89 protein-coding genes, 1 tRNA gene and 1 rRNA gene (1 of these 91 running past the window's edge) are annotated in these 115,343 nt (G+C 72.9%); 32 read left to right on the top strand and 59 right to left on the bottom strand.

Annotation, left to right across the window (positions count from 1 at the left end):
• Window positions 1-2,113: the 3' portion of a DNA topoisomerase IV subunit A gene (locus tag AB0398_RS26575; RefSeq protein WP_366378138.1), read on the top strand. It extends 347 nt beyond the left edge of the window; the window shows 2,113 of its 2,460 coding nt (coding positions 348-2,460); its start codon lies beyond the left edge, outside the window; the stop codon is at window positions 2,111-2,113.
• Between the two features lie 91 nt (window positions 2,114-2,204).
• On the opposite strand, the gene AB0398_RS26570 is transcribed toward AB0398_RS26575, so the two are convergent.
• Window positions 2,205-3,257 carry a GTP-binding protein gene (locus tag AB0398_RS26570; RefSeq protein WP_366378137.1) on the bottom strand — a complete coding sequence of 351 codons (1,053 nt, stop codon included), beginning with the start codon at window positions 3,255-3,257 and terminating at the stop codon, window positions 2,205-2,207.
• A gap of 337 nt (window positions 3,258-3,594) precedes the next feature.
• Here AB0398_RS26570 and AB0398_RS26565 point away from each other — a divergent pair, with 337 nt between their 5' ends.
• Entirely contained in the window at window positions 3,595-5,268 is a 1,674-nt protein-coding gene (locus AB0398_RS26565) for a sensor histidine kinase (protein ID WP_366378136.1), read from the top strand.
• Window positions 5,265-5,966: a response regulator gene (locus AB0398_RS26560; protein WP_366378135.1), complete on the top strand. Its 702-nt coding sequence runs from the start codon at window positions 5,265-5,267 to the stop codon at window positions 5,964-5,966. Before AB0398_RS26565 ends, AB0398_RS26560 begins: the two co-directional genes overlap by 4 nt.
• A 26-nt stretch (window positions 5,967-5,992) precedes the next feature.
• Here AB0398_RS26560 and AB0398_RS26555 read toward each other — a convergent pair whose 3' ends face one another.
• The 3 genes from AB0398_RS26555 to AB0398_RS26545 form a co-directional block, all read right to left on the bottom strand.
• A complete protein-coding gene (locus AB0398_RS26555) occupies window positions 5,993-7,585 on the bottom strand; it encodes a cation acetate symporter (protein WP_366378134.1) in 1,593 nt (530 codons plus the stop codon).
• On the bottom strand, window positions 7,582-8,058 hold the full coding sequence (locus AB0398_RS26550) for a DUF485 domain-containing protein (RefSeq protein ID WP_366378162.1): 477 nt from the start codon (window positions 8,056-8,058) through the stop codon (window positions 7,582-7,584). The genes AB0398_RS26555 and AB0398_RS26550 overlap by 4 nt, the downstream gene beginning before the upstream one ends.
• Window positions 8,059-8,267: 209 nt before the next feature.
• Window positions 8,268-10,385 carry a DNA topoisomerase IV subunit B gene (locus AB0398_RS26545; protein ID WP_366378133.1) on the bottom strand — a complete coding sequence of 706 codons (2,118 nt, stop codon included), beginning with the start codon at window positions 10,383-10,385 and terminating at the stop codon, window positions 8,268-8,270.
• A 433-nt stretch (window positions 10,386-10,818) separates the two neighbouring features.
• Here AB0398_RS26545 and AB0398_RS26540 point away from each other — a divergent pair, with 433 nt between their 5' ends.
• Window positions 10,819-11,049, top strand: coding sequence for a hypothetical protein (locus AB0398_RS26540; RefSeq protein ID WP_030211728.1), 231 nt, complete (start codon window positions 10,819-10,821; stop codon window positions 11,047-11,049).
• A 173-nt stretch (window positions 11,050-11,222) separates the two neighbouring features.
• Here the strand turns inward: AB0398_RS26540 and AB0398_RS26535 are convergent, their stop codons facing one another.
• The 7 genes from AB0398_RS26535 to AB0398_RS26505 form a co-directional block, all read right to left on the bottom strand.
• Window positions 11,223-12,041, bottom strand: coding sequence for a serine protease (locus AB0398_RS26535; protein WP_366378132.1), 819 nt, complete (start codon window positions 12,039-12,041; stop codon window positions 11,223-11,225).
• A 172-nt stretch (window positions 12,042-12,213) separates the two neighbouring features.
• On the bottom strand, window positions 12,214-13,758 hold the full coding sequence (locus tag AB0398_RS26530) for an RNA polymerase sigma factor (RefSeq protein WP_366378131.1): 1,545 nt from the start codon (window positions 13,756-13,758) through the stop codon (window positions 12,214-12,216).
• 372 nt (window positions 13,759-14,130) lie between these two features.
• Complete coding sequence (locus AB0398_RS26525) at window positions 14,131-15,018, bottom strand: FadR/GntR family transcriptional regulator (protein ID WP_366378130.1); 888 nt, start codon at window positions 15,016-15,018, stop codon at window positions 14,131-14,133.
• A gap of 160 nt (window positions 15,019-15,178) precedes the next feature.
• On the bottom strand, window positions 15,179-17,053 hold the full coding sequence (locus AB0398_RS26520; protein ID WP_366378129.1) for an ABC transporter ATP-binding protein: 1,875 nt from the start codon (window positions 17,051-17,053) through the stop codon (window positions 15,179-15,181).
• Between the two features lie 120 nt (window positions 17,054-17,173).
• Window positions 17,174-17,944 (bottom strand): NUDIX domain-containing protein, encoded by a 771-nt coding sequence (locus tag AB0398_RS26515; RefSeq protein WP_366378128.1) that lies wholly within the window; start codon window positions 17,942-17,944, stop codon window positions 17,174-17,176.
• Between the two features lie 121 nt (window positions 17,945-18,065).
• On the bottom strand, window positions 18,066-20,102 hold the full coding sequence (locus AB0398_RS26510) for a glycogen debranching N-terminal domain-containing protein (RefSeq protein ID WP_366378127.1): 2,037 nt from the start codon (window positions 20,100-20,102) through the stop codon (window positions 18,066-18,068).
• 115 nt (window positions 20,103-20,217) lie between these two features.
• A complete protein-coding gene (locus AB0398_RS26505) occupies window positions 20,218-21,636 on the bottom strand; it encodes a DUF4192 domain-containing protein (RefSeq protein WP_366378126.1) in 1,419 nt (472 codons plus the stop codon).
• Window positions 21,637-21,952: 316 nt separating this feature from the next.
• On the opposite strand from AB0398_RS26505, the gene AB0398_RS26500 reads away from it, so the two are divergent.
• Window positions 21,953-23,068, top strand: a complete 1,116-nt coding sequence (locus AB0398_RS26500) for a winged helix DNA-binding domain-containing protein (RefSeq protein ID WP_366378125.1) — start codon at window positions 21,953-21,955, stop codon at window positions 23,066-23,068.
• A 188-nt stretch (window positions 23,069-23,256) separates the two neighbouring features.
• Window positions 23,257-24,792 (top strand): ATP-dependent DNA ligase, encoded by a 1,536-nt coding sequence (locus AB0398_RS26495; protein WP_366378124.1) that lies wholly within the window; start codon window positions 23,257-23,259, stop codon window positions 24,790-24,792.
• A 61-nt stretch (window positions 24,793-24,853) separates the two neighbouring features.
• Here the strand turns inward: AB0398_RS26495 and AB0398_RS26490 are convergent, their stop codons facing one another.
• A complete protein-coding gene (locus tag AB0398_RS26490) occupies window positions 24,854-27,013 on the bottom strand; it encodes a RecQ family ATP-dependent DNA helicase (protein ID WP_366378123.1) in 2,160 nt (719 codons plus the stop codon).
• A 346-nt stretch (window positions 27,014-27,359) separates the two neighbouring features.
• Here AB0398_RS26490 and AB0398_RS26485 point away from each other — a divergent pair, with 346 nt between their 5' ends.
• The gene (locus AB0398_RS26485; RefSeq protein WP_366378122.1) at window positions 27,360-27,989 is read left to right on the top strand and encodes a hypothetical protein; all 630 of its coding nucleotides are present in this window, start codon (window positions 27,360-27,362) and stop codon (window positions 27,987-27,989) included.
• A 155-nt stretch (window positions 27,990-28,144) separates the two neighbouring features.
• On the opposite strand, the gene AB0398_RS26480 is transcribed toward AB0398_RS26485, so the two are convergent.
• From AB0398_RS26480 to AB0398_RS26460, 5 genes are all read right to left on the bottom strand, one after another.
• Window positions 28,145-28,777: a hypothetical protein gene (locus AB0398_RS26480; protein ID WP_366378121.1), complete on the bottom strand. Its 633-nt coding sequence runs from the start codon at window positions 28,775-28,777 to the stop codon at window positions 28,145-28,147.
• 104 nt (window positions 28,778-28,881) lie between these two features.
• Window positions 28,882-29,598: a ribonuclease HII gene (locus AB0398_RS26475; RefSeq protein ID WP_366378120.1), complete on the bottom strand. Its 717-nt coding sequence runs from the start codon at window positions 29,596-29,598 to the stop codon at window positions 28,882-28,884.
• 359 nt (window positions 29,599-29,957) lie between these two features.
• A complete protein-coding gene (locus AB0398_RS26470; RefSeq protein WP_366378119.1) occupies window positions 29,958-30,866 on the bottom strand; it encodes an ADP-ribosylglycohydrolase family protein in 909 nt (302 codons plus the stop codon).
• A 12-nt stretch (window positions 30,867-30,878) separates the two neighbouring features.
• Window positions 30,879-31,538, bottom strand: a complete 660-nt coding sequence (locus AB0398_RS26465) for a histidine phosphatase family protein (RefSeq protein WP_366378118.1) — start codon at window positions 31,536-31,538, stop codon at window positions 30,879-30,881.
• Window positions 31,539-31,624: 86 nt separating this feature from the next.
• Complete coding sequence (locus AB0398_RS26460; RefSeq protein WP_366378117.1) at window positions 31,625-32,230, bottom strand: YdbC family protein; 606 nt, start codon at window positions 32,228-32,230, stop codon at window positions 31,625-31,627.
• A gap of 363 nt (window positions 32,231-32,593) precedes the next feature.
• Here AB0398_RS26460 and AB0398_RS26455 point away from each other — a divergent pair, with 363 nt between their 5' ends.
• Window positions 32,594-33,124 (top strand): TerD family protein, encoded by a 531-nt coding sequence (locus tag AB0398_RS26455; protein WP_366378116.1) that lies wholly within the window; start codon window positions 32,594-32,596, stop codon window positions 33,122-33,124.
• 73 nt (window positions 33,125-33,197) lie between these two features.
• Here the strand turns inward: AB0398_RS26455 and AB0398_RS26450 are convergent, their stop codons facing one another.
• Window positions 33,198-36,095 carry a vitamin B12-dependent ribonucleotide reductase gene (locus AB0398_RS26450; RefSeq protein WP_366378115.1) on the bottom strand — a complete coding sequence of 966 codons (2,898 nt, stop codon included), beginning with the start codon at window positions 36,093-36,095 and terminating at the stop codon, window positions 33,198-33,200.
• 178 nt (window positions 36,096-36,273) lie between these two features.
• Window positions 36,274-36,783: a transcriptional regulator NrdR gene (gene nrdR / locus AB0398_RS26445; RefSeq protein ID WP_030220839.1), complete on the bottom strand. Its 510-nt coding sequence runs from the start codon at window positions 36,781-36,783 to the stop codon at window positions 36,274-36,276.
• Between the two features lie 472 nt (window positions 36,784-37,255).
• Between nrdR and lexA the strand changes: the two genes are divergently transcribed.
• Window positions 37,256-38,044: a transcriptional repressor LexA gene (gene lexA / locus AB0398_RS26440; RefSeq protein WP_125663813.1), complete on the top strand. Its 789-nt coding sequence runs from the start codon at window positions 37,256-37,258 to the stop codon at window positions 38,042-38,044.
• 140 nt (window positions 38,045-38,184) lie between these two features.
• Here the strand turns inward: lexA and AB0398_RS26435 are convergent, their stop codons facing one another.
• From AB0398_RS26435 to AB0398_RS26415, 5 genes are all read right to left on the bottom strand, one after another.
• A complete protein-coding gene (locus AB0398_RS26435) occupies window positions 38,185-40,182 on the bottom strand; it encodes an ATP-dependent DNA helicase (protein ID WP_366378114.1) in 1,998 nt (665 codons plus the stop codon).
• Window positions 40,183-40,219: 37 nt separating this feature from the next.
• Window positions 40,220-41,983, bottom strand: coding sequence for an IucA/IucC family siderophore biosynthesis protein (locus tag AB0398_RS26430; RefSeq protein ID WP_366378161.1), 1,764 nt, complete (start codon window positions 41,981-41,983; stop codon window positions 40,220-40,222).
• Between the two features lie 339 nt (window positions 41,984-42,322).
• Entirely contained in the window at window positions 42,323-43,159 is an 837-nt protein-coding gene (locus tag AB0398_RS26425) for a GNAT family N-acetyltransferase (RefSeq protein WP_366378113.1), read from the bottom strand.
• A 113-nt stretch (window positions 43,160-43,272) separates the two neighbouring features.
• Window positions 43,273-45,357, bottom strand: coding sequence for an IucA/IucC family protein (locus AB0398_RS26420; RefSeq protein WP_366378112.1), 2,085 nt, complete (start codon window positions 45,355-45,357; stop codon window positions 43,273-43,275).
• Window positions 45,358-45,396: 39 nt separating this feature from the next.
• Window positions 45,397-46,779, bottom strand: a complete 1,383-nt coding sequence (locus AB0398_RS26415) for a diaminobutyrate--2-oxoglutarate transaminase family protein (RefSeq protein ID WP_366378160.1) — start codon at window positions 46,777-46,779, stop codon at window positions 45,397-45,399.
• A gap of 613 nt (window positions 46,780-47,392) precedes the next feature.
• Between AB0398_RS26415 and AB0398_RS26410 the strand changes: the two genes are divergently transcribed.
• The gene (locus tag AB0398_RS26410) at window positions 47,393-48,568 is read left to right on the top strand and encodes a hypothetical protein (protein ID WP_366378111.1); all 1,176 of its coding nucleotides are present in this window, start codon (window positions 47,393-47,395) and stop codon (window positions 48,566-48,568) included.
• A gap of 217 nt (window positions 48,569-48,785) precedes the next feature.
• Window positions 48,786-49,973, top strand: coding sequence for a hypothetical protein (locus AB0398_RS26405; RefSeq protein ID WP_366378110.1), 1,188 nt, complete (start codon window positions 48,786-48,788; stop codon window positions 49,971-49,973).
• Between the two features lie 81 nt (window positions 49,974-50,054).
• Here the strand turns inward: AB0398_RS26405 and hflX are convergent, their stop codons facing one another.
• From hflX to miaA, 6 genes are all read right to left on the bottom strand, one after another.
• Window positions 50,055-51,548 (bottom strand): GTPase HflX, encoded by a 1,494-nt coding sequence (gene hflX / locus AB0398_RS26400; RefSeq protein WP_366378109.1) that lies wholly within the window; start codon window positions 51,546-51,548, stop codon window positions 50,055-50,057.
• 208 nt (window positions 51,549-51,756) lie between these two features.
• On the bottom strand, window positions 51,757-53,280 hold the full coding sequence (locus AB0398_RS26395) for a M1 family metallopeptidase (protein ID WP_366378108.1): 1,524 nt from the start codon (window positions 53,278-53,280) through the stop codon (window positions 51,757-51,759).
• A 263-nt stretch (window positions 53,281-53,543) separates the two neighbouring features.
• Entirely contained in the window at window positions 53,544-55,727 is a 2,184-nt protein-coding gene (locus tag AB0398_RS26390; protein ID WP_366378107.1) for an HD domain-containing protein, read from the bottom strand.
• Between the two features lie 137 nt (window positions 55,728-55,864).
• Complete coding sequence (gene dapF, locus AB0398_RS26385) at window positions 55,865-56,782, bottom strand: diaminopimelate epimerase (protein WP_366378106.1); 918 nt, start codon at window positions 56,780-56,782, stop codon at window positions 55,865-55,867.
• 65 nt (window positions 56,783-56,847) lie between these two features.
• Window positions 56,848-57,369, bottom strand: coding sequence for a hypothetical protein (locus tag AB0398_RS26380; RefSeq protein ID WP_366378159.1), 522 nt, complete (start codon window positions 57,367-57,369; stop codon window positions 56,848-56,850).
• A 108-nt stretch (window positions 57,370-57,477) separates the two neighbouring features.
• Entirely contained in the window at window positions 57,478-58,416 is a 939-nt protein-coding gene (gene miaA, locus AB0398_RS26375; RefSeq protein WP_366378105.1) for a tRNA (adenosine(37)-N6)-dimethylallyltransferase MiaA, read from the bottom strand.
• Window positions 58,417-58,731: 315 nt separating this feature from the next.
• Here miaA and AB0398_RS26370 point away from each other — a divergent pair, with 315 nt between their 5' ends.
• Window positions 58,732-59,064 carry an antitoxin gene (locus AB0398_RS26370; protein ID WP_366378104.1) on the top strand — a complete coding sequence of 111 codons (333 nt, stop codon included), beginning with the start codon at window positions 58,732-58,734 and terminating at the stop codon, window positions 59,062-59,064.
• A 145-nt stretch (window positions 59,065-59,209) separates the two neighbouring features.
• On the opposite strand, the gene AB0398_RS26365 is transcribed toward AB0398_RS26370, so the two are convergent.
• From AB0398_RS26365 to AB0398_RS26355, 3 genes are all read right to left on the bottom strand, one after another.
• The gene (locus AB0398_RS26365; protein ID WP_366378103.1) at window positions 59,210-59,917 is read right to left on the bottom strand and encodes a class III extradiol dioxygenase subunit B-like domain-containing protein; all 708 of its coding nucleotides are present in this window, start codon (window positions 59,915-59,917) and stop codon (window positions 59,210-59,212) included.
• A 212-nt stretch (window positions 59,918-60,129) separates the two neighbouring features.
• Complete coding sequence (gene miaB / locus AB0398_RS26360; RefSeq protein WP_366378102.1) at window positions 60,130-61,653, bottom strand: tRNA (N6-isopentenyl adenosine(37)-C2)-methylthiotransferase MiaB; 1,524 nt, start codon at window positions 61,651-61,653, stop codon at window positions 60,130-60,132.
• 79 nt (window positions 61,654-61,732) lie between these two features.
• Window positions 61,733-62,314 carry a TetR family transcriptional regulator gene (locus AB0398_RS26355; RefSeq protein ID WP_366378101.1) on the bottom strand — a complete coding sequence of 194 codons (582 nt, stop codon included), beginning with the start codon at window positions 62,312-62,314 and terminating at the stop codon, window positions 61,733-61,735.
• A gap of 151 nt (window positions 62,315-62,465) precedes the next feature.
• Between AB0398_RS26355 and AB0398_RS26350 the strand changes: the two genes are divergently transcribed.
• Together AB0398_RS26350 and AB0398_RS26345 are read left to right on the top strand one after the other, a co-directional pair.
• A complete protein-coding gene (locus AB0398_RS26350; protein ID WP_366378100.1) occupies window positions 62,466-62,873 on the top strand; it encodes a nuclear transport factor 2 family protein in 408 nt (135 codons plus the stop codon).
• Between the two features lie 208 nt (window positions 62,874-63,081).
• On the top strand, window positions 63,082-63,798 hold the full coding sequence (locus AB0398_RS26345) for a LuxR C-terminal-related transcriptional regulator (protein ID WP_366378099.1): 717 nt from the start codon (window positions 63,082-63,084) through the stop codon (window positions 63,796-63,798).
• On the opposite strand, the gene AB0398_RS26340 is transcribed toward AB0398_RS26345, so the two are convergent.
• The 4 genes from AB0398_RS26340 to AB0398_RS26325 form a co-directional block, all read right to left on the bottom strand.
• Window positions 63,690-64,271 (bottom strand): LuxR C-terminal-related transcriptional regulator, encoded by a 582-nt coding sequence (locus AB0398_RS26340; protein WP_366378098.1) that lies wholly within the window; start codon window positions 64,269-64,271, stop codon window positions 63,690-63,692. The genes AB0398_RS26345 and AB0398_RS26340 overlap by 109 nt on opposite strands.
• Before the next feature lie 29 nt (window positions 64,272-64,300).
• A complete protein-coding gene (locus AB0398_RS26335) occupies window positions 64,301-65,263 on the bottom strand; it encodes a DMT family transporter (RefSeq protein ID WP_366378097.1) in 963 nt (320 codons plus the stop codon).
• Between the two features lie 302 nt (window positions 65,264-65,565).
• Window positions 65,566-66,498 carry a LysR family transcriptional regulator gene (locus AB0398_RS26330; protein WP_366378096.1) on the bottom strand — a complete coding sequence of 311 codons (933 nt, stop codon included), beginning with the start codon at window positions 66,496-66,498 and terminating at the stop codon, window positions 65,566-65,568.
• A gap of 231 nt (window positions 66,499-66,729) precedes the next feature.
• A complete protein-coding gene (locus tag AB0398_RS26325; RefSeq protein WP_366378095.1) occupies window positions 66,730-67,647 on the bottom strand; it encodes a TIGR03619 family F420-dependent LLM class oxidoreductase in 918 nt (305 codons plus the stop codon).
• Window positions 67,648-68,215: 568 nt separating this feature from the next.
• Here AB0398_RS26325 and AB0398_RS26320 point away from each other — a divergent pair.
• Window positions 68,216-69,214 (top strand): TAXI family TRAP transporter solute-binding subunit, encoded by a 999-nt coding sequence (locus AB0398_RS26320; RefSeq protein ID WP_366378094.1) that lies wholly within the window; start codon window positions 68,216-68,218, stop codon window positions 69,212-69,214.
• Here AB0398_RS26320 and AB0398_RS26315 read toward each other — a convergent pair.
• Window positions 69,193-70,614, bottom strand: a complete 1,422-nt coding sequence (locus AB0398_RS26315) for a HAMP domain-containing sensor histidine kinase (protein ID WP_366378093.1) — start codon at window positions 70,612-70,614, stop codon at window positions 69,193-69,195. The two genes, AB0398_RS26320 and AB0398_RS26315, sit on opposite strands and share 22 nt — an antisense overlap.
• An 18-nt stretch (window positions 70,615-70,632) precedes the next feature.
• The gene (locus AB0398_RS26310) at window positions 70,633-71,346 is read right to left on the bottom strand and encodes a response regulator transcription factor (protein ID WP_366378092.1); all 714 of its coding nucleotides are present in this window, start codon (window positions 71,344-71,346) and stop codon (window positions 70,633-70,635) included.
• 397 nt (window positions 71,347-71,743) lie between these two features.
• Here AB0398_RS26310 and AB0398_RS26305 point away from each other — a divergent pair, with 397 nt between their 5' ends.
• From AB0398_RS26305 to AB0398_RS26270, 8 genes are all read left to right on the top strand, one after another.
• On the top strand, window positions 71,744-72,472 hold the full coding sequence (locus tag AB0398_RS26305) for an amino acid ABC transporter ATP-binding protein (protein ID WP_366378158.1): 729 nt from the start codon (window positions 71,744-71,746) through the stop codon (window positions 72,470-72,472).
• A gap of 53 nt (window positions 72,473-72,525) precedes the next feature.
• Entirely contained in the window at window positions 72,526-73,347 is an 822-nt protein-coding gene (locus tag AB0398_RS26300) for a glutamate ABC transporter substrate-binding protein (protein WP_366378091.1), read from the top strand.
• A 120-nt stretch (window positions 73,348-73,467) separates the two neighbouring features.
• Entirely contained in the window at window positions 73,468-74,142 is a 675-nt protein-coding gene (locus AB0398_RS26295) for an amino acid ABC transporter permease (protein WP_366378090.1), read from the top strand.
• Complete coding sequence (locus AB0398_RS26290) at window positions 74,139-75,029, top strand: amino acid ABC transporter permease (protein ID WP_366378089.1); 891 nt, start codon at window positions 74,139-74,141, stop codon at window positions 75,027-75,029. The genes AB0398_RS26295 and AB0398_RS26290 overlap by 4 nt, the downstream gene beginning before the upstream one ends.
• A 391-nt stretch (window positions 75,030-75,420) precedes the next feature.
• A complete protein-coding gene (locus tag AB0398_RS26285) occupies window positions 75,421-77,121 on the top strand; it encodes an FAD-dependent monooxygenase (protein WP_366378088.1) in 1,701 nt (566 codons plus the stop codon).
• Between the two features lie 32 nt (window positions 77,122-77,153).
• Entirely contained in the window at window positions 77,154-77,240 is an 87-nt protein-coding gene (locus AB0398_RS26280; protein ID WP_311307652.1) for a putative leader peptide, read from the top strand.
• A 130-nt stretch (window positions 77,241-77,370) separates the two neighbouring features.
• Window positions 77,371-77,913, top strand: coding sequence for a cysteine dioxygenase (locus tag AB0398_RS26275; RefSeq protein WP_366378157.1), 543 nt, complete (start codon window positions 77,371-77,373; stop codon window positions 77,911-77,913).
• A 38-nt stretch (window positions 77,914-77,951) separates the two neighbouring features.
• Complete coding sequence (locus AB0398_RS26270) at window positions 77,952-78,377, top strand: rhodanese-like domain-containing protein (RefSeq protein WP_366378087.1); 426 nt, start codon at window positions 77,952-77,954, stop codon at window positions 78,375-78,377.
• Window positions 78,378-78,499: 122 nt separating this feature from the next.
• On the opposite strand, the gene recX is transcribed toward AB0398_RS26270, so the two are convergent.
• Both recX and recA read right to left on the bottom strand, forming a co-directional pair.
• A complete protein-coding gene (recX, locus tag AB0398_RS26265) occupies window positions 78,500-79,066 on the bottom strand; it encodes a recombination regulator RecX (RefSeq protein WP_366378086.1) in 567 nt (188 codons plus the stop codon).
• Window positions 79,067-79,070: 4 nt separating this feature from the next.
• The gene (gene recA, locus AB0398_RS26260) at window positions 79,071-80,204 is read right to left on the bottom strand and encodes a recombinase RecA (RefSeq protein ID WP_366378085.1); all 1,134 of its coding nucleotides are present in this window, start codon (window positions 80,202-80,204) and stop codon (window positions 79,071-79,073) included.
• Window positions 80,205-80,447: 243 nt separating this feature from the next.
• Between recA and AB0398_RS26255 the strand changes: the two genes are divergently transcribed.
• Window positions 80,448-80,915, top strand: a complete 468-nt coding sequence (locus tag AB0398_RS26255; RefSeq protein WP_366378084.1) for an NUDIX domain-containing protein — start codon at window positions 80,448-80,450, stop codon at window positions 80,913-80,915.
• 237 nt (window positions 80,916-81,152) lie between these two features.
• Here the strand turns inward: AB0398_RS26255 and AB0398_RS26250 are convergent, their stop codons facing one another.
• Window positions 81,153-81,929 carry an SGNH/GDSL hydrolase family protein gene (locus AB0398_RS26250; protein WP_366378083.1) on the bottom strand — a complete coding sequence of 259 codons (777 nt, stop codon included), beginning with the start codon at window positions 81,927-81,929 and terminating at the stop codon, window positions 81,153-81,155.
• 143 nt (window positions 81,930-82,072) lie between these two features.
• On the opposite strand from AB0398_RS26250, the gene AB0398_RS26245 reads away from it, so the two are divergent.
• From AB0398_RS26245 to AB0398_RS26230, 4 genes are all read left to right on the top strand, one after another.
• Complete coding sequence (locus AB0398_RS26245; RefSeq protein WP_366378082.1) at window positions 82,073-83,299, top strand: sensor histidine kinase; 1,227 nt, start codon at window positions 82,073-82,075, stop codon at window positions 83,297-83,299.
• A gap of 90 nt (window positions 83,300-83,389) precedes the next feature.
• Window positions 83,390-84,058, top strand: a complete 669-nt coding sequence (locus tag AB0398_RS26240) for a response regulator transcription factor (RefSeq protein ID WP_366378081.1) — start codon at window positions 83,390-83,392, stop codon at window positions 84,056-84,058.
• A gap of 145 nt (window positions 84,059-84,203) precedes the next feature.
• Window positions 84,204-85,508 (top strand): cytochrome ubiquinol oxidase subunit I, encoded by a 1,305-nt coding sequence (locus tag AB0398_RS26235; RefSeq protein ID WP_366378080.1) that lies wholly within the window; start codon window positions 84,204-84,206, stop codon window positions 85,506-85,508.
• Window positions 85,509-85,552: 44 nt separating this feature from the next.
• Window positions 85,553-86,332 (top strand): cytochrome d ubiquinol oxidase subunit II, encoded by a 780-nt coding sequence (locus tag AB0398_RS26230; protein WP_366378079.1) that lies wholly within the window; start codon window positions 85,553-85,555, stop codon window positions 86,330-86,332.
• Window positions 86,333-86,373: 41 nt separating this feature from the next.
• Here AB0398_RS26230 and AB0398_RS26225 read toward each other — a convergent pair whose 3' ends face one another.
• Together AB0398_RS26225 and AB0398_RS26220 are read right to left on the bottom strand one after the other, a co-directional pair.
• Window positions 86,374-87,552, bottom strand: coding sequence for an AI-2E family transporter (locus tag AB0398_RS26225; protein WP_366378156.1), 1,179 nt, complete (start codon window positions 87,550-87,552; stop codon window positions 86,374-86,376).
• A 402-nt stretch (window positions 87,553-87,954) separates the two neighbouring features.
• On the bottom strand, window positions 87,955-88,149 hold the full coding sequence (locus AB0398_RS26220) for a DUF3046 domain-containing protein (RefSeq protein ID WP_366378078.1): 195 nt from the start codon (window positions 88,147-88,149) through the stop codon (window positions 87,955-87,957).
• 79 nt (window positions 88,150-88,228) lie between these two features.
• Here AB0398_RS26220 and AB0398_RS26215 point away from each other — a divergent pair, with 79 nt between their 5' ends.
• Window positions 88,229-89,158 (top strand): hypothetical protein, encoded by a 930-nt coding sequence (locus AB0398_RS26215; protein ID WP_366378077.1) that lies wholly within the window; start codon window positions 88,229-88,231, stop codon window positions 89,156-89,158.
• A gap of 36 nt (window positions 89,159-89,194) precedes the next feature.
• Here AB0398_RS26215 and AB0398_RS26210 read toward each other — a convergent pair whose 3' ends face one another.
• The 3 genes from AB0398_RS26210 to AB0398_RS26200 all read right to left on the bottom strand — a co-directional run bounded on the left by AB0398_RS26210 (window position 89,195) and on the right by AB0398_RS26200 (window position 91,288).
• Window positions 89,195-89,503: an AzlD domain-containing protein gene (locus tag AB0398_RS26210; protein WP_125658941.1), complete on the bottom strand. Its 309-nt coding sequence runs from the start codon at window positions 89,501-89,503 to the stop codon at window positions 89,195-89,197.
• Window positions 89,500-90,255, bottom strand: a complete 756-nt coding sequence (locus tag AB0398_RS26205) for an AzlC family ABC transporter permease (protein WP_366378076.1) — start codon at window positions 90,253-90,255, stop codon at window positions 89,500-89,502. Before AB0398_RS26205 ends, AB0398_RS26210 begins: the two co-directional genes overlap by 4 nt.
• Window positions 90,256-90,418: 163 nt before the next feature.
• Complete coding sequence (locus tag AB0398_RS26200) at window positions 90,419-91,288, bottom strand: AraC family transcriptional regulator (protein ID WP_366378075.1); 870 nt, start codon at window positions 91,286-91,288, stop codon at window positions 90,419-90,421.
• A 137-nt stretch (window positions 91,289-91,425) separates the two neighbouring features.
• On the opposite strand from AB0398_RS26200, the gene AB0398_RS26195 reads away from it, so the two are divergent.
• Window positions 91,426-96,075 carry a DEAD/DEAH box helicase gene (locus tag AB0398_RS26195; protein ID WP_366378074.1) on the top strand — a complete coding sequence of 1,550 codons (4,650 nt, stop codon included), beginning with the start codon at window positions 91,426-91,428 and terminating at the stop codon, window positions 96,073-96,075.
• Window positions 96,076-96,230: 155 nt separating this feature from the next.
• Window positions 96,231-97,046, top strand: a complete 816-nt coding sequence (locus AB0398_RS26190; RefSeq protein ID WP_366378073.1) for a DNA-formamidopyrimidine glycosylase family protein — start codon at window positions 96,231-96,233, stop codon at window positions 97,044-97,046.
• A gap of 141 nt (window positions 97,047-97,187) precedes the next feature.
• Here the strand turns inward: AB0398_RS26190 and AB0398_RS26185 are convergent, their stop codons facing one another.
• The 10 genes from AB0398_RS26185 to AB0398_RS26140 form a co-directional block, all read right to left on the bottom strand.
• The gene (locus AB0398_RS26185) at window positions 97,188-97,457 is read right to left on the bottom strand and encodes a hypothetical protein (protein ID WP_366378072.1); all 270 of its coding nucleotides are present in this window, start codon (window positions 97,455-97,457) and stop codon (window positions 97,188-97,190) included.
• A gap of 106 nt (window positions 97,458-97,563) precedes the next feature.
• Window positions 97,564-98,034: a DNA starvation/stationary phase protection protein gene (locus AB0398_RS26180; protein ID WP_366378071.1), complete on the bottom strand. Its 471-nt coding sequence runs from the start codon at window positions 98,032-98,034 to the stop codon at window positions 97,564-97,566.
• Between the two features lie 155 nt (window positions 98,035-98,189).
• Window positions 98,190-98,573, bottom strand: coding sequence for a helix-turn-helix transcriptional regulator (locus AB0398_RS26175; protein WP_366378070.1), 384 nt, complete (start codon window positions 98,571-98,573; stop codon window positions 98,190-98,192).
• Between the two features lie 94 nt (window positions 98,574-98,667).
• Entirely contained in the window at window positions 98,668-99,333 is a 666-nt protein-coding gene (locus AB0398_RS26170; RefSeq protein WP_366378069.1) for a CinA family protein, read from the bottom strand.
• Window positions 99,330-100,007 (bottom strand): CDP-diacylglycerol--glycerol-3-phosphate 3-phosphatidyltransferase, encoded by a 678-nt coding sequence (pgsA, locus tag AB0398_RS26165; RefSeq protein ID WP_366378068.1) that lies wholly within the window; start codon window positions 100,005-100,007, stop codon window positions 99,330-99,332. The genes AB0398_RS26170 and pgsA overlap by 4 nt, the downstream gene beginning before the upstream one ends.
• Complete coding sequence (rimO, locus tag AB0398_RS26160; protein WP_366378067.1) at window positions 100,004-101,497, bottom strand: 30S ribosomal protein S12 methylthiotransferase RimO; 1,494 nt, start codon at window positions 101,495-101,497, stop codon at window positions 100,004-100,006. The genes pgsA and rimO overlap by 4 nt, the downstream gene beginning before the upstream one ends.
• A 91-nt stretch (window positions 101,498-101,588) precedes the next feature.
• Window positions 101,589-102,416 (bottom strand): RodZ domain-containing protein, encoded by an 828-nt coding sequence (locus tag AB0398_RS26155; RefSeq protein WP_366378066.1) that lies wholly within the window; start codon window positions 102,414-102,416, stop codon window positions 101,589-101,591.
• 284 nt (window positions 102,417-102,700) lie between these two features.
• Window positions 102,701-105,508, bottom strand: coding sequence for a DNA translocase FtsK (locus AB0398_RS26150; protein WP_366378065.1), 2,808 nt, complete (start codon window positions 105,506-105,508; stop codon window positions 102,701-102,703).
• 137 nt (window positions 105,509-105,645) lie between these two features.
• Window positions 105,646-106,320 (bottom strand): response regulator, encoded by a 675-nt coding sequence (locus AB0398_RS26145; protein WP_366378064.1) that lies wholly within the window; start codon window positions 106,318-106,320, stop codon window positions 105,646-105,648.
• Between the two features lie 357 nt (window positions 106,321-106,677).
• Window positions 106,678-112,158 carry a HAMP domain-containing protein gene (locus AB0398_RS26140; RefSeq protein WP_366378063.1) on the bottom strand — a complete coding sequence of 1,827 codons (5,481 nt, stop codon included), beginning with the start codon at window positions 112,156-112,158 and terminating at the stop codon, window positions 106,678-106,680.
• Window positions 112,159-112,425: 267 nt separating this feature from the next.
• Between AB0398_RS26140 and AB0398_RS26135 the strand changes: the two genes are divergently transcribed.
• Window positions 112,426-115,071, top strand: coding sequence for a SpoIIE family protein phosphatase (locus AB0398_RS26135; protein ID WP_366378062.1), 2,646 nt, complete (start codon window positions 112,426-112,428; stop codon window positions 115,069-115,071).
• Window positions 115,072-115,172: 101 nt separating this feature from the next.
• Here the strand turns inward: AB0398_RS26135 and AB0398_RS26130 are convergent.
• Both AB0398_RS26130 and rrf read right to left on the bottom strand, forming a co-directional pair.
• Window positions 115,173-115,245: transfer RNA gene (locus AB0398_RS26130), tRNA-Thr, on the bottom strand.
• 4 nt (window positions 115,246-115,249) lie between these two features.
• Window positions 115,250-115,343: ribosomal RNA gene (rrf, locus tag AB0398_RS26125) — 5S ribosomal RNA — on the bottom strand; the annotation flags it as partial.

The raw sequence follows: 115,343 nt of genomic DNA, 5'->3' as shown, positions 1-115,343 counted from the left end.
CCACGGCAACTTCGGCTCCCTCGGGAACGACGACCCGCCGGCCGCCATGCGGTACACCGAGTCGCGGATGGCCCCGGCCGCGCTGCTCATGACCGAGTCCATCGAAGAGGACACGGTCGACTTCGCGCCGAACTACGACGGCCAGGAGCGGGAGCCGGCGGCGCTGCCCGCCGCCTACCCGAACCTGCTGGTCAACGGCGCGTCCGGCATCGCGGTCGGCATGGCGACCAACATGCCCCCGCACAACCTCGGCGAGGTCGTCGCGGCCGCCCGCCACCTGATCCGGCACCCGAACGCCGACCTCGAGACGCTGATGCGCTTCGTGCCCGGCCCGGACCTGCCGACCGGCGGCCGGATCGTCGGCCTCTCCGGCATCAAGGACGCGTACGCGTCGGGGCGCGGCTCCTTCAAGATCCGCGCCACCGCGACCGTGGAGACCGTCACGGCCCGCCGCAAGGGCATCGTCGTGACCGAGCTGCCCTTCACGGTCGGCCCCGAGAAGGTCATCTCCAAGATCAAGGACCTGGTCGGCTCCAAGAAGCTCCAGGGCATCGCGGACGTCAAGGACCTCACCGACCGCAGCCACGGCCTGCGCCTGGTCATCGAGATCAAGAACGGCTTCGTGCCCGAGGCCGTCCTGGAGCAGCTCTACAAGCTGACGCCGATGGAGGAGTCCTTCGGCATCAACAACGTCGCGCTCGTCGACGGGCAGCCGCTCACCCTCGGCCTCAAGGAGCTTCTGGAGGTCTACCTCGACCACCGCTTCGAGGTGGTCCGCCGCCGCTCCGAGTTCCGCCGCACCAAGAAGCGCGACCGGCTCCACCTGGTCGAGGGCCTGCTCGTGGCGCTGCTCGACATCGACGAGGTCATCCGCCTCATCCGGGAGAGCGACAACTCCGCGCAGGCCAAGGAGCGCCTGATGGAGCGCTTCTCCCTGAGCGAGATCCAGACGCAGTACATCCTGGACACCCCGCTGCGCCGCCTCACCAGGTTCGACCGGATCGAGCTGGAGGGCGAGCGCGACCGCCTCAACGGCGAGATCGACGAGCTGACCGGGATCCTGGAGTCCGACGCGGAGCTGCGGAAGATGGTCTCGGCCGAGCTGGCCGCGGTCGCCAAGAAGTTCGGCACGGACCGCCGGACCGTCCTGCTCGAATCGGCCGGCACGCCCGTCGCGGCCACGTCCCTCCAGGTCGCGGACGACCCGTGCCGGGTGCTGCTCTCCTCGACCGGTCTGCTGGCCCGTACGGCGACGGAGGCGCTGCCCCCCACCGAGCCGGACGCGAAGCGGGTCAAGCACGACGTGATCGTGTCCGTGGTGGCCGCCACCCAGCGCGGCGAGGTCGGCGCGGTGACCTCGGCCGGCCGGCTGCTGCGGATCTCGGTGATCGACCTGCCCCGGCTGCCGGACACCGCGTCCACGCCGAACCTGGCGGGTGGCGCGCCGCTGTCGGAGTTCCTCTCCCTGGAGGCGGACGAGACGGTGGTCTGCCTGACCACGCTCGAAGAGACCTCGCAGGGGCTCGCCCTCGGCACGCTCCAGGGCGTGGTGAAGCGGGTGGTGCCGGACTACCCGGCGAACAAGGACGAGCTGGAGGTCATCACCCTCAGGGACGGTGACCGGATCGTCGGCGCGACCGAGCTGCGGACGGGCGAGGAGGACCTGGTCTTCATCACCTCCGACGCCCAGCTGCTGCGCTACCCGGCGTCCCAGGTGCGGCCCCAGGGCCGGCCCGCGGGCGGCATGGCGGGCGTCAAGCTCACCGCGGGCGCCGAGGTCCTCTCGTTCACGGCGGTCGACCCGGCGGCGGACGCGGTGGTCTTCACGGTCGCGGGCTCCACGGGCGCCCTGGACGCCTCCGCCGGTACGTCGGCGAAGCTGACGCCCTTCGACCAGTACCCGCGCAAGGGCCGCGCGACCGGCGGCGTCCGCTGCCAGCGCTTCCTGAAGGGCGAGGACGTCCTGATCCTGGCCTGGGCGGGCACCACCCCGGTCCGCGCCGCCCAGAAGAACGGCACCCCGGTCGACCTCCCGGAGATCGACCCCCGCCGCGACGGCTCGGGCACCCCGCTGCCGAAGCCGGTGGAGGTACTGGCGGGCCCGGCCAGCTAGGACCTGTGGGGAACGGGAGCCGGAGGAGGCCTAGGGCCTGTCCGGCGGATCAGGGTCGGATAGGACCCGGCCATGATCTGCCGGACAGGCCCTAGAACAGGGTCTCCTCCGGCTCCTCCTCCGTCTGGGGCACGTACCGCAGGAGACCCCACATGCCGGCCTCGTCGGGCACGTCCTGCGGGCCGTTCAGCTCGCAGGCGGCAAGCTCCTTGCGCAGACCGGCCGCGTCGACGCCGGAGCCGATCAGGACGAGCTGGGTGAGGCGCTCCTCGCCTGCGGGCCAGGGCTGCGGGTAGAAGCGCAGGAAGCGTCCGACGGCGTGCACGGCGTAGCGGTTGGCCGGGTCGGCGGTGCCGAGGTCGATGAAGCCCTTGATCCGGTAGAGGCCTTCGGGGCGGGAGTCGAGGAACGTCATCAGGCGGCGCGGGTGGAGCGGCGTCGAGGCCGTCAGCGAGACGGTCTCGTAGGACGCGTGCGGGTGGTCGGCCTCGTCGGAGCCGTACAGGACGTCCTCGATCGACATCTGGCCCTCGATCTCGCCGTCCGGCGCGACCCGGTCGAAGAGCAGTTCCGGATCGACGCGCCCGTGGGAGGCCTCGATCACTGCGGCACGTCCGGCGAGTTCCGCCACCGTCTCCCGTACGCTCCGCAGCTCGTCGGCGGAGACCCGGTCGGCCTTGTTGACGACCACGAGGTCGGCGACGGCCAGGTGCCGGTCGGTCCCGGGGTGCCGCTGCCGGGTGGCCCCGAACTCGGCCGCGTCGACGACCTCGACGAGCCCTCCGTACACGATCCGCTCGTTCTCGCTGGCGAGCACCATGCGGACCAGCTCCTGCGGCTCCGCGAGTCCGCTCGCCTCGATCACGATCACGTCGAGCCGGGACTCGGGCCGGGTCAGGACCTCCAGGTACTCGTCGAGCTCACCGGCGTCGACGGCGCAGCACAGGCAGCCGTTGCCGAGGGAGACGGTGGAGCCGACCTGGCCGGCGACGGTCATCGCGTCGATGCCGATGTCGCCGAAGTCGTTGACCATGACCCCGATGCGGGTGCCCCGGGCGCTGCGCAGCAGATGGTTGAGGAGCGTGGTCTTCCCGGCCCCGAGGAACCCTGCCAGGACGACGACGGGGATCTGCTGCGTGGTCAAGGGACGTGCCTCCGGTCGTGCTCGGTCGTGGTGCCCACGGCGCGCCGCCCCGCGGGAAAGGCCCAGGATAGGCGGGCCACGGGCCCACGACGGGCTTCCGGGACGGAGCGGGCGCGTGTGGGCGGGTCGGGTGTCGTGGGGCGGGTGCTTCGGGGCGGGTTTCGGTTCCCTGGGGCGGGTGCCTCGGGACGGGTTCAGGCCCCTCGGGGCGGGTGCCCCGGGACGGGCTTCGGTCCCCTGGGACCTACCCCCGCTCCGGCGCCGCACGCCCTCCCGCCTCCGCTCCCGTCCGCCGCTCATTTCCGGTGCCGGGGCGTGTCCCCGTACCTTTTCGGGCATGAACCCCGTACGGACCGGATCCCCGCGCCCCCTCACGCGCCGTCGGCGGTTCGGGTGGCCCCGGCGGGTGTTCTCGCAGGTCCTGCTGATGCAGCTGGCCGTCGCGACCGGGGTGACCGTCCTCGCCACCAGCCTCTTCCTGGCCCCGCTGAGCGCCCAGCTCGACGACCAGGCCATGCGGCGGGCCCTGGCCATCGCCGGGACGACCGCCTCGCCCCGGCTCGCCGCCGACCTCACCGGCGGCCCGCCGTCCGCGCGGGGCCCGGTGCAGGAGGAGGCCGAGCGGGTCAGGACCTCCACGGGCGCCGAGTACGTCGTCGTCATGGACGTGCGCGGGGTGCGCTGGTCGCACCCCGACCCCGTGCAGATCGGCAGGGTCGTCTCCACCGACCCGAGCGCGGCCCTGTCCGGGCGGGAGGTCATGGAGATCGACAGCGGCACGCTCGGCCGGTCGGCGCGCGGCAAGGTGCCGCTGCGCGACGCGGACGGGCGGACCGTCGGGGCGGTCTCCGTCGGCATCGAGTACGACAGCGTCCGCGACCGGCTCCTCGGCGCGATCCCCGGTCTCCTCGCCTACGCGGGCGGCGCGCTCGCGGCCGGGGCCCTGGCCGCGTACCTGATCTCCCGGCGGCTCCAGCGGCAGACACACGACCTGGCGTTCTCCGACATCTCCGCGCTCCTCGCGGAGCGGGAGGCCATGCTGCACGGCATCCGGGAGGGCGTGGTGGCCCTGGACCGCAACGGCTCCGTGCGGCTCATGAACGACGAGGCGCAGCGGCTCCTCGGCCTCGGCCCCGAGGCGGCGGGGCGGCCGCTCGACGAGGTCCTCGGCCGGGGCCGCACCGCCGACGTCCTGGCGGGCCGGGTCACCGGCGAGGACCTGGTCACGGTCCGGGGCAACCGGGTGCTGATCGCCAACCGGATGCCCACGGACGACGGCGGCGCGGTGGCGACCCTCCGCGACCGCACCGAGCTGGAGCACCTCGGCCGTGAGCTGGACGCCACCCGGGGCCTCATCGACGCCCTGCGCGCCCAGGACCACGAGCACGCCAACCGGATGCACACCCTCCTCGGCCTCCTGGAGCTGGAGATGCACGAGGAGGCGGCGGAGTTCGTCACCGAGGTGGTCGGGGTGCACCGGGCCACCGCCGAGCAGGTCACCGAGAAGGTCCACGATCCTCTCCTGGCCGCGCTGCTCGTCGGCAAGGCCACCGTCGCCGCCGAGCGCGGCGTCTCGCTGCGGCTCGCGCCGGACTCGCTGCTGCCGGACCGGCTGGTCGACCCGCGCGAGCTGGTCACCGTCGTCGGCAACCTGGTCGACAACGCCCTGGACGCGGCCGCCGGCACCCCGGACGCCCGCGTCGGCGTCTCCTTCCGCTCCGAGGGCCGTACGGTCGTGCTGCGGGTCTCGGACAGCGGCCCGGGGGTGCCGGAGGAACGGCGCGAGCTGATCTTCACCGAGGGCTGGACGACGAAGGCCCTGCCGTCCCACGGGAAGCGGGGGCTCGGCCTCGCCCTGGTGCGCCGGCTCGCCGAGCGCCGGGGCGGCACCGCGACCGTGACCGGGGGCCCCGGCGGCGGAGCGGAGTTCACCGTCGTCCTCCCCGACGCCCTGAGCGACGCCCCGCCCGGCGTCCCGGCCGCCCCGGAACCCGTCGAGGAGGTGCGATGACCGACGTGCTCATCGACGTGCTCGTGGTGGACGACGACGTGCGGGTGGCGCGGATCAACGCCGCCTACGTCGCCAAGGTGCCCGGCTTCCGGGTCGCCGCCACCGCCCATTCGACCGCCGAGGCGCTCGCCGTCCTGGACGAGCGGCCGGTGGACCTGGTCCTCCTGGACCACTACCTGCCGGACGAGAACGGCCTCGCGGCGGTACGGAAGCTCCGCGCGCGCGGCCACCAGTGCGACGTGATCATGGTGACGGCGGCCCGGGACGTGGCCACCGTGCAGGCGGCGATGCGGCACGGCGCCCTCCAGTACCTGGTCAAGCCGTTCAACTTCGCCGGCCTGCGCGGGAAGCTGGAGGCGTACGCGACGCTCCGCCGCACCCTGGAGGGCGGGGGCGAGGCCGAACAGGCCGAGGTGGACCGGATCTTCGGGGTCCTGGCGGCGGGCTCCGTCGCCCCCGACCTGCCGAAGGGGCACTCCCCCACCACGGCCGAACTGGTCCGGCAGGTGCTGCTCGCCGCCGACGGACCGCTGTCCGCGCAGGAGATCGCCGAGCGGTCCGGCGTCAGCCGCCAGACCGCACAGCGCTACCTCAAGCTCCTGGAACGGACCGGCCGGGTGCGCCTCTCGCTCCGGTACGGGGAGACGGGCCGCCCCGAGCACCGGTACGCCTGGGCGAGCTCACCGCCCACCGCCTGACCCCGGCCGGGCCTTCTCCGTGCGGATCAGACCGCTCCCGCGCCGGTCAGCGCCCGGACCTCGGTCTCCGCGTGCCGCGCCTCGTCGGGCGGCTCGGTCGAGGTGACCGTGCCGATCCATCCGGCGAGGAAGCCGAGCGGGATGGAGACCACGCCCGGGTTCTGCAGCGGGAAGAGGTGGAAGTCGACGCCGGGGAACAGCGACTCGGGGCTGCCGGAGACGACCGGCGAGACCAGGACGAGCAGGACGGCCGGGACCAGCCCGCCGTACACCGACCAGACCGCGCCCCTGGTGGTGAACTTCCGCCAGAACAGAGAGTAGAGCAGCACCGGCAGGTTGGCGGAGGCCGCGACGGCGAAGGCCAGGCCGACGAGAAAGGCCACGTTGAGGTCGCTGGCGAGCAGTCCGAGGCCGATCGCGGCGGCGCCGATCACCACCGCGGCGACCCGGGCCACGGCCACCTCGCTGTACTGCTTCGCGTGCTTGCGGCGCAGCGAGGCGTACAGGTCGTGGGCGACGGAGGCCGAGGAGGCGAGGGTGATCCCCGCGACGACGGCGAGGATGGTCGCGAAAGCGACGGCGGCGACGACCGCGAAGAGCACCGTGCCCCCGGTGGAGCCCGCGCCGCCCCCGAGGTCGAGCGCGAGCAGCGGTACGGCGGTGTTCCCGGCCGCGTTGGAGGCCCGGACCTCGTCGGGGCCGATCAGGGCGGCCGCGCCGAAGCCGAGCACGATCGTCATCAGGTAGAAGCTGCCGATGAGTCCGATGGACCAGACGACGGAGCGGCGGGCGGCGCGGGCGGTCGGCACGGTGTAGAAGCGCGACAGGATGTGCGGCAGGCCGGCGGTGCCCAGGACCAGGGCGAGGCCGAGGCTGATGAAGTCGAGGCGGGCCGTCCAGTCCCCGCCGTAGCGGAGCCCGGGGGCGAGGAAGTCGAGGCCGTGGCCGCTGCGTTCGGCCGCGGCGGAGAGCAGGCTGTTCACGTCGCCGTGGAAGCGGAACAGGACGAGGACGCTGAGCGCGACCGTGCCCGCCATGAGCAGGACCGCCTTGACGATCTGGATCCAGGTGGTGGCCCGCATGCCGCCGAGCGACACGTAGATCACCATCAGCGCGCCCACCCCGATCACCGTCCAGGAGCGGGCCGCCTCGCTGGTGCCGCCGAGGAGCAGCGCGACCAGGCTTCCGGCGCCCACCATCTGCGCCACCAGGTAGAGCACGGAGACGGCCACCGAGGACGTTCCGGCGGCGATCCGCACGGGGCGCTCGGCCATCCGCGCGGCGACGACGTCGGCCAGGGTGAACCGCCCGCAGTTGCGGACCAGTTCGGCGACGAGCAGGAGGACGACGAGCCAGGCGACGAGGAATCCGACGGAGTACAGCATGCCGTCGTAGCCGTAGAGCGCGATCAGGCCGGAGATGCCGAGGAAGGACGCCGCCGACATGTAGTCGCCGGCGATGGCGAAGCCGTTCTCCAGGGGCGAGAAGAGGCGCCCCCCGGCGTAGAACTCCTCCGCCGAGCCGTGTCGGCTGCGGCTCACCCAGGTGGTGATGCCCAGGGTCACGGCGACGAAGACGCTGAACAGCACGAGGGCCAGGGTCTGGTGGTCTCCGGTCATCGCCGCACCGCCCCTCGGGTCATCTCCTGCGTGTCCCAGCGCAGTTCAAGGGCCGCCCGGTCCCTGCGCAGCCGGGCGTGGCGCGCGTACGCCCAGGTCAGCAGGAAGGTGGTGAGGAACTGGCCGAGGCCCGCGACCATCGCCACGTTCACCGCTCCGGCGACCGGCCGGGCCATGAGCCCCGGCGCGGCGGTCGCCGCCACGACATAGGCGAGGTACCAGGCCAGGAAGGCGAGGGTGGCGGGGAAGACGAACCGGCGGTAGCGGCGGCGCACTTCCTGGAAGGCGGGGCTCCGCTGGACCTCCAGATAGATCTCCGCCGCGCTGGCGACCCGCTGGCGCGGCACCGCGCCCAAGCGGCCGTCGCCGGTCGCCCCGGCCTCCGCGTGCCCGCCCGGGCCGGCGGTCGGCGCGTCGTCCCAGGGGTCGTCGACCGGCACCGCCGAAGCGCCGCGCCCCTCCTGCTTGTCCACCTGCTCCACCGGTCCAACTCTCCTTGTCAGCGAACCGTTTCGGCCGCGTGCACAAGGATGGACAGAGCGGGAACTTCCCGGACTCTTCTCCTCCCCGACTTCACCTCATCAGGTGACTCTTTTCCCGGGTGGCCTGACAAAACCGTGCTGATATGCGTACCGCACGGCCCCCGGGCGGAGCGTTCGGCTCCGCCCGGGGGTCGAATTCCTCAGGCGTCGATGCGCGAGCGGTCGAGGGTCGCCGCCGAGCTGGTGATGAACTCCTTGCGGGGCGCGACGTCATTGCCCATGAGGAGGTCGAAGACCTGCTCCGAGGCCTCCAGATCGCCGATGTTGATCCGGCGCAGGGTGCGGTGGCGCGGGTCCATCGTGGTCTCTGCCAGCTGGTCGGCGTCCATCTCGCCCAGGCCCTTGTAGCGCTGGATGGAGTCCTTGTAGCGGACCCCCTTGCGCTGGAACTCCAGCAGGGTCTGCCGCAGCTCGTTGTCCGAGTAGGTGTAGACGTACTTGTCCTGGCCCCGCTTCGGCTGGACGAGCTCGATGCGGTGCAGCGGGGGAACGGCCGCGAAGACCCGCCCCGCCTCGACCATGGGTCGCATGTACCGCTGGAAGAGGGTGAGCAGCAGCGTGCGGATGTGGGACCCGTCGACATCGGCGTCGGTCATCATGATGACCTTGCCGTAGCGGGCCGCGTCGATGTCGAAAGTACGGCCCGAGCCCGCTCCTATGACCTGGATGATCGCGCCGCACTCGGCGTTCTTGAGCATGTCCGCGACGGACGACTTCTGGACGTTCAGGATCTTGCCGCGGATCGGCAGCAGGGCCTGGAACTCGCTGTTGCGGGCGAGCTTCGCCGTGCCGAGGGCCGAGTCGCCCTCGACGATGAAGAGCTCGCTGCGCTCCACGTCGTCGCTGCGGCAGTCGGCCAGCTTGGCCGGCAGGGAGGAGGACTCGAGCGCGGTCTTCCTGCGCTGCGCCTCCTTGTGCTGGCGGGCCGCGATCCGGGTACGGGCCGCGGCGACGGCCTTCTCCAGGACGGCACGGGCCTGTGCCTTGGCGTCCCGCTTGGTGGAGGTGAGGAAGGCCTTGAGCTCCTTGGCCACCACGTTCGCCACGATCCGGCGGGCGGCGGAGGTGCCGAGGACCTCCTTGGTCTGGCCCTCGAACTGCGGCTCCGCGAGGCGCACGGTCACGACGGCCGTGAGCCCCTCCAGGGCGTCGTCCTTGACGACGTCGTCCTCGGCGACGCGCAGCATCTTGGCCGAGCGCAGCACCTCGTTCACCGTCCTGGTGACGGCCTGCTCGAAGCCGGAGACGTGGGTGCCGCCCTTGGGGGTGGCGATGATGTTGACGAAGGACTTGACCGTGGTGTCGTAGCCGGTGCCCCAGCGCAGGGCGACGTCGACGACGAGCTCGCGGGTGACCTCGGTCGGGGTCATGTGGCCGCGCTCGTCGAGGACCGGGACGGTCTCCTTGAAGGTGCCCTGCCCCGTGAGGCGCTGGATGTCGCAGACGGCCCTGTCCTGCGCGAGGTACTCGCAGAACTCGCTGATGCCCCCGTCGAAGCGGAAGGTCTCCTCGCTCTTGCCGACCCCTTCCAGGTCCCGCTCGTCGCGGACGACGATGGTGAGGCCGGGCACGAGGAAGGCGGTCTGCCGGGCGCGCTGGTGGAGCGTCTCCAGGGAGAGCTTGGCGTCCTTGAGGAAGATCTGCCGGTCCGCCCAGTAGCGGACGCGGGTCCCGGTGCGGTTCTTGGGGATCCGCTTGCCCTTGCGGAGGCCGTTGGCCGGGTCGAAGGGGCTGTCGGGGCCCTGCTCGGTGAAGACGCCGGGGACGCCGCGGCGGAAGCTGATCGAGTGGGTCGCGCTGTTCCGGTCGACCTCGACGTCGAGGCGGGCCGACAGGGCGTTGACCACGGAGGCGCCGACGCCGTGCAGACCGCCGGACGCCGCGTACGACCCGCCGCCGAACTTTCCGCCGGCGTGCAGCTTGGTCATGACGACCTCGACGCCCGAGAGCCCGGTCTTCGGTTCGACGTCGACCGGGATGCCCCGGCCGTTGTCCCGGACCTCGACGGAGCCGTCCTCGTGGAGGACGACCTCGATGTGGTCGCAGTAGCCGCCGAGGGCCTCGTCGACCGAGTTGTCGATGATCTCCCAGATGCAGTGCATCAGGCCGCGGCTGTCGGTGGACCCGATGTACATGCCGGGGCGCTTGCGGACCGCTTCGAGCCCTTCCAGTACGAGCAGGTGCCGCGCGGTGTAGTTGGAACCGTCACGGTCTGCGGTCAGCAGCGCACTGGACGGCACGGACGTCTCGGCGGTCACGCGGTTCGCTCCTCGCTGAATTTGAAATCTGGCCCGATGGGTAAGGCCCGGCGTCGGTCACCGGCTTCAGAGGGTACCGATGCCTGGTAGAGCCGTTGTCACGCCACCCTCCCCGGTTCCTCATGCTAGTCCAGAGTCGTATGCGTGTTCGATCCCTCGATCGGGTGACGTGAACATCACGTTCCCTTCCAGGCATGAACCATTTAGGCTCCGGGCACGTCCTCATCAACAACCGGCAACCGCCGGGAGGGCCTGACCGAGACAAGCCATGCGAAATCCGTAGAGCGACGCAATACGGCTCATTCGCCGCCAACCGGCAGCAGACAGCCACCTTGGGAAGAAGTTTCAAGGAAAAGCCACGAGCGGGAACGTTTCCGGCCTGGTTGGATGTTGACCCTGGTACGACAGCTCGTCGAGCTAGAGAAGAGGCGACGTGACTACTGTTCTGACCCCCGCGAGCCCCCTGACGGCCGCTGACCGCTGCGACCGCTGCGGCGCCCAGGCTTACCTGCGTGTCGTTCTGACCAGCGGAGGTGACTTGCTCTTCTGCGCCCACCACGGACGTAAGTTCGAGCCGGAACTCAAGAAGATCGCCGTTGAGATACAGGATGAGACGGACCGGCTGACCGACGTGCCGGCCCGCACCGTGGGCGACGAGCACTGACGCCCCGCATCCACGACGAGCCCAGGGCCGGTCACTGACCGGACGGCGGGCGGTCACCCCCGCGCTGCGGGGAGTGACCGCCCGTTCTCGTATCCGGCGGCGCCCCGGCGGCGCTTCCGGGTCTACCCCGAGATGCTCCGGAGCCCGAGCGCCAGGGAGCCTTCGGGGACGTCTCAGAAGCGCTCCGGCAGCACCGTCGAGACGCGCGTGTAGACGCCCGGGTTCTCCGCCTCGCCGCAGCCGCTGCCCCAGGACACCAGGCCGATGAGGAGCCCCTCGGCCACCAGCGGGCCTCCGCTGTCCCCCTGGCACGCGTCCTTGCCGCCCTGCGGGTCGCCCGCGCACACCATCGTGGCGCCCTGGTACCGGACTCCGGAACCACCCGGGTACGCCCGCTCGCACGCCGTGTCCGGCAGCACCTGGACACGCGCCGTCCGCAGCGCGGAGGCGTAGTTCCCCCTGCCGCTCGTGTCTCCCCAGCCGTAGACGTCCGCGGCCGTCCCGGGCGCGTACGCGGTGTCCCCCTCGCGGGCGACACCGATCACGTACGACTCCGGCAGCGCGCTCACCAGCGTCAGGACCGCCAGGTCGCCCGAGTTGGTCGTCGGGTCGTAGTCGGGATTGATCCAGGTGTCGGAGACCCGTACCTCCTGGCCGCCCTGACCGCGCAGCGAGGCGCGGCCGACGATGACCGCGAAGTCGCGCACCTCCCACGGCTCGCCGCCGAGCACCTCCCGGCCCAGGCAGTGGGCCGCGGTGAGGACCTTGGTGGGGGCGACGACCACGCCTCCGCAGAACTGTCCCGCCCGCATACCCCCGAACCGGTCACGGCTGGACAGCGCCACGACCCACGGCGCGTCCACGATCCCGACCTGCCGACCGCCCACCACGACGCTGTCGGCGGCCACGGGGGCGGCGAGGGCGAGGTGTCCCGCCGCCGCGGTGATCAGTCCCAGAGCACCCGTCAATGCTCGGGTGAGGGAACCACGCATGGAGCCTCCTGACTCTCCGGTGATGTCGCTTCACCCAGCGTCCAGCACCCGGAGCCGCGGCGCACACCCGAAGGGCCCGGCTCCCCCTTTCGGGGAGCCGGGCCCTTCGGTGTACCGCTATGTGCCTCGTACGGATCTTCGGATCCGTACGAGGGCGAGCGTGCCGGTCGCGTCAGTCGAGGTAGTCGCGCAGCACCTGCGAACGCGACGGGTGACGGAGCTTCGACATCGTCTTCGACTCGATCTGACGGATCCGCTCTCGCGTCACGCCGTAGACCTTGCCGATCTCGTCCAGCGTCTTCGGCTGGCCGTCGGTGAGGCCGAAGCGCATCGAGACGACGCCCGCCTCGCGCTCGGAGAGCGTGTCGAGGACGGAGTGCAGCTGCTCCTGGAGGAGCGTGAAGCTCACCGCGTCGGCCGGGACGACCGCCTCGGAGTCCTCGATGAGGTCGCCGAACTCGCTGTCGCCGTCCTCACCCAGCGGGGTGTGGAGGGAGATCGGCTCGCGGCCGTACTTCTGGACCTCGATGACCTTCTCCGGGGTCATGTCGAGTTCCTTGGCCAGCTCCTCCGGGGTGGGCTCGCGGCCCAGGTCCTGGAGCATCTGGCGCTGCACGCGCGCGAGCTTGTTGATGACCTCGACCATGTGCACCGGGATGCGGATGGTGCGGGCCTGGTCGGCCATGGCGCGGGTGATCGCCTGACGGATCCACCAGGTGGCGTACGTGGAGAACTTGTAGCCCTTGGTGTAGTCGAACTTCTCGACGGCGCGGATCAGACCCAGGTTGCCCTCCTGGATCAGGTCCAGGAAGAGCATGCCGCGGCCGGTGTAGCGCTTGGCCAGCGAGACCACCAGACGGAGGTTGGCCTCCAAGAGGTGGTTCTTGGCCCGGCGGCCGTCCTCGGCGATGATCTCCAGCTCGCGCTTGAGCTTCGGCGCGAGCTTGTCCGAGTTGGCGAGCTTGTCCTCGGCGAACAGGCCGGCCTCGATGCGCTTGGCGAGCTCGACCTCCTGCTCGGCGTTGAGCAGCGGGACCTTGCCGATCTGCTTGAGGTAGTCCTTGACCGGGTCGGCGGTGGCGCCGGCGACCGCGACCTGCTGCGCCGGAGCGTCGTCCTCGTCCTCGTCGGACAGGACGAAGCCCTTGGTCTCGCCCTCGGTCTCCTCGTCCTCACCCTTGCCGGGAGCGACGTCCTCGAGCAGCTCCTCGCCCTCGACGAGCTCCTCGGAGTCCTTCTTGGACGCGGTCTTCTTGGCCGTCGTCTTCTTGGCGACGGTCTTCTTGGCCGTCGTCTTCTTGGCGACGGTCTTCTTCGCGGCCGCCTTCTTGGCGGCCGAACCGGCCTCGTCGGCCGGGTCGGCGCCCTCGGCGGCGGAGGCCGCGGCCGGGACGGCGGACTTCGTCACGGTCGCCCTGGCGGTGACGGTCTTGGTGGCGGTGCGCTTGGCCGGGCTCTTCGCTGCGACGCTCTTGCGGGCGCGCTTCGGCGACTCCGCTGCACTGACCATCAGCGTCACACCCTCTTCCTCGAGGATCTGATTGAGGCTGCGCAGAACGTTCTTCCACTGGGTTGGCGGAATCTGGTCAGCCTCGAAGGCCCGACGCACGTCATCGCCGGCGATCTGCCCATCAGCCTTTCCCCGCTCGATGAGCGCCATCACAGACTCGGACTCGGCGATCTCCGGCGGGAGCGTACGGGATGTGCTGGCCGACACGAACAACCTCTCGGAACGATGGAAACGGCTTCCGGCCCCGCCCTGGATCGGGCTGGAGCCGACGACCGTCGACGGGGATGTGCCGACGGCGCGGGCTGGACCGGGGAACTGCACAGCGCCTTCGTCGGCTGCTGTATTCCTTCCTCGGCTGTCACCTCTTAGGTCATCGCACGGGTCGGAGGAGTGTTACGCCCAATCTTCGTGGCCCGAGTCACACCTCGTTCGGGGCAAAACTCCCCTATCTACCGATCAGCGTACATTCACGCCGCCGCTTCCCGGGGGCCGCCCGCGAGCGGGCCCGCCGGGCCCGAGCGGCGCCCGGGTCCGGTGGCACGCGGCGCGCGCCCCCCGCTCCCGGCCACGGCTCGCGGGTCAGTGTTCGCGGGGGGCCGGGACGACACGCTCCACCTCGGGGTGGACCGTGAGCAGCTGCCGCATGGCGGCCTCGGCGCCCTGCGCGTCGCCGGCGGCGAGCGCGTCCGCGATCCGGGCGTGGTGGGCGAGGCAGGCGTCGCTCGGCCGGTCGCAGCCGGTGACGGGGCCGCCGGAGACCTGGAGCGCGGCGGCGACGATGCCGGAGAGGTGCTCCAGCATGCGGTTCCCCGCGAGCTGGATGAGGAGGGAGTGGAACTCGGTGTCGGCCCGGGAGAAGGTGACGGCGTCCCCCTGGGCGAACGCGTGGCCCATGATCTCGACCATGTCGGCGAGGCGCTGCTGCACGTCCTCGCGGCCGTGTCCGGCGGCGAGGCGGGCAGCCAGGGGCTCGATCGTCCAGCGCAGCTCGTTCAGCTCGCGACGCTGGTCCTCCCGCTGCGGGCCGAAGGCGCGCCACTCGATGATGTCGGGGTCGAGGAGGTTCCAGTCGCTGACGGGCCTGACCCGGGTGCCGACGTTGGGGCGGGCGCTGACGAGCCCCTTGGCCTCGAGGACGCGGAGCGACTCGCGCACGACGGTGCGCGAGACCTCGAACCGCTGGCCGATCTCCTCGGGAACGAGCGGACGGTCGGCTCCGAGGTCGCCGGAGACGATCATCTGGCCGAGCTGCTGGACGAGCTGACCGTGCAGCCCGCGCCCTCGGCTGCCCGCGCTCCTGCGGCCGACGCGGCCCAGGTCGGTTTCCACCCCCTCCCAGGAGGGCGGACCCACGCGCCCGGCGGCGGGGGTCTCCGCGTAGGGGTAGCGGTCGAGATCGCCCGTGGCGCCGAGGCCGGAGTCGACGGAGCGGGCGGCGGTCATCATGGTGTGCGCAAGGGTACTCACGCATCCTTTGTCGGCGCTGCCTCCGCACCCCTTGAGGTCTTTGGTGAAAAGCACACGAAAGGGTGATCGGCACCCCTTACACAATTGACGATAAATAGGACATAACACCCGTATTGCACGGCAGTTGGCGGCGACCCGGAACCTTTCGGTCCGCGCATGGTCACCAACGGGCTCTGCGGCGAAGGCCGGTGAGCAGATAAGCGCAGAACAATCCCGTCAACGTCAGGGAGAGCGCTACTCCTGCGGGCTGCCCGAGCACGCGCAGCCCCCCGGTCAGCCAGCGGTCCACGGCCGGAGTCCAGTGCGGTCCCGCGAACTCGCGCAGCCGCGCCGGGAGTCCGGCGGCCGACCGCACCGACGGCCCCGTCAGCACCTTCTGCAACAGCGGCACGAAGGCGACCGGTACGGCGAGGACGGCCGCCATCCCGGCCGCGGCGGCCCGGAACACTCCGGCCCCGAGCACTCCGGCCCAGGCGCAACCGACGAGCAGGCCCAGCCAATTCGCGCAGAACGTCGGCCATTTACGCGGTACGGGGATCAACTCGGCTCCGTAGAAGAGCCGCAGGGCCCCCAGATCGACCGCCACGACGAGCGTCCCGAGCACGAGGGCGACGGCCGCGGCCACGGCGAGCTTCGCGAGCAGCAGGCCCGGCCTGCGGGGTACGGCTCCGCGGCCCGTGGTGAGCGCGGGGTAGCGGTACTCCTCCGCGAAGGAGAAGGCACCGAGCAGTCCGGCGCCCAGGGCGGCGGGCGGCAGTGGGGAGATCGCCGGCCAGCCGGCGAGGACGGCGGGCAGCGCGGTGCGGCCCCCCCGCCCGAGGAGCAGGGCGAGCGTCACGGAGACGAGGAGGACGCCCGCCACGACGAGCGGCGTGGACGGCACGCCCAGGAGCCGGCGGACCTCGTAACGGAGCGGGCGCAGGGGCGAGCGCATCGGCCGCCGGGCGACGACCGGCTGCTCCGTCGGGTCGCCATGGGCGACGGTGGAGGGGGGCGAGCCGACGACGCCTCGTGACGTGGACCCGGACGCGGACCCGGACGCGGTGGCGGTGGCAGTGGCGGTGGAGCTTGGTCCAGCGGCGTTTTCCCCGCCGGTGGCGCCCTCCCCCTCGGCGCTTCGCTCGTCCCCCATGCCGACATCGATACCGGGTGCACCGGTCACACCGGTGTCGCCCGTCTCGTCCGCGAGATGGTGGACCGGTACGCCGTGTCGGAAGGCCGTGTCCCCGACGGACGCGCAGTCGCTGCCGTAGACGGACAGCCGGTTGCCGCCCTCCGCGACCGCCTCGACCGGCCGGCGGGCGGCCCTCGCCTCCTGGGTCACGGCCGCGGCCAGACGCGCGGCGTGCGGGGTGCGGACGGTGACCCGGGGGCGCAGCCGGGTGCGGGCGAACTCGACGGCCTCCTGGGCGGCGACGAGCCGACCTCCGTCGAGGGTGACGACCCGGTCGGCGTTGCGGGCGGCGTCCTTGGGGTCCGCCGTGGTGTAGAGCACCGTGCCCCCCTCGGAGGCGTGGACGCGCAGGAAGCCGTACAGCCACGCGCTCTCGGAGGCGGAGAGACCGGCGCCCGGCTCGTCGAGCAGAAGCGTGTGGGGTGCGCCCAACAGGGCCGAGGCGAGGCCGAGTCGGCGGTCCGCGCCGATCGGCAGGCTGCCGATCGACCGGCGGTCCAGGCCAGTGAGGCCCACGCTCCGCAGCAGCCCCTCGGCGCGTGAGACCGGGGCCCCCGTGGCGGCGCAGAGCATCCGGAGCTGGCTCCGAACCGTGCGGGAGGGGTGGCCGGGGACGTCGCCGAAAAGCACGCCGACCTCGCGGTGGGGGTGGGCGATGCGGTGCAGCGGCCGACCGCGGAAGTAGGTGATCCCGCGCCCCGGCTCGAGTTCGAGCATGAGCCGGAGGGCGGTGGTCTTGCCGGAGCCCGAGGAGCCGAGGAGGGCGGTCACGGCGCCCGGCCGGGCCTCGAAGGACAGATCGTCCACGGCGGGCGGGCGATCGCTGCGGGGAGTGCTGGTCAGTCCGATTGCCTGGAGCATCGCTTCTCTCGCGGTAGGTGACACCGCTCCGCGGCAGGGCGGCGCTACCGCAGCAAGATAACGCTACATTTCGGACTTTCCGCGCAGGGTTGGGGCTCTGGGCGCCGGATGTCCCTGCCCTCAGACCTCGGGGCGCAGCATGGGCGGGTTGAGGAGGGTCGCCCCACCTGCCCTGAAGAGCTGGGCGGGACGCCCTCCCTGACGGGTCGTGGTGCCACCGGCCGGAACCAGGAAGCCGGGCGTGCCGGTCACCTTGCGGTGGAAGTTGCGCGGATCCAGGGCCACGCCCCAGACCGCCTCGTAGACGCGCCGCAGCTCTCCGACCGTGAACTCCGGCGGACAGAAGGCCGTGGCCAGGGAGGAGTACTCGATCTTGGAACGGGCGCGCTCCACCCCGTCGGCAAGGATCCGGGAGTGGTCGAAGGCGAGCGTTCCCGCTCCCCTGCCCTCGGCACCGGCGGCCGCGTCCTCCACGAGCAGTTCTTCGACGGGGGCCCAGCGGGCACTGTTGGCGTCGCCGCCTGCCCTGGGCGCGGGCAGGTCCGGCGCGAGGGCCAGGTGCGCGACGCTCACCACGCGCATCCGGGGATCACGGTCGGGCGCCCCGTACGTCGCCAGCTGCTCCAGGTGCGCGCCGTTGCTCGGCACGGGTGCCGGGGCGTTCGGATCGTACGCGCAGAGGCCGGTCTCCTCGACCAGCTCGCGCGCCGCCGCGGCACCGAGGTCTTCCTCCGCCCGCACGAAGCCGCCGGGCAGGGCCCAACGCCCCTGGAACGGTGTCTCTCCGCGCCGTACGACCAGGGTGCAGAGCGCGTGGCGCCGCACGGTGAGCACGACCAGGTCGACGGTGACGGCGAAGGGCGGAAAGGCCGACGGGTCGTAGGGAGGCATGCCGCGATCATAGTCGTCTTCCTGACGATAAACACGCCCCGCGGGATCTTCGGCGACGACTTCCCCGGCATGCTCCCCGGCGTGCGGCGAAGCGTCCCTCGTGTCCGTACCCGCCATTCCGTCACACCCCCAGTTGAAGACCGTCCGCGGCCTGCTCGACCATACCGAGACCGAGCCCGCTCACCCGCACGGCGAACGGCTCGCCCGCGACCACGAGCCCCGACAGGCGGAGCGCTCCGAGGGGCGCGGAGGCCGGCGGGTGCACCGAGACGGACCGGCCTGGCACGTCGGGCCGGATCCCGGCGAGGGCGAGAAGTGCGTGTACCGCCCCGGCGGCCGCGACGGCCGCCGGCCGGCACGCGGCCGGGTGGGGCACCGGGCGTCCGCCCGCCGTCCGCTGTTCCCCCGCGTACATCTCGGGGAGCCGGTGACCGAAGACCTCCGCCGCGCCGAGCAGTCCCCGCAACAGGGAGGCGGCCTCCCTTCCGTACCCCGCGGCGGTGAGACCGGCCACGGCAACCGCCGTGTCGTGGGTCCGGACCACGCCCGTCCGGTGGCCGAAGGGGTTGTGGTCCGGTTCTCTGGTGCCCAGGCCCCGCAGCCCCCAGCCGGAGTCGAGGGCCGGGCTGCCGAGCAGCCGGGTCACCCTTTCGGTCTCCGCCCCGTCCAGCAGGCCCTGCGCGTACCGGCCGCCGCCCAGGAGCCCGGTGTCGAGCAGATGCGCCGCCCAACCGCCCGGCCGGTGCCAGGTCCGGCCGTCCGCCGTACGGGCGAGGACGGGACCGCCGCCCGCGCCGTCGTCGGTCCAGAACGCGCGCCGGAACCGCTCGCGCAGCGTCCTCGCCGTGTCGCGCAGCGCGTCGCCGCCGGGTCTTCCGCAGGCGTCGAGGAGGTCCGCGCCGAGCAGGGCCGCCCGGTGAGCGTGCGCCTGCGTCTCGGCCCGCCGGGGTCCGGCGGGCCCCGGGTCCGGCACGAGACCGTCCGCTCCGACGGCGCGGCGCAGCCAGTCGAGGCAGCGCTCCGCGACGGGGAGCAGTTCCTCCGAGTCCGTCGACGGCAGTCCCCAGCGACGGGCCTCGGCGAGCACGACCGGGAAGGCGAGCGTGGCCTCGATGCCCGTGCAGCGGGGTGGAAGGCCCGGACCCGCGTCTCTGAGGGGCCCGGTGAGACGTCCTGACTCCGTTGCTTTTCCGGGGAGTTGGGTGCGTCCGGCGGCGCGCAGGGTGGTGGCGGCGAGCCGGGTGCCGAGGGGGAGGGCCATCCGGGCCGCCCAGAGCGCTTCGGCGGTGACCGGTCCGCAGCGCCAGGGGACGCCGGCGGCGAGGTACACGTCCGCGGGGTGCTCCGGGGTGCGCTGGAGCAGGGCCCGCAGGTCCTCGACGGAGGTGCGCAGCAGTTCTCCGACACGTGGGTCGTCGGCCTCGGCCCGGACCTCGGCGAGGAGATGGCCGCCCGGTCGGCCGGGGCCCGCCCCCGGGGCGCCCGTAGGACGGGCCCCTGCCTCTCCTCGTACCCGGAGCCGGATCGTGAACGCGGCTCCGGGAGCCAACTCGGCCTCCCAGCGCAGGACTCCCGCCGCCGCCAGGGAGTCCATGGGCGCCGGATCCGCGGTGACGACGGCGGACCGCCCGTCGCTCCCGGTCCAGCGCAGTCCGGTTCCGTGGACGCTCGCCGTGAGTTCGGGTCCGGGCCTGCCGGTCGCCACCGCGCCCAGGTCCGCGAGATCCGTTCCCAGAGCGATTTCCACGGGGAGCTTGAGGGAGCGGGCGGCGGCGCTGCGCAGGGTGATCCCTTCGGTGCCGTCGGCACTCCGTGTGCGTTCGACGGTGAGACCGGGGTCTGGTCCCGCTTCTCCGGGGACGCGCAGGACGCCGAGGAACACCGCCCGGTCGGCGGACGCCATGCGGCCCTGGAGGGCGACGGGCTCCCGGCCCGCCACCCGCAGGACACTGCGGGAGAGGAGTCGCCGTCCCGCCGCGTACACGCCTTCCGGTCCCTCGCCGGTGAGCTGGCCGTGCTCGGCGCAGACGGCGAGGGCGGGCAGGGCGACGCAGACGAGCGCTCCGTGCACCGAGGGGAGCTCCACCGGGCTTGTCGCGCGCGGGAGCACGGCGCCGGGGGCGGGGCGGCCTGGGGTCGGAACGGGGCTGGAGGCCATGGCGGGTAAGGGATGCTCTCTGTGCGGGCCGGGCGGCCGGCGGAATGTCGGCGGCACGGTGCGTGCGTCTCCGTCAGAGAGCTGAACGCGTCCGCGGGCGGCCGGGTCACGGCCGTCATCGGTCGCTCCTGGTTCCGCGCGGTCCGCCGTGGCGCGGGGAGCCGCCTCCCGGCCGGTCGGCGGCGGGCCCGCCGGGCCGGACTCCGGCCGCCGTCCGCCGGTCCCGCGTTCCGGTCTGCCGCCCGGCCCTGCCCAGGGCCGGGCGGGCGCCCTGCCGATGGGAGGCGCGCATCCGGATCCGCCGGGAGGACGCCGGGACGACCTGCTCCGGGGCGGTCCGGGAGTCCCGCTCGCCCCTCAGGCAGGAGCGGAGCGATTCGGGGTCGAGTCCCTCGTTGCACGCCTGGTGGAGCAGCTGGGCGAAGACGTACTCGGGGTCGGCTTCGAGCGCGAGCCCGAGGGCGACCCTGGCCGTCGGCTCGTCACCGGTGGACCAGGCCGTCCAGCCCGCGAGGGTGAGGGGTGCGGCGGCGTGCTCCTGGTAGGGCGTGACGCAGCGCCGGGCCAGCACGCGCCAGAGCCGCAGGGCCGCGGTGCCCTCCCAGCCTTCCATCCATTCGGCGGCGCGGTCCCGGGTGACCCGGTCCTGGAGGCCGATGATCAGCGCGGCGGCCTCGTCGGGCGTGATCAGGGCGTCGTCGGCCGCGTCGCCCTCGGCCGTGTCGGCGACGGTCTTTCCGGGAATGGACACGCCCGGCGGGTTCGCCCGTGGTTTCGGGGACTTCGGAGTGTTCGGGGTGGCGAAGCGGCGGAGGATCTCGCGGGCGACGCGCAGGGTCTCCTCACGCAGCTCCGTACGCCCCCGGTCTTCGGCGCCTTCGAGGATCCGGGGGACGATCGAGGCCGCGGCCGCGTCGAGCGCGGCCCGCTGCTCTTCCTCCCCGGCTCCGCCGGCCGGCTTCAGCCGGGCTTCCATGTCCCGCAGGGAGCCCCGCAGTCGCACTCCGGCGTACGTGGCGGTCGCCGCCATCACCGTCGTGCCGCTGAGCGCGAGCGGAGTGCCGTCGGGCGGGCAGCAGCGCACGTCGGGACAACAGTAGGAGAAGTAGAGGCCGTCGGAGATGCAGATGGCTTCGTAGACGGGGATGTCAAGGGCTCCACAGGCGATGCGCAGTCGCTGGGAGAAGGGGCGCAGCCGCTCCATGACACGGCGGCCCGTCTCGCCGGGGGCCGGGTCCTGGCAGAGGAAGACGACGATGCCGTCCGGGCGGGCGCCGGCCCGGGCGCCTCCTTCGACGAGGCACTCGGCGAGGTGGTCGGCGGTGGACGCCCATTCGCGGGGCGAGCTCGGGATGCCGAGCCTGATCCGACCGCCGAAGCGGCCGCGTTCGCCGTGGAGGGCGACCAGGACGACGGAGTCGGTGGGGTGGAAGCCCAGCATGAACGGCAGGGCGTCGGCCAGTTCGGCCGGGCCGCGCAGGGTGATCTGCTGGGTACGGGAGGGTCCGTTGGTTTCGTGGTGATTCGTGTTCATGACGAGGACGTTCTCGCGTTCTTCCGAAATCCGAAACCCCTGTGGATAACTCATGGATCGAGGCATCTGACCGCCTTTCAAGTTATCCACAGATTCGTCGCCGATGCCCCCGATGTCCGAGGCACCGGGTTGCATGGAGGCATGACCCACACGACGTTCTCGAAGATCCGGTCGCGCTGCGAAGCGGCGTGGGCCGCGTTCGTCCGGTTCGGCCGGGGCGGCGGGAACTCTGCTGCTCACCGGCGGAACGGGCGCTTCCCGATGCCCCGTTCGGGCAGGATGGCAGGCGATCTACGACCTATGCCGAGGAGCGCTCATGCAGGTGACTCAGGATCAGGTACTCGCCTGGCGGCTGCGGCGGCAGAGCCTCGCTCCCCGGCGGACGGCTTCCGTCGCGGAGCTGGTGCGGGAGCTCGCGGGAGTGCAGGCGCAGGTGGCCTCGTCCGCAGAGCTCGCCCTCGCCACCCGACAGCGGAAACCGAAGGCCGGCGCCGTGGAGAAGGCGCTGGAGGCCCGCGAAGTGGTCAAGACCTGGGTCATGCGGGGCACGCTGCACCTCGTGGCGGCCGATCACGTGGCGGCCTGCCTCTCCCTGATGGCCGCGGCGCGTACCTGGGAGAAGCCGGCCTGGCAACGCACGTTCGGGGTCACGCCGACGCAGATGACGGCTCTCGGCGAGGCCGTCGACGAGATCCTCGCCGGCAGGACCCTCACCCGTCAGGAACTCACCGAGGCCCTGGTCGCCCACGACCGGTTCGCCGACATGGAGGCGCAGCTGACGTCCGGCTGGGGGACGGTGCTCAAGCCGCTGGCCTGGACGGGAAGGCTGTGCCACGGGCCGAACCGGGGGAACCGCATCACCTTCGCCTCGCCGCGCGACCGGGTGCCCGGCTGGACCGGGACGATCGAACCGGCGGAGGCGGCCCGCACCGTGATCCCCGCCTATCTCGGGGCGCACGGACCGGCGACCCCGCAGACCTTCGACGCCTGGCTGACGCGGAACGCGCACCGCAAAACGGTGGTGAGGGGCTGGTTCGCCTCGCTCGGCGAGGAACTGACGCAGGTGGAGGTGGACGGAACGGCGTGCTACATGCGCGCCGAGGACGTGGACGCACTGGCGGCGACCGGACCGTCGGAGGAGGTGCGGCTGCTGGCCGGGTTCGACCAGTACGTGCTGGGGCCGGGCACGTCCGACACGCGCATCCTGCGGGCGGAGCGGCGCAAGGCGGTGAGCCGTACGTCCGGCTGGATCACGCCCGTGGTGGTGTACCGGGGGCGGGTCGCCGGGGTATGGGAGATCACCGACGGGACCGTGGACGTGCAGTTGTTCTCCGAGAGCCCCGAGGTGCCGAAGGAGGCCCTGGAGGCCGAGGTCGGACATCTGGAGGTGTGCAACGGCCGGTCGTACGCGATGTCGGTACGGACGATCTGAGACCCGTCGGTCCGGCTCGCACCGCGGGTTCTCGCCGGCGGGCGCCTCCCGCCGCCGGTGCGCGGGGTCCGGGCGGCGAAGGGACGGCGAGCGGTTCGGTGTGCCGCGCCGTACCGCGCGGGCGCGGGTGAGCAGACTGCGCGAGCAGGGCCTGATCGAGGGCCGTATCGACTGAGAGGGCTTTCCGCATGAGACTCGCCGACATCGCACGGGCGTCCCGGGACATCGGTGCCGCCTCCGCGCGTACGGAGAAGGTCGCGTTGCTGGCCGAGCTGTTCCGGGCGGCCGACCCCGCGGACGCCCCCGTCGTGATCATGTATATGGCCGGGCGGCTGCCCCAGCGCAGGATCGGTGTCGGCTGGAGCGCCCTCAAGGAGCGGCGGGAACCCGCCGTCGAGCCGCGGCTCGGAGTGCGGGAGGTCGACGCGCTCCTCACCCGGATCGCCGCCGTGTCCGGTAAGGGGGCACAGGGCGAGCGGAAGAGGCTCCTCGACGAGCTGATGGGCGCGGCCACCGAGGAGGAGCAGCAGTTCCTCCTCCGTCTGATCAGCGGGGAGTTGCGGCAGGGCGCCCTCGACGCCATGGCCGTGGAAGGCCTCGCCTCGGCGGCCGGGGCGCCGGTCGCCGACGTTCGGCAGGCGGTCATGCTGAGCGGTTCGCCGGCCGCCGTCGCCGAGGTGCTGCTCTCCCGAGGTCCTTCCGCCCTCGCCGGGTTCCGGCTCACGGTGGGACGTCCGGTGCTGCCGATGCTGGCCCACACCGCCAAGGACGTCGACGAGGCCCTTGCCAGGACCGGGCCCTCTGCCCTGGAGGAGAAGCTCGACGGCATCCGCATCCAGGTGCATCGCGACGGTGACGACGTGCGCGTCTTCACCCGTACGCTCGCCGACATCACCGACCGGACCCCCGAAGTGGTGGCGCTGGTCCGCGCGCTCCCCGTGCGGCAGGTGGTGTTGGACGGGGAGTTGCTGGCCTTCGACGAACGGGGACGGCCGCGGCCGTTCCAGGAGACGTCCGGACGGACCGGCTCCACCCTCGACGTGGCGGGTGCGCAGACGACGGTGCCGCTTTCTCCGGTCTTCTTCGAGGTGCTGTACGCCGACGGCGAGGACCTGCTCGCCATCCCGGCCGCCGAACGGCGCGTGCTGCTCGACCGGTTGGTGCCCGAGGCACAGCGTGTGCGTCGTCTCGTGGTGGCGGACCCGGCCGATCCGGAGGAGCGCGCGGCCGCGGCGGCGTTCGCCGCCGAGGCACTCGAACGGGGCCACGAGGGTGTGGTCGTGAAGTCCCTCGACGCGGCCTACAGCGCGGGGCGCCGGGGCGCCTCCTGGCTGAAGGTGAAGCCGGTGCACACCCTGGACCTGGTGGTCCTCGGCGCCGAGTGGGGACACGGCCGGCGCACCGGGACGCTGTCGAACCTGCACCTGGGCGCGCGGGCGGCCGACGGCTCCTTCGCCATGCTGGGGAAGACGTTCAAGGGCCTGACCGATGCCCTGCTCGCCTGGCAGACCGAGCGCCTGAGGAAGCTGGCGGTCACGGAGGAGCGCTGGGGCGTCACTGTGCGCCCCGAACTGGTCGTCGAGATCGCCTTCGACGGCGTCCAGCGCTCCACCCGCTACCCCGCGGGCGTCACCCTCCGCTTCGCCCGCGTGGTCCGCTACCGCGAGGACAAGCTCCCGAGGGACGCGGACACGGTGGAGTCGGTGACGGCGCTCCTGCCGTGACCGGAGCGCCTGCCGGGCCGGGCGCTCCGGCCCGGTCCGAGGCACCCGCCGGGGTCGGGGGTCAGCCGGCCGCGGCGAGGACCAGGGGGAGCACCTGCGCGGCGCCCGCTCGGCGGAGCAGCCGGGCGGCGACCGCGAGGGTCCAGCCGGAGTCGGTGAAGTCGTCCACGAGCAGCACGGGGCCGGGGGCGGCCGCCAGGGCACCGGACAGCTCCTCGGAGAGGGTGAAGGCACCGGAGAGCGCCCTGAGGCGCTGTGCGGAGTTGCTGCGGCGCACCGCGTGCGCGCCGTCCGGCCCGGTGTGGGTCAGGGTGCCCAGGTAGGGGAGGCGGCCGATGTCCGCGATGCCCCGGGCGAGGGAGCCGACCAGTTGCGGGCGGGCCAGGGAGGGTACGGCGACGACGCCCACCGGTCGGGCGGAGGCGTTCTCGACGTCCGGCGCCCAGCCGCCCGGGGAGCGCGCCCAGTCGGCGAGGACCGCCACCGCGGCCTTGAGGACGTCGTCCGGGACCGGCCCGTCCGGCGCGTTCTCCGCGAGGAGTGGGCGCAGGCGGTTGCCCCAGCCGATGTCCGAGAGCCTGCCCAGGGCCCTTCCGGTGGAGCACTGCTCCCCGGCGGGAATGCGGCCCTTGAGTTCGATCCCCAGGGCGGGCATGCCGGTCGGCCACATCCGGCGCGGCTCGACCTCCACGCCCGGGCGGTCCAGTTCCCTGGTCGCACCCGTCAGCGTCTCCGGCGACACGGAGGTGTCGGCCCAGGCACCCGCGCAGTTGTCGCAGCGGCCGCACGGGGCCGCGCCCTCGTCGTCCAGCTGTCGGCGCAGGAACTCCATCCGGCATCCGGAGGCGCTCACGTAGTCGCGCATGGCCTGCTGCTCGGCGGCCCGCTGCCGCGCCACCCACGCGTACCGCTCGGTGTCGTACGTCCAGGGCCGCCCGGTGCTCTCCCAGCCGCCCTTGACCCGGCGTACGGCGCCGTCCACGTCGAGGACCTTGAGCATCGTCTCCAGGCGGGTGCGCCGCAGGTCGACCGCCGCCTCCAGGGCGGGCACGGACAGCGGTCGTCCCGCGTCGGCGAGGGCCGCCAGGGTCTGGCGGACCTGCGCCTCGGGCGGAAAGGCGGTGTCGGCGAAGTAGCGCCAGATCGCCTCGTCCTCCTTGCCCGGCAGCATCAGCACCTCCGCGTGCTCCACACCGCGCCCGGCCCGGCCCACCTGCTGGTAGTAGGCGATCGGGGAGGACGGCGAGCCGAGGTGGATCACGAAGCCGAGGTCGGGCTTGTCGAAGCCCATGCCGAGGGCCGAGGTCGCCACGAGCGCCTTGACCCGGTTCTCCTGGAGGTCGGCCTCGGCCTGGAGGCGGTCGGCGTTCTCCGTACGGCCCGTGTAGGAGGCGACCGGGAAGCCGCGCTGGCGCAGGAAGGCCGTGGCCTCCTCGGCGGCGGCGACCGTCAGCGTGTAGATGATCCCGGAGCCCGGCAGTTCGTCCAGGTGCTCGGCGAGCCAGGCCAGCCGGTGCGCGGCATCCGGCAGTCGGACCACGCCGAGCCGCAGGCTCTCGCGCTCCAGGGAGCCGCGCAGCACCAGCGCCTCGCCGGCCCCGGTGCCGAGCTGCTCGGCCACGTCCGCGGTCACCCGGGCGTTGGCGGTCGCGGTGGTGGCGAGGACCGGCACTCCGGGTGCGAGTTCGGTGAGCATGGTGCGCAGTCGGCGGTAGTCGGGGCGGAAGTCGTGGCCCCAGTCGGAGATGCAGTGCGCCTCGTCGACCACCAGGAGGCCCGTGGTGGCCGCGAGTTTGGGGAGTACCTGCTCGCGGAAGTCCACGGAGTTGAGACGCTCCGGGCTGACGAGGAGGACGTCGGTCTCGCCGCGCTCGACCTCGTCGTAGATCGTGTCCCACTCCTCGGGGTTGGCCGAGTTGATGGTGCGCGCCCGGATGCCGGCCCGCTCCGCCGCCTCGACCTGGTTCCGCATGAGCGCGAGCAGCGGCGAGATGATCACGGTGGGTCCCGAACCGCGGCGGCGCAGCAGGGCGGTGGCGACGAAGTACACCGCCGACTTGCCCCAGCCGGTGCGCTGCACCACCAGGGCCCGCCGTCGCTCCTCCACCAGGGCGGCCACCGCCAGCCACTGGTCCTCCCGCAGTCGCGCCGTCCCCTCGGGGGCGCCGACCAGCTCGGCGAGAACGGCATCGGCTTCGGCGCGGAGCTCCAGGTTGTCCATGTCTCCATGCAACCCGATGCCACTGACAATCGGCGAACTCACCCAGCGTGACGACCCGTCCACGAGCGGAAGGGGTGTTTCCGCTGGTGCCCGCGGGGTGTCCGCCGCGTGGAGAGGAAACCGTCGGACGAACGGGGAGTGAACAATGGGCAACTGGGCAGGGATATGAGTGGCATACCAACGCATTCCCGTCAGCGGCCTCAATTGCTCATTGCCGCTCGCGCACGGGCCCGCAAGAATTGGACCACCGCCCCACAAGGCCCGTCAGCGGTCCGGAAGGACTGTGCCGTGGTGCGCCCTCACCCGACCTTGCCCGCCCAGCGGGCGCGTATCCGAAGGGAGGACCGTGACCCTCGGATTCGCTCCGCCCACAGCCGCCTCGCTCAGATCGTCGTCCGGGTCCGCCAGCCGCCTCGCCCGGATACTCGAACCCTCCGAGTGGGCCGCGGCGGGCGTCCCCCTGCTGCGTAATCCGCGCGAGGTCGTCGGCGGTCTGCACTCCCGTCACGCGCCCACGCCCGCGACGGCGGTCCTCGCGGTTCTGGACCACGAGGAGCGGATCGCAGCGAGCGCCTCGTTCGTCCACCGCTCCGCGCCGGCGGACGGCTGGGAGTTCCGCAACGCGCTCCTGGCGCACCTGCGGCGCGTCATTCCGCACGACCTCCGGAGACGCACGCCCGTACGGACCGCGGTGCTGCTGTACTGCCGCGACGGCGACGAGCGCTGGACGGAGGAGGACGGGGCCTGGATGTGGGGGCTCCGGGACGCCTGCACGCTGCACGGGCTGCGCTGCGGCGCGTACATCACGCTGACCCGAGGGGGCTGGCAGGTGCTCGGCGAGGGCCGGGGAGGCCGACGGCCGGGTTCCGACTCGCTCCCCGTGCCGCTCGGCGAGGGGCCGGCCGAGTTCGGCCTGATCACGCCGAGGACCGCGAGTGGCGCGGCCGAACCGCTGCGCCGCGCCGCCGCGCGCTGATCGCACGGGCGCCGCGGACGAGGACGAAACGGCACCGGAACGCCACCGGCCTCCGCCGGGCCCGGTACGGCCCGACGGAGGAACGATTGATCGGCCGGTCATCGAACGACCGATCGGCGACAGGTCGGCCCATCAGTCGGTCGGCCGATCGCCGGTCAGACGCCGGCGCCCACTCCGAGGAGCTCCGTGACGCGCTGCGAGTCGCCGCAGACGACGAGCAGCACGCCCGCGCGGGCCATCGCCGCCGGCAGGGCACGGGCGGTCGCCTCCTGGTCCCCGCCGTTGACGGCGACGATCACCACGGGTCGGGAGGCGGCCCGCTCCACGGCGGAGGCGCCGGCGAAGAACACGTCGTCGCCGGTCTCCTGCTGGGCCCAGTAGGCGGCTTCGCCGAAGGACAGCTCGTGCGCCGCCCACGGGTGCTGCTCGCCGGTGGTGAGGACCAGGACCTCACCGGGGGCCCGGCCGCTCTCCAGGAGCAGGTCCAGGGCCTCCTCGGCGGCGTCGAGCGCGCCGTCGACGGGGGCCGGGATCAGCTGGAGCTGCGGGGCGGACCGCTGGTCGGAACGATTCTCCGCGCCACCGGCCGGGGTCTTCCCGGGTGCGGGGCGCGGCTTCGGGGGCGCGGGCCGGGCGGGTCCGGGAACGGGATGTCCGGGGCGCGGGGAGGCCGCGGAACGCGGGCCGGGTACGGGACGGGGGGTCGACGCGGGGCGGCCGGCGGCCGCGGTGGCGCGGGGACCCTGGGCGCTCTCGTGAATCTGAGGCTCCTCGGGGATGAGAGGCATGAGTGGATGTCTATCAAACGCCGCTGCGCGGGGCATCGGCGGGTGGGCACACAGGTGCACCCCGGGCGCGTGAGCAGCCCTTCGGCGGCCCCGTGACCGGAAGTTCAGAAGTCGAAGCCGAGTTGGCCCCCGCTCTCCAGCGCGGCCGCCTCGACGGAGAGGCGGACCTTCTTGAGGTGGCGCCACCGGGGCAGCGCGTCCAGGTAGGACCAGGAGAGCCGGTGGTGCGGGGTGGGGCCCAGCTCTTCGAGGGCGGCCCGGTGGACCGGCGAGGGGTAGCCCGCGTTGGCGCCGAAGGCGTACGGCGCGTACTCCCCCGCCCCGGTCCCGGCCTCCAGCTCCGCCATGAGGGCGTCCCGGCGGACCTTCGCGAGGACGGAGGCGGCGGACACGGCGATGCAGGACTGGTCGCCCTTGATCACCGTACGGACCTGCCAGGGGCCGCCGAGGTAGTCGTGCTTGCCGTCGAGGATCACCGCGTCGGGCCGCACGGGGAGGCCTTCGAGGGCCCGGACCGCCGCGAGCCGCAGCGCCGCGGTCATCCCGAGGTCGTCGATCTCCTGCGGGGAGGCGTCGCCGAGCGCGTACGCCGTGACCCACTGCTCCAGTTCCACCGCGAGGGTGGCACGGCGCCTGGGGGTGATCAGCTTGGAGTCGGTGAGCCCTTCAGGCGGTCGGCGCAGTCCGGTGACGGCCGCGCAGACCGTGACGGGACCGGCCCACGCCCCGCGCCCGACTTCGTCGACTCCGGCGACGATCCTGGCGCCGGTGGTGGCTCGGAGCGATCGCTCGACGGTGTGGGTGGGGGGTTCGTACGGCATGGCGCCAGACAGGTTACGCCGCCCGGCACCGCCCGCGATACCCGGATTCCCGCCAAGCTTCCGAGGAACCCCGCCACATCGCTCCCCGACCTCGACGCCATCGCATTCCAACCCTCCCTGGATTCGCTTCCGCACATCCCGTACCGACACACCATCGCAATGGAGAAGAGCAGGAGCAGGAGGCCACCTTCACCCTCATCTCCCCTACTGGAAAAGGAGACGGTCAAAAGGGCGGGTCATAGCGAAACGCCGAGCGCCAGTTCCTGATCGCGGCCGAATAATCGCATGCGCGAAGCCGGAAGGAGCGGCCGGGCCCGGTAGGTATCGCCCGCCGGGCCCGGTGGGATCGGATCACGGTCTCAGGAGACCGCGGCGGGGACCCACTCCGGAAGTTCCTCGGTCTGTGCCAGCCAGTCCGCCGGCGGCGCGCCGGCCGCCGTGGCGGCCACCACTCCCCCCGCGATGGCGCAGGTCGTGTCGACGTCGCCGCCGACCTGCGCGGTCGTCCAGAACATCCGCTCGAAGTCGCCGAGCGCCCGCGCGGCCGACCAGAGGGCGAAGGGGACCGTGTCGTGCGCGCTCGTGCGCCGTCCGCTGCCGAGCACGGCGGCGACCGTGCCGGGGTCGCCGTAGTCGAGCATGTCGCGGGCCCTGCGCAGGCCCGCTCCGACCGCGCTGCGCGGCACCAGGGCGATCACCCCGTCGAGCAGCGCCTCGGGCGTGGGCGGCCCGGCGGGGTCGGCGGCGAGGGCGGCCGCGGCGGCGACGGCCATGGCGCCCACCACGGCCTCGCGGTGCTGGTGCGTCGTGTACGCGGAGATCTCGGCCTGGTGGGTCGCCTGCTCCGGATCGTCCGCGTACCAGGCTCCGAGCGGGGCGATCCGCATCGCGGCGCCGTTCCCCCAGGAGCCCTGCCCCTTGAAGAGCGCGGCGGCCAGTTCACGCCAGTCGCCGCCCTCCCGGACGAGCCGGAGCATCCGGTTGACCGCCGGGCCGTAGCCCCGGTCGAAGTCGTGGTGGTGCGCGAAGGACAGGGCCAGGGCGTCCTGGTCGATCCGGTCGTGTCGCGCGAGGACGGCCAGGACGGAACAGGCCATCTCGGTGTCGTCGGTCCACTGCCAGGGTCCTGGGGGCAGCTCGCGCCGCTTCAGGAGGGGGTAGTGGACGGGTACGAAGAACTGGGAGCCCAGGGCGTCTCCCACGGACAGCCCGCGCAGGCTGGCCAGGGCGCGGTCGAAGCGCCGGTCGGGTGAGGAGTCAGCGGTCATCGGTCTGCCACTCTATCCGGTGCGTCCGTACGGTTCCGGGGTACGCCAGCGTTCGAACGGCCTGTCCAGACGGTACCTCCCGTCCTCGCCGAGCAGGAGGACGCGCGTCTCGGCGTTGCCCGGGTTAGACAGCGACTCGAAGTCCGCGACCGTCCAGTGGAACCAGCGCATGCAGAAGAGGCGCATGGTCAGTCCGTGGGTGACGAGGAGGACGTTGGGCGGGTGGTCGGGCGACTCGAAGCTGCGGTACAGGCTCTCCAGGAAGGCCCCGACGCGGTCGTAGACGTCCGCGCCCGACTCTCCCTGGGCGAAGCGGTAGAAGAAGTGCCCGTACGCGTCGCGGTAGGCCTTCTGGAGGCGTACGTCCTCCCTGTCCTGCCAGTTGCCCCAGTCCTGCTCCCGCAGGCGCGGCTCCTCGCGGATCCGGACCTGGTCCCGAGGAAGCCGGAAGGCATGGAGGGTCTCGTGGGTGCGCCGGTACGGCGAGACGTAGACGCTGACCGCCTCCTCCCCGAAGAGCTCCCTCAGCCGCTCCCCCGTCTCCTCCGCCTGTCGCCACCCGGTCGTAGTGAGCCGCAGGGCGTGGTCGGGCTCCCGTTCGTACACCGTGTCATCGGCATTGCCCTCGGACTCTCCGTGTCGTACGAGGACGATGCGCCGCGGTCGTGCCATACCCCGACCCTAGATCGCCGCTCTCCGGAAGGCTCGACCGAGGGGGTGCGGGAGGGGTTCGCGCAGGGTACGGGCGACGGACGCCCTCAGACCGTCCAGGACGGTTCGAGCCGCACCACGTCCCCGTTCAGCGCCGCCACGTCGGCCGCGGTCCGGGCCCGCAGGCCGAGCCGCTCCACCCGCTCCTCCCGGTACTTGCCGTGCTCGGCGGTGGACTGCCACATCGAGAGGATCAGGAACTCGCTGCCGGGCGCCTCGCCGAACATGCCCCGCAGCATGCCGGGGGATCCGGCCATCGCGGGGTTCCACACCTTCTCCTGCATGAGCGCGAAGTGCTCGGCGCGGTCCTCGTGGACACGGCAGTGCGCCACCCGCGCCACGTCGGCGTCGGCGAAGCGCGGCTCGAATCCCGTCTTCACGTCGAAGCGGTGGTCGAACAGCTTGACCTGGCCGTTGCGGAACGTGCCCACCTGCGACGCCGCGAGCCGGTCGTGCGAGCGCGCCATGAAGGAGTCGTAGAAGGCCCGGCTCTCCCAGAACGCGAAGATGTGGGCGACGTCCGGCCGACCCCGGCTCCATCCGCCGCCCTGCCCCCGGAATCCCGGCTCACCGAGCAGCCCCGCCCATTTCCGCTGCCCCCGCTCGAACCCTCGACGGTCCACCACGGTGCAGCGAATCCACTTGACCAGCACCGCGCCATCGTACGGGGCCGGAGAGCACCCCGGCAGTCCCCGGCAGGCGCACGCGCTCCGGGCACGCGCGCTCCCCTCGCTCTCGAACGGAAAGCCCCGGGCACGCGCGCGTGAAGGCCCGTCAGGAACCGCTCGTCACCGCCGAGTTCACCGTTCCTCCGGCGACCCGCTCGATTCGAGCCAGAGAGGCGTCGAGATCCGGCTCGTCACCGCTCCCCGCACCGTTCTCCCCCTCCGGCGCCGACCCCTCTGTCGTAGACGCATGACACCATGAGTGATCGGCACGCGACCAAGGACTCTTCGAACGGGTCGACGGTACGAGGCGAGGCGTGCGCGGGGACACGCGCGGAGAGGGGAAGCATCATGAGCGGACTCAACAAAGGGGTGGGACGCGTCGAGGTGACGCTCAAGTGGGACCCCGCCCCGGCCGGTGCCCCGGCCCACGACCTGGACCTCGTCGCCGGCGTCTTCACCGCCGACGACCCTCACGGCGCGCCGGCCCAGCTGGTGCACTTCGGCAGCCGCTCCCCGGACGGCACGATCACGCTCCACCGCGACAGCCGTACGGGCCAGGGGTTCGGCTACGACGAGGCCATGACCGTGGAGCTGGACCGGCTGGGTTCGGGGTACGCGCGCGTGGTGGTGGGCGTGGCCATACAACAGAGCGGCGGACGGCTGTCCTTCGGTGACATAGCGGGCACGGGCGTGCGGGTCCGCGAGGGCTACACGGACCTCCTGACCCACGACTTCGCGGACGTCCCGGACGCCCTGGCGGCGACGGTCGTGGAGTTCACCCGCACCGGACCGGACGGCTGGTCGTACCGCCCGATCCCGCGCGGTTTCGACGCCGACCCCCAGACCTTCGGCACCCTTCTGGGCTCCCCGGTCGCCTGACCCCGCCGACCACGGGAGCGGGACGCGCGAAAGGGGCGCCGACCGGTTGGTCGACGCCCCTCTCACGGACGGATCAGCTGCAGCCGCTGGTGGAGCCGCAGCCCTCGCAGATGTAGCAGGAGCCGGCCCGCTGCATCTTCGTGCCGCAGGAGAAGCAGAGCGGGGCGTCGGCGCTGATGCCGAGCTGCATCTCGACGAGCTCCGCCGAGGTGTGGGCCTGCTTCGGGGCGGGGACCTCGGCCTTCGGGGCCGGGGCGGTGGCGACGGCCTTCAGCTCCGGGGTGCGGGGCGCCGACTGGGCCAGACCCTCGACGTCGACCTCGTCGTCCTCGGGCTGCTCGTACGAGCCGGTGTCCAGGTGGCGCTGGCGCTCCTCGGCCGAGTGGATGCCGAGGGCGGACCGGGTCTCGAAGGGCAGGAAGTCGAGCGCCAGGCGGCGGAAGATGTAGTCGACGATCGACTGCGCCATCCGCACGTCCGGGTCGTCCGTCATGCCGGCCGGCTCGAAGCGCATGTTGGTGAACTTCGAGACGTACGTCTCCAGCGGAACGCCGTACTGGAGGCCGACGGAGACGGCGATGGAGAAGGCGTCCATCATGCCGGCGAGGGTCGAGCCCTGCTTCGACATCTTCAGGAAGACCTCGCCGAGACCGTCGTCCGGGTAGGAGTTGGCGGTCATGTAGCCCTCGGCGCCACCGACGGTGAAGGAGGTGGTGATCCCCGGGCGGCCCTTGGGCAGGCGCTTGCGGACCGGGCGGTACTCGACGACCTTCTCGACGGCCTCGCGGATCGTCGCCTCGGACTTCGCGGTGACCTCGGCCTTCTCGTTCTCCTTCTTCTTGGCGGAGAGCGGCTGGCCGACCTTGCAGTTGTCGCGGTAGATCGCGAGCGCCTTGACACCCATCTTCCAGGCCTCGAAGTAGACCTCCTCGACGTCCTCGACCGTGGCCGTCTCCGGCAGGTTCACGGTCTTGGAGAGGGCGCCCGAGATCCACGGCTGGATGGCGGCCATCATGCGGACGTGGCCCATCGCGGAGATGGAGCGCTCGCCCATGGCGCAGTCGAAGACCTCGTAGTGCTCGGTCTTGAGGCTCGGGGCGTCGATCACGTTGCCGTGCTCGGCGATGTGGGCGACGATCGCCTCGATCTGCTCCTCCTGGTAGCCCAGGCGGCGCAGGGCCTGCGGGACGGTGCCGTTGACGATCTGCATCGAGCCGCCGCCGACGAGCTTCTTGAACTTGACCAGGGCGAGGTCGGGCTCAAGGCCGGTGGTGTCGCAGGACATCGCGAGACCGATGGTGCCGGTGGGGGCGATGACCGAGGCCTGGGCGTTGCGGAAGCCGTTCTTGGCGCCGAGGCGGATCACGTCCTGCCAGGCCTCCGTGGCGGCGGCCCAGATCGGGGAGTCCAGGTCGTCCATGTGGACGGCCGCGGTGTTGGCGTCGGCGTGCTGCTTCATGACGCGCTGGTGCGGCTCGGCGTTGCGGGCGTAGCCGTCGTACGCGCCGACGACGGCGGCGAGTTCGGCGGAGCGCTTGTACGAGGTTCCGGTCATCAGGGAGGTGATGGCGCCGGCGAGGGCACGGCCGCCGTCGGAGTCGTACGCGTGGCCGGTCGCCATCAGGAGGGCGCCGAGGTTGGCGTAGCCGATGCCGAGCTGGCGGAAGGCGCGGGTGTTCTCGCCGATCTTCGGGGTGGGGAAGTCGGCGAAGCAGATGGAGATGTCCATCGCGGTGATGACGAGCTCGACGACCTTGGCGAAGCGCTCGACGTCGAAGGACTGGTTGCCCTTGCCGTCGTCCTTGAGGAACTTCATCAGGTTCAGCGAGGCGAGGTTGCAGGACGTGTTGTCCAGGTGCATGTACTCGCTGCACGGGTTCGAGCCGTTGATGCGACCGGACTCGGGGCAGGTGTGCCAGCGGTTGATCGTGTCGTCGTACTGGATGCCCGGGTCGGCGCAGGCCCACGCGGCCTCGGCCATCTTGCGGAAGAGCGCCTTGGCGTCGACCTCCTCGATGACCTCGCCGGTCATGCGGGCGCGCAGACCGAACTTCCCGCCGGTCTCGACGGCCTTCATGAACGTGTCGTTCACGCGGACGGAGTTGTTGGCGTTCTGGTACTGGACGGACGTGATGTCGTCGCCGCCCAGGTCCATGTCGAAGCCCGCGTCACGGAGGGCGCGGATCTTCTCCTCCTCCTTGACCTTGGTCTCGATGAAGTCCTCGATGTCGGGGTGGTCGACGTCGAGGATGACCATCTTGGCCGCGCGGCGGGTGGCGCCGCCCGACTTGATCGTGCCGGCGGAGGCGTCGGCGCCGCGCATGAAGGAGACCGGGCCGGAGGCGTTGCCGCCGGAGGAGAGCAGCTCCTTGGAGGAGCGGATGCGGGAGAGGTTCAGGCCGGCGCCGGAGCCGCCCTTGAAGATCATGCCCTCTTCCTTGTACCAGTCGAGGATGGACTCCATGGAGTCGTCGACGGACAGGATGAAGCAGGCGGAGACCTGCTGGGGCTGCGGGGTGCCGACGTTGAACCAGACCGGCGAGTTGAAGCTGAAGATCTGGTGCAGGAGGGCGTAGGCCAGCTCGTGCTCGAAGATCTCGGCGTCGGCGGGCGAGGCGAAGTAGTCGTACTCCTCGCCGGCCTTCGTGTACGTCTTCACGATCCGGTCGATGAGCTGCTTGAGACCGGTCTCGCGCTGCGGGGTGCCGACCGCACCGCGGAAGTACTTGCTGGTGACGATGTTGACCGCGTTCACCGACCAGAAGTCGGGGAACTCGACGCCGCGCTGCTCGAAATTGACCGAGCCGTCGCGCCAGTTGGTCATGACGACGTCCCGGCGCTCCCACGTCACCTCGTCGTACGGATGCACGCCGGGGGTGGTGTGGATGCGCTCGATGCGCAGGCCCTTGCTCGCCGACTTGGGTCCCTTGGTGCGGGAACCACGTGCCGGGCCGCTCGCCGTCTCTGTCATGCCGCCTCCCATATACGGGCAAAACACACTTTGGCGCCCAGATAGTCCCAGGGCACCGTCTTCTGGTACGTCGTTCAGTACTGCTGCCGCGAAGGCCGGAGGGCCGTTCGGGGCACGTCTGCCGGGCCGCGCGACGGCGGCCGGTCGCACCGGGCCGTCGTGCGGCCCGGACCGCCGGTCAGTCGGCGGCGGTGGCGGGAACGGGGACCTCTGGGGTCGCACCGCTCCCGGGATTCTCGACGGGAGGCCGCACGCGGAGTTCCGCGATGGCGGCCTCGAAGTCCTCCAGGCTGTCGAAGGCCTTGTAGACGGACGCGAAGCGCAGGTACGCGACGAGGTCGAGTTCCCGCAGGGGGCCGAGGATCGCCAGGCCCACGTCGTGGGTGGTCAGCTCGGCGCTGCCGGTGGCGCGCACCGCCTCCTCGACCCGCTGGCCGAGCTTGGCGAGGGCGTCCTCGGTGACCGGCCGCCCCTGACACGCCTTGCGCACGCCGGAGATGACCTTGGTACGGCTGAAGGGCTCGGTGACGCCGGAACGCTTCACCACCATGAGCGAGCAGGTCTCCACCGTCGTGAAACGACGGGAGCAGTCGGGGCACTGGCGACGGCGTCGGATGGACGTCCCGTCGTCGGTGGTGCGACTGTCGACGACACGGCTGTCGGGGTGCCTGCAGAAGGGGCAGTGCATTGGTTCCAAAGCCTCCCTCACGGCACGACTGACTGGCCTCGCGCGGCCCGTCAAGGCCCTGCGAAGCGACCACCAGCATAGGCGATGCGAGCACCCCCGGCAGACCGGGACCACTACCCCTGGGTGGCCGATGACATCCAACCACTAGATCTTGGGTTGGAGGCGTTTCCGGGTCTTCCGCGTGTCGCGGTGCGCCCGCTCCGGGGATTCCGCCCCGTCGGGTAGGACACCGAAGGAATCACCGACCGGTCGCGGGTGTTCGCGGGTGATCACGTCCCGGCCGCGAAGGCTACCGGAAGGCCATGTTCGAGGCGGCGGCGAGGTGCCTTCTCGACGGTGGCACGCATACACCTCTCCCCATACAGGCGTAGGGCGATCCGCGAATTTTCACTCGAACGTGTGTTTGGCGCAACCTTTCGAAAGCTACTACCGTTGTGCCAGCCAGGGAGACCATTCGAAAGGGGCCGACGACGTGACCACCACCGCAGACAGTGCCACCATCACCGCCCAGGACCGCTCCCAGGGCCGACTCGAGGCGGTGCACGCCATGAGTGACGTGAACATGAACGGCGAGGAGCCCGGGCGCCCCGCCCGCGCCCTCCCCGGGCGACCTCCCGGCATCCGGGCCGACAGCTCCGGCCTCACCGACCGGCAGCGCCGGGTCATCGAGGTCATCCGCGACTCGGTCCAGCGGCGCGGCTACCCGCCGTCGATGCGCGAGATCGGGCAGGCGGTGGGCCTCTCCAGCACCTCCTCCGTGGCGCACCAGCTCATGGCCCTGGAGCGCAAGGGCTTCCTGCGCCGCGACCCGCACCGCCCCCGGGCCTACGAGGTCCGCGGCTCCGACCAGCCCAGCAGCCAGCCCACGGACACCACCGGCAAGCCCGCCGCGTCGTACGTCCCGCTGGTCGGCCGGATCGCCGCCGGCGGTCCGATCCTGGCCGAGGAGTCCGTCGAGGACGTCTTCCCCCTCCCCCGGCAGCTGGTCGGCGACGGCGAGCTGTTCGTCCTGAAGGTCGTCGGCGACTCGATGATCGAGGCCGCCATCTGTGACGGCGACTGGGTCACCGTCCGTCGCCAGCCCGTCGCGGAGAACGGCGACATCGTCGCCGCGATGCTGGACGGCGAGGCCACGGTCAAGCGCTTCAAGCGCGAGGACGGCCACGTCTGGCTGCTGCCGCACAATGCTGCGTACCAGCCCATCCCCGGCGACGAGGCCACCATCCTCGGCAAGGTCGTGGCGGTGCTGCGACGGGTGTGACCGCACGCCGTCGGCTCTGACCGGGCCCCGGAACCCTCTGCGCCGGTTCCGGGGCCCTGCCGTGTCCGGGCCCGTTTTCCCACGGGCCCGGTTCTCTGACGCTCGCCGCCCTCGTTCTCGGACGCCTGACGCCTTCTCCCTCAGACGCTCGCCGCCTTCGAGGCGGCGTCGATGGCCGCGAGCGACTTCCGCACCTGGTTGCGGTCGGTGGTGTACCAGAAGTCGGGCAGCGAGGCCTTGAGGTAGCTGCCGTAGCGGGCCGTGGCGAGCCGGGGGTCGAGGACCGCCACGACGCCCCGGTCGCCGGTGGCCCGCACGAGACGACCCGCGCCCTGGGCCATCAGCAGGGCGGCGTGGGTCGCCGCGACCGCCATGAAGCCGTTGCCTCCGGACTCCTCGACGGCCTTCTGGCGCGCGCTCATCAGCGGGTCGTCCGGGCGCGGGAACGGGATCTTGTCCATGACGACCAGCTGGCAGCTGGGGCCCGGGACGTCCACGCCCTGCCAGAGCGACAGCGTGCCGAAGAGACAGGTCTTCGGGTCGGCGGCGAAGTTCTTGATCAGCTCGCCCAGCGTGTCCTCGCCCTGGAGCAGGATCGGCAGCTCCGGGATCCGGGTCCGCAGTTCCTCCGCCGCCTGCTGCGCCGCGCGCATGGAGGAGAAGAGGCCCAGGGTCCGCCCGCCGGCCGCCTGCATCAGTTCGGTGAGCTCGTCGAGCATGTCGCCCCGGTCCCCGTCGCGCGCGGGGCGGGAGAGGTGCTTGGCGACGTACAGGATGCCCTGCCGGGGGTAGTCGAACGGCGAGCCGACGTCGATGCCCTTCCAGACCGGCAGGTCGTCGCCGGTGGTGCCCTCGGGGGCGAGGCCGAGTGAGGCCCCGACGCCGTTGAAGTCGCCGCCCAGCTTGAGCGTGGCCGAGGCGAGCACCACGGACCGCTCGGTGAACAGCTTCTCCCGGAGCAGGCCGGAGACGGTGAGCGGCGCGACCCGCAGCGAGGCCCCGCTGTGTCGATATGCGGCTCCGCCGCGGGGCTCGTGCCGCTCGTACCACACGACGTCGTACTCGGAACCCTGCGTGATCCGTTCCGCGACGCCGTGGACAGTCTCCACGGAGGCCATGGCCTGCTTGCGCACGGCGTCCTCGTCCTGCACGGACCGGTCGCGGGTCGAACCCAGGGCCGTGATCACGGCGCGGGCCGCGTCCCGCAGTGCCATCAGGGCGTACGCGAGGTCCTCCGGGATCTCCTCCAGCCGGCCCGGCAGCGCCAGCTCCATGACCCGCTCGAAGCCCTCGGCGGCGGTCTGGAGCTGGTCGGCGACCTTCTCGTCCACGAGCTTCGCGGACCGTCGCACCGCGCGGTTGACCTGGCCCGGAGTGAGCTCACCGGTGGCGACGCCGGTCACGCGGGAGACCAGCTCGTGGGCCTCGTCGACGATCAGCACCTCGTGCTCCGGGAGCACCGGGGCTCCCTCGATGGCGTCGATGGCGAGCAGGGCGTGGTTGGTGACGACGACGTCCGCGAGCTTGGCGCGCTCGCGGGCCGCCTCGGCGAAGCACTCCGCCCCGTACGCGCACTTGCTCGCGCCGAGGCACTCCCGGGAGGAGACCGAGACCTGGGCCCAGGCCCGGTCGGAGACGCCCGGCGTCAGGTCGTCCCGGTCGCCGGTCTCCGTCTCGTCCGACCAGTCCCGCAGGCGGATCAGGTCCTGGCCCAGCTTGCTGGTGGGCGCGGCCGCCTCGAAGGGGTCGAAGAGGCCTTCCTCCTCGTCCTGCGGCACCCCTTCGTGGAGCCGGTGCAGGCAGAGGTAGTTCGACCGGCCCTTGAGCATGGCGAACTGCGGGCGCCGGCGCAGCTGCGGGTGCAGCGCGTCGACCGTCCGGGGCAGGTCGCGCTCGACGAGCTGGCGCTGCAGCGCCAGGGTGGCCGTGGCCACCACGACCCGCTCCCCCTGGGCCAGCGCCGGCACGAGGTAGCCGAGCGACTTGCCGGTGCCGGTGCCGGCCTGGACGAGGAGGTGGGAGTTGTCGTCGATGGCCTCGGCCACGGCCTCGGCCATGGCGACCTGGCCGGGCCGCTCCGTGCCGCCGACGGCGGAGACGGCGGCATGGAGGAGGTCGGGGAGGGATGGCTTCGTCATAGCCCTCCCACCCTACGGGGCGGCGCTGACAGCCCGGTCACGCGAGCGGATTGGGAACGGTCCCGTGGACGGCCGCGTGGGGGCGCTCGGACCGGTCCCGGTAACCGTCCAGATGCAGACGGTTGCGGTTGAGGCAGAGCCGCTCGATGCGGCGGGTGAGAAGGTCGAAGAGCTCGAAGCGCTCCTTCAGCTCGGGGAAGCGCGCCTGGTGCCGCAGGATCTCGGCGCGGACGAGGGCCCAGAAGTCCTCCTCGGGTACGCCGAGTTGCTCCTCGCAGAGCGGTGCGAGGTAGCGGAAGACGCCGACGAAGAGCCCCGAGTGGATGAACTGGGTCAGGAAACCGGGCTCCTCCGTCAACAGGACGCCACGCACGTCGTCCGGAAGGGTGGCGTGTTCGGGAAGCGGGTGGGCACTGATGTTCACATCGTCGACGAAGTCCTTGATCGCCAGGCGTACGGGGACATCGTCGGCGTCGTACACGACGATCGCGTTCTCGCCGTGGGGCGAGAAGACGGTGCCGTAGCGGTAGAGGAAGTGCAGCAGGGGAGGGAGCAGAGCGGTGAAGAGGTGCTGGAGCCAGACGGCGGGGGCGAGTCCCGAGCGCTCGACGAGTTCGGCCACGAACGCCCGGCCGGCCGGGTCGGTGTGGAGGAGGGCGGCGAGGGTGCGGGCGCGCTCGCCCGGGGGCAGTGCCAGGGGCTCCCGCCAGATCGCGCCGAGCAGTTCCTTGTACTGGTACGGGACTTCGGGCAGCCGGTCGTACAACGGGTGCTCGACGGTGACGGAGGCGACCTCCCCGAGGAGGATCACGCAGCACTCGTCCCGCAGGAACGGGTCGGCGTCGCGCAGTCCGTGGACCCAGACGGTCACGGCGGGGGCGGCGAGGGTGCGCTCGGTGGGCAGCCCGCGCCAGACGAGGGTGTTGAGCACCGAGAGGGGGAGCTTGACGGTGTGCCGGTCGGGGCGGCTGGTGTTGAGGAAGGTGCGGACGGACTGCTGCGGCAGACGGAGGTCGCCGTCGGTGGGGAGGGGGACGATGTCCCCGGCGGCGACGGCCGGCGCGTAGAGCGGGAGCAGGACCTCGTCCCACTGCCAGGGGTGGACGGGGAGCAGGAGGTAGTCGTCGGGTGCGTGACCGCGGGCCGCGAGGGCGGCGCGGAAGGCGGCGCGGACCTCGGGGTCGAGTTCCCGGGTGTAGAGGAGGTCCGGGGTCTCCAGACCGGGGACGCCCCGGTAGGCGGCGAGGCGGTGGCTGACGGCGATCCACGGCAGCCGGGCGGGGCGGCGCGCCTCGGGGGCCCAGCGGGCGGTGTCGGAGGCGGAGAAGCCGATGCGTCCCTTGTTGAGGACGAGCCAGGGGTGGCCGGTCTGGTGGCCTTCGAGTTCCGCGTAGGAGAGCTCGGCCAGACGGTCCGCGGTGAGGGCCGTGTGGTCGAGGCGGGTGTCGGCGGCGAGGGTGGCGGAGAGTTCGCGGATGAGGTGGCCGAGGGTGGCGCCGTCGAGCCGGAGGAGGCCGCGGGCACGGACCAGGAGGTCGAAGGGGTCGGTCAGGGGCCGGCCCTCGTGGGCGATCGAGTCGGCGGCGACGCGCCAGCCGCCGTAGGCGCCGCGGCGGGCGCGGAAGGTGAGCGTGGTGCCGTCGTCCAGCCGCAGCGCGTGGCGGTCGGGGCCACCGTCCTGCTCTTCGACCGGGACGGGTTCGAGGACCTCCTCGTACGCGAACTCGGCGAGGAGCTTGGCAAGGAGGCGGGAGGAGGCCCGGGCCCAGGCGGCGGCGTTCAGCTCGGGGGGCGCGAGCAGTTCGGGCGCGAGGGGCGGGGTGTCGGACGAGGAGGCGTGGGATCGGGAACTCGGGGCGTCGGCCCCGAAGGCCGGGGCGTGGGACGCGGAGGGGAGGCCGTCGGGCGCGGAAGGCGGGACATCGGATGCGGAGGCGGGGGCGGGTGCCGGGACGGAGGTGGGGGCGGGAGAGGCGGGGGCCGGAACGACGGGGGTCGGAATGGCAGGGCTCGGAGCGGGAGGGGCCTGAGTGGGAGGGGCGGGTTGTGCGGAGCCGTGGGGTGCAGGGGACGTCGACACGAGGACTCCTCGGGGTGGGACCGCTGTGGGACGAGCGGTGTACGCAAGGGAGGGGGTTGTTCAGAGGACGTGACGCAGGGCGCGGTCACGGATCATGAGGGCGGCTCTTTTGTCGGGGAGGTCGACTTCCGCCGCGTAGCGGAAGCCGCCGCCGAGGAAGGCCGAGACGGAGGGGGTGTTGCGGAGGTCCGGTTCGGCGAGGACGCGGGTGCACCGGGGGCGGTGGTCGAGGACCAGGTCGGCGACGGCCCGCAGGAGCGTGGTGCCGACGCCCCGGCCCCGGTCGGTGGTGCCTCCGATCAGCAGGTGGATGCCCGTGTCGTGGGGACGCGCCGGATAGTGCCGGGCGAGCGGGTCGAGGTCGGCGCGGTAGATCTCGAAGTAGCTCATGGGCGTGCCGTCGAGCAGGCCGAGACAGGGGACGCTCCGGCCGTCTCCCTCCAGTTGGGCACGGAGGTGCTCGGCGGTCACGGTCTCGGGTCCGGCGAGCTCCCAGAAGGCGGCGACGGCGGGGTCGTTCATCCACCGGGTGAGGAGCGGAAGGTCCCGTTCGAGCCGGACGGGGACGAGCCGGAAGGAGCCGACCGGGGTGACGGCGGGACTCCAGGAGGCGACGGAGTCGAGCAGGTCGCCGTCGAGGAGTTCGCGGTGCGGGTGACCGCCGCGGAAGAGGGCGGCGGCGGGGGTGTCGGAGCCGGGGGCGTCGACGGCAGAGGTGCCGGCGGCGGGAGTGACGGGGGAAGAAGGAGGAACGTCGGCGGAGGGGTCGTCGGTGGGGGTGCCGGCGGCCGGGGGCTGCGGTGGTGCTCCGCGGGTGAGGAGGGCGACGAGGTCGTCGACCCTCAGGTCGAGGGTGTCGTCCCCCGGTGGGTCGACCGGGGGGCGGGTGGGTGACACGGTGTCGCTCTCCTCTCGGCGGTGCGGTCGGGACGTGGGGTCGTCGGTGGGGGCGGGTGCGGCGGGGCCGGCGCCAGGGCGGTCGAGGGTGAAGGGAGGGGGCCGGGTGCGGGTCAGGCGCGGAGGGGGTTGGTGACGGTGACGTAGACGGACTGGGTGTCGACCGGGCCGACGAGTTCGTCCAGGCCGTGGAGGCGGGTGAGGAGGTTGGCCTTGCTGCGCAGGGTCGCGGCTTCCAGGAGCCGGTGCGGGAGGGGCGAGCCCAGGCCGGTGGCGGAGGTGAGGAAGCTGCGGAGGGCGGCGAGCAGGACGCGTTCGTCGGCGAGGTGCTGGGCGCCGAAGGCGCCGATCAGGCCGAGGACGTTGTTGATGCCGAGGTAGTAGGCGAAGCGCTCGTCGGTGACCGGGTCGGAGACGAAGGTGTCGCTGTGGGCGCCGATGCCGGGGAGGCGGCCCTCCAGCTCGCCGCGGTGGGACTCGCGGAAGTAGTAGCCCTGGTTGTCGCGGTAGCGGCCGCCGACCGGCCAGCCCTCCGGGTCCAGGATCACCAGGGTGTTCTGCTGGTGGGCCTCCAGGGCGATGCCGGCGTGTCCGTCGAGCCAGAGGACGGGGCGGACGACGTGGTCGAGGTAGCGGAGGAACCACTCGGCGGCCACGGCGGCGGTGGGGCGGCCGGTGCGGGCGGAGAGCCGGCCGATGACGTCGGCGAGCCGGGAGCGCATGGTGGTGGACCCGGGCCAGGGGCGGGGGGCGGTGAGGGCGGCGATGCAGACGGCGTCGTCGCCGGGGCCGAAGGGGTTGTGGCGGATCATGACGTCGAGGCCGGGGACGGGAGTGCCGTCCGGGGCGTCGACGGCCAGCCAGGCGGGGTCGCGGACGATGTCGAAGCCCGGGTGGGCGGTCTGCCACTCGTCGACGAGGCCGGTCCGGAGCAGCCGGTGGACCTCGACGCCGCGGTGGAGCTCCTTGCGGAGGTTCTCGCGGCGGGAGTTGGTGATGCGCAGGCCGAGGGAGAGCTTGAGCATGGCCGGGGCGCCGGGGCGGTGCACGGTGCGGATGGAGGAGGTGGGGTGCCAGGGGGTGCCGTGGGGGCCGAGGTCGTGGAGGAGGCCATCGTCGAGGAGGGCGCGGACGTCGGGGCGGTGGCGGAGTTCGCGGGCCTGCCAGGGGTGGAGGGGCAGGGGCACGGTGCCGGTGGGGACCGTGAGGCCCTCGGCGAGGCCGAGGGCGAGCTGCTCGGCGGTGACGGGCCGGCCCTGTTCGGTCCAGGCGGAGTCGGAGACCAGGAGGGAGGCGTCGACGGCGAACCAGTGGAGGGGGAAGGCGCCGTGCAGCTCGGGTGAGTAGAGGTGGCACTCGGCCTCGGTGAGGCCTTCGCGGCTCTTGGGCGTGGGGTGGAGGGGGTGGCCGAGCAGGAGGGACTGCTCGGCGGCGAGGAACAGGTCGGCGTCCGGGTGGGGCTGGGGCCGGCGGCGACGGGCGGCGATGAAGTCGGCGGTGCGGCGGGCGGAGTCGGCGACGCGGCCGACGAGTTCGGTGCCCTCGGGGGGGCCGGTCTCCCGGCTGAGGAGGGCGGCGACGGTGACGGCGTCGACCGTCGGTACCGAGGCGGGGAGCCCTTCGAGGGCGGGGGCGCCGAAGCGGTGCCAGCCGGTGGGCGACCAGTAGTGGACGGGGACGAGGAGGGCGGTGCCGCTGGCGTCGAGGGGGACGCGCAGGGTGGTGGAGTCGGGGGCGGGGAGGTTCTTCTCCCGGACCCAGCAGCGCAGGAGGCTCTCGACCGTGGCGGTGTCGGCGGCGCGCCGCGGGTCGGGGTCGTCCAGGGGGTCGGCGGTGGGCCGGGAGGACCGGGGGTCGTACGGTCCGGCGTGCTGGCGCGGGACGGTGTGCTCTGCGGAGTCGGACCCTCCGGAAGCGGGCCTCGCGGACCTCTCGGCAGCGGGCCTCTCCGAGCCGGGCCGCCCGGAGGCAGACCGCTCCGAGCCGGGCTGCTCCGCACCGGGGCGCTCGGGGCCGGGCCTCCTGAAGCCGGGCTCCTCCGAGTCGGACACTCCGGGGCCGGACTTCTCCGAGTCGGGCTTCTCGGAGGCGAGCGTTCCCGAGCCGAGCGTCCCGGAGGTGAAGGTTCCGGCCGTGAGGGGGTCGGTGGTGAGGAGGGGGGTGGTGGCGGGCGCCGGGGAGGTGGGCGTGGCGTTCACGGGCTTCCTTGGGGGGGTGGGGCCGGGGGCGGTCCGGGGTCAGTGGGACGGCCTGGGGGCGGGCACGGGGGCCGGAGCCCGGCGGGAAGGGGGCGGGTGGGGGGCGCGGGCCCGTTCGGCGGCGGCGAGGGCGTCGGCGAAGCGGTCCAGTACGGCGGTGGCCTGCTCGTCGGTGAGGGTGAGCGGCGGCAGGAGCCGGACCACCGCGGAGTGACGGCCGCCGAGTTCGACGATGAGCCCGCGGGCCAGGCACTCCTGCTGGACGGCGAGGGCCAGGGCGGGAGCGGCGGGCGGGGCGGTGTCGTCCGGTCCGGCCGCGTCGGGGTCGACGAGTTCGACCCCGATCATCAGGCCCCGGCCGCGGACGTCGCCGACGCACGGGTGGGCCGCGGCGAGGCCCTGGAGCTGTCCGAGGATGCGGGCGCCGAGGGTGCCGGCCCGTTCGGCGAGCCCGTTCTCGCGGACGTACGCGAGGGTGGCCGTGCCGGCGGCCATGGCGAGCTGGTTGCCCCGGAAGGTGCCGGCGTGGGCGCCGGGTTCCCAGGCGTCGAGCGCGGAGCGGTAGACGACGACGGCGAGCGGGAGGGAGCCGCCGATGGCCTTGGAGAGGACCATCACGTCGGGTACGACGCCACTGTGCTCGACGGCCCAGAAGGCGCCGGTGCGGCCGACCCCGGTCTGGACCTCGTCGACGACGAGGGGGATGGAGCGGTCGGCGGTGATCCGGCGCATCCGGCGCATCCAGTCGTCGGGGGCGGGGATGACGCCGCCCTCGCCCTGGACGGCCTCGACGATCATTCCGGCGGGGGTGATGACGCCGCTCTTGGGGTCGTCGAGGAGGCTCTCGGTCCAGCGGGCGGAGAGTTCCGCGCCGTGCTCGCCGCCGGTGCCGAAGGGGCAGCGGTACGGGTGCGGGTAGGGCAGCCGGGTCACGCGGACGTCGTGGGCCCCGCCGGAGGCGGCGAGGGCTCCGGCGGTCATGCCGTGGTAGGCGCCGGTGAAGGCGAGCAGGCCGTCGCGGCCGGTGGCGGTGCGGACGAGCTTGAGGGCGGCCTCGACGGCGTCGGTGCCGGCCGGTCCGCAGAACTGGATGCGGGCGTCGTCGGCGAGCTCACGGGGGAGGGTGGCGAACAGCTCGGAGGTGAAGGCGTCCTTGACGGGGGTGGCGAGGTCGAGGACGTGGAGCGGGGCGCCCGAGGCGAGGACCTTCTTGACGGCTTCGAGGACCACGGGGTGGTTGTGGCCGAGCGCGAGCGTCCCGGCTCCGGAGAGGCAGTCCAGGTAGCGGCGGCCGTCGGCGCCCTCGATGGTCAGCCCCCGGGCCCGCACGGGCACGATCGGCAGGGAACGGGCGTAGGTGCGGGCGGCGGACTCGCGCAGGGACTGGCGGCGCAGGATCCCCTCGTACCCGGTCCCCCGCACCGTCCGCCCCGCCGGGGACGCGTGTACCCCTCCGGCATCGTCGCCCTGGCCGGCCGGACCGTCGGCCGCGACCTCACCGGCTCCGGCTCCCTCGGCCTTGGGGAAGCGTTCGCGAGATGAGGGGCCTTCGGGGTTTTCACCCGCTTCGTCCGTCGCGTCCGCCGAGGTCGGCGGGGCGTGCGGCTCCGCCGGGGCGGACGGAGCTGATTCGGTCACGGCCACGGCTCGGTGTCCTCCCGCTGTAACAGTTGCGTTGCACATCGGGACGTCACGAAGTGGCCGCAAGGGCCGTCCCGAGCGCCTCCGTTGTGTCCCCCGTACGTACCAACGACGGGAACTCCCCGGGATCACGGGCCGGAAGCAAGATCTTGGCGTGTTCCGGATCACGGCACGGCAACGGCCGAACGGTGCCCGGAACCGCCGACGGGGCGCGTACCGTCCCCTCCGGCACCGGCATAGTGGGGGCCGTCGGCCGCGATCCGCCCGGATTCGGCCACTGTTTGCCCACGGGCAGGCCCACGAAGCAGGCGCACGAAGCAAGCCCACGAGCACGTCCGTGAACGAGCCATTGCACGAGCCGTACAAGTTGACGCAGTCCCAGGGGGATCACGAGATGCGATCGATTCGTCCGCTGCTGACGGCGGCTGCCGCCGTCGCGGCGCTGACGCTCACCGTTACGTCCTGCGGGCCGAGCGAGGAGAACGCGGGGGACAAGCCCAGCGCGCCCGTGAGCTCGGACCCGGCCGAGAAGATCAAGATTCCGGAAGACCTGAAGAACCGCCTGAAGGAACGCGGGATCGACCTCGACAAGTGGCGCGACGGCGAGTGGAAGAACTGGGACCGCGACAAGTGGCTGCGTGAGGCCAAGGACTTCGTCAACCCGATCATCGAGGACCTCTGGAACCCGGACCGGATGCGGGAGGCCGAGCGCCCCGACAAGCCGGTCGAGGAGGAGGACATCTCGGGTGACGCGGGCGTCACCGACCCGACTCCGGACCCGGTGCGGGCGAAGGCCGTGGACGCGAAGTACCACGACAACGCCCCCGAGTCCGGCAAGGTCTTCTTCGACGGCCCCGAGGGCTCCATGGTCTGCTCGGCCACCGTCGTGAAGGACCCGGCGCACCCGGGCAGGTCCAACATGGTCTGGACGGCCGGTCACTGCGTGCACAAGGGGAAGAAGGGCGGCTGGTACCGCAACATCGCCTTCGTGCCCTCGTACAACGACTCGGCGCTGGCGACCTCCGACCTGGAGAAGGCGACGCGGGAGCAGATCGCCCCGTACGGCGTGTGGTGGGCGGAGTGGGTCAAGACCTCCGACCAGTGGATCGCCGAGGGCGCGAGCACGGGCGGCGCGGGCGCTCCCTACGACTTCGCGGTCATCAAGGTGACCCCGGAGAAGGGTTCCTCGGCCAAGTCGCTGGAGGAGACGGTCGGTTCGGCGCTTCCGGTGGAGTTCAACGCGCCCGCCGTGCCGAAGATCGCGAGCCTGACGGCGACCGGTTACCCGGCGGCGAAGCCGTACGACGGCCAGAAGATGTTCCAGTGCCAGGACAAGCCGGGTCGGCTGTCCCTGAAGGCGAACCAGCCGACGATGTACCGGATCGGCTGCACGATGACCGGCGGTTCGTCCGGCGGCGGCTGGGTCGCCAAGGGCGGCGACGGCAAGCCGGCGCTGGTGTCGAACACCTCGATCGGCCCGTCGACGGCGGGCTGGCTCGCCGGTCCGCGCCTCGGCCCGGAGGCCAAGGGCGTCTTCGACGCGGTCAGCAAGAAGTACGCCGGGCAGTAGGCCCGGCTCGGAGGCGGGGCCCCCGGGTCCCGCCTCCACCCATGTCTCACCCGCCCCGAGGGCCGCGCCGGATCACGGCCGGCCCCGGGCACCGGAACACGTCCCGGCGAACAGCTCGGCAGAAGGCCTCGACGGGAAACGTCCCGGCGGAGCACTTCGGCAGAAGGCCTCGACGGGACGCATCTCAGCGGGACACACCTCAGGGGGAACTCACCACATGCGCTCCGCACGACTCATACCCGCCGCCCTCGGCCTGGTCACGGCGCTCGCGCTGACCGCCACGGCCTGCGGCCCCACCGAGACCCCGGCCGCCGCCGACAAGCCGGCCGCCGGGGCGAGCAGTTCCGCGCCCGCGTCCGGCGGCGGGGACGGCGCCGGTGACGGCGGCTCCGGCCTCACCAAGGACCTCGCCGACAAGCTCAGGAAGCACGGCGTCGATCCGGACAGGTGGAAGGACGGCGAGTGGAAGAACTGGGACAGGGAGACCTGGCTGCGTGAGGCCGAGGACTTCGTCAACCCGGTGATCGAAGGCCTCTGGGACCCGGCGCGCATGCAGTCCGCGAAGAGCCCGGACCAGACGATCACCGCCCAGGCCGGTACCAGTGGCACCGATCCGACGCCCCGGCCCGTACGGGCGCAGCCCGAGAAGACGCCGTACCACCGCAACGCGGCCCCGGTCGGCAAGATCTTCTTCGACGCGCCGCAGGGCCACATGGTCTGCTCCGGCACCGTCGTGAAGGACCCCCGCCGGCCCGGGAAGTCGAACCTGGTCTGGACGGCCGGGCACTGCGTGCACGCGGGCAAGAAGGGCGGCTGGTACCGCAACATCACCTTCGTGCCCTCGTACAACGACCTGGGCAAGTCCCCCGCCGCGCTGCGCAACGCCAAGCCGCACGAGGTGTACCCGTACGGCCAGTACTGGGCCGACTGGGCCGTGACCTCGGGCGAGTGGATCAAGTCCGGCGGCACCGGTCAGGCCTGGCCGTACGACTACGCCGTGCTGCACGTGAAGCCGCAGCGGGGCACCAAGTCCCTGGAGGAGACCGTCGGCGCCGCCCTGCCGGTCGACTTCTCCGCCCCGGCGCCCGCGCGGGCCGGGACGATCGGCGCCTGGGGCTACCCGCAGGCCGCTCCGTACAACGGCGTGATCATGCACAAGTGCGTGGACCGGGCGACGCGGCTCACCACGGCGCCCGCGACCCCGGTGATGTACCGGATCGGCTGCACGATGACGGCGGGTTCGTCCGGCGGCGGCTGGTTCCGGGTGCTGCCGAACGGGAAGACGGCGCTCGTGTCGAACACCTCGATCGGCCCGGCCGGCGGCAACGGCTGGCTCGCCGGACCGCAGCTCGGCAGCGGCGCCAAGGCGGCCCACGAGATGGTCAGCAAGAAGTACGCCCGCTGACCCGCACCGTACGGAGAACGGCCGAAGGCGCCGGTCCCCTCCCGGAAGGGAGGGGACCGGCGCCTTCGGCGTACGGAAGCGTCAGTGCGCGGCGGGCACGAACGGCGCCAGGAGCGCCGCCAGTTCCTCGTGCACCCTGGCCTTGAGCAGGGTGCCCTCGGGGGTGTGCTCCTCGGACTCCAGCTCGCCCTCGGCGTGCACCCGCGAGACCAAGCCGCCCTGCGTGTACGGCACCAGGGCCTCGATCTCGACCCTGGGGCGCGGCAGTTCGGCGTCGATGAGCGCGAGCAGCTCCTCGATGCCCTGGCCCGAGCGGGCCGAGACCGCGATGGAGTGCTTCTCCATCCGCAGCAGCCGCTGGAGGACCAGCGGGTCCGCCGCGTCGGCCTTGTTGACGACGACGATCTCCGGCACGTTCACCGCGCCGACGTCCCGGAAGACCTCGCGCACGGCGGCCAGCTGCTCCTCCGGGGCGGGGTGCGAGCCGTCCACCACGTGCAGGATGAGGTCGGAGTCGCCGACCTCCTCCATGGTGGAGCGGAACGCCTCGACCAGGTGGTGCGGAAGGTGCCGGACGAAGCCGACGGTGTCGGCCAGGGTGTAGACCCGGCCGGTGGGCGTCTCGGCCCGGCGGACGGTCGGGTCGAGCGTGGCGAACAGCGCGTTCTCCACGAGGACGCCCGCGCCCGTGAGCCGGTTGAGCAGGGAGGACTTGCCGGCGTTGGTGTACCCCGCGATGGCGACCGACGGCACGTTGTTGCGGCGCCGTTCCTGCCGCTTGATGTCGCGGCCGGTCTTCATCTCGGCGATCTCCCGGCGCATCTTCGCCATCTTCTCGCGGATGCGGCGCCGGTCGGTCTCGATCTTGGTCTCACCGGGACCGCGGGTGGCCATGCCGCCACCGCCGCCGCCACCCATCTGCCGGGAGAGCGACTGGCCCCAGCCGCGCAGCCGCGGCAGCATGTACTGCATCTGCGCGAGCGCGACCTGCGCCTTGCCCTCTCGGGACTTGGCGTGCTGGGCGAAGATGTCGAGGATGAGGGCGGTCCGGTCGACCACCTTCACCTTGACGACGTCTTCGAGGGCGATGAGCTGGCCGGGGCTGAGCTCGCCGTCGCAGACGACGGTGTCGGCACCGGTCTCGACCACGATGTCCCGCAGCTCGCGCGCCTTGCCCGAGCCGATGAAGGTGGCCGGGTCCGGCTTGTCGCGGCGCTGGATCACGCCGTCGAGCACGAGGGCGCCCGCCGTCTCGGCGAGGGCCGCGAGCTCCGCGAGGGAGTTCTCGGCGTCCTGCACCGTCCCCGAGGTCCAGACGCCGACCAGCACGACGCGCTCCAGGCGCAGCTGGCGGTACTCGACCTCGGTGACGTCCTCGAGTTCGGTGGAGAGGCCGGCGACGCGGCGCAGGGCCGCGCGCTCGGAGCGGTCGAACTGGTCGCCGTCCCGCTCTCCGTCGATCTCGTGGCTCCAGGCGACGTCCTCTTCCATCAGGGCATCGGCCCGAAGGCTCTCGGTACGGCTCGTCTCCGCGAAGCTCTGGTTGTCCTGGGAAGGGGATGAAGAGGAGGTCATTGGATCCTTACGTCTGGGGAGAAACAGGTGTGTGACGGTGACAACGCGCGCGGGTGCCGGAAGATTCCCGGGCCCCGGCCGCGTCGCCGACCGGACGATGGTGACACGGCCCGTGGAGGCCCGTCATCCGGGTTTCCGACGCCCGCGGAGGCCCGCCGTCCGGCTTCCCGGGGCCGCCGTCCGGGTTTCCCGGCGCCCGTCGGACCCGTCACCCGGTCTTCGGGGCGCTTCCCGCCCCCGTCCCCGCGCCCGGGGCCGGATCGCTGCGCCAGTCCGGGTGCCCGGGCATGGGCGGGGTCTTCTCCCCGTACAGCCAGCCCCGGAAGAAGCCGGTGAGGTCGCGGCCGGCGGTCCGGCCGGCCAGGGCGACGAAGTCGGCGGTGGCGGCGTTCCCGTTCCGGTACCGGGTGACCCAGGCGCGCTCCAGACGCCGGAAGGCGTCCGTGCCGATCTCCTGGCGGAGCGCGTAGAGGACGAGGGAGCTGCCGTCGTAGACGACGGGCCGGAAGAGACTGATCTTGTGGTCCGGCGAGGGGGGCTCGGGGGCGGCCGGGGGCCCGCCGGCCGCCCTCCACCGGTCGGAGGCGGCGTAGGCGGCCTTCATGCGCCGCTCCAGGGACCGTCCGGCGGTCTCCTCGGCGTACAGGGCCTCGTACCAGCTCGCGTGCCCCTCGTTGAGCCACAGGTCGGACCAGCTGCGGGGCGAGACGCTGTTGCCGAACCACTGGTGGGCCAGCTCGTGGACCATGATCGAGTCGACGTACCACTCGGGGAGGGCCGTGTCCGCGAAGAGGCGGCGCTCGAAGAGCGAGAGGGTCTGGGTCTCCAGCTCGAAGCCCGTGGTGGCGTCGGCGACGAGCACGCCGTACGTCTCGAAGGGGTACGGGCCGACCTGCCGCTCCATCCACTCCACGTGCCCCGGCGTCCTGCGGAGCCAGGGTTCCAGGAGCTCCCGGTCGGCGGTGGGCACCACGTCCCGCAGGGGCAGTCCGTGGGGGCCCGCGCGGTGGACGACGGCGGAGCGGCCGATGGAGATCTGGGCGAGCTCGGTGGCCATGGGGTGGCGGGTGCGGTAGGTCCAGGTGGTCTGGGATCCCTGGCGGACGCGGCCGGCGGGCAGGCCGTTGGCGACGGCGGTGAGCCCGTCGGGGACGGTGATCCGGAAGGTGAAGTACGCCTTGTCCGCCGGGTGGTCGTTGGACGGGAAGACCCGGTGGGCGGCGTCGGCCTGGTTGGCCATGGCGAGGCCGTCGCCGGTGCGGACCCAGCCGCCGGTGTCGGCGGGGCCGGAGGGGTCGCTGGTGTGGGTGACGGTGATCCGGACCGGTTCGCCCGCGCCGACGGGCGCGGCGGGGGTGACGACCAGGTCCTCGCCGCTGCTCGCGTACGCGGCGGGGCGGCCGTTGACGGTGACCGCGGAGACCTCGCCGTGGGTGAAGTCGAGGTTGATCCGCTCCAGGTCGTCGGTGGCGAGCGCGTCGATCCGGGTGACGGCGGAGAGCGGCTTCGTGTTCACGCCGGGGTACGCGACGTCGAGGGCGTACGCGAGGACGTCGTAGCCCGGGTTGCCGAGGTGCGGGAAGAGCGGGTCGCCGATGCCGAGCGGCGCGGGGGCGGGCAGGGAGGCGGCGACGAGCCCGGCCGAGGAGGCGATCAGGGCGGCGGGGCGGAGCCACCGGGCACGGGGCAGGGGGGTGCGGTCGAACGGCACGGGGGATCGGGCGAACGGCATGGGCCAGGGCCTTTCCGGAGGACTGGACCTACGGCTACCAGGGCTTTCGCCGCGCGCCGGGGCGGCTCGCCCGCCCGCCACCCGAAGGGGGTCGCACCCGGGGGTCACGTGCCCGGCCCGTCCGGTCGCACGGCCGCTTCCCGCGCCCGCGTGCCCACCCTGCCCGGCCGTACGCCCCTCCCCCGCGCCCGCGTGCCCACCCTGCCCGGCCACACGCCCCCCGCCCCCGTGTGTCCGTCCCGCCCGGTCACGGCCGTATCCCGTCAGGTCCGGCGCGGGCGCGGGCGGGGGGACGCGCGGTGGCGGGCGCGGCTCACGTCGTACACCCCGGGCACGTCCCGCATGGCGCGCATGAGGGCGGGGAGCTCCGCCGCGTCGGGGAGGTGGAGGGTGTACGTATGGCGGACCCGCTGCTCGCTGGGCGGCTCGACGGTCGCGGAGACGACCGCGGCCCCGGCGGCGGCGATGGCCTCGGTGAGGTCGGCGAGGAGTCCGGGCCGTCCGAAGGACTCGGCGACGAGGGTGACCCGGCCCTGGGCGGTGTCGCCCCAGCGGACGGCGACGGGCGCGCGGCCCACCCGGCGCATGGCGTCGGCGGAGGCGCAGCCGGAGCGGTGGACGGTGACCGATCCGCCGCGCACCCGGAAGCCGGTGATCTCGTCGGGGGGCACGGGGGTGCAGCACCCGGCGGGCCGGACGGCGGGGGGCTGCTCGCCGTCCAGGTCGGCGTGGAGTTCGGCGCCGGAGCGGCGGGCGGTGGCCGGGCGGGGGTCGGACCGTGTCCCGGGCTGGGCGTCGGGGCGGGACTGGAGCCGGGGCTCGGCGCTCTCCGGGTGGGCCCGCAGCCACTCGGTGATGGCGATCCGGGCGGCGGGGGTGCGGGCGTGGTCCAGCCACTCGGGGGACGGCCCGGACACGGGGTCCTGGGCGAGCAGGAGCTGGACGGTGTCCCCGTCGCCCAGGACGGTGCTCAGGGGTGCGAGGCGCCCGTTGACGCGGGCGCCGAGACAGGAGTGGGCGGCCTCGCCGTGCTGGGCGTAGGCGGCGTCGACGCAGCTGGCACCGGCGGGCAGGCTGATCGTGCCGGGAGCGCCGCCGTCGGCACGGAAGACGGTGATCTCGTCGTCCTCGGCGAGGTCGGCGCGCAGGGAGGTCCAGAAGGTGTCGGGGTCGGGGGCGGACTGCTGCCAGTCGAGGAGGCGGGAGAGCCAGCCGGGGTGGGTGGGGTCGACGCGCTCGCCGTCCTCGGGCGCCGCGCCCTCCGGCTGCTCCTGTCCCACGTGGGGGTTGCCGAGGGCGACGACCCCGGCCTCCGCGACCTTGTGCATCCGGTGGGTCCGGATGAGGACCTCGGCCACGGCTCCGTCGGGGGCGGCGACGGCGGTGTGCAGGGACTGGTACAGGTTGAACTTGGGCACCGCGATGAAGTCCTTGAACTCGGAGATCACCGGGGTGAAGCAGGTGTGCAGCTCGCCGAGGACCGCGTAGCAGTCGGCGTCCTCGGCGACGAGCACGAGGAGCCGGCCGAAGTCGCAGCCGCGCAGCTCGCCGCGCTTGAGGCGGACGCGGTGGACGGATACGAAGTGCCGCGGCCTGACGAGGACTTCGGCGCCGATGCCCGCCTCGCGCAGGACGGCGTCGACCTGTTCGGCGACGGCGCCGAGCGCGTCGGGGGCGTGCGGGTTGCCGGCGATGAGCGCGCGCGTGGTCTCGTACTCCTCGGGGTGGAGGATGGCGAAGACGAGGTCCTCCAGCTCGGTCTTGAGGGCCTGGACGCCGAGGCGTTCCGCGAGCGGGATGAGGACGTCCCGGGTGACCCTGGCGATCCGGGCCTGTTTCTCGGGGCGCATGACGCCGAGGGTGCGCATGTTGTGGAGGCGGTCGGCGAGCTTGATCGACATGACCCGGACGTCGTTGCCGGTGGCGACGAGCATCTTGCGGAAGGTCTCGGGTTCGGCGGCGGCGCCGTAGTCGATCTTCTCGACCTTGGTGACGCCGTCGACGAGGTAGGCGACCTCGTCGCCGAACTCGTGGCGCACCTGATCGAGCGTCACCTCGGTGTCCTCGACGGTGTCGTGGAGGAGGGAGGCGGTCAGGGTGGTGGTCTCGGCGCCGAGTTCGGCCAGGATGAGGGTGACCGCGAGCGGGTGGGTGATGTACGGCTCGCCGCTCTTGCGGAACTGGCCGCGGTGCGAGGACTCGGCGAGGACGTACGCCCGGCGCAGCACCCTCAGGTCGGCCTCGGGGTGGTGGGCGCGGTGCGCCTCGGCCACGTGGCCGATGGCGTCGGGCAGCCGGTCGCGGGGGGCCGGTCCGGCGGTGGCGCCGAGCAGGGCGGCACGGCCGAGCCGGCGCAGGTCGATACGGGCGCGTCCGCGTCTGCGGACGGTCGTGTCGGTGGCGGCGTCGTCCGCCGCGCTCACGGGGTTGGTGGCCTCTGGGCTCATGGGGCACCTCCGGCGACAGACCGGCGGTGGGCGGGCCAGGCGTGCCCGGGGGCCGGTGCTTGATGCTACCGACCCCACCACGCGGCGCAGTCACGCTCTCGCTCAGCGTGAATCGGATCACCCATTCGAGCGATAATTCAGTCGTTGACAGTTTCGATTCGAGGGGCTGCGGCGTTCGCGGGGCCGCCGGCCGGCCAGGTGGGGTCGACGGTGCCCTCGGCGACGATGACGGCCGGGCCGGTCATGTCGATCCGCCCGTCGGGGTGCTCGGTGATGACCAGGGTCCCGCCGAGCACGTCGACGGTGTACGTGACGGGGGTGCCGGTCTCCGCGGGGTCGGCGCCGTCCCGGCGGGCGGTGGCGACGGCGACGGCGCACGCGCCCGTGCCGCAGGAGCGGGTCTCGGCGGCGCCACGCTCGTGGACCCGCATGGCGACGTGGCGGGGGCCCCGGTCGACGACGAACTCGATGTTGACCCCGTCCGGGTAGACCGAGGCGGGCTCGTAGGCGGGCTCGGTGAACAGGGTTCCGGCGTGGTCGAGGTCCTCGACGAAGGCGACCGCGTGGGGGTTGCCCATGTTGACGTTGCGGGAGGGCCAGCTGCGGCCGTCGACGGTGATCGTGGCGGCGGCCTCGGGAAGGACCGCGCGGCCCATGGCCACGGTGACGGAGCCGTCCTTGTCGAGGTGGACGCGCTTGATCCCGCCGCGGGTGGCGACGGCCACCTCGCCGGCGGTGACGTGTCCGGCGTGCTCCAGGTAGCGGGCGAAGACCCGGACCCCGTTGCCACACATCTCGGCGACCGAGCCGTCGGCGTTGCGGTAGTCCATGAACCACTCGGCCTCGTCGGCCAGGTGCCGGGCCTCGGGGTGGGCGGCGCTGCGCACGACGTGCAGCAGTCCGTCGCCCCCGATGCCGGCCCGCCGGTCGCAGAGCCGGGCGACGGCGGCGGGGGGCAGGTCGAGGGCGTTCTCCGCGTCGGGGACGATCACGAAGTCGTTCTCGGTGCCGTGGCCCTTGAGGAAACGGAGCGGGGAGGTCTGCGTGCTGGTCACGAGATCAACTGTACGGGGCGGGGGCAGCGGGGTCGGGCCGGGGCGTACGGGTCTCCCGCGCAGGTTCAGCGGAGGCGGGCCACGCGCCAGACCGCGAGGGTCACCAGGGCCCCGATGGTCGCCACGTACAGGGCGAGGACGCGCCAGTCGGGGCGCTCGCCGGAGCCGCGCGCCGGGAGGCCGGGCCAGGTGTGGCCGACCTTGCGGGCGGCCATCACGCCCCAGCCCGCCGCGCAGGAGCTGATGAGCAGGCCGAGCATGGCGACGACGGCGCCGCCGTCCCCGGAGCCGAAGGCGAGCGGGAAGGCGAACATCAGGGAGCCGACGGCGGCGAGGCCCACGATCGGGGCGAGCTGCCAGATCCGCAGTCGCCGCTGGGGGCGCAGTTCGACCTCGACCTCGTCGGCGTCCACCTCGACGGCGGTGCCGACCGCGTCGTCGGGGCCGTCCGGGGTCAGCCCCGGTGGTCCGACCGGAGCGTCGTCCGCCGGGTGCCCGGGACGTCCGGGGGCGTCACCCGGCGGAACCGCCGTCGGGTCGCCCAGGACCGCTTCGCGCTGTTCTCTGTCGCGAGGGCCGGCCTCCATCGCCACGCGCCCTCCCCACTCGGACTCCACTTGGTCGATCGATGCTCGATGATGGCACGCTCCCGACCGCAGGAATGACGGGCAGTGCGTCCCGATGCCATCACGTGATCAGGCTGTAACCGCTCGTTCGAGCAACGACAGCGCCTCTCGCGGGAGTTCCCTCCGGTGGTCGGCGGCTCCGCTGAGCCAGTGCACGCGCGGGTCGCGGCGGAACCAGGAGTCCTGGCGGCGGGCGAACCGCTTGGTGGCCCGCACGGTCTCGGCGCGCGCCTCGTCCTCGGTGCACTCCCCCGCGAGCGCCGCGAGGACCTGCTGGTAGCCGAGGGCGCGGGCGGCGGTGCGGCCCTCGCGCAGGCCCCGCGCCTCCAGGGCGCGCACCTCGTCGACGAGTCCGGCCTCCCACATCCGGTCCACGCGCGTGGCGATCCGTTCGTCGAGCTCGGGACGGGCCACGTCGACGCCGATCTGGACGGTGTCGTAGACGGAGTCGGGGCCGGGGAGGTTGGCGGTGAAGGGCTTGCCGGTGATCTCGATCACTTCAAGGGCCCGGACGATGCGGCGCCCGTTGCTGGGCAGGATCGCGCGGGCCGCCCCGGGGTCGGACTCGGCGAGCCGGGCGTGCAGGACGCCGGAGCCGCGCTCGTCGAGCTCGGCCTCCAGACGGGCCCGGACGGCGGGGTCGGTGCCGGGGAACTCCAGGGCGTCGACGGCCCCCCGTACGTAGAGGCCGGAGCCGCCGACGAGGACCGGGGTGCGGCCGGCGGCGAGCAGCCGGTCGATCTCGGCGCGGGCGAGGCGCTGGTACTCGGCGACGCTGGCGGCCTCGGTGACGTCCCAGATGTCGAGGAGGTGGTGCGGGACGTCGCCGCGCTCCTCGGGCGTCAGTTTGGCGGTCCCGATGTCCATCCCCCGGTAGAGCTGCATCGAGTCGGCGTTGACGACCTCGCCGCCGAGGTGCTGGGCCAGGAACACACCCAGATCGGACTTTCCGGCCGCCGTGGGGCCGACGACGGCGATGACCCGCGGGGCGGGAGCTGCGCTTCTCACCGCACCAGTTTCGCAAACCTCCGGCACCGCCCCGAACGAGCCGCGTGACGAGCCCCCTCCGAGTAGGGTGAGGAGTGGATATGGGTGTTTTGGCAAGTTTTTGCCATAGGTTCCCGCCCAGGGCCTGTCGGGCGGCGCAGGAAGACGGACGCGGTCGCGTGCTCTCCGGAGAAGCGTGAGTTCTTCGGGGAAGAACGGGAAGGCGGACCGTACGGAGGGCGCCGAGGCGGCCGAAGGCGCGCAGGCAGGCCCCCGGGTGCTGGGGGCAGGACACGAAGGACGGGCCCGCGAGGCCCGCGGAGGGAAGGTGCCCCCATGGGTCTCATGGATTCGCTGAAGGCCAAGCTCGCCCCGGCCAAGGAGAAGGTCGCCGATCTGGCGCACCAGCACGGGGACAAGATCGACCAGGGCCTGGACAAGGCCGCGAAGGTGGTCGACGAGAGGACCAAGGGCAAGTACAGCGACAAGATCCACTCCGGTACGGGCAAGGCGAAGGAAGCGATCGACCGGATGGGCCACAAGGACGGCGGCGCTCCGGGGAACGACGGGACGCCGGGCGCCAGTGGCACGCCCGGGACCGGCGGCACTCCGGGCACCGGTGGCACGCCGGGCAGCGGCGGTGGCGTGACGCCGCCGCCGGCCGCCTGACGGTCTCTCCCCCCCCCGCCGGTTCTCCGGCGAGACGGCGGACGGCCGCAGAGCTGTGCAGCTCTGCGGCCATCCGCCGTCGTCGTCGCGTCCGGGGTGTTTCCGGGATGTCCCCGGATGCCTCCGAGGGTGCTTCCGGGGTCGTTCAGGACCAGGCCGCGACGACGTACTCCACCCCGTAGGGGTCGTCCTCGTGGAGCAGTCGGCCGTCGAGCCCGGCGCCCTCGGCGGCGCCCGCGAGGACCTGCCAGGGAGCGCGGCCGGAGACCTTCAGCTCGTGCGCGAGCCGCGCGTCGAGGGCGAGCAGCGTGGGCACGTCGGCCCCGGCGAGTGCGCGGACGGCCTCCGCGTCGAAGCCGGCGGCCCGCTCGTCGAGGTAGCCGGGGGCCTTCACGGTCCGGCAGGCGCTGCCGTCGCCCATCACGAGGAGGGCGACGCGGTCGGCGGAGGCGGCGAGCTCGCGACCGGTCCCGGCACAGGTTTCGGCCGGGGTCCGCTCCCCCACTGCCCGCCCTTCGACGGGCGCGCCGGCCCAGCGGGCCCGGTCGAGGAGCCAGGCCCCGACGGCGAGGGAGACGGGGAGGGGCCGTTCGCCGGGCGGGCCGTCGCCGAGGCGTACGGAGAGGTCGACGCCGAATCCGGCGAAGGAGCCCGTGGCACCGGCCGGGAAGACTCCGTCGGCGCCGTCGGCCGCGGGCCCGACCACGTACAGCCGGTCCGGGCGGGCGGCGGCGAGCAGCCCGACGGCGTCCGCGCAGGCGGCCCGCACGGCGTCCAGCTCGGGGGCGGCGCCGGTCGCGACCTCGGGCACGAGGAGCGGCGGGCAGGGGCAGACGGCTGCGGCGACAAGCATGATCCGCACCTTACTGCGCCGGACCTGCGCCGTCCGGGGACGGCTCCTGCTGCCGCCCGGGGAAGGCTCCCGATGCTGTCTGTGCTCCTGGTGCCGTCCGGGGACGGCTCCCGGTGCGGCCGGGGTCCGGGGAACCCCCGACCGGCACAGCCCCGGGGCCCGGTGGCCCCAGGACCCGGCAGACCCGGGCCCCGGAATCACCGCACCTCAGATCAGTGGCTCGCCCCGCACGCCGGGACGTCGGCCGCCGGGAGGGGGGCCGGGACGCCGATCTTGGGGAGGCCGAGCAGGACGCCCTTCGGCTTCTCGGCGGTGCGCTTCTCCCAGGCGTCGCCCGCGCGGGTGCGGCGCACCGACGCGACCGGGCCCTCGGCGAGGAGGTGGTGCGGGGCGGCGTAGGTGATCTCGACGGTCACGACGTCGCCGGGGCGCACGTCCCCGTCCGGCTTGGTGAAGTGGACGAGCCGGTTGTCGGGGGCACGGCCCGAGAGGCGGTCGGTGGCGCCGTCCTTGCGGCCCTCGCCCTCGGCGACCATGACCTCCAGGACGCGGCCGACCTGCTTCTTGTTCTCCTCCCAGGAGATCTCCTCCTGGAGCGCGACGAGCCGCATGTAGCGGTCCTGCACGACCTCCTTGGGGATCTGCCCCTCCATCTCGGCCGCCGGGGTCCCGGGGCGCTTGGAGTACTGGAAGGTGAAGGCGTTCGCGAAGCGGGCCTCGCGGACGGTGTGCATCGTCTGCTGGAAGTCCTCCTCGGTCTCGCCGGGGAAGCCCACGATGATGTCGGTGGAGATGGCCGCGTGCGGGATGGCCGCGCGGACCTTCTCGATGATGCCGAGGAAGCGCTCCTGGCGGTACGAGCGGCGCATCGCCCGGAGGACCGTGTCCGAGCCGGACTGGAGCGGCATGTGGAGCTGCGGCATGACGTTGGGGGTCTCGGCCATCGCCGCGATCACGTCGTCGGTGAAGTCGCGGGGGTGCGGGGAGGTGAAGCGGACCCGCTCCAGGCCCTCGATCTGCCCGCAGGCGCGCAGCAGCTTGGAGAAGGCCTCGCGGTCGCCGAGGTCGGAGCCGTACGCGTTGACGTTCTGGCCGAGCAGGGTGATCTCGGAGACGCCCTCGGCGACCAGCGCCTCGATCTCGGCGAGGATGTCGCCGGGGCGGCGGTCCTCCTCCTTGCCGCGCAGGGCCGGGACGATGCAGAAGGTGCAGGTGTTGTTGCAGCCGACGGAGATCGAGACCCAGGCGGCGTACGCGGACTCGCGGCGGGTCGGCAGCGTGGAGGGGAAGGCCTCCAGGGACTCGGCGATCTCGATCTGCGCCTCCTCCTGGACGCGGGCGCGCTCCAGGAGGACCGGCAGCTTGCCGATGTTGTGCGTGCCGAAGACCACGTCGACCCACGGGGCCTTCTTGACGATGGTGTCGCGGTCCTTCTGGGCGAGACAGCCGCCGACGGCGATCTGCATGCCCGGGCGGGTGGTCTTCATCGGGGCGAGCCGGCCGAGGTTGCCGTACAGCTTGTTGTCGGCGTTCTCGCGGACCGCGCACGTGTTGAAGACGACGACGTCGGCGTCGCCGTCGGCGCCCTTGGGGGCCCGTACGTAACCCGCCTCCTCCAGCAGACCGGAGAGCCGCTCGGAGTCGTGGACGTTCATCTGGCACCCGTAGGTGCGGATCTCATAGGTCTTGGTGCCGTCAACGCTCACTGCGGTGCTCCGGTCGCTGCTGCTCGTCATGCGTCAAGGGTAGGCGGTCCGGGGCGGCCGCCGTCCCGGCGGCCGGACCGCCCGCGTCCCCCGCCGGACGGTCGGACGGTCAGGCGGTCAGGCGGCGGACCAGGGCGACGAGGGCCTCGCGCTGGGCGTCGGGGCCCGCCTCGACGAGGTCGGGCACGAGCATGCGGCTGAGCTGCGGCAGCATGAACCAGGAGGCGGTCAGGGCGATGACCGCGTGGATGAGCCGCCCGGCGGCGACCTCGTCGGCGAGGGTGCCGTCACGCTGGGCGCGGGCGACGGCGGCGATCTTCTCGTCGTAGTGCCCCGCGCGCTCGTCCTCGGCCGCCACGCGGTCCGCGCCCTGGAGTCCCTCCCAGGCCAGCAGGCGCACGAAGTGCGGATGGGCGCGGTGGTAGTCGAAGACCCGGCCCGCGTACGCGCCCAGGTCGGCGGCGTGCTCGGCGGTCAGCGGCACGGCGGCCGCGATCTTGCCCAGCTCGGACTCCAGGACCGCCGCGAACAGCTTCTCCTTGCTGCCGAAGTACTGGTAGATCCGCTCCTTGTTGACGCCCGCCCGGGTCGCCACCCGGGCCACCCGGGCGCCCTCGGGGCCGAATGCGGCGAACTCCTCCACGGCGGCGTCCAGCAGGAGGCGTTTGGTGCGTGCTGTGTCCCAGGCCATGCCTCACCCTAACCGGGTCCAACCGGATGGTTGGACTTCGGACCGGGCGCGTGCCAGACTCCAACCGGATGGTTGGACCTACCGGCCTCCCCTCCGCACGGCTCCGTTCCGCACGCCCCGACGCCCGTCACGAAGCAAGGGATCCGCCACCATGCCCCGCACCCCCGAGACCCTCGGCACCGTCGACGCCTTCTTCGAGCGCTTCGGCGCCGGGGACCTGCCCGGCCTGCTCGAACTGTTCGCGGACACCGTCGACTTCGACGTCCCCGGCTCCCCCGACGTCCCCTGGACCGGCACCCGTTCCAGTCGCGACGAGATCGCCGGGTTCTTCACCGTCCTGGGCACCGTCCTCACCCCGGCCGAGGAGTTCACGGTCACCGCCACCGTCGTCGACGGCGTCCACGCGGTCGTCACCGGGCGCAGCCGCTTCGGGGTCGTCTCCACCGGAAAGACGTTCACCAACCCGTTCGCGCTGCACTTCACCGTCGTCGACGGGCGGATCACCGGCTACCACATGCACGAGGACAGCCACGTGATCGCCGCCGCCTTCACGGCCTGAGCCGGAAGGGGACGGGGCGGGGCCGCCACCCACACGCGTGCGGTACGCGCCGAACGGCGCACCGCCCTGCCGGGGTCCGGCAATCCCCGTACCCCGTGGTTTTCCGCGGGTTGGTCGGGCGGGAAGCCCCGCACCCCGCGGTTTTCCGCGGGGTGGTCGGGCGGGAAGCCCCGTACCGGCGTGGAGGCCGGATTCCTGGCGTGAAGGGGTGCCGGGGCGAGGAGCCCCGGGATCCCGACCACCTCCTGGGAGTTCCTGCCGTGCCGATCGCCTTCCCTGCCCACTCCCCCCTTCCCTCGCCCTCGACGGGGAGCCCGCGTGCGGTTTCGCCGGCTGGGCCGCCGGGCTCGTCGACACGACGGGCGGTCCGGGGGCCGGGCTCGCCATCGCCCTGGAGAACCTCTTCCCGCCGCTGCGCAGCGAGGTCGCCCTCTCCCAGTACGTCGAGCGCGCCTGCACGGCCGAGTTCCCGGCGACGGGCGCCGAGCGGGTCGGCCACCTCCTGAAGGACCGGGTGGCCCAGGTCGAGGAGTTCCTCGACGCCCTCGACCGGGTCCACGCCGGCGGCGCGGTGATCGATCCGGAGGTCGTACGGCGGCTGGTCGTGCGGACCACGCGCGGGGATCCGCCGGCGTGGCTCACGCCCCGGGAGCGGGCGGTCCCGGGGGCGCTCGCGCAGGGCCACACGAACACGGCGGTCGGGCAGAAGCCGCACCTCGCGCCGAGTTCGGTGGAGAAGCACCTCAACTCCGTCTTCGACAAGCCGGAGCTGGATCGCGCGAACGGCTGCAGCCGGCGGATCCTGGCGGTGCTCCGCTATCTGGAGTCGTGGACCGGGGGCGCGAGGGGCCGTCTCGGCGCGCCCGTCGACCGGTCGACGGCGGCGGCCAGTTGCACACGCCGACGGATGCCCAGTTTGCGGTAGATACGGGTGATGTGCAGCTCCACGGCCCGGGTCGACACCGTGAGGGTCCCGGCGATCTGCCTGTTGGTCAGGCCTTCGAGCACCATCGCGGCGATGCGCCGCTCGTGGGCGGTCAGTTCCGTACGGGCGGGCGGGGGCGCGGGAGGCGAGGTGCCCTCGCGGGTTCCGGGACCGCCGGTGGAACGCTCCGGTCCGGCGAGGACCGCGCGGCCCGTCACCGCGTCCCATTCCCGGATCCTCGGTTCCCCTACGACCCGTGCCCGTGCGTACGGGTCGGCGCGGAGCACCCGGAGGAGCGCGAGACGATCGCGGACCGCGCAGACCAGGAGCTCCCCGGTGCCGTCCCGCCAGGGGCCGCCGCCGAGCAGGACGCCGCACGCGGCCATCCTTCCCCAGTAGGCCCGGTGGGCTCCTTCGAGATCCCGCCGGTCCGCCTCGGCGCCGCGGAAGGCGATGTCGACCACGAAGGGCATGCGCGTCTCCCTGGTTCCGGAGTCGGGGATCAATCGGTGGGTCCGACGGATCCGGTGGTCTGCGTGCGGACTTCCGGAGCCGGCCGTGCGGCCGGCTCGGACGCCTTCCCCTCCGCCGCCGGACGCGGCTCGCGCCGGAGCAGGACGGTGGCCGCGAGCACCGCCGCCGCGCCCAGCCACACGGTCGGGCCGAGCGGTTCGCGCAGCACCACGGCGCCGAGCACCACGGCCACGGCGGTCATCAGGTAGGTGACGGTGGAGGCGACCGTGGCGCCGTCCTTGACGATCAGCTCGAAGTTGAGCAGCGCGGCGAAGCCGGTGCAGACCACGCCGAGGACGAGGACCGAGACCACCGAGTCGGTGCGCCAGGTGACGTCCTGGAGGCCCAGGAACGGGAAGGCGGCCAGGAGCAGCACGGTGGCCGCGCCGAGTTGGCCGCCCGCGAGCGTCAGGGGCGGAACGCCCCTCCCCACCAGGAACCTGCCCGTGTACCCGAAGCCGGCGCCGAAGCTGATCGAGCCGAGGACGAAGCAGAGGACGCTCCAGCCGCTGCCGGCCGAGGCGGAGTTCCACGGGGAGGCGATGAGCGCGGTGCCGCCGAGACCGAGCAGGACGCCGCCCGCCTCGAAGCCGGAGATCCGCTTCTCCCGGCCGAGCAGCAGCGCGGTGGCCAGGGTCCAGATCGGCGCGCTGCCGTTGACGACGGCGGCGACGCTGCTGGAGCCCTCGACCTCCCCCTCCGCGTACAGGGTCCAGGGGATCGCGTTGCCGAGGAGCGCGGCCACGGTCAGATGGCCCCAGACGGCCTTCTCCTTCGGCAGCCGCAGGCCCCTCGCGTATCCGATGGCGAGGAGGACGGCGGCGCCGAGCGCGAGCCGGGCCAGGACCATCTGCACGGGCGAGAAGCCGTACCCGGCGATCTTGATCCACAGGAAGACGGAGCCCCAGACGAGGCTCAGCGCGGCCAGTCGCGCGCAGGTGGCTTGGGACATGGGTGTTCCCGCTCTCCGGAAGGGCTCGCCAGGGGACAAGCAAAAAAGAGGAAGAAGAGGGCGACGCGCGGAACGGTCCGCGGTACGGCGACGAGCCTCGCACCGGCGTCCGGGCGGGATCCAGCAACGTCTGCTGGACGGTACCTTCCACGAGCCGTGGAGGGTCGCGCGTCGGGGGGCGGAGGCCGGAACGGACAGCAGGGCCGCCGGGGCGGGGGCAGGACGGACGACGGGGCCGCCAGGTCGCCGGGGCGGGGGCCTGACCGACGGCAGGGACGGCGGATCGCCGGCCCGACGGCCGGTCAGGCCGTCACGGCCGCCCTGGCGACGGTGCGCAGCGCGTCCAGGACGGCCGCGATCTCCGGGGAGGTCTGGCTGCCCTCCCGTACGGCCGCGAAGACCGTCCGGGAAGGGGCCCGCTCGCTGAACGCGCGGATCGTCACCTCGGGTCGCGGGGGCGGCCCGGCCAGGCGCGGGACGAGCGCGACCCCGAGGCCGAGCCGCACCGCCGCGAGCGTGGCGTCCCAGTCGCCGATGGCGTGGGAGGCCCGCGGGGTGAACCCGGCGGCCGTGCACGCGGCCACGCCGATGTCGTGGCACATGCCGGTGGTGGCGAAGATCCAGGTCTCCTCGGCGAGGTCGGCGAGGAGCAGCCGGGGGCTTCCGAGGAGCCGGTGGCCCTCGGGGAGGGCGATGTCGAAGGGGTCCTCGCAGAGCGGGATCCGGTGGAAGCGCCCGTCGGGGAGGCCGTCGTCGCCCGCCGGGCCCGGGTTCCCGGCGGTGTCGGCGGAGATGACGACGTCGGTCTCGCCGCGGTGCAGCAGGGAGAAGCTCTCCGGTGGATCGACCTCGGCCAGCGAGGTGCGCAGCAGCGGCCGGGTCTCCCGCAGCCGGGCCACGGCGGGCAGGACGAGCGCCGAGAGGGTGGTGGAGAAGCCCGCCACGGCCACCTCGCCGTGCTCGCCGCTCCGGTGCGCGGCGAGGTCCGCGCGCATCCGCTCGATCTGGGTGAAGACGGCGTCGGCGTGCCGGAGCACGATCCGCGCCGCCCCCGTGAGCCGCAGCCGGCGCCCGGAGGGTTCGGTGAGCGGGACGCCCAACTCCCGTCCCAGGGAGCTGATCTGCTGCGAGACGGCCTGCGGGGTGAGGTGGAGCGCCCGGGCGGCCGCGCTGACGGTGCCGCGCTCGCTGAGCTCCCTCAGCACGCGGAGCTTCCGCAGGTCCGGATCGACCACGTCCCGCTCCCCCTCCCGTCTCCAAGGGGGCGCCCCGGCGGCCGACCGCCCCTCGCCCATCGTACGAAGTCGTCGCCGGTACGGGAGTTGCCGGGAGCACGGGAGCACGGAGTTACGGGAGTACGGGAGCACGGAGTTACGGGAGCACGGAGTTACGGGAGTACGGAGGTAAGGGAGTTACGGGAGTACGGAGCCGCCGCCCGCACACGGCCCCGCGTCACGTCCGGCCGGTCACCGCACCGACCCCGCGTCCACGTCGACGACCTCCTTCGCCAGGGTCTCCAGGACGTCGAGGTCCCGCGCCGTGCGCCCCGCCTCCCGCCGGTCGCCCGGGTAGGTGGGATCGAGGACGACGGCCCGCGCGCCGAGGTCCTGGAGCAGTCCGAGGTCGTCGGCGATCTGGGCCGGGGTGCCCTCGCCGAGCAGCCGTCCGGGTCCCAGCGGTCTCGGGGTGACCCGGAGCTTGATGCGGGGGCAGACGCCGGGCACCGGCAGCTCGTGCTCCTCCGCGGTCCGGCGGAGCGCGGGCAGCCCCGTGCCGAGGAGCCAGTCGCCGGAGACGGAGGTGGGGTGCCAGGCGTCCCCGAGGCGGACGGCCCGGCGCAGCGCGCCGCGGCTGTGGCCGCCGACCCAGACGGGCGGTCCGGGGCGCTGCACCGGCAGCGGCCCGGTGCGCACCTCGCGGAAGGAGACGTGGACGCCCTCGAAGGAGGCGACCTCGTCGCGCCAGCAGGCCTTGATGGCGGCGAGGTACTCGTCGCTGATCGCGCCGCGCTCGCGGTACGGGACGCCGAGGGCGGCGAACTCCCCGGCGGCCCAGCCGGCCGCCGCGCCGAAGACGAGGCGCCCGCCGCTGAACCGGTCGATGTTGGCGGCGATCCGGGCCGTGTGCACGGGGTGCCGGTACGGGAGGATCGCGACCGTGGTACCGAGGCCCACGGTCCCGGTGACGCCGGCGAGCCAGGCGAGGGTCGCGAAGGGGTCGTAGAACGGGGCGGGGAAGAGGTGCCGCACGTCCGGGGTGAGCGCCACGTGGTCGGAGACCATGACGTAGTGGTACCCCATCGCCTCCACCCGCAGCGCCCAGCCGGCGAGGGCGTCGGGGGTGGCTTCGGGCCCGTAGTTGGGCAGGTTGACGCCGAACTTCACGGGGCGGTCCTTTCCCGGGGCCCGGCCGCGACCGCGCGGGCGCCCCGACGGCCGTACGGAACGGTCCTCGTACGGAGAGGGCCCTCGGAACGCCACGGCCCCCGTACGAGAGGGTTCTCGGACGCTATCGACCGGCCGTCCCGCCCGCGATCCACAGCGCGGAAGAGGGTTCGGGATCCCGAAGCCCCGTGTCCCCGGGCCGGGACCCGTTCGCCGGCGCGTCCGTCCCGGTCCGGACCGGGGCGGTAAGCCGCCTCACCGCCGAGGCGGGGTGAGGCGGGACGGGGACGGACGGGAGCGGTGCGTTCGGAGGGGGACGCCAGGGGCGGACAGGGGACTGTCCTCAAGATCACCGAACGCCTTCCGACGCTAACCGCCGGGGCACCACCGCCCCGGCAGGACACACGGCGCGGCCCGCGCCGCCGGGAGCGCTCACCACTTCGGCGGAGCGCACTCCGGTCCGGGGGCGCGGGGCGGCCCCGGCCGTCCCGGGCCGTCCCCGGCCGCCTTCCGTCCACCCCCGGCCGTCCCTGGCCAGGAGCGCCGGTGGGCTGGCAGGATCGACCCCATGTTCGCCTCCCTCTCCCGCGCCGCCCGCCGCCGTGCCCTGGTGGCCGCGACCGCGCTGCTCGCGGTGTGCGGGATGCTGGTGTGGTGGCTGGTCCCCTTCGGCTCCCCCGTCCCCAGCGGCTCGGTCACCTTCAGCACGGGCGTCCCCACCGGCGTGTACCAGCGGTACGGGAACCTCCTCAAGCACGCCCTGGCCCAGGACCTGCCCGAGGTGTCGATACGGCTCACGGACAGCGAGGGCTCCCAGCAGAACCTGGCCCGGGTGGCGTCGGGCGAGGCGGACTTCACCATCGCCACGGCCGACGCGGTGGCCCAGTACCAGCGCGAGCGCCGGCCCGGTTTCGAGCGGCTGCGCGGTTGCGCCCGGTTGTACGACGACTACGTGCAGCTCGTGGTCCGCAAGGGGTCGTCGTTGCAGAGGGTGGAGGACCTGAAGGGCCTGCGGGTCGGCGTGGGCCAGAACGGGTCGGGCGTACGGCTGATCGCGGACCGGGTCCTCGCGGCGGCGGGCCTGGCCCCCGTACGGGACGTGAAGGCGGTCTCGGCGGGCATCGACACGATGCCGGGGCTCCTGGAGCGCGGCGAGCTGGACGCCTTCTTCTGGTCGGGCGGGCTGCCCACCGACGCGGTGCAGAAGCTGTCCGACCGCGCCGCGATCCGGCTGATCCCGCTGGACCCGCAGCTGGTCGACCAGCTGCACGACGTCGGCGAGTCGACCCGCCACTACCGTTCGGCGGTGATCCCGGCCGAGGCGTACGCGAAGGCGCAGGACGGGCAGCGGGTCGACACGCTGGCCGTGGCGAACCTCCTGGTCACCACGGAGGAGGCCGACGCGGACCTGGTGGAGGGCTTCACCCGTACGGTGATCAGGAGCAGGGACGGGATCGGCCGCCAGGTCCACCCGGCCCAGCTGGTGGACCTGCGCACCGCCGTCTACACGGACCCCCTGGAGCTCCACGAGGGCGCCCGCCGCTACTACCGCTCGGTGAAGCCCTGATCCTGCGCCTCCGCGGGCGCGTGTCGGGGGACGGTGACGGTGACCCGCAGGCCGTGCGGTTCGTTCGGGGTGAAGGCGACCCCGCCGCCGCCCGCCGTCAGCAGGACGCGGGCGATGGAGAGGCCGAGGCCCGAGCCCTTGACGTTCTGGTGGCGGCCGGAGCGCCAGAAGCGGTCCCCGATCCGGCCCAGCTCCTCGTCCGTGAGGCCGGGACCGTGGTCGGCGACGACGACGGCGACGGCCGTCCGGTCCGGGACGACCGTGACCGTGACCTCCTCACCGGCCGGGGTGAACTTCAGCGCGTTGTCGATCACCGCGTCGAGGGCGCTGGAGAGGGCCACCGGGTCCGCCCAGGCCGTGACCGCCCCGCACTCCCCCGCCAGGGCGACGCCCTTGTCCTCGGCGACCGGCCGCCAGGAGGCGACCCGCTCGGCGGTGAGCGCGCCGACGTCGGTGAGCCTGAGCTCGGCCGCCGCGTGCTCGGCGAGCGCCAGGTCGAGGAGGTCGTCGAGGACCTGGGCGAGGCGCTTGCCCTCGGTCCGTACGGAGGCGATCTCCTCGTTCCCCTCGGGCAGCTCCAGGGCGAGCAGCTCGATCCGCAGGAGCAGCGCGGCGAGCGGGTTGCGGAGCTGATGGGAGGCGTCGGCGACGAAGGCCCGCTGCTGTTCGAGCGCCTCCTCGACGTTGTCGGCCATCTCGTTGAAGGAGCGCGCGAGGCGCCGCAGCTCGGGCGGGCCCCCGGTGGCGGCGACCCGGGAGTTCATCCGGCCGGTGGCGATGTCGTGGGTGACGGCGTCGAGGATGCGGACCGGCCGCAGCACCCAGCCGGTGAGCCGGAAGGCCGCGCCGACGGCGAGCAGCATCGCGGCGGCCTCGCCCGCGAAGATCAGCAGCCAGCCGCGCAGGATGCGGGAGCGGAGCTGGCCGGTGGGCGAGTCGGTGACGACGACGGCGACGACGTCGCCGTCCCGGACGACCGGGGAGGCGACGGTGAGCCGCGCGTGGGGCTGCCAGGGCCACACCTGGGGCGGGTCGTGGCTGCGGCGCCCGAGCAGCGCCTCGCCGAAGGCGCGCCTGCCCTCCCCGTCGTACGGGACGACCCACTCCTCGGGGGCGGCGGCCATGGCGCGGTTGTCGCGGTAGAAGATCCCGGCCCGGATGTCGTACACGTCGTGGTAGCTGGCGAGTTCGCCGCCGAGCGTGGCGCTCCGCTCGTCGGTGCCGAAGCGGCGCTCGTCGACGAACTGGGCGAGGGCCGCGAAGCGCGCGGCGTCGTCGAGCCGGTCGACGACGACTCGCTGCTGTTCGGAGGCGGCGAGGCTGGCGGCGAGCGGGAAGCCGAGGGCGAGCAGCACGCCGGCCATGAGGACGATGAGCAGCGGAAGGAGTCGGGTGCGCACGGAGGGACCGCCGGACGGTTACGCGGCGGGGGCGACCAGGCGGTAGCCGACGCCCCGCACGGTCTCGATCAGGGCGGGCATCCGCAGCTTGGAGCGCAGGGAGGCCACGTGCACCTCCAGGGTGCGGCCGGTCCCCTCCCAACTGGTGTGCCAGACCTCGCTGATGATCTGCTCGCGGCGGAAGACGACGCCGGGCCGCTGGGCGAGGAGGGCGAGGAGGTCGAACTCCTTGCGGGTGAGCTGGACGCTCTCGCCCTCGACGCTGACCCGGCGGGTGGGCAGCTCGATGGTGACGGAGCCGAGCCGCAGCCGGGTCCCGTCGGCGGTTCCGGCGGTCCCGCCGGTCTCCTCGGGGCCGGTGCTGCGCCGGCTGACGGCGTGGATGCGGGCGAGGAGCTCGCCGGGGTCGTAGGGCTTGACGACGTAGTCGTCGGCGCCGAGGTTGAGGCCGTGGATGCGGGAGCGCACGTCGCCGCGCGCGGTCACCATGATCACCGGGGTGGTGGTGAGCTTCCGGATGCGGCCGCAGACCTGGTAGCCGTCCTGGTCGGGCAGGCCGAGGTCGAGCAGGATCACCCCGTAGGAGGGGCGCTCGCCGTGCGCGGTGGGCAGAACGGCCTGGAGCGCCTCCTCGCCGTTGCGGGCGTGGGTGACGGCGAAGCCGTGCTTCGCGAGGATCGCGGAGAGGGCGGCGGCGACGTGGTCGTCGTCCTCCACGAGCAGCAGTCGCATGCGTACCTCCTCCGTGATCTTCCGTGTCGTTCGCGCTGTTCGCGGCGCTCGCGCCGGGCGCCGGGCGCCCGTGCCGGGTCTCTGTGTACCAGGTGGCACCAGAGCATGAACACCGGACGACGGCGTCACAGTCAAGTGTCCTCCCGTCGCGCGGGCGTTTCCGTGATGCACCTGGTACGGCACCCGGTGTCGCCTTCACGCAGTGTGTCCGGTTGCGGCCGGATCGTTATCCTCAATTTCCGCTCAGATGTGATGACGCTCGTCACATCGGGTCTCTAGTGTCCTCCCCAACCGAGGAGGACGGAGCAAGAGGCCGATGAGCGGAGAGTCAGTGTCCAAGGAACCGAAGGACGCCCTGTCCAAGGGTTCGCAGGACACCCCGCGTGCCGCGGACGACCTGGTCGTACTGTCCGACGTGAACAAGCACTTCGGCGCACTGCATGTCCTCCAGGACATCGATCTGACGATCACCCGCGGCGAGGTCGTGGTCGTCATCGGGCCCTCGGGGTCCGGCAAGTCGACGCTGTGCCGCACGATCAACCGGCTGGAGAGCATCGACTCCGGCACCATCACCATCGACGGCAAGCCGCTGCCGCAGGAGGGCAAGGAGCTCGCCCGGCTGCGGTCCGACGTCGGCATGGTCTTCCAGTCGTTCAACCTGTTCTCGCACAAGACGGTGCTCGAGAACGTGATGCTGGGGCAGATCAAGGTCCGCAGGACGGAGAAGAAGGCCGCCGAGGAGAAGGCGCGCGCGCTGCTCGACCGGGTGGGCGTGGGCACGCAGGCGGACAAGTACCCGGCTCAGCTCTCCGGTGGTCAGCAGCAGCGCGTGGCGATCGCCCGCGCGCTCGCGATGGACCCGAAGGTCATGCTCTTCGACGAGCCGACCTCGGCCCTCGACCCCGAGATGATCAACGAGGTCCTGGAGGTCATGCAGCAGCTGGCCCGGGACGGCATGACGATGGTGGTCGTCACCCACGAGATGGGCTTCGCACGCTCCGCCGCCAACCGGGTCGTCTTCATGGCGGACGGGAAGATCGTCGAACAGGCCTCGCCCGAGGAGTTCTTCAGCAACCCGCGCAGCGACCGCGCCAAGGACTTCCTCTCCAAGATCCTTCACCACTGAGCGAGTTCGGACCTATTCTTCCCAACTCACGCCTAGCCAAGGGACTTTCCTCGATGAAGCTTCGCAACACCTCCGCCGCCGCCGCGGCCGTCGTCCTGCTCGCACTGACCGCGACGGCCTGTGGTGGCGGGTCCGACTCCGGGAGCAACGGCGACAAGATCACCGTCGGCATCAAGTTCGACCAGCCCGGCCTGGGCCTGAAGACCCCGGACGGCACGTACGCCGGCTTCGACGTCGACGTGGCCCGTTACGTGGCCAAGGAGCTCGGCTACGCCGAGGACAAGATCAACTTCAAGCAGGCGCCGAGCGCCGAGCGCGAGAACCTGATCAAGAACGGCGACGTGAAGTTCATCGTCGCCAGCTACTCGATCAACGACAAGCGCAAGAAGGAGGTCGACTTCGCCGGTCCGTACTTCCTGGCCCACCAGGACCTGCTCGTGCGCTCCGACGACAGCTCGATCACCAAGGTCGAGGACCTCAACGCCAAGAAGCTCTGCTCGGTCACCGGCTCGACCTCCGCGCAGAACGTCCGCGACAAGCTCGCCCCCAAGGCCGACCTGCGCCAGCTCGGCGGCTACTCCGAGTGCCTGACCGGCCTGGAGAACAAGGCCGTCGACGCCCTCACCACCGACGACTCCATCCTCGCGGGCTACGCCTCGCAGAAGGAGCACCAGGGCAAGTTCAAGCTCGTCGGTCTGCGGATGAGTGACGAGAAGTACGGCATCGGCGTCAAGAAGGGCGACGACGAGCTGCGCGGAAAGATCAACAAGGCGCTGGAGAAGATGGTCACCGACGGCACCTGGAAGAAGCTCGTCGAGACGCACTTCGGCCCCTCCGGCTACAAGTACGAGCCCGCGCCGAAGGTCGAGGGCTGATCCACCCCGCCTCCGCGGTGACGGCCGTCCCGTACGGGGACGGCCGTCACTCCGGCACCGGCCGTCGTCCACACGGCGGCCTCCACACCGACCGACCACCAGGGGAGAGCGCGGGGCATCGTGTTCGACTTTCTTGATTCCGGGCAGTACGACCTGCTCGGCGCCTTCTGGGTGACGGCGCAACTCGCCTTCTACTCGGCGATCGGCTCGCTGGTCTGGGGCACCGCCCTGGTCGCCATGCGGGTCAGCCCGGTCCCGCTCATGCGGTCCTTCGGCACCGCGTACGTCAACCTCGTCCGGAACACCCCGCTGACCGTGGTCATCGTGGCCTGCTCGCTGGGCCTCGACCAGACCCTCGGGATCACGCTCGGCGCCGACGACTCCGAGACGATCGGCTTCCGCCTCGCGATCCTCGGACTGGTCGCGTACACCGGCACGTTCGTCTGCGAGGCGCTGCGCTCCGGCATCAACACGGTGCCGTCGGGCCAGGCCGAGGCCGCCCGCGCGCTCGGTCTGAGCTTCTTCCAGGTCCTCACCCTGGTGGTGCTCCCGCAGGCCTTCCGCGCCGCGGTGACCCCGCTCGCCAACGTCCTGATCGCCCTCACCAAGAACACCACCGTGGCGGCGGCCATCAGCGCCGCCGAGGCGGCGTTCCTGATGAAGGAGATGATCGAGAACGAGGCGGACTCGCTCTTCGCGGTCTTCGCGGTCTTCGCCTTCGGCTTCATCGTCCTGACCCTCCCCACCGGCCTGATCCTCGGCTGGGCGGCCAAGCGACTGGCGGTGAAGCGATGAGCTCCGTCCTGTACGACAACCCCGGCCCGCGCGCCAAGCGGCGCAACGTCCTCTACACGGTCGGCTTCCTCGCGGTCCTCGCGGTGCTGGCCTGGTGGGTGTTCTCCGCGCTCGCCGACAAGGGCCAGCTGGAAGCCGACAAGTGGAGCCCGTTCGTCACCGACTCCCGGGTCTGGACGACGTACCTGCTGCCCGGTCTGGTCGAGACCCTCAAGGCCGCCGCGCTCTCCATCCTGATCGCGCTGCCGCTCGGCGCCCTCCTCGGCATCGGCCGGCTCTCCGACCACCGCTGGGTGCGGGTGCCCGTCGGCACGGTCGTGGAGTTCTTCCGCGCCATCCCGGTCCTGCTCCTGATGATGTTCGCGAGCGCCGTGTACGCGCAGTTCACGACCGTGAGCTCCGACTTCCGCCCGCTGTACGCGGTCGTCACCGGCCTGGTCCTCTACAACGCCTCGGTCATCGCCGAGGTCGTCCGGGCCGGCGTCCTCTCGCTGCCCCGGGGCCAGGGCGACGCGGCCGTCGCGCTCGGCATGCGCAAGGGCCAGACCATGCTGTACGTGCTGCTGCCGCAGGCCGTGACCGTCATGCTCCCGGCCCTGGTCAGCCAGCTCGTCGTGATCGTCAAGGACACCGCGCTCGGCGGCGCCCTGCTCGGCTTCTCGGAGCTGCTCAGCCAGAACCGGCCGATCACCGCCAACTACGGCGCCAACACGATCGCCGCCTTCACGGTCATCGCGCTGATCTTCATCGCCCTCAACTTCGTCCTGACCACCCTCGCGAGCCGCCTCGAACAGCGGCTGCGCCAGGGCCGGAAGACGGCCGGCGTCACCGAGAGCACGGTCACGAAGACCGGCGAGGCCCCGGCGGAGGCCGTCAGCGGCGCGTGACCCCTCGGAGGGCCCGGAACGACGACGGGGGCGCGAGGCACCCTGAACGATGGGGGCCGGCGGGACCCGGGACGACGAAGGGGCGGGCGGAGCGGCACCGACACGAGGTCGGCCGCACTGCCCGCCCCTTCGTACGTGACACCGTCCCGGGTCACGGTCTCCCGGGTCACGGCGCCCGGACCATGGCACCGCCGGGCCCGCCGTCGAGGGCCCGGCGGCGCGCCCCCGCCGCCGTTCGCGGCACCGGCTCCAGGTCGGCCGCACCGCGCCCACCCCGTCGCTTGACGCAAGCACCCTCAATAGGTTGCATACGGTCTGTGATCAACCACCGGGCCCGTGCCACACTCGACCGTGCTGCCCTCATGACCGTCCGGCCTTCAGGAGCCGCGCCGTGGACCCGGTGATCATCGTGGGCGCGGGACCGGTCGGTCTCGCGCTCTCCCTCGCGCTCGCCGCGCAGGGCGTGCCCAGCGTCGTCCTCGACGAGGGCTCCGGCAAGGAGGAGCCCCGCCCGGCGAGGAGCGTCGTCCTGCGCGCCGACATGGCCGCGATGGTCGAGCGCCTCGGCTGCACGACCCTCCGTGACGAGGGCGTCCGCTGGGTCGGCTGGCGCGGCATGCGCCGCCGCCAGGTGGTGCGCCGGCTGGAGCTCGACCTGGGCCTCGGCGGTACGGAGGAGTGGTCCGAGGACCCCGCCGCGCCCGCCGCCCCGGCCGCCCCGCTGCACATCCCCCAGCACGCCCTGGCCCGTGGCCTGCGCGACGCCATCGCCGGGCAGAAGCTGATCGAACTCGTCCCCGAGGCCCGGCTCGACACCGTCGAGCAGGACCGGAACGGGGTCGTCGCCCACACCCGGGGCCCGGCGGGCACCTGGTGGCGCGGCAGTCACCTCGTGGGCTGCGACGGCGCCCGTTCCACGGTGCGCAAGCTGCTCGGGATCCGCTTCCCCGGCCGCACGGCGGTGGAGCGGCACGCCGTCGCCGCGCTGCGCACCGAACTCCCCTGGCCCGGCGAGGCCCTGCTGCACCGTCAGCCGGCGTGGCGCGGCGCCGCCGAGGAGATCGGCGCCCGGCCGCTGCCCGACGGGATGTGGCGGATCGACTGGCTGCTCCCGCCGCGCGGCGACCTGGTCACCCCGGACGCGCTGATCGCCCGCATCCGCGAGACGCTGGCCGGCTGGTGCGACGGGACGACGCCCCCGTACGAGCTCATCGACACCGGGGTGCACACGCTGCACCACCGGCTCGCCCGGCGCTGGCGGGTCGACCGCGTCCTCCTCGCCGGGGACGCGGCGCACCTGCTCGGCGCGGTCGGCACCCAGGGGCTCGACGAGGGCCTGCGGGACGTGGACAACCTCGCCTGGAAGCTCGCCCTCACCTGGCACCACGGCGGCTCGGAGCGGCTGCTCGACAGCTACCAGAGCGAGCGGCGGGCGGCCGTGGCCACCCGGCTGCGCGCGGCGGACCAGTCGCTGCCGGTGCTGCGCGGCGGCGGGGGCCTGCGGACGTACCTGCCCGGGGCCGCGCGCGGTCACGACGCCCTGCTGACCGACGGCCACGTGGGGCGCGGCCCGCTGGGCGCGCCCCCCGCGTACCCGCACTCCCCCCTCGCGCCTCCGTACGCCGACGGGCAGATCCCGGTCGGCACCCCGCCGGGCGCTCCCGTCGAGGACGTCCGCGTGACCGCTCCCGACGGCACGACCGTACGGCTCCGGGACCGGCTCGGCCGGGGCCGCCTCCTGGTCCTCCTGATCGCGCCCGGCACGGGGGTGTGGGACCGGCGCCACTGGCGTACCGCCGGTGTGATGCCCCGTCTCGAAGAGGCCGTGCGCGCCCTGCCGATGCGGTCCGAGGTCCTGGTCTCGGAGTCCTACCCGGGCGCTCCGGCCCACGCCGTCCTGCTCGTGCGGCCCGACGGGCACCTCGTCGCCGCGTTCTCCGGGGTGCGCCCCGACGAGCTGCACGCGGCGGCGGACGCGGTCCGCGGCGGCTCCCTCAACGACCGGGAACCCGCCGAGATCTCCTCCGGAAAGCCCTCCGGTACGTCCTCCGAGGTGTCCGCGGAGAGTGACCGCACGGCGGACATGCATTGATTCGGCCGGGGACGCGTGGTGTACTCCGGAGCGTGACCGACACCGATGTGCGCCTGTGGCGGAGGGTCCATATGGACCTCCTCCGCTATGCGGGCTGCGTGTGTCGCCCGTCCTGCTGATCTCGCCCCTTTCCCGCGCGCCCCGCCGCCCCGCCTCCCTTCCGCGTCCGCCGACGCGGATCCGTGTGCGCCGTGTGCCGTCGCGCGCTCTTCGCGAACCCCAGGACGGTCACCCGTGTCCCAGCACGCCATCCCCCTTCCACCCACCGCCGCCGCCCCGGCCGCCGCGCCTCCTCCGGCCGCCCCGACGGCCACCGAACTGCTCGACTTCGTCCGCCGCACGGCCGCCGACCGGGAGCTGATCGCCTCCCTGCCGCTCGACCCCGAGGGCCGCACCTGGGTACGGCTCGACGGCCCCGGCGGCAGCGAGGCCTGGCTCATCGGCTGGCCGCCCGGCACCGGCACCGGCTGGCACGACCACGCCGAGTCGCAGGGCGCCTTCGCGACCGCGCGCGGGACGCTGACCGAGAACGCGCTCGCGGTCCGGCTGCCGGCGAGCGGCTGGAAGACCCTGGAGCTGGCCGACGGGGTCGACCGGTCCCGTCGGCTGGGAGAGGGCGTGGGCCGGGCCTTCGGCCGCCACCACGTGCACGAGGTGCTCAACGAGTCCGAGGACACCCACGCGGTGTCGGTGCACGCCTACTATCCGCCGCTCCCGCTGATCCGGCGCTTCAGCCGGACGGGCGCGGTGCTCCGTCTCGAACAAGTCGAACGCCCGGAGGACTGGCAGTGAGCGAGGAACGGGAAGAGCCGAGGGAAGGGGTGGAGCGAGTGACGGAACAGGTCGAGCCGGTGACGGGACGCGTGGGCATCGACGAACTCCTGGAGCGGGTCAGGTCGGGCCTCGACCGGATCGAGCCCCGGGCCGCCCACGAGGCGTACGAAGCGGGTGACGCGCTCCTGGTGGACACGCGCTACGCGGCCCTGCGGGAACGGGACGGGCTGATCCCGGGCGCGCTGATCGTGGAGCGCAACGAGCTGGAGTGGCGGCTCGACCCGCTGGGCAGCCACCGCGCGGCGGAGGCCGACAGCCACGACCTGCGGGTGGTGGTCCTCTGCAACGAGGGCTACGCCTCCTCCCTCGCCGCCGAGTCCCTGCGCCGCCTGGGCCTGCACCGGGCGACCGACCTCATCGGCGGCTTCCAGGCCTGGAAGGCCGCCGGCCTCCCGGTCCTCCTCCCGGCGGCCCGGGCCTGACCCGACGAACGACCGGGACCGAACGGGCCCTTCTGTTCCTTCTGTTCCGTGCCCTTCTGTCCCCCGTGGTCAGAAGGGCGCCCCTCGGGCAGAAGCCTGCCCCTGGTCGAAAGGGTCCCGGATCAGAAGGGCTCGTCCAGCCCCTCCGTGTCCTCGCCCTCCGCCTCCAGCGCCTGGCGGACGACGCGGAGGGCCATGCCCTCGGGATAGCCCTTGCGGGCAAGCATGCCGGCGAGCCGCCGCAGTCGGCGGTCGCGCTCCAGGCCGCGGGTGGCACGCAGCTTGCGGGCCACGAGCTCGCGCGCCGTGGCCTCCTCCCGCTCGGAGTCGAGCTGGTCCACCGCCTCCTGGATGAGGGTGGGCTCGACGCCCTTGGTGCGCAGCTCCCGGGCGAGGGCGCGGCGGGCTAGGCCCCGGCCGTGGTGACGGGACTCCACCCAGGCCCCCGCGAAGGCGGCGTCGTCGATGAGCCCGACGTCCTCGAAGCGGGAGAGGACCTCCTCCGCCACCTCGTCGGGGATCTCCCGCTTGCGCAGCGCGTCGGCCAACTGCTTGCGCGTGCGAGGGGTCCCGGTGAGCAGGCGCAGGCAGATCGCCCGCGCCCGCTCAGCCGGATCCTGGGGTGACAGCTCCTTCTCGGCCCTCGACGAGTCGGGGCTGTCACCCGGCCATTCGGTACGACCGGTCACCGGTTCAGCTCTTGACCGCGGTGGCCTTGGTCGTCTTGGCGGTCTTGGCCGCGGCGGGCGCCGGGACGCTCTTGGCGTCGTCCGCACCGGTCGCGTCCGCGGCCGCCGCGTCCGCGCCCGGCTCGGCCGACGGGGCCTCGGGACGGACGCCGACGCCCAGCTTCTCCTTGATCTTCTTCTCGATCTCGTTGGCGAGGTCGGGATTGTCCTTCAGGAAGTTGCGGGCGTTCTCCTTGCCCTGGCCGAGCTGGTCGCCCTCGTAGGTGTACCAGGCACCGGCCTTGCGGACGAAGCCGTGCTCGACGCCCATGTCGATCAGGCCGCCCTCGCGGCTGATGCCCTGGCCGTAGAGGATGTCGAACTCCGCCTGCTTGAAGGGGGGCGCGACCTTGTTCTTGACGACCTTGACGCGGGTGCGGTTGCCGACCGCGTCCGTGCCGTCCTTGAGGGTCTCGATGCGGCGGATGTCGAGGCGCACCGAGGCGTAGAACTTGAGGGCGCGGCCACCGGTCGTGGTCTCCGGCGAGCCGAACATCACGCCGATCTTCTCGCGGAGCTGGTTGATGAAGATCGCGGTGGTCTTGGACTGGTTGAGCGCGCTGGTGATCTTCCGGAGGGCCTGGCTCATCAGACGGGCCTGGAGACCCACGTGCGAGTCGCCCATCTCGCCCTCGATCTCCGCGCGCGGGACGAGCGCGGCGACGGAGTCGATGACGATCAGGTCGAGGGCGCCGGAGCGGACCAGCATGTCGACGATCTCGAGGGCCTGCTCGCCGTTGTCCGGCTGGGACAGGATGAGGTTGTCGATGTCGACGCCGAGCTTCTTGGCGTACTCGGGGTCGAGGGCGTGCTCGGCGTCGACGAAGGCGACCTGGCCGCCGGCCTTCTGCGCGTTGGCGACGGCGTGCAGGGTCAGGGTCGTCTTACCGGAGGACTCCGGGCCGTAGATCTCCACCACGCGGCCACGCGGCAGTCCGCCGACGCCGAGGGCGACGTCCAGGGCGGTCGAGCCGGTGGAGATCACCTCGATCGGCTCCTGGGTGCGGTCGCCCATGCGCATCACGGCGCCCTTGCCGAATTGGCGTTCAATCTGTGCGAGCGCGGCGTCGAGCGCCTTCTCGCGGTCGGTTCCTGCCATGGGTTCCACCCGGTTTGCTTGAGTCGATCGCTTCATGTGAAAGACGCTAACCCCTGCCACTGACAATGGGCCCCGGCGTCCCGCCCGCCCTGTGGAAAACCCCGCGGCAACCCCGCGATTCCAAGGGCCGGACCTCCATGAGAATGGATGTTCGATTTTAGTGTCAAGCACGCCACGCAGCCCGGGACCGCCTCGTCGAGAGGTCCCTCGACGGCCGGACCCGACTCCTCAGGAGGCAGCAGGATGAGTTTCCGCCTGGCGGCGTACGCCGTGTGCGTCGAGGACGGGCGGGTGCTGCTCGCCCGCCACGTGTCGCCGGAGGGCCAGTCCACCTGGACGCTCCCGGGCGGCGGGGTCGAGCACGGGGAGGACCCGTTCGACGCGGTGGTCCGTGAGGTCGCCGAGGAGACCGGCCGCGACGCGGTGGTCGAGCGCCTGCTGGGCGTGGACTCGCGGACGATCCCCGCCGCCGAGGCCCGTGCCGGTGTCGAGCACCAGAACGTGGGCGTCTTCTACCGGGTCCGTCTCACCCCCGGCCGGCTGCGCCCCGAACCGAACGGCGAGACCGCGGAATCGGTCTGGACCCCGCTCCCCGCCGTCGCCGCCCTGCGCCGGTCGTCCCTGGTCGACGTCGGCCTGGCCCTGGCCCGCTCCCTGCCGCCGACCGGCCACGTCGCCCCGGTCCCGGTCGGCGGCCTGATCCGGCACTGAGAACGCGGCCAGCCCGGCCGCCAGATCCCCGTTGCCCGTGCTCGCGCGGCCCCGGCAAGGTGGCCGTCATGAGTGACGACTCCAGGACACGCACCCGGAGACCGCCCCGGGAACGGACGCGGACGGCGCCGGGGTCGTGTCAGCCCCATCCCGGACACGGACGACGCCAGGGCCGCCAGCCCCCGTCCCGGTAGACCGGACCCCCGGGAACGGACGCGGACGACGCCAGGAGCCGCGTCAGCCCCGTACCACCGGCAGCAGCTCCGGCCGCTTGGCCGCGCGGCCGTCGCCGGACGACCGGCCGCGCAGCCGTCGGCCCAGCCAGGGCCCCAGGAAGGCGCCGGCCCAGCGCAGCTCGGCACCGAGTCCCACGGGGAGGGGAACGTCCGGCGGCGGCAGCGGGCGGGTCCAGGAGTCGTCGGCGCCGGGCAGGCCGAGGGACTGGGCGACGGCGGCCGCGATGCGCGCGTGGCCCAGCGGACCGGCGTGCAGCCGGTCGGGGCTCCACAGCCGGGGATCGGTGACGACCGGGTGGTGACCGGTCTCCACGACGACGACGCCGTACCGGCCCGAGACCTCCCGGATGCGCGCGTTGAGGGCCTGCACGCGCGGGACGAGCGGCCGGGCCAGCGGGGTGATGCGGCCGACGTCGGGGAAGGTCAGGGTCGCCACGCGCGCGCCCCGCCCGGTCAGCGCGGCGAACATCCCCTCCAGGTGCCCGGCCGTCGCGTCCGCGTCGAAACCGGGCCGCAACAGGTCGTTGAAGCCCGCGACGACCGTGGCGAAGTCCGGTTCGAGTGCGAGGGCGGGGGTCAGCTGTTCGGCGCGCACCTGCCCGGCGAGGCGGCCCCGCACGGCCAGGTTGGCGTAGAGCATGCCCGGGCTTTCGCGGGCGAGCAGTTCGGCGAGCCGGTCCGCCCAGCCGCGCAGGCCGCCGGTGTCGTCGCCGTCGCCGACCCCCTCCGTCTGGCTGTCCCCCAGCGCGACGTACCGCAGAAACGTGCCGTCCGTCATCGGACCTCCGCCTTCCCTCACGACCGACCCGGCGGGCGCACGCACCCGCGTGCGTACCCACCCACCTCCACCCTACTCACTTTCTTTACTACACAACGACATGACCGACCATGCGCCCCGCCCTCCGTCCTATCCTTCGACGCATGCCCCTCCCCCACCGCGCCCTCGGCGGCGGCCGTCCGTCCCCGCGCGCCGTCGACGCCCTCGTGGCGGGTGCCGTCCTGCTGGTCGTGGTGGTCTGGGCGCTCGTCGCGGGGCGCCGCGCGGACGAGCCCGCGCTCCGCGCGGTGCTCGGCTGGGCGCTCGTCCTGGTCGGCTGCGGGGCCCTGTACTTCCGGCGGCGGCAGCCGGTCGCGGTCGCCGTCGTCACGCTGCTCGCCTGCGCCGTCTACTACCCGCTGTCCGCCCAGGACGGCCCGCTCATGATCACCTTCGCGCTCGCGCTCTACACGACCGCCGCCGAGGGGCGCTTCGCCGCCGCCGTCGCGCTCGCCGCCGTCACCCTGCTCGCGGTCGGCGTCGGCGAGGTCCGGCAGCGGCCCGGGCACCGGCAGATCGACGACACCTCGCTCGCCATGCTGGCCGGCTGGCTGATCAGCCTGGTCGCCGTGGGCCGCGCCCAGCGGACCCGGGCCGCCTACCTCCACGAGGTGGAGCAGCGGGCACTGGCCGCCGAACGCGAGCAGGAGGCCCGGGCCCGGCAGAGCGCCACCGAGGAGCGGCTGCGGATCGCCCGCGAGGTCCACGACGTCCTCGGCCACAGCATCTCGCTGATCAACGTGCAGTCCGGAGCCGCGCTGCACCGGCTCGGCAAGAAGCCGGCGCCCGAGGCCGGGCTCGCCACCGCGACCGAGGCCCTGGAGGCGGTGAAGGCCACCAGCAAGGACGCGCTGCGCGAGCTGCGGGCGACCCTCGGGGTGCTGCGCCGGGCCGGCGAGGCCACCCCGACGACCCCGGCCTCCTCCGGCCTCGCGCTCCTCGGCGACCTCGTCGGGCGGGCCCGGAGCGCCGGCCTCGACGTGCGCACGGGCGTCACGGGCGCCCCCGTACCGCTGCCGCCGCCCGTCGACCTCGCCGCGTACCGGATCGTGCAGGAGTCGCTGACGAACATCGCCCGGCACGCGGGCGCGAGGACCGTGGACATCGGCCTCGCCTGGGGCGCGGACGCCGTGCGGCTGCGGATCGCGGACGACGGCGAGGGCGCGCCGGAGGGCAGGCCGCCGGGCAGCGGCATCCGGGGCATGGCCGAACGGGCCCGCGCGCTCGGCGGCGAACTGACCGCCGAGAATGGGGAGGGCGGCGGCTTCCTGGTGGACGCCCGGCTGCCGTACGCCGTCCCCGGGGAGAGCCCCCGGCAGGACACCCGATGACCGGCGTCGTCCCCGAGGCCGAGAAAAGGCCCCGGGAGGACACCCCATGACCGGCGTCGTACCCGAGGAAAGCTCCCAGGAGGGCGCCCGATGATCCGTGTCGTGCTGGCCGACGACCAGACCCTGGTCCGGGCCGGTTTCCGGTCGATCCTCTCCGACGAGGAGGACATCGAGGTCGTCGGGGAGGCGGGCGACGGGGAGCGGGCGATCGGTCTCGCCCGCGAACTGCGCCCGGACGTGGTCCTGATGGACATCCGCATGCCGGTGCTCGACGGGCTCGAAGCCACCCGTCGGATCACCGCCGACGAGCGGCTCGAAGGGGTCCGGGTGATCGTCCTGACCACCTTCGACGCGGACGACCACGTGTACGGGGCGCTGCGCGCCGGCGCGTCGGGCTTCCTGGTCAAGGACACCGAGCCGATGGAACTGCTGCACGCGGTGCGGGTCGTGGCGCGCGGCGACGCCCTGATCTCACCGGCCGTGACCCGCCGTCTGATCGCCGAGTTCGCGGGGCGCGCCGACCGGCAGCCGGACCAGAGCCCCCGTCTCAACGCCCTCACCGAGCGGGAGCGGGAGGTCCTCGGCCTGGTGGGCGCGGGGCTCTCCAACGACGAGATCGCCGGCCGCCTGGTCCTCTCCCCCGCCACCGCCAAGACCCACGTCAGCCGGATCATGACCAAACTGGCCGTGCGGGACCGGGCGCAGCTGGTGATCCTGGCGTACGAGTCCGGGATGATCACGCCGGGCTGGCTGGCCTGACCCCTGCCCCCTCCCCCTAGGGGGCGGAACCCCACGGGAACAACCCACGGGGTACGCGCGCGTGGACCGGTACGACCACCGGGGTACGGCCGGTGTCCTCCCCGGGCCGACGCCGGGCCCCTGGCCCTACGCCGACGCTGAACGGGTGAACCAGGACGTCCTCGATCTCGCACGGCTTCAGTTCGCCCTCACCGCCGGCGGCCACTTCCTCTTCGTCGCCCTCACCCTCGGCCTCGCGACGGTCGTGGCGGTGCTCCAGACGCGGGCGACGTTCGGCCGGAACCCGCTCCACGCGCGCATGGTGCGCTTCTGGGGCCAGTTGTACGTGATCAACTACGCGGTCGGGATCGTCACCGGCCTCGTGATGGAGTTCCAGTTCGGCATGGCGTGGAGCGGTCTCACGCACGAGGCGGGCAACGTCCTGGGAGCCTCGCTCGCCGTCGAGACGGTCGTGGCGTTCTTCGTCGAGTCGACCTTCCTCGGCCTGTGGATCTTCGGTTGGCACCGGCTCAACCGCTGGGCCCACCTGGCCGCGATCTGGATCGTCGTCCTGACCGCCTACCTGTCGGCGTACTGGATCCTCGTCACCAACGGCTTCCTCAACCACCCCGTGGGGTACGGCTCCGAGGACGGCGGGCTCGTGCTCAAGGACCCGGTCGCCGTTCTCACCAACCCCTCCGCCCTCCTCGCCTTCGGCCACGTCCTGGCGGGGGCGCTGCTCACCGCCGGGTTCTTCATGGCCGGCGTGAGCGCGTACCACCTCTTCCGCCGCAGCCCCGAGTGGGAGTTCTTCGGCCGCAGCCTGCGCATCGGGGTGTTCCTGTCGGCGCCCGCGCTGATGGCGGCGGCCGTCTTCGGCGGGCTCCAGCTCGGCGCCCTCGCCACCTTCCAGCCGATGAAGGCGGCCGTTCTCGGCGGAGAGGCGGCCGAGATAGCGCGCCTCCGGGCGGAGATGGCGGAACGCTTCGGCCCGGGCGACTACGTGCCCTCGGAGGCGTGGACCCGGGGCGGCGGCCTGATGATGCTCCTCTGCTTCGCCCTGATGATGTACCTGTGCTTCGCCGGGGTGATCCTGGCCTGTTTCAAGAAGGCCGTCTTCCGGTTCCGGCTCTGGCACCTGGTCCTGATGGCGGCCGTACCGCTGCCGTACCTCGCGATGATCGGCGGCTGGGTCTTCCGGGAGGCCGGCCGGCAGCCGTGGGTGGTCTACGGGCTCCTCAGGACGGAGGACGCGGTCTCGGACCTCTCCCCCGGCACCATGCGCCTCTCGCTCGCCGTCTTCACCGCCCTCTTCGTCCTGCTCGCCGTCCTCGACGCCCGGCTCCTGGCCCGGCACGCCCGCCGCGGCCCCGTCGACTCCGGCCTCGGCCACGACGAGCGCCCGGGCCCCGACGACGGGCCGGGCGGGGCGCCCGACCCGGCCGACGCGCTGCCGGCCCCGCGCTACTGAAGCCCCACCCCGCTCCCCAGAAGCCTTCAGGAAGAGGAGTCCCCGTGGAGACCCTGGCCATCGCCCTGCTCGCCTTCTTCACCGCGGGCTGGTTCGTCCTCGCCGGGGCGGACATCGGCACCGGCATGCTCGCCCCCTGGCTCGGCCGGAGCGACCGCGAGCGGCGGCTCGTCCTCGCCTCCTTCGCCCCCTTCTTCCTGGGCAACGAGGTCTGGCTGGTCGCCGCCGCCGGAGTGTTCGTCGGCTGCTTCCCCGCCCTCGAAGGGGACCTCCTGAGCGGTCAGTTCCCGGTCTTCGTGGCCCTCCTCACCGGCTGGGTCGTGCGCGACACGGGCCTGTGGTCGCGCGGCCGGGGCGCCGGGCCGCGCCGGCGCGCCGGCTGCGACGCCGCCGTGGCCTGCGGGAGCTGGACCGTCGCGCTCTCCTGGGGATGGCTCCTCGCCGCCCTGCTCACCGGACGGCCGTACACCCCGGCGACCGGCCCCACGGCGGCCCTCACCGCCCTCGCCGTGGCCGCGCTGTTCGCCGCGCACGGACTCGGCTTCGCCACGCTGCGGCTCACGGGACCGCCGTACGAGCGGGCCCGCGGGCTCGTCGGACGGACCGGGCACCCGTGGCGGTCCTTCGCCCTCACCGGCGTCCTGCTCGCCGGGCTGCCGCTCTGGGCGGGGACCGCGCTGCCGCTGGCCGGGCGGGCGGCCGACCCCGCCACGCTCGCCCTGCTCGTGCCCGTCCTCCTCGTCGTCACCCCGCCGCTCGTGGCCGTCCAGGCCTGGACCTGGTACGCCTTCCGGCACCGGGTCACCCGCCCCTCGTACCTCTGAGCCTCCACGCCCCGACCGCACCCCCGTGTTCCCGGCGCGGATCAGTCCTCCGGCGCGGACTCCTTCTTGTGGTGCAGGGCCTTCTGCAACCGGGCGACCACCGCCTCGCCGTACCTGCGGTGGCCGTGGACGCGCGGGTCGTCCGTCACGTCGTACCGCTTCACGTACGCGCCGAGGAAGGCCTGCAGGGTGGCGACGGCCGGGATCGCGATCAGCGCGCCGACGACCCCGAGCAGCGCCGTGCCCGCGATGACCGAGCCGAAGGCCACCGCCGGATGGATGTCCACGGTCTTCGAGGTGAGCTTCGGCTGGAGGATGTAGTTCTCGAACTGCTGGTAGACCACGACGAAACCGAGCACCCACACCGCGTACCAGGGGTTCACGGTGAAGGCGATCAGCATCGGCAGGGCACCGGCCAGATAGGTGCCGATGGTCGGGATGAACTGCGAGACCAGGCCGACCCACACGGCGAGCGCCGGGGCGTACGGCACGTCCAGGATCTCGAAGAGCACGAAGTGCGCGACGCCCGAGATGAGGGCCATCAGACCGCGCGAATACAGATAGCCGCCGGTCTTGTCGACCGCGATCTCCCACGCCCGGAGCACCTCGGCCTGCCGGGCGGGCGGCAGGACGGAGCAGAGCGCGCGCCGCAGCCGGGGCCCGTCGGCCGCGAAGTAGAACGAGAACAGGAAGATCGTGAGGAGCCGGAACAGGCCGCCGAGGACGGTGGCGGAGACGTCGAGGACGCCGGACGCGCTGTTCTGCACGTACCGCTGCAGCCAGTCGGACTTGAGCAGGCTGTCCTGGACCTCGACCCTCGACAGGTCCGTGTGGAAGCTGTCGTTGATCCATTTGATCAGCGAGTCGAGGTACTTGGGGAAGTTCTCGACCATGTCGACGATCTGCCCGGCCAGCATCGACCCCAGGAGGACGACGAAGCCGGCGCTGAAGACGAGGACGGCCAGGAAGACCAGGAAGGTGGCGAGGCCCCGGCGCATCCCGCGCGCCGCCATGCGCCCGACCGCCGGTTCGATGGCGAGGGCGAGGAAGAAGGCCAGGAGGATGTTGACGAGGAGGCCGACGAGCTGGTGGAAGGCCCAGTTGCCCAGCAGGAAACAGGAGTAGAGGGCGAAGGCCAGGACCAGCGCGCGGGGCAGCCAGCGCGGCATCCGCGCGGTGGGGTCCGGGGGCCCGGCCGCCGGGGCGGGAGGCACGTCCACGGCGACGCCCCCTCCCACCCCGGCGGTCGGGGCCGGAGCGGCGGAGACCGTCACGTCGGTCGACCCGGTCCTGGCGGTCCTGTCTGTACGGCCCGTACCGCCGGGCTCACCGGTGATCCCGTCGGGACCGCGGGTCTCGTCGGTGCCGCGAGCCCTGCCGGTGTCGCGGGTCCCGTCGGTACCGCGCGTCCTGTCGGTGCCGCCGGTCTCGTCGTCGGGGGTCTTGTCGGTGTCGCGGGTCTTGTCGGTGTCGTCGCTGTCGTCAGTCGGGGCCACCCCGCCAGTCTCGCGCACCGCGCGGACATTCCTCCCCGGCCCCCGCCCGTCCCCCTCGGCGCCCCCGTCCGCCGGGTCCGCGGACGGCCCGGCCGCCGGACCGTCCGGTGATCGTCCGGCGGCCGGTCAGCGCTTGTCGGCGGGCACGCCGACGGCGGCGCAGACGGCGCGCCACACGTCCTTAGCCTCCCAGCCGGCGTCCAGCGCCTCCCGCACGGTCCGGCCTCCGAGTTCCGCCATCACATGATCGCTCGCGAAGTACTCGGCGTACGACGCACCGAAGTGGTCGGCCATCCGTTCCCAGAAAATCGTCAACCGCATGACTCCAGTATCCCGCTCCGAAGAGTGCAGCCCGCCCCGCGGGTCTTGTCAGCGCCGCTTTCCGCCCTACGGTCGGAGCATGGCCGAAAACCCCCTCCCCTCCGCGTCCCCGACTCCCCTGGCCCGCGCCGAGCGCTTCGTCTGGCTGACGGCCCGCGTCCTCGAACAGCGCCGGTTCGCCTACCACTTCCAGCGCGGCGGCGCGGATCAGGTCGAGACGGCGCTCACGGCGTACCTCAACGAGGACGGCGGTTACGGTCACGCGCTCGAACCGGACCTGCGCGGACCCGTCAGCCAGCCGCTGCACACCGCGCACGCTCTGCGGGTCCTGGACTCCGTCGGCCGCTGCGGCGGACCACGGATCGAGCGGATCTGCCGCTACCTCACGGCGGTGTCCACGCACGACGGGGCCCTCCCGGCGATCCACCCCTCCCAGCGCGACTACCCCTCGGCGCCGTTCGTGCCGGTCGTCGACTCCCCGCCGAGCGCGCTGCTCTCGACCGGCCCGGTGGTCGGGCTGCTCCACCGGAATCAGGTGTGGCACGCGTGGCTGTTCCGGGCCACCGAGTTCTGCTGGTCGGCCGTGGAGTCCCTGGAGAAGTCCCACCCGTACGAGGTGCAGGCCGCCGTCGCCTTCCTCGACGGGGCCCCGGACCGCCCGCGCGCGGAGGCGGCCGCCGACCGCCTCGGCCGGCTCGTCCGGGAGCAGGGGCTCGCCGTCCTCGACCCGGACCGGGCGGAGGACTGGCCGGTGGCGGAGGGGTACGCGCCCGGGGAGCACCACTTCCCGCACGACTACGCGCGCGTGCCGGACTCGCTGGCCGCGCGCTGGTTCACGGAGGAGGAGACGGCCCGGTCGCTCGACCGGCTCGCGGCCGACCAGGAGGAGGACGGCGGCTGGCCGATCCGCTGGCGCGCCTGGGCCCCCGGCTCGGCCCTGGAGTGGCGCCCGATCGTCACCGTCGAGGCCCTGCGCACCCTCCGCGCCCACGGCCGCCCCGTCGGCTGACGGAGCGGGGCGGGGCGTACGGCCTCCGGGCCGGTCTCACCAGCCCAGGGCCCGCACCCCCGCCGTGACGGCGACGGCCGCGCCCACGACGACCAGGAACGGCGCCCGCAGGACGAGCGCGACGGCGGCCGCGGCGAGTCCGGCGGCGCGGGCGTCCAGGACGAGGTCGCCGCCCGTGCTGAACGTCTGCTGCGCGGTGAGCGCGGCCAGCAGGGCGACGGGGAGCAGCGCCGCGAGCCGCTGGACGAGCGGGCGTTCCAGCGCTCCGGCGGGGACGAGCAGTCCGACGAGTTTGACCAGGTAGCACCCGGCGACGGTGAGGGCGATCGCGATCCAGACGTTCATCGGGAGTCCTTCTCTCGTCGGGTCGTGGAGTCGGTCGTGGACGCGGCGCGCCGGCCCCGTGCCCAGAGCACCACGGGCGCGGCGAGGGCGGCCGCGAGGACGGGCACTCCGGCGGGGAGCACGGGCAGCAGACCGAGGCCGAGCAGGACGGCCAGACCGGCGGTGGCCCGCTCGGTCGCGGACTTGAGCATGGGGGCGAGCAGGGCCAGGAAGACGGCGGGTCCGGCCGCGTCGAGCCCCCAGGCCGCGGTGTCCCCGATCGCCTCGGCGCCGAGCGCCCCGAGGAGCGTGGTGACGTTCCACAGGACGTACAGCGTGATCCCGGTGACGGTGAAGCCGATACGGGCGGCCCGGCGGGACGGCTGGGCGAGGGCGACCGCCGTGGTCTCGTCGATCACCCAGTGCGCGGCGAGGGGCCTGACGGCCTTCGGCAGGGCGAGGAGCTGGGAGAGCCGCAGTCCGTAGAAGGCGTTGCGGGTGCCCAGGAAGAACGCTCCGGCGGCGGCCGTGAAGGGGTTGCCGCCCGCGGCGAGCGCGCCGACGAGGGCGAACTGCGAGGCGCCGGTGAAGACGAGCAGGCTGAGGACGCAGGTCTGGAGGAGGCTGAGCCCGGAGCCCGCCGAGGTCACGCCGAAGGCGAAGCCGGAGAGCCCGACGGCGACGCCGACGCCGAGGGCGTCGCGGACGACGGCGGCGTCGGGCTTGGCCGGGGTGTCGTCGGGTGTCACGGGGAGTGCTGTCTGTTCTGCCACGTCGGGGACGCTACGGCTGCCGGGCCCCTCGGGTCTTGTACGTTCTTGCGCCGAACCGACCGGACCAACCGGGCCGACCGGGCCAGCCGGACCGACCGAGCCGACCGAGCCGACCGAGCCGACCGAGCCAGCCGGATCAACCAGATCGGCCAGGGCAACCGAATCAACCGGCCCCGCGAAGCCCCCGGGCCCCGCCCGTCCCCACCGCTTTCCCTCCTCCACGCGCGCGTTGGTAGGCGCCCGGCGGCACCCCCACGCTGCGGGTGAAGTGCCGGTTGAGGTGCGACTGGTCGGTGAAGCCGACGGCGGCGGCCGCCTCCGCCGGAGAGACGCCGGTGTCGAGCAGCCGCCGGGCCCGGCGTACGCGCGCGTCGGTGAGCCAGGTGTGCGGCGGCATCCCGTACGTGTCGCGGAAGGCCCGGAGCAGGGCGAAGGGGCTGGTGTCCAGCTCGGCGGCGAGGCGCTCCAGGGTCGGCGGCTCGGTCATCCGGCCCTCCAGGACCTCACGCGCGCGTGCCGCGTTCCGGGCGCCCGCCGAGCGGGGCGGGAGCGGGGTGATCAGGCCTCCGTGACTGCGCAGCATCCGGGCCGTGACGAGCCGGAGCAGACTGTCGGCGGCGAGCGCGTTGCCCTCCTCGGCGGCCCGGTGGACGCCGACGACGAGCCGTGCGGCGTACGGGTCGTCGATGACGGGCGAGCTGAAGCCGACCGAGCCGCGCAGGGCGAGGGTGTCGGCGGCGATCGACCGGACGATCTCCGCGTCGGGGTAGATCGTGCGGTAGGTCCAGCCCTCGGGCACGCCCGCGTGCCCGGTGTGCGGGGTGTCGGGGTTGACCAGGGCGATCTGCCCGGGCCCGGCGTGCACCAGTTCGTCGTGGTGGTGGAAGGCCTCGACGCCCTCGGTGATCGCGGCGAAGACGAAGGTCTCGTGGGTGTGGCGGGCGAAGGCCTTGCGGACGTAGTGGGCGTGCAGCAGGTCGACCCCGGGCAGCTCGGGGTACTGCCAGTACCGTGCCCGTTCCCCGCTCGCCATGCCTCCATTCTGCGCCAGGGGCGCACGGGCCCGCCGCCGCGGTCCGCGCACACCGGAGGGTGACGGGCCGCCGCGCTGTCCGGGCGGTTTTCCACAGGTCCCGGCGGTTGTCAGTGGCCGGGTGCACGATGGGGGGCATGGTCAGGTCCGCGCTCGACTCGTTCTCCCCCGCGACCCGTGGTTGGTTCACCGGGGCCTTCACCGCGCCCACGGCGGCGCAGGAGGGCGCCTGGAGCGCCATCGGGGCGGGCTCCGACGTGCTGGTCGTCGCCCCGACCGGTTCGGGCAAGACGCTGGCGGCCTTCCTCGCCTCCCTGGACCGGCTGGCCTCCTCGCCCCCGCCCGCCGAGCCGGGGAAGCGCTGCCGCGTGCTGTACGTGTCCCCGCTGAAGGCGCTCGCGGTGGACGTCGAGCGGAACCTGCGCTCCCCGCTGACCGGCATCCGCCAGGAGTCGGTGCGGCTCGGGCAGCCCGAGCCGGACATCCGGGTCGGGATCCGCTCCGGCGACACCCCGGCCGCCGAGCGCCGGACGCTCGCGACGAAGCCGCCGGACATCCTGATCACCACCCCCGAGTCGCTGTTCCTGATGCTGACCTCCGCCGCCCGCGAGGCCCTCACGGGCGTGGAGACGGTCATCCTGGACGAGGTCCACGCGGTCGCGGGCACGAAGCGGGGCGCGCACCTGGCGCTCTCCCTGGAGCGGCTCGACGAGCTGCTGCCGAGGCCCGCGCGCCGGATCGGCCTCTCCGCCACGGTCCGGCCGGTCGACGAGGTGGCCCGCTATCTGTCGCCAAAGCGCGCCGTGGAGATCGTGCAGCCGCCGTCGGGCAAGGAGTTCGACCTCTCCGTCGTCGTCCCCGTCGAGGACATGGGCGAGCTGGGCGGCTCCCCGGCCTCCGAGGGCAAGGAGGGCGGCGACAGGCCGTCGATCTGGCCGCACGTCGAGGAGCGGATCGCCGACCTCGTGCAGTCCCACCGCTCCACGATCGTCTTCGCCAACTCCCGGCGCCTGGCCGAGCGCCTGTGCAACCGGCTCAACGAGATCGCGTACGAGCGGGCGACCGGCGAGCCCCTGCCCGAGGGCGCTCCCCCGGCCGAGATCATGGCCCAGTCGGGGGCGGCGCACGGCGCCCCGCCGCTGCTCGCCCGGGCCCACCACGGCTCGGTGTCGAAGGAGCAGCGCGCCCAGGTCGAGGAGGACCTGAAGGCGGGCCGGCTGCCCGCCGTGGTGGCCACCTCCAGCCTGGAGCTGGGCATCGACATGGGCGCGGTGGACCTGGTCGTGCAGGTCGAGTCGCCGCCCTCGGTGGCCTCCGGGCTCCAGCGGGTGGGCCGCGCGGGCCACCAGGTCGGCGCGGTGTCGACGGGCGTGGTCTTCCCCAAGTACCGGGGCGACCTGGTGCAGGCGGCCGTGGTCACCGAGCGGATGCGGTCGGGGGCCATCGAGTCCCTGCGGATCCCCGCCAACCCGCTGGACGTGCTCGCGCAGCAGCTGGTCGCGATGGTCGCGCTCGACACCTGGCAGGTGGACGACCTGCTCGCGGTGGTGCGCCGGGCGGCGCCGTTCGCCTCGCTGCCCGAGTCGGCGTTCACGGGCGTCCTCGACATGCTGGCGGGCCGGTATCCCTCGGACGCCTTCGCCGAGCTGCGCCCGCGCGTGGTCTGGGACCGGGTGGCCGGGACGGTCACGGGCCGGCCGGGCGCGCAGCGGCTCGCCGTCACCTCGGGCGGCACGATCCCCGACCGGGGCCTGTTCGGCGTGTTCCTGGCGGGCTCGGACCCCAAGAAGGGCGGGGGCCGGGTCGGGGAGCTCGACGAGGAGATGGTGTACGAGTCGCGGGTGGGCGACGTGTTCACGCTCGGCACCACCTCGTGGCGGATCGAGGACATCACCCGGGACCGGGTCCTCGTCACCCCCGCGCCCGGCGCGCCGGGCCGACTGCCGTTCTGGAAGGGCGACCAGCTGGGCCGCCCGCTCGAACTGGGCCGGGCGGTGGGCGCGTTCCTCCGCGAGGTCGGCGCCCTCAAGGCGGAGGACGCGCGGCTGCGGCTGCTCGCCGCCGGGCTCGACGCGTGGGCCGCCGAGAACGTCCTCGCGTACCTCGGGGAGCAGCGCGAGGCCTGCGGCCACGTGCCGGACGACCGGACGATCCTGGTCGAGCGCTTCCGGGACGAGCTCGGGGACTGGCGGGTCGTCATCCACTCCCCGTTCGGGGCGCAGGTGCACGCCCCGTGGGCACTGGCGCTCGGCGCCCGGCTCGCCGAGCGGTACGGCATGGACGCGCAGGTGATGCACGCGGACGACGGCATCGTGCTGCGCCTGCCGGACGCCGACCTGATGGGCCTGGACATGGGCCTGGACCTCCTCGACCACGAGCCGGTCGACCCGGACCGTCACGCGGACACCGCGTACGACGCGGACAAGGCACCCGTCGGCGCGGCCGACGCCCTCTTCGACAAGGGCGAGATCGGGCAGATCGTCACCGACCAGGTGGGCGGCTCCGCGCTGTTCGCCTCCCGCTTCCGCGAGTGCGCCGCCCGCGCCCTGCTGCTCCCGAAGCGGAACCCGGGCAAGCGCACCCCGCTGTGGCAGCAGCGGCAGCGCGCGGCCCAGCTCCTCCAGGTGGCGAGCGAGTTCGGCTCGTTCCCCATCGTCCTGGAGGCCGTCCGCGAGTGCCTCCAGGACGTCTTCGACCTGCCCGGTCTGACGGAGCTGATGGGCGACATCGAGGCCCGCCGGGTCCGCCTCGTCGAGGTCACCACCCCCGAGCCGTCCCCCTTCGCCCGCTCGCTGCTCTTCGGCTACGTGGCGCAGTTCCTGTACGAGGGCGACTCGCCGCTCGCGGAGCGGCGGGCCGCCGCGCTCTCCCTGGACTCCCGGCTGCTCGCGGAGCTGCTCGGCCAGGCGGAGCTGCGCGAGCTGCTCGACGCCGACGTCCTGACGGAGCTGGAGCGGGAGCTCCAGTGGCTGACGGAGGACCGGCGGATCAAGGACGTGGAGGGCGTCGCCGACCTGTTGCGGGTCCTGGGTCCGCTCACCGACGCCGAGCTGACCGAGCGCGGTGCCGAGGCCGGCTGGGCGGGCGAGCTGGAGGCGGCACGGCGTGCGATCCGGGTGCGGATCGGGGGCCGGGGGCACTGGGCGGCGATCGAGGACGCGGGCCGGCTCAGGGACGCCCTGGGCACGGCCCTGCCGGTCGGCGTCCCCGAGGCCTTCACCGAGCCGGTCAAGGACCCGCTGGGCGACCTCCTCTCCCGGTACGCGCGCACGCACGGCCCGTTCACCTCCTCCCGGGCCGGTGAGCGCTTCGGCCTGGGCACGGCCGTCACCGACGGCGCCCTCCAGCGGCTCGCGGCGTCCGGCCGGGTCGTCCAGGGCGAGTTCCACCCCTCCGGCATCGGCCAGGAGTGGTGCGACGCCACCGTCCTGCGCCGGCTGCGGCGGCGCTCCCTCGCGGCCCTGCGCCACGAGCTGGAGCCGGTGCCCCCGGCGGCCCTCGCCACCTTCCTGCCGCAGTGGCAGCACCTGGGGAGCAACAGCCTGCGCGGCATCGACGGCCTGGCTCGGGCCGTCGAGCAGCTCCAGGGCGCGCCCGTCCCGGCCTCCGCCCTGGAGAAGCTGGTCCTGCCGTCCCGGGTCCGGGACTACTCCCCGGCGATGCTGGACGAGCTGACGACCACCGGCGAGGTGCTGTGGGCGGGCGCGGGCTCGCTGCCCGGCAAGGACGGCTGGGTCTCGCTCCACCTCGCGGACGCGGCCCCGCTGCTCCTGCCCCCGCCGCACCCGCTGGAGCTGTCCGCGCTGCACGAGTCGGTGCTCGCCGTCCTCTCCGGCGGGTACGGCCTGTTCTTCCGCCAGATCGCCGACCAGGTCCGGGCGACCACCCACCCGGACGCCACCGACCCGCAGCTCGCCGACGCCCTCTGGGACCTGGCCTGGTCGGGCCGGCTCACCAACGACACCCTCGCCCCGCTGCGGGCGCTGCTCGGCTCCGGCCGCACGGCCGGCTCCACCGCGCACCGCGCGCGCCGCACGGTCCCCCGCGGCCGGTACGGCACCCTGACCGCGTCCGCCCGGCCGGTGTCCCGCACGGGCCCGCCCACGGTCTCCGGCCGCTGGTCGCTGCTGCCGCCGCTCGAACCGGAGCCGACGCACCGGGCGCACGCCCTGGCCCGCACCCTGCTCGACCGGCACGGCGTGGTCACCCGGGGTGCGGTGGCCGCCGAGGGCGTGGAGGGCGGTTTCTCCGCCGTGTACCGGATCCTGGCCGCCTTCGAGGACAGCGGCCAGGCCCGCCGGGGCTACGTCGTGGAGGGTCTCGGCGCGGCCCAGTTCGCGATGGACGGCGCGGTGGACCGGCTGCGGGCCGCGGCGACCGCGCGCGACCGGGGCGTCGAGGCGGCGTCCGGTCCGCGCGCCCTCGTCCTGGCGGCGGCCGACCCGGCGAACGCGTACGGAGCCGCCCTGTCCTGGCCCGAGCCGCCGAACGGCGCCGGGCACAAGCCGGGGCGCAAGGCGGGCGCGATGGTGGTCCTGGTCGACGGCGAGCTGACGCTCTACATGGAGCGCGGCGGCAAGACGCTCCTGTCCTGGCCCGCCGACCCGGACGACCCGGCCCTGACGGCGGCGGCCGAGGCCCTGGCCGCGTCCGCCCGCGCGGGCGCCCTGGGCACGGTCACGGTGGAGCGGCTCAACGGCGTCCCGGCCCTGACCTCCCCGCTGGCCCGCCCCCTGGAGGCGGCGGGTTTCCTGGCCACCCCCAGAGGCCTGCGCCTGCGCGCCTAGGACCTGTCCGACCCCGATCCACCGGACGGGCCATAGCCGACGCCCGTCCGGGAAGAAGCACGAAAGGAAGCCGGAAGAAAGCAGAAAGAAAACCGGCCGCCCGGCGCCCACCGCCCCTGGCAGCGCGCCCGAAAGACCGTGAACCGAGGAGGACCGTGCCCGAAGGAGACACCGTCTGGCAGGTGGCCCGCCGTCTGCACGCCGCGCTCGCCGGGCGGGTGCTCACCCGTTCGGACCTGCGGGTGCCCCGGTTCGCCACCGCCGACCTCACCGGCCGCACGCTCCTCGACGTCACCCCGCGCGGCAAGCACCTGCTCACCCGGATCGAGGGCGGGCTCACCCTCCACTCCCATCTGCGGATGGACGGCGCCTGGCGGGTGTACGCCACCGGGGAGCGACCCCGCGGCGGGCCCGAGTACCAGATCCGGGCCGTCCTGGGGAACGCGGAGTCCACCGCGTACGGCTACCGGCTCCCGATCGTGGAGCTCCTCCGCACCGACGAGGAGTCGCAGGTCGTGGGCCACCTCGGGCCGGACCTGCTCGGCCCCGACTGGGATCCGGAGGAGGCCGTGCGCAGGCTGACGGCCGATCCGGCGAGGACGCTCGGGGAGGCCCTCCTCGACCAGCGCAACCTGGCCGGTATCGGCAACATCTACAAGTCGGAGCTGGCGTTCCTCGCCACCGTCACCCCCTGGCTCCCCGTGGGAGAGCTGGAGCCCAGCATCCCCGCCCGTCTGGTGGCGACCGCCCATCGTCTGCTCGACCTCAACAAGGACCACCCGGATCAACGGGTCACCACCGTGCGCCGCCCCGGCACCCCGCTCCACGTCTACGGCCGCGCGGGCCGCCCCTGTCTGCGCTGCGGCGCCCGGATCCGCAAGGCGGAACTCGGGGAGCGGGTCACGTACTGGTGCCCGGAATGCCAGCGGGGCCCGCACCGGCAGGAAGCCGGTACGAGCCCGTCGATCTGATCACCCGCTGATCACCCATCGGCCACAGCCCCACAACCGCGACCACACATCACAACCGCGGCCTCACATGACAACCGCGACCCCACGTGGCAATCGCGACCGCACGTCACAACTGCGGTCCCACGTCGTTCCACCGCTCCGTCACGCCGGACCGGAGCCGGCGCCCCACCGCCGGCGCCACGGCGCCCTGCCGATCCGCCGGACGAGCGCGCCCGGCCGTCCCGACCAGGCGGCCACGTGCACGGGCAGCAGGCTCAGGCCCCAGCCGCCCGCCGCCATCACTCCCTCGACCGGCCCGGTCTCGCCCGGGACGAGCAGCAGGCGCAGCACGGCCCACCACCAGAGCCCCCCGGCCACCAGCCCGACCGCGACCAGCGCGAGCGTTGCCGGCGGAAACCGTCGCCGTACCATGGCCGCCTCCTGCGGTCGACGCTAGACCGGCAGGATCACCCTGCGGGAGGGCGCACCGGGGCCCGCCCCGGCGCGCGCCGCACGTATCAGCACGCCCCAGCCCGCCTCAGACGCTCTCGGCCTGGAACATCCACGCGTGCTTCTCGAGCTCGCCCGTCAGGGAGATCAGGATGTCCTGGGTGACCGGGTCGGGGTCGCCGGTCGCGTCGATCCGCTCCCGCATCCGGGTGGTGACGGCACCGAGGGCGGCGACGAGGATCCTTACCGCTTCCTCGTCCTTGATCCAGCCCTCCGGCACGGTCGAGATCGCGCTCGAAGACGCGACGGTCGCCGCTCGCCCGTCCGGGTTGACGCCCAGGGCGGAGGCGCGCTCGGCCACGGTGTCGGAGTGCGTCCGGGCGGTGGTGACCACCTCGTCGAGCTGGAGGTGGACGGAACGGAAGCGCGGTCCGACGACGTTCCAGTGCACCTGCTTGGCCACCAGGGAGAGGTCCACCAGGTCGACGAGGGCGCCCTGGAGCGCGTCGCCGACGGTCTTGAGGTCGGTCTCGGACAGCGTGCTCTTCACGACAGACATGCGGAATCTCCAACCAGTCGAACGTTTCCCCACCATGGCACGCCTCACCAGAACCCGGCATCTCAAACAAACCCGCCCAAAGAAATGCCGGAAAGGACGAAGCCCCGGTCGGCGTCCCTCACGGGACACGGACCGGGGCTTCGCCCTCGTTTCGGTCAGGCGGCGACGACGTCGACCGCCTCCGCGGGCGCCTTGATGGTCACCCGCTCGGTGGACACACCCGCCACCGACGTCACCGACACCGAATTGAGCATCGGACGAACCGGTGCCGGCACCTGTTCGCTCGCTGCTGTCGACTCGGCCAGTTCGGCCAGCGACAGCTCGTCACTCACTTCGCGCATGAGCTCGGACATCCGTACGTCCAACGCGTCGCAGATCGCGGAGAGCAGCTCGGAGGAAGCCTCCTTCTGCCCCCGCTCCACCTCGGAGAGATAGCCGAGCGAGACTCGGGCGGACGAGGAGACTTCGCGCAGAGTACGGCCCTGGCGCTGGCGCTGCCGACGCAGCACGTCACCCAGCAGGCGACGGAGCAGGATCATCGGTGGCTCCCTCCTCGGACCGCGTAGCCGCATCCTTCACGCCCCACCGTACCGCCTCGCGCCGCGGCCGTGCGGGGAGCGATGTCGTGTTCACTCAGGGCTGCAAACATCCATTCCCCCCGTTCTGTTCCGTATCCTGTGCCCGCGCGTTTCCCGAGAGTTCCTCGCGGAGCAGTTCGAGCACGATCCGTACGCTCTCCCTACGGATTTCCCCACGATCGCCGTTCAACCTCAACGGGACCACTTTCCCCACCGGAAGCACTTCCGCGGACCTCGCCGAAGCCCCCTCCGCAGACCCTCCCGAAGACTCCCCCGCGGACCTCGCCGAAGACTCCTCCGAGGATCCTGCCGAAGCCCCCTCCGGAAATCCTGGAGCCCCCGTCCGGGCCGTCTCCCCTGCCGGGCCCGCGACCGCCACGTAGACCGTTCCGACCGGCTGCCCGTCCTGCGGTTCCGGGCCCGCGACCCCGGTCGTCGCGATGCCCCAGTCGGCGCCGAGCCGGGCCCGTACCCCGGCCGCCATCTGCGACGCGACCTCGGGATCGACCGCTCCGCGCTCCGCGAGCAGGGCCGCGTCGACGCCGAGGAGCTCGTGCTTGAGGGCGGTGGCGTAGGCGGTGACGGACCCCCGGAAGGAGGCGGACGCGCCGGGGACGCCGGTGAGCTCGGCGGCCACCAGGCCGCCCGTGAGCGACTCCGCGACGGCCAGTGTCTGGCCCCGCTCGGCGAGCAGCGCGAGCACCCCGGCGGCCTCGGTCATCGTGCCGCCGCCGCCGAGCGCTCGGCGGCGGCCCGCTCGGCGGCGAGGCCCCGGCGCCGCAGTACGACGGCCTGGCGCACGTAGTCGAGGCCGGTGAGGACCGTCAGCACGACGGCCACCGTCATCACCCAGAAGCGGAGGGTGGCCAGCGGCCCGGTGAGCATCAGCACGTACATGCCCACGGCCGTGCCCTGGGCCAGGGTCTTCATCTTGCCGCCCCGGCTGGCGGGGATGACCCCGTGCCGGATGACCCAGAACCGCATCAGGGTGATCCCCAGCTCCCGGGCCAGGATGACCGCGGTCACCCACCAGGGGAGGTCCCCGAGCGCGGACAGGGAGACCAGGCCGGCCGCCATGATCGCCTTGTCCGCGATCGGGTCGGCGATCTTCCCGAAGTCGGTGACCAGGTTGTACGTACGGGCGAGGTGCCCGTCGAAGACGTCCGTGATCATGGCCACCGCGAACGCCGCCCAGGCCCAGGCCCGCCACGCGGGATCGTGCCCGCCGTCCTGGAGCAGCAGCACCACGAAGGCCGGCACGAGCACCAGCCGGATCATGGTGAGAATGTTCGCGATGTTCCACAGGCTGGCCTGGTCGACGGCCGCCGCCCCCAGCTTGCCGCGGGGCGTCGGCCTACCGGTCCCGCCCGTCGCGGATGCCGGGACTCCGGTCATCTGCCCGCCTCCTCGAAAAGACACTCGGCCACCAGGTCGACGCCCTCCGTCCCGACGACCTTCGCCCTGACCATACGGCCCGGGGCCAGGTCGGGGTCCGTTCCGTCGGCGGTGACGAGGACCACCTGTCCGTCGGTCTCGGGGGCCTGGTGGGCGGCGCGGCCGATCCAGCCGTCCTCCTCGTCCAGGGTCTCGACGAGTACCTCCAGGGTCTCTCCGATCCGCTCCTCCGCGCGCTGCGCGGTGAGCTCCTCGGCGAGCCGGGAGAGGTGGGCGAGCCGCTTGTCGACGACCTCCTGGTCGAGCTTGTGCTCGTACGTGGCGGCCTCGGTGCCGTCCTCGTCGGAGTAGCCGAAGACGCCGATGGCGTCGAGGCGCGCGTGGGTGATGAAGCGTTCCAGCTCGGCGAAGTCCGCCTCGGTCTCGCCGGGGAAGCCGACGATGAAGTTGGAGCGGGCGCCGGCCGTGGGGGCCTTGGAGCGGATGGTCTCCAGGAGCTCCAGGAAGCGGTCGGTGTCGCCGAAGCGGCGCATGGACCGCAGCACGTCCGGGGCGCTGTGCTGGAAGGAGAGGTCGAAGTACGGGACGACCTTCTCGGTGGAGGTGAGGACGTCGATCAGACCGGGGCGCATCTCGGCGGGCTGGAGGTAGCTGACGCGGACGCGCTCGATGCCGTCCACGGCCGCCAGCTCGGGCAGCAGGCCCTCCAGGAGGCGGATGTCGCCGAGGTCCTTGCCGTAGGAGGTGTTGTTCTCGGAGACCAGCATGATCTCCTTCACGCCCTGCTCGGCGAGCCAGCGCGTCTCGTTCAGCACGTCCGAGGGACGGCGCGAGACGAAGGAGCCGCGGAAGGAGGGGATGGCGCAGAAGGTGCAGCGGCGGTCGCAGCCGGAGGCGAGCTTGACGGAGGCGACGGGGCTGGCGTCCAGGCGCCGGCGGAGCGGCGCGCGCGGACCGGAGGCGGGCGCGAGGCCCTCGGGCAGGTCGGCCGGGACGTCGGCGGGGGCCTCGGCTCCGTCGCCGTGTCCCGGCAGGGCCACGGCGGCCGCGGCCTCCTGGCGCTCCACGGGCGAGAGCGGCAGCAGCTTGCGCCGGTCGCGGGGGGTGTGGGCCTCGACGCTGCCACCGCTGAGGATGGTCTGGAGGCGGTTGGAGATGTCGGCGTAGTCGTCGAAGCCGAGGACGCCGTCGGCCTCCGGGAGGGCTTCGGCGAGCTCCTTGCCGTACCGCTCGGCCATGCAGCCGACGGCGACGACGGCCTGGGTCCGGCCGTGGTCCTTCAGGTCATTGGCTTCGAGCAGGGCGTCGACGGAGTCCTTCTTGGCGGCCTCGACGAATCCGCAGGTGTTGACGACGGCGACGTCCGCTTGCTCGGCGTTCTCGACGAGCTCCCAGCCGTCCGCTGCCAAGCGGCCTGCGAGCTCCTCCGAGTCCACCTCGTTACGGGCGCAGCCAAGAGTGACAAGGGCGACGGTACGGCGTTCGGGCATGGACTCAAGACTACTTCGTCCCGGCCGTTCCCCCGTCGCGCAGGGTTCACCCGCGCGACGGAGGTCACATCACGGCGGCGGCCGGACCGGCTCAGCCGGCCTGGGGGTCGCCCTTGGTGTACGTGAGCCGCTCGACCTGGCCGGATTCGAACTTGTCGGCGACCTTCTTGCCGTTGACGTAGAGCTCGACGGCACCGGCGTTGCCGAGGACCAGGTCGACGCGCTCGGCGTCCTGGAAGGTCTTGGACTCGCCCTCCAGGAGCAGCCCGTCGAAGAGGATCTTGCCGTCGTGGGCCTTGGCCGAGATCCAGCTCTTGCCGTCGGTGGCGGAGAGCTTGACCGTGACCTTGTCCTGCGGAACCGCGGCGATCGCGCTCTCGGTGGGCTTGGGCGCGACGGGCTTGACCGGCTTCGGCTTGGCGGCGGAGGTCGCCTGCTCCGGGGCGGGCGCCGGGCCGCCATCGGCCGCGGTGGTCCCCTTCGGGGCGTCGTTCTCGTCGAACATCGTGAAGCCGACGAACCCGACGACGGCGACGATGGCCGCGACCATCGCGGCGGTCCAGTTGGGCCGGCGCGGCTCGGGGCGGATGCGTTCCGCCTCGAACAGCGGGGCGGCGGGGGTGGGGGCGGGACGGCCGCCGTGGTCGGCGTCGAACTGCTCGATCAGCGGAGCCGGGTCGAGGCCGACGGCGCGCGCGAGGGTACGGATGTGGCCGCGGGCGTAGACGTCGCCGCCACAGCGCGAGTAGTCGTCCTCCTCGATCGCCTGCACGATCGGGATCCGGACACGGGTGGAGGCACTGACCTCTTCGACGGTGAGACCGGCGGCGATACGGGCCTGCTGGAGGACACGACCGATCGGTTCCCGGTCGTCTGCCGGGAAGATCCGGTCGTCTTCGGGGGAGTTGCCGATGGACACGAGAGCGCCTTTCGAGCGTGTAACCACCTGCTGGACGTTCAGTCTATGGGTGGTACGAAAGGGTGGGGCAACCGGGCGGGTGCTGTTTGTACGCCATGAGGCTGGGACATCCTTCTGTCCCTCCGTCCAACTTGACGTACGGCCAGGGGAAACGGTTGCTCACCCATTTCTTACGAGTGAGTCTCGACCGGATCTCGAACGGGTACCCCGTCTTCCGGCGCCCACACCCGGCCCCGTGCCGGAGCCCGCGCGCAGCCCGGATCCGGCCCCCGTCCGGTCCCCGCCTACTCCCCCGTCTCGCCCCGGATCACGGCGAGGACGCCGTCGAGTTCGTCGGGCTTGACGAGGACGTCGCGGGCCTTGGAGCCCTCGCTGGGGCCGACGATGTTGCGCGACTCCATCAGGTCCATCAGCCGTCCGGCCTTGGCGAAGCCGACGCGCAGCTTGCGCTGGAGCATCGAGGTGGAGCCGAACTGGGTGGAGACGACCAGCTCGGCGGCCTGGCACAGCAGGTCGAGGTCGTCGCCGATCTCCTCGTCGATCTCCTTCTTCTGCTTGGTGCCCACGGTGACGTCGTCCCGGAAGACGGGCGTCATCTGGTCCTTGCAGTGCTGCACGACGGCGGCGACCTCGTGCTCGGTGACGAAGGCGCCCTGCATGCGGACGGGCTTGTTGGCGCCCATCGGCAGGAACAGCCCGTCACCCTTGCCGATCAGCTTCTCGGCGCCGGGCTGGTCGAGGATGACCCGGCTGTCGGCGAGCGAGGAGGTGGCGAAGGCGAGCCGGGAGGGCACGTTCGCCTTGATCAGGCCGGTGACGACGTCCACGGACGGACGCTGGGTGGCGAGAACGAGGTGGATGCCGGCGGCGCGGGCCAACTGGGTGATGCGCACGATCGCGTCCTCGACGTCCCGGGGCGCGACCATCATCAGGTCGGCGAGCTCGTCGACGATCACCAGGAGGTACGGGTAGGGGTTGAGCTCGCGCTCGCTGCCCTCGGGGAGCTTGACCTTGCCGGCCCGGATGGCCTCGTTGAAGTCGTCGATGTGCCGGAAGCCGAAGGCCGCCAGGTCGTCGTAGCGCAGGTCCATCTCGCGCACCACCCACTGCAGGGCCTCGGCGGCCTTCTTGGGGTTGGTGATGATCGGGGTGATCAGGTGCGGGATGCCCTCGTAGGCGGTCAGCTCGACCCGCTTGGGGTCGACGAGCACCATCCGGACGTCCTCGGGGGTCGCCCTTATCATCACCGAGGTGATCAGGCAGTTGATGCACGAGGACTTGCCGGAGCCAGTGGCGCCGGCGACCAGGATGTGCGGCATCTTCGCCAGGTTGGCCATCACGTAGCCGCCCTCGACGTCCTTGCCGAGCGCGACCAGCATCGGATGGTCGTCCCCGGCCGCGTCCGCGAGCCGCAGCACGTCCCCGAGGTTGACCATCTCGCGGTCGCTGTTGGGGATCTCGATGCCGACCGCGGACTTGCCCGGGATCGGAGAGATGATCCGCACGTCCGGGGAGGCCACCGCGTAGGCGATGTTCTTGGCCAGGGCCGTGATCTTCTCCACCTTCACCGCGGGCCCGAGCTCGACCTCGTACCGCGTGACCGTCGGCCCCCGCGTGAAGCCGGTGACCGCCGCGTCGACCTTGAACTCGTCGAACACGTTGGAGAGCGAGGCCACCACCGCGTCGTTCGCCGCACTGCGCGTCTTGCCCGGCCCGCCGCGCTCAAGGAGATCCATCGACGGCAGCGCGTACGTGATGTCGCCGGACAGCTGGAGCTGCTCGGCCCGCGACGGCAGATCCGTCGGCTCGGGCGCGGGCTTGGTCAGATCGGGTACGCCTCCGCCGCGCGCGTCCTCGCCCCGGGCGGGCGGCACGGGCGCGGTCGCCTTCTCCGGGGCTCCGGCGGCGGAGGCGGCCACGGCGGCGTTCCGCTCGGCGGTGACGTCCTTGGTCAGGTCGGCGACGATCGGGGACGGGGGCATGCCGTTCAGGACCGCGCCGTCCAGCGCCGCGGCCGCCGCGGCGGCGACATCCACCGGATCGAGCCCGGCCTCGGAGCCGGTCCGCCGGGGACGGCGCGTCGAGCGGCCGCGCCGCTCCGGCATCTCCTCCTCGGCCCGGTCCACGTCGTACGGCTCCGCCGGACCGGGAGCGCGCCGGCGGACGGGCCGCGCGGGCCTCGGCTCCGCGTCCCGCCACTCCTCGTCGTACTCCCCGCGCGCGTACTCCTCGGCCTCCGCCGGGTCGTACCGCGGTTCCACGACGCCGAGCCTGACGCCGAGGGCGCGGAGGCGCTGCGGGATCGCGTTGACCGGGGTGGCGGTGACGACGAGCAGGCCGAAGACGGTGAGCAGCACCAGCATCGGTACGGCGAGGACCTCGCCCATCATGAAGACGAGGGGCTGGGAGGCGGCCCAGCCGATGAGGCCGCCCGCGTCCTGCACGGCGTCGGCGCCGTCGCCGCGGCCGGGCGAGCCGCACGCGATGTGCACCTGGCCCAGGACGCCGAGGGCGAGGGCGGAGAGGCCGATGACGATCCGGCCGTTGGCCTCGGGCCTCTCCGGATAGAGGATCAGGCGCACGCCCATCCCGCCGACGAGGAGCGGCACCAGGAGGTCGAGCCGTCCGAAGGCCCCGGTGACGAGCAGCTCGACGAGGTCGCCGACCGGGCCGCGCAGATTGGACCAGGTGCCCACGGCGACGATCAGCGCGAGGCCGAGGAGAAGCAGCGCGAGACCGTCCTTGCGGTGCACGGGGTCGAGTCCCTTGGCGCCGCGTCCTATGCCGCGGAAGACCGCCCCCACCGCGTGGGCGAGTCCGAGCCAGGCGCCGCGCACCAGCCGGTAGACGCCCCCGGTCGGGGACGGCGCGGGGCGGGCCGGGGCCTTCTTCGCCACGGGCTTCCGCGCGGGCGCGCGCTTGGCGGGCGCGGCCTTCTTGCCCGGAGCCCTCTTCGCCGGGACGTTCTTCGCGGGCGGTTTGGCGGGGGACTTCGCGGGGGCCGCCTTCTTCGCGGCACCCGCCGTACGGCCGGCGCGCGGCTTTGCGGTGCCCGCCGTGCCCTGGGTCTTGCCGGACGTACGTGAAGCCATGATGCCGAGGTTACCCGTGTGGGAACCGGCTGTCCGCCTCACCCGTTCGTGTCGTCCGCGCGGAGGCGCGATGCTGACGCCGCATCACGCCGAAGCGCCCCGGACCGCGATGGTCCGGGGCGCCTCCTGACGTCGTGTCAGCTCTGGCTGGGCAGGGTCGGCACGGTGCCGGCGCCCGGCTCCAGTGCGTCCAGGGCCCGCCGGAGGCCGGTGAGCTTGCGCTCCAGGTGCGCGGCGGTGGCGACGGCCGCCGCGTCGGCCGAGTCGTCGTCGAGCTGCTTCGACAGGGCCTCCGCCTGCTCCTCGACGGCCGCGAGGCGGGCCGAGAGCTCGGCGAGCAGACCGGCGGACTCCTTGCCGTGACCGCTCTCGCCGCCGCCCTCCAACTGGAGCCGGAGCAGGGCGGCCTGCTCACGCAGCTTGCAGTTCTTCATGTAGAGCTCGACGAAGACCGAGACCTTGGCGCGCAGCACCCACGGGTCGAAGGGCTTGGAGATGTAGTCGACCGCCCCCGCCGCGTACCCCCGGAAGGTGTGGTGGGGGCCGTGGTTGATGGCGGTGAGGAAGATGATCGGGATGTCCCGGGTCCGCTCGCGCCGCTTGATGTGGGCGGCGGTCTCGAAACCGTCCATGCCCGGCATCTGGACGTCGAGCAGGATGACCGCGAAGTCGTCCGTCAACAGCGCCTTGAGCGCTTCCTCCCCGGACGATGCCCGCACCAGCGTCTGATCGAGCGCGGAGAGAATGGCCTCCAGCGCCAGCAGATTCTCCGGCCGGTCATCGACCAGGAGGATCTTGGCCTTCTGCACCATGCCCCGTCCTCCTCGTCCCTGCGACGGCTCCGCCCGGTCCCCCGAACCGGGGGAGGCACCGAGCGCCGCCCCAGAAGACGACTCCCTAGCGCCGTCCGTCCTTGTGCCGGTCATCGTAGCCGCACCCCGCCCGTCGCCACACCCTGTCACCGCGATGTCACTGTGCACAGAGGAAAAACGCGGTGGGAGACCAGAAGGTTCCCCGTATCCCGACCTCTCACACGCCCGTGGCGACAGCCCGCCGGAGATCTTTCCGGGACGGGACCCGGGAGACCTTTCCGGAGCCCGGGGGATCCTTCCGGGACCCGCCGGCGGAGGCCCGGGGCCGCGCGGCGCTCCGCGCGGCCCCGGCCCGGGTCACTCGCCCCGCATCCACTGCTCCATGACGGACAGCAGGTGGTCGGGGTCGACCGGCTTGGTCACGTAGTCCGAGGCGCCCGACTCGATCGCCTTCTCCCGGTCGCCCTTCATCGCCTTCGCCGTCAGGGCGATGATCGGAAGACCGGCGAACTGCGGCATCCGGCGGATCGCGGTCGTCGTCGCGTACCCGTCCATCTCCGGCATCATGATGTCCATCAGGACGACCGCCGCGTCGTCGTGCTGCTCCAGGACCTCGATGCCCTCCCGCCCGTTCTCCGCGTACAGCACCGCGAGCCCGTGCTGCTCCAGGACGCTGGTGAGCGCGAAGACGTTGCGGATGTCGTCGTCGACGATGAGGACCTTCTCGCCGGAGAAGCCGAAGGTGCGGCGCGGCGCCGACTCCTGCTCCTCCCGCTCCGGCACGGGCTGCTGACCGGTCTGCTCCGGCACCGCGCCCCGCGACCCGGTCGCCTCCGCGGCCGCCTTCCGCCGGTGCCGGAACAGCGCCCCGGCCCCGGAACGCGCCTCCGTGCGTACGGGCGTCGGCGGGAAGTGCGGGAACGGGTGGACGGCCCCGGCCGCCCCCTCCTCCGCGCCCTGCTGCGGGTCCTCGCCGTCCTGCGCGCCCTGGCCGTGGCCCGGCGCGGGCAGTTCGGTCGGGTCCAGCGGCAGGTACAGGGTGAACGTCGAGCCGCGGCCCGGCTCGCTCGCGGCGAAGATCTCGCCGCCGAGCAGCCGCGCGATCTCCCGGCTGATCGAGAGCCCCAGGCCCGTGCCGCCGTACTTCCGGCTGGTCGTGCCGTCGGCCTGCTTGAAGGCCTCGAAGATGACCCGCATCTTGCTCGCCGCGATCCCGATCCCGGTGTCGGTGACCGAGAACGCGATCAGGTCGGCCTCCGGGTCGCGCAGCGAACCGGCCTCCAGGAGCTGCTCGCGGATCGACTGCGGCACGTCCGTGCCGGCCGGCCGGATCACCAGCTCCACCGCGCCCGTGTCGGTGAACTTCACCGCGTTGGACAGGAGGTTGCGCAGCACCTGGAGCAGGCGCTGCTCGTCGGTGTGGAGCGTGGCCGGCAGCTCCGGCGAGACCCGCACCGAGAAGTCGAGCCCCTTCTCCGCCGTGAGCGGCCGGAAGGTCGCCTCCACGTAGTCGACGAGCTGCACGAGCGCGATCCGGGTCGGCGAGACGTCCATCTTGCCCGCCTCGACCTTCGACAGGTCCAGGATGTCGTTGATCAGCTGGAGCAGGTCCGAACCGGCCCCGTGGATGGTCTCCGCGAACTCGACCTGCTTCGGCGTCAAGTTCGTCTCGGCGTTGTCCGCGAGCAACTTGGCCAGGATGAGCAGCGAGTTGAGCGGGGTGCGCAGCTCGTGCGACATGTTCGCCAGGAACTCGGACTTGTACCGCATGGAGACCGCGAGCTGTTCGGCCCGCTCCTCCAGGACCTGCCGGGCCTCCTCGATCTCGGTGTTCTTCACCTCGATGTCGCGGTTCTGCCGGGCGAGCAGCTCGGCCTTCTCCTCCAGCTCCAGGTTGGAGCCCTGGAGCTCCTTCTGCCGGTGCTCCAGCTCGGCCGAACGCTCCTTGAGCTGCGTGGTCAGCTCCTGCGACTGCTGGAGCAGCACCTCGGTCTTGGTGTTGACGCTGATCGTGTTGACGGTGGTGGCGATCAGCTCGGCGATCTGGTTGAGGAAGTCCCGCTGGATCTGGGTGAACGGCTGGAAGGAGGCCAGCTCGATCACGCCGAGGACCTTCCCCTCGAAGAGGACCGGGAGGACGATCACGTGCGCGGGCGAGGCCTCGCCGAGCCCGGAGGAGATCTTGAGGTAGCCGGGCGGCGCGTTGAGCTGGATGGTCCGCTTCTCCTCGGCCGCCGTCCCGATGAGGGTCTCGCCGGGCCGGAACGAGGTCGGCATGGAGCCGGGCGAGTACCCGTAACTGCCGCGCATCCGCAGCTCGTACGCCCCGTCGCCCTCGCCGACCAGTTCGGCGTCGCCGTGGGCGGACCCGGTCGGCATCGCCACGAAGAAGGCGCCGTGCTGGGCCGAGACGACCGGGGTCAGCTCGCTCATGATGAGCGAGGCGACGTCGTCGAGGTCCCGGCGGCCCTGCATGAGGCCGGAGATGCGGGCCAGGTTGCTCTTGAGCCAGTCCTGCTCGTCGTTGGCGAGGGTGGTGTCGCGCAGGTTCGCGATCATCGTGTTGATGTTGTCCTGGAGCGCCTGGATCTCGCCGGCCGCGTCCACGCCGTCGATCTTGACGTTCAGGTCGCCGCGGGTCACCGCGGTGGCGACGGCGGCGATGGCCCGCACCTGCCGGGTGAGGTTCCCGGCCATCTCGTTCACGGAGTCGGTGAGGTCGCTCCAGGTGCCCTCCACGTCCCGGACCCGGGCCTGGCCGCCCAGCTGCCCGTCGGTGCCCACCTCGCGGGCCACCCGGGTGACCTCCTCGGCGAAGTTCGACAGCTGGTCGACCATCGTGTTGATGGTGTTCTTCAGCTCCTGGATCTCGCCGCGGGCGTCGATGTCGATCTTCTTGGTGAGGTCGCCCTTGGCGATGGCGGTGGTGACGGCGGCGATCTGCCGCACCTGACCGGTCAGGTTGTCGGCCATCGAGTTCACCGACTCGGTCAGGTCCTTCCAGGTGCCGGAGACCCCCGGCACCCGGGCCTGACCGCCCAGCTCGCCCTCCGTGCCCACCTCGCGCGCCACGCGCGTGACCTCGTCCGCGAACGACGACAGGGTCGTCACCATCGTGTTGACGGTCTCGGCGAGTTCGGCGACCTCGCCGCGCGCCTCGACCGTCACCTTCTTGGTCAGGTCGCCGTTGGCCACGGCCGCCGAGACCCGGGAGATGTTCCGCACCTGACTGGTCAGGTTGTTGGCCATCAGGTTGACGTTGTCGCTGAGGTCCTTCCAGGTGCCGGTGACCCCGCGCACGCGTGCCTGGCCGCCGAGGATGCCCTCCGTACCCACCTCGCGGGCCACGCGCGTGACCTCGTCCGCGAAGTTCGACAGCTGGTCGACCATCGTGTTGACGGTCGTCACCAGCTCCAGGATCTCGCCCCGGGCGTCGACCGTGATCTTCTTCGACAGGTCGCCCATGGCGACCGCGGTCGTGACCTCGGCGATGTTCCGCACCTGGATGGTGAGGTTGTTCGCCATGCCGTTCACCGACTGGGTGAGGTCCTTCCAGGTGCCCGAGACGCCCTGCACCTCGGCCTGGCCGCCGAGGATGCCCTCGGTGCCCACCTCGCGGGCCACCCGGGTCACCTGCTCGGCGAAGTTCGACAGCTGGTCCACCATCGTGTTGAGGGTGTTCTTCAGCTCCAGGATCTCGCCGCGCGCGTCCACGTCGATCTTCTGCGACAGGTCGCCGCGCGCGACCGCCGTGGCGACCTGGGCGATGTTGCGGACCTGGGTGGTGAGGTTGCCGGCCATGCCGTTCACCGAGTCGGTCAGGTCGCGCCACACGCCGGCCACGCCGGGGACCTGCGCCTGACCGCCCAGGCGCCCGTCGGTGCCCACCTCGCGGGCCACCCGGGTCACCTGGTCCGCGAACGCGGAGAGCTGGTCGACCATCGTGTTGATGGTGTTCTTCAGCTCCAGGATCTCGCCGCGCGCGTCCACGTCGATCTTCTGCGACAGGTCGCCGCGCGCCACGGCCGTCGTCACCTGCGCGATCTGCCGCACCTGGGAGGTCAGGTTGCCGGCCATGAAGTTCACCGAGTCGGTGAGCTCCCGCCAGCGCCCGGAGACGCCGTCCACACGCGCCTGGCCGCCGAGCCGGCCCTCGGTGCCCACGTCCCGGGCCATCCGGGTCACCTGGTCCGCGAAGGACGACAGCTGCGACACCATCGTGTTGACGGTGTTCTTCAGCTCCAGCATCTCCCCGGCCACGTCCACCGTGACCTTCTGCGACAGATCACCGTTGGCGACCGCCGTCGTCACCTGCGCGATGTCGCGCACCTGACCGGTCAGGTTGCGGAAGGCCGTGTTCACCGAGTCGGTGAGGTCCTTCCAGGTGCCCGCCGCGCCCGGCACCTCGGCCTGGCCGCCGAGCAGACCCTCGACGCCGACCTCCCGGGCCACCCGGGTCACCTCGGAACCGAAGGCGGAGAGCTGGTCCACCATCGTGTTGACGGTGTTCTTGAGCTCCAGCATCTCCCCGGCCACGTCCACCGTGACCTTCTGCGACAGATCACCGTTGGCCACGGCCGTCGTCACCTGCGCGATGTCGCGCACCTGCGTGGTGATGTTCCGGAAGACCGTGTTGACGGAGTCGGTGAGGTCCTTCCAGGTGCCCGCCGCGCCCGGCACCTGCGCCTGGCCGCCGAGCAGGCCCTGCGCGCCGACCTCGCCCGAGACGCGGGTCACCTCGTCGGCGAAGGTCCGCAGCGTCTCGGTCATCTGGTTGATCGTGTCCGCGAGCTGCGCGATCTCGCCGCGCGCCGAGACCCGGACCTTCTGCGACAGGTCGCCGTTGGCGACGGCGGTCGTCACCTCGGCGATCCCCCTCACCTGATTGGTGAGGTTGCCCGCCATCGTGTTGACGGAGTCGGTGAGGTCCTTCCACACGCCGGCGACCCCGGCCACCTCGGCCTGGCCGCCCAGCTCGCCCTCGGTGCCCACCTCGCGCGCGACCCGGGTCACCTCGGACGAGAACGACGACAGCTGGTCCACCATCCGGTTGACGGTGTTCTTCAGCTCCAGCATCTCGCCGGCCACGTTCGCCGTGACCTTCTGCGACAGGTCGCCGTCGGCGACCGCCGTCGTGACGAGAGCGATGTCACGCACCTGGGCCGTCAGCCGGTTCGCCATGGTGTTGACCGAGTCCGTGAGGTCCTTCCACGAACCGGACACCCCGCGCACCTGCGCCTGACCGCCCAGCTTGCCCTCGGTGCCCACCTCGACGGCGACCCTGGTCACCTCGGAGGCGAACACCGACAGCTGGTCGACCAGGTTGTTGGCGGTACGGGCGACCTTCAGGAACTCGCCCCGCAGCGGCCGGACCGCCCCGTCGGCGCCCTCCGACCGCAGGTCCATCCGCTGCTCCAGGTCGCCCTCGGCCACCGCCGAGAGCACCCGTCCCACCTCGGAGACCGGCCGGGCCAGGTCGTCGACGAGCGCGTTCGCGGCCTCGATCGCCGCCGCCCAGGCCCCCTCGCTGGCCCCGGACTCCAGGCGCTCGGACAGCTTGCCCTCGCGCCCGACGACCCGCCGGACCCGCGACAGCTCCCCGGTCACGTGCAGCTGCCGGTCCGCGACCTCGTTGAACACGGCGGAGATCTCCGCCATGACCCCGTCGCCGGACACCGTGAGCCGCCTGCGGAAGTTCCCGTCCCGCATGGACACCAGCGCGGAGAGCAACCGCTCCAGCGCCGCCGCGTCCACCTGGACCGTCCCCCCACGGGAACGCCCGCCCCTCGTGCGCGTACCGCTGCCTCCGCCGCGTCGCGCCGCCGTGCCAGACTCCACCGTGTCCCTCCCGAAAGGGGTCGACCGTACTGCTCCGGCTCTGCCGGTAGCCTGCCCAGTGTTTCACCGTGACCGAAGCAGGCGATAACACTTCGGCAGCTTCGACGGCGTCCCTACCCCCGAGGGACGGAATCAGCGGTGACCGGCATCCGCTCGGACAGCGAAGGTAAGTAACCTGGCATCCGGCTGTCCAGCCGCCCCGGTCCGCCCGGCGGGGACGGTGTGGTGCGCGCACGACCACCGGGCAGTGGGAAGGACAGACCGAGCATGGCAGAGCCGGGCGTCGAGACCCGTACGAGGAGTGCTGTGATCACCGCGCGGGCGACTGCCAGCTTCGAGCCCGTCGGGCGGTCCGTCGCGGCCGCACGGGCCTTCGTACGGGACACCCTCCAGGGGTGGGGACACCCCGAACTGGTGGACGACGCCGTCGTCCTCACCAGCGAGCTCGTCACCAACGCCGTCGTGCACGCCGGCACCGCCGCCGACGTGCTCTGCCTGCGCTCCGACGACAGCATCCGGGTCGAGGTCTCCGACCGCTACCCCGAGCGCGAGATCCCGGTCCAGAGCGGCCGCACCCTCGTCGCCCCCGACCGCGAGAACGGTCGCGGCCTGCTGCTCTGCGCCGCCCTCGCCCACCGCTGGGGCGTCGACTACTCCCCCACGCGCAAGCACGTCTGGTTCCACCTCGACCTCCCCCAGCGCCCCGTCGGCACCCGCTCGGCCGGTCCGGTCCTGCCCGACGCCCTCCTCCCGGTCGCCGACAGCCGCGTCCGCGTCGCCGTCGCCCAGATCGACCGGAACGGCGCGATCACCGCCTGGAACGAGCACGCCGAGGAACTCTTCGGGTACGGCTCCGAGCAGGTCACCGGCAAGCCCCTGGGCGACCTCGCCGCCTGGCCCCACACCCCCGGCATCGGCACCGGCCTCGCCGAGGCCCTGCGCCTCTCCCGCTGGGAGGGCAGCTACGGCATCCGCTGCGCCGACGGCCGGGTCGTCCCCGTCTACGCCTCGCACCTCCGGGTCCGCGACTCCCAGGGCGAGCCCTCCACGGTCTGCCTCCTGGTCCGCGAGCACGAGCGGGCGGTCCTGCAGACCCCGCAGCGCCCCGCGGCCGAGCCGGGCGCCGAGAACCGCGCCACCGACCCCTTCGAGGTCTTCATCGGCTCCCCGGCCCCCGACGACCTCGACGGCCTGCTCCAGCGCACGGTCGAGCGCGCCCGCGACATGCTCGACGGCGACGCCGCCTTCCTCCTCCTCGCCACGGACGACGAGACGGAGCTGGAGGTACGGGCCACCACCGGCCTCCCGGCCGCCCGCCAGCGCTTCGCGCGCGTACCGGTCGAAACCGGCGCCAGCCGGTACGGCTCCGCCCGGATGCCCGCCGTCCACGAGGACCTGGCCGCCGTCCCCGGAGCCGTCCCGCTCCTGGAGGACACCGGCATGCGCTCGGTGGTCACCGTCCCCCTCAAGGTCGAGGGCCGCCTCACCGGCTCCCTGGGCGTGGCCGCCGAGGCCGCGAACCGCTACTCGAACGAGGAGGCCCTCCGCCTCCAGTTCGCCGCCGACCGCATCGCCCTGGCCGTGGAGTCCGCCCGCCTCGGCGAGCTGGAGCGCCTGCGCCGCGGCTCCCTCAGCTTCCTCGTCGAGGCCTCCGACCTCCTGGCCGGCACCCTCGACCGCGACCAGACCCTGGCCCTGATGGCCCAGATGACGGTCCCCACCCTCGCGACCTGGTGCGCGGTCTACACGATCGCCGACCAGGCCTCCGACCCGTACCTCTCGTATGTGCTCCACGAGGACGAGGACCGCATCGACGGCCTCAAGGAGCTGCTCTCCTCGATCGCGCCGCCCGACCCGGTGCCGACGCCCGGCGCCCGGGTCTGGACCGCGCCGGGCGACGCCGCCCACCGGGCCGCGCTCAACGCCTCGGTCCACGCCCTCGACCACCCGTCGAGCCCGCTCTCGCCGGGCATCGACACCACGCTGGCCACGGCGAGCGCGGTCGCCGGCGAGACGGTCGTCCTGCCCCTGGTGGCCCGCAACCGGGTCATCGGCATGCTGACGCTCGGCAGGCCCTCCGAGGACCACTTCCGCCAGGAGATCCTGGAGCTCGCCGAGGACCTGTCCCGCCGGGCCGCCCTGGCCCTGGACAACGCCCGCCTCTACTCGGAGCGCGTGGCGATCAGCCAGTCCCTCCAGCGCAGCCTCCTGCCGCCCGGCCTCCCCGAGATCCCGGGCGTCGAGGTCGACGTCATCTACCGCGCGGCCGGCGAGGGCAACGAGGTCGGCGGCGACTTCTACGACCTCTTCCCGATCAGCGACGGCGCGTACGGGTTCGCCATCGGCGACGTCTGCGGTACGGGACCGGAGGCGGCCGCCGTCACCGGCCTGGCCCGCCACGCCCTGCGCCTCCTGGCCCGCGAGGGCCTCGGCGGCCCGGCCGTCCTGGAGCGCCTGAACGCGGCGATCCTCGACGAGGGCGCCCGCAGCCGCTTCCTCACCCTCCTCTACGGCGAGATGCGCCCGCAGGAGGACGGCTCCGCGATCCTCAAGGTCGTCTGCGCCGGCCATCCGCTGCCCCTGCGCCTCAGCCCGGACGGCACGGTCCGCCCCGCGGCCGAACCGCAGCCGCTCCTGGGTGTCATGGACGACCTGGAGCTGTACGAGGAGACGGTCACGCTCGACCCGGGCGACGTCCTCCTGTGCGTCACGGACGGCGTGACGGAGCGCCGCGAGGGCTCCCGCATGCTGGGCGACGACGGCCTCGCCGACGTCCTCAAGACCTGTACGGGCCTGACGGCCGGCGCGGTCGCGGCCCGCGTCCTGCGCGCGGTCGAACGCTTCGCCCAGGCCCCGGCCTCCGACGACATGGCCATCCTCGCGATGCGCCTCCGCGAGCCGGACGACCGCTGACGGCACGGCGCCTTCCCGTGAGGGAAGGCGCCTTTTCGCATGCCCCTCTCCCGGGGAACGCAAAAAGGCCCCCGCCATGAGGCGGGGGCCTTTTTCTTCGGAGCCCTTTAACGGAATCGAACCGTTGACCTTCTCCTTACCATGGAGACGCTCTACCGACTGAGCTAAAAGGGCAGGTGTTCGGCGGTGTCCTACTCTCCCACAGGGTCCCCCCTGCAGTACCATCGGCGCTGAAAGGCTTAGCTTCCGGGTTCGGAATGTAACCGGGCGTT

It is taken from the genome of Streptomyces sp. NPDC086147, from assembly GCF_040702165.1.
Lineage (GTDB): Bacteria > Actinomycetota > Actinomycetes > Streptomycetales > Streptomycetaceae > Streptomyces.
Note: the sequence above shows the minus strand (reverse complement) of the source record. Positions and strands in the feature narration are given on the sequence as shown.

What these genes read in the sequence shown, in the direction of transcription:
- AB0398_RS26565 (WP_366378136.1), top strand. Translation starts at nt 3,595, where the DNA reads ATGAACCCCGTACGGACCGGATCCCCGCGCCCCCTCACGCGCCGTCGG.
- AB0398_RS26560 (WP_366378135.1), top strand. Translation starts at nt 5,265, where the DNA reads ATGACCGACGTGCTCATCGACGTGCTCGTGGTGGACGACGACGTGCGG.
- AB0398_RS26555 (WP_366378134.1), bottom strand. Translation starts at nt 7,585, where the DNA reads ATGACCGGAGACCACCAGACCCTGGCCCTCGTGCTGTTCAGCGTCTTC.
- AB0398_RS26535 (WP_366378132.1), bottom strand. Translation starts at nt 12,041, where the DNA reads ATGCGTGGTTCCCTCACCCGAGCATTGACGGGTGCTCTGGGACTGATC.
- AB0398_RS26520 (WP_366378129.1), bottom strand. Translation starts at nt 17,053, where the DNA reads ATGCTCCAGGCAATCGGACTGACCAGCACTCCCCGCAGCGATCGCCCG.
- AB0398_RS26515 (WP_366378128.1), bottom strand. Translation starts at nt 17,944, where the DNA reads ATGCCTCCCTACGACCCGTCGGCCTTTCCGCCCTTCGCCGTCACCGTC.
- AB0398_RS26510 (WP_366378127.1), bottom strand. Translation starts at nt 20,102, where the DNA reads ATGGCCTCCAGCCCCGTTCCGACCCCAGGCCGCCCCGCCCCCGGCGCC.
- AB0398_RS26505 (WP_366378126.1), bottom strand. Translation starts at nt 21,636, where the DNA reads ATGAACACGAATCACCACGAAACCAACGGACCCTCCCGTACCCAGCAG.
- AB0398_RS26500 (WP_366378125.1), top strand. Translation starts at nt 21,953, where the DNA reads ATGCAGGTGACTCAGGATCAGGTACTCGCCTGGCGGCTGCGGCGGCAG.
- AB0398_RS26495 (WP_366378124.1), top strand. Translation starts at nt 23,257, where the DNA reads ATGAGACTCGCCGACATCGCACGGGCGTCCCGGGACATCGGTGCCGCC.
- AB0398_RS26490 (WP_366378123.1), bottom strand. Translation starts at nt 27,013, where the DNA reads ATGGACAACCTGGAGCTCCGCGCCGAAGCCGATGCCGTTCTCGCCGAG.
- AB0398_RS26480 (WP_366378121.1), bottom strand. Translation starts at nt 28,777, where the DNA reads ATGCCTCTCATCCCCGAGGAGCCTCAGATTCACGAGAGCGCCCAGGGT.
- AB0398_RS26475 (WP_366378120.1), bottom strand. Translation starts at nt 29,598, where the DNA reads ATGCCGTACGAACCCCCCACCCACACCGTCGAGCGATCGCTCCGAGCC.
- AB0398_RS26470 (WP_366378119.1), bottom strand. Translation starts at nt 30,866, where the DNA reads ATGACCGCTGACTCCTCACCCGACCGGCGCTTCGACCGCGCCCTGGCC.
- AB0398_RS26465 (WP_366378118.1), bottom strand. Translation starts at nt 31,538, where the DNA reads ATGGCACGACCGCGGCGCATCGTCCTCGTACGACACGGAGAGTCCGAG.
- AB0398_RS26455 (WP_366378116.1), top strand. Translation starts at nt 32,594, where the DNA reads ATGAGCGGACTCAACAAAGGGGTGGGACGCGTCGAGGTGACGCTCAAG.
- AB0398_RS26450 (WP_366378115.1), bottom strand. Translation starts at nt 36,095, where the DNA reads ATGACAGAGACGGCGAGCGGCCCGGCACGTGGTTCCCGCACCAAGGGA.
- nrdR (WP_030220839.1), bottom strand. Translation starts at nt 36,783, where the DNA reads ATGCACTGCCCCTTCTGCAGGCACCCCGACAGCCGTGTCGTCGACAGT.
- AB0398_RS26435 (WP_366378114.1), bottom strand. Translation starts at nt 40,182, where the DNA reads ATGACGAAGCCATCCCTCCCCGACCTCCTCCATGCCGCCGTCTCCGCC.
- AB0398_RS26410 (WP_366378111.1), top strand. Translation starts at nt 47,393, where the DNA reads ATGCGATCGATTCGTCCGCTGCTGACGGCGGCTGCCGCCGTCGCGGCG.
- AB0398_RS26405 (WP_366378110.1), top strand. Translation starts at nt 48,786, where the DNA reads ATGCGCTCCGCACGACTCATACCCGCCGCCCTCGGCCTGGTCACGGCG.
- hflX (WP_366378109.1), bottom strand. Translation starts at nt 51,548, where the DNA reads ATGACCTCCTCTTCATCCCCTTCCCAGGACAACCAGAGCTTCGCGGAG.
- AB0398_RS26395 (WP_366378108.1), bottom strand. Translation starts at nt 53,280, where the DNA reads ATGCCGTTCGCCCGATCCCCCGTGCCGTTCGACCGCACCCCCCTGCCC.
- AB0398_RS26390 (WP_366378107.1), bottom strand. Translation starts at nt 55,727, where the DNA reads ATGAGCCCAGAGGCCACCAACCCCGTGAGCGCGGCGGACGACGCCGCC.
- AB0398_RS26380 (WP_366378159.1), bottom strand. Translation starts at nt 57,369, where the DNA reads ATGGAGGCCGGCCCTCGCGACAGAGAACAGCGCGAAGCGGTCCTGGGC.
- AB0398_RS26370 (WP_366378104.1), top strand. Translation starts at nt 58,732, where the DNA reads ATGGGTCTCATGGATTCGCTGAAGGCCAAGCTCGCCCCGGCCAAGGAG.
- AB0398_RS26365 (WP_366378103.1), bottom strand. Translation starts at nt 59,917, where the DNA reads ATGCTTGTCGCCGCAGCCGTCTGCCCCTGCCCGCCGCTCCTCGTGCCC.
- miaB (WP_366378102.1), bottom strand. Translation starts at nt 61,653, where the DNA reads ATGACGAGCAGCAGCGACCGGAGCACCGCAGTGAGCGTTGACGGCACC.
- AB0398_RS26355 (WP_366378101.1), bottom strand. Translation starts at nt 62,314, where the DNA reads ATGGCCTGGGACACAGCACGCACCAAACGCCTCCTGCTGGACGCCGCC.
- AB0398_RS26350 (WP_366378100.1), top strand. Translation starts at nt 62,466, where the DNA reads ATGCCCCGCACCCCCGAGACCCTCGGCACCGTCGACGCCTTCTTCGAG.
- AB0398_RS26340 (WP_366378098.1), bottom strand. Translation starts at nt 64,271, where the DNA reads ATGCCCTTCGTGGTCGACATCGCCTTCCGCGGCGCCGAGGCGGACCGG.
- AB0398_RS26335 (WP_366378097.1), bottom strand. Translation starts at nt 65,263, where the DNA reads ATGTCCCAAGCCACCTGCGCGCGACTGGCCGCGCTGAGCCTCGTCTGG.
- AB0398_RS26320 (WP_366378094.1), top strand. Translation starts at nt 68,216, where the DNA reads ATGTTCGCCTCCCTCTCCCGCGCCGCCCGCCGCCGTGCCCTGGTGGCC.
- AB0398_RS26310 (WP_366378092.1), bottom strand. Translation starts at nt 71,346, where the DNA reads ATGCGACTGCTGCTCGTGGAGGACGACGACCACGTCGCCGCCGCCCTC.
- AB0398_RS26300 (WP_366378091.1), top strand. Translation starts at nt 72,526, where the DNA reads ATGAAGCTTCGCAACACCTCCGCCGCCGCCGCGGCCGTCGTCCTGCTC.
- AB0398_RS26290 (WP_366378089.1), top strand. Translation starts at nt 74,139, where the DNA reads ATGAGCTCCGTCCTGTACGACAACCCCGGCCCGCGCGCCAAGCGGCGC.
- recA (WP_366378085.1), bottom strand. Translation starts at nt 80,204, where the DNA reads ATGGCAGGAACCGACCGCGAGAAGGCGCTCGACGCCGCGCTCGCACAG.
- AB0398_RS26255 (WP_366378084.1), top strand. Translation starts at nt 80,448, where the DNA reads ATGAGTTTCCGCCTGGCGGCGTACGCCGTGTGCGTCGAGGACGGGCGG.
- AB0398_RS26250 (WP_366378083.1), bottom strand. Translation starts at nt 81,929, where the DNA reads ATGACGGACGGCACGTTTCTGCGGTACGTCGCGCTGGGGGACAGCCAG.
- AB0398_RS26245 (WP_366378082.1), top strand. Translation starts at nt 82,073, where the DNA reads ATGCCCCTCCCCCACCGCGCCCTCGGCGGCGGCCGTCCGTCCCCGCGC.
- AB0398_RS26240 (WP_366378081.1), top strand. Translation starts at nt 83,390, where the DNA reads ATGATCCGTGTCGTGCTGGCCGACGACCAGACCCTGGTCCGGGCCGGT.
- AB0398_RS26220 (WP_366378078.1), bottom strand. Translation starts at nt 88,149, where the DNA reads ATGCGGTTGACGATTTTCTGGGAACGGATGGCCGACCACTTCGGTGCG.
- AB0398_RS26215 (WP_366378077.1), top strand. Translation starts at nt 88,229, where the DNA reads ATGGCCGAAAACCCCCTCCCCTCCGCGTCCCCGACTCCCCTGGCCCGC.
- AB0398_RS26210 (WP_125658941.1), bottom strand. Translation starts at nt 89,503, where the DNA reads ATGAACGTCTGGATCGCGATCGCCCTCACCGTCGCCGGGTGCTACCTG.
- AB0398_RS26200 (WP_366378075.1), bottom strand. Translation starts at nt 91,288, where the DNA reads ATGGCGAGCGGGGAACGGGCACGGTACTGGCAGTACCCCGAGCTGCCC.
- AB0398_RS26195 (WP_366378074.1), top strand. Translation starts at nt 91,426, where the DNA reads ATGGTCAGGTCCGCGCTCGACTCGTTCTCCCCCGCGACCCGTGGTTGG.
- AB0398_RS26185 (WP_366378072.1), bottom strand. Translation starts at nt 97,457, where the DNA reads ATGGTACGGCGACGGTTTCCGCCGGCAACGCTCGCGCTGGTCGCGGTC.
- AB0398_RS26180 (WP_366378071.1), bottom strand. Translation starts at nt 98,034, where the DNA reads ATGTCTGTCGTGAAGAGCACGCTGTCCGAGACCGACCTCAAGACCGTC.
- AB0398_RS26175 (WP_366378070.1), bottom strand. Translation starts at nt 98,573, where the DNA reads ATGATCCTGCTCCGTCGCCTGCTGGGTGACGTGCTGCGTCGGCAGCGC.
- AB0398_RS26170 (WP_366378069.1), bottom strand. Translation starts at nt 99,333, where the DNA reads ATGACCGAGGCCGCCGGGGTGCTCGCGCTGCTCGCCGAGCGGGGCCAG.
- pgsA (WP_366378068.1), bottom strand. Translation starts at nt 100,007, where the DNA reads ATGACCGGAGTCCCGGCATCCGCGACGGGCGGGACCGGTAGGCCGACG.
- rimO (WP_366378067.1), bottom strand. Translation starts at nt 101,497, where the DNA reads ATGCCCGAACGCCGTACCGTCGCCCTTGTCACTCTTGGCTGCGCCCGT.
- AB0398_RS26150 (WP_366378065.1), bottom strand. Translation starts at nt 105,508, where the DNA reads ATGGCTTCACGTACGTCCGGCAAGACCCAGGGCACGGCGGGCACCGCA.
- AB0398_RS26145 (WP_366378064.1), bottom strand. Translation starts at nt 106,320, where the DNA reads ATGGTGCAGAAGGCCAAGATCCTCCTGGTCGATGACCGGCCGGAGAAT.
- AB0398_RS26135 (WP_366378062.1), top strand. Translation starts at nt 112,426, where the DNA reads ATGGCAGAGCCGGGCGTCGAGACCCGTACGAGGAGTGCTGTGATCACC.